Genomic DNA, 113,171 nt, shown 5'->3' on the forward strand with positions numbered 1-113,171 from the left:
AAGAACTACTTCGAAAACGCCGGGTACGCTTCCGTCAAAACATGAAACGCTCTAGCTGGAATTTTCGGCTGATCGAGATTGAAGTCCGCGGGCCGCGACCGCCATCCGGTGTTCTTCACGGTCATTCCTGGGGCCAGCAGCGGGAGCGGAACGGGGCTGGAAGTCGACTTTTGAGCGGGGTTACGAGCCGTTACCTTACGTCAGGGCTCACGACACCATGCTGCAACACTGGTCCGGCATCTTCTTTGCGTCAGCTACATTTGAGTGGGCAACGGAGCCGAAACCATGCATCGAAACGACGCAGAACTGTGTGCGCGGGCGAGCGCACGGGGTATCAGGATCTACCAACGTTCAAAAACGGTGTGGATTGCGGAGGGGAGTTATAAAGGCCGCAACTTTGAGGTGAAAGGACGCACTCCGAGACCTACGCTCGTATTGTGGAAGGAAGCCACCCGATACAGAGGTTCAGCAATATAGGTCTGGCACGCGGCCTGGCCTCTTCCTTCAGTGAATCCATTTTCGCAAAGATGGCCCCAAGTCGACCGTTCGTTCGATCGAGATGAGGCAATTTCTGCCCAGACCTGACGGGCGGCACCCCAGTACAAGGAGAGATTTACCGACTATGCGGCAGTCGCGTTCGCGGAAACGGCACGATCGTCAACAATGGCGCCTTCTGGAATTCTGCGGCTGCTATTTCTTCAATCATCACGTCAAGCCTCGCACAGACGCTCCGGCTCGTTTCGTCTTGGCCGCATAGGCGGTTTTGTGCGCACTCCAAAAGCTCTCGCGCTATAGCGAAATCGCTTTGCATGGCAACACCACGGGTTAGCACGGCACGCGTATCGTCACCCCACTTAGTTGCGCCATTGCTAATATAAATATCGGCAATTTATGGATTGTTTGAAAGACTCGGCGAGCATCATGAAAGATGGTAGACGCAGATTCCGATCTGGCGCATCGCGCCAACGAGCCCCTGCCGCCCCGTGTGCGCCATTCATGCGCCACCGAATCCCCGCCAACGCCAAGGGATTCTCAGGAAACGTCGGCAGTTGCGGTAAATCATCATGGTGCGTGAAATAACGCCGAATTTACTACTAACTCATTGATTTTATTGGTGAGCGCGATGGGATTCGAACCCATGACCTACTGATTAAAAGTCCGTTTTGGCCGCAATTTCTAAGCATCTGCTTTCATTACCAAATTGTGAGTTTCCTGCCGCAAGCCATTGTTTCTCAAATGCCATCCTTTGACACGGTCTGCCAAAGAATGTCATTTTCTGCACTCCGTTCGCCGCCTTGCTGACGGACACAGTGCGGACACGGGAGAAATGAGCCATGGCAGAAAAGCTTTCCGAAACGATTGTAAAGGCCCTGGCAGCGCCAGCCAAAGGCAGCAAGATTTTCTACGATAGCGAGGTAAAAGGTTTCGGCGCGCGCCTCACTGCCGCAGGCCACAAATCCTTCATTCTCAACTATCGAACCCGCAAAGGTCGCGAGCGCCGCATTACGATCGGTTCTTGGCCGGATTGGAAAACAGACGCCGCCCGGCAAGAGGCGAAGGAGCTAAAAAGGCGTGTCGACAGCGGCGCCGATCCAATGGCAGAGGTCGACGCCGATCGGGCGTCGAAGACGGTTGCTGATATGTGCGACCGCTTCCGCGACGAGTATCTGCCCGACACCGTCGAAGGTGCGAAACTTGGCAAGGCGGAAACAAAGCTTCGGCCGGCGACACAACGCGACTATGCGGCGTTGATCCGTCGCGAGATCAGGCCTGCCTTTAAGCATCACGCCGTCGCGGATCTCACGTTTTCCGATATTGATGCGCTTCACCGGAAGATTTCAAAGCGCGGAGCGACATACCTCGCAAATCGAACCGTCGCGTTGATGTCGCGGATGCTCAACCTGAGTATCAAGTGGGGATGGCGGGCCGACAATCCCGCAAAGGGAATTGATCGAAATCAGGAACAAAAGCGGCATCGATATCTGTCCCCGGCAGAGCTGGTGAAGCTGACCAAGGCCCTTTTAGAAATCGACGACCAGCAAGCGGCGAATATCGTCCGGCTGCTGCTCCTGACCGGCGCGCGGCGCGGTGAAGTCATGGCGATGCGATGGGAGCAGCTAGACTTAAGCGAGGGCGTCTGGACAAAGCCGGGAAGCACTACGAAGCAAAAGACCTTGCATCGCGTCCCCTTGTCGGCCCCTGCCCGCCAGCTTCTGTCGGATTTACGGGAAAAGGCGAGCGACGACGCAGAGTATGTGTTCCCCGGCCGCGGAAGCCCCCACAGGATCGAGATCAAAGGCCCGTGGCACGATCTGTGCCGCGCGGCGGGTCTCGTGATGCCGGTCACCCTGACCGACGTCAAAGGCCGCGAGCGGGTCGTTCTAGAGCCTTCGGCGAGGGTCCATGATCTCAGGCACACTTATGCCAGCGTCTTGGTGTCGGCAGGCTTGTCCCTGCCGATCATCGGTGCGCTGCTAGGCCACTCCCAGCCGGCCACCACGCACCGCTACGCGCACCTCATGGACGATCCGTTGCGGCAGGCCACCGAAAGGGCTGGTGCGATCGTGACCGCCAAAGGTGGCGGCGCTCAAATCGTTCAGTTGGATGGCGAGGCCCGCCATGGTTGACCTCGCCACGATTGATTGGAAAGAGCCGGAGGAGGCCAAGCAAGAGCGCCAGCGACGCCTTGAAGCCATTCTGTCCGGCCGCCATCCTGAAACCGGCAATTTGCTCGAGCGGGATGATTTGCCGAGCTTCAAGCGGACGGCCGAGAGCATGGCCGCAGAGCATGGTTTCGCGCGAATTGAGCAAATTCCCGACCTGCTCGAAGCCATGGCGGTTGAGTTTCAGAGAGATCGGCCGCTGGTGCCTTGGGAAGCCATTCAGTTGGCCCGGGATTTTGATCTGCCTCTGCCGGCCTGGCTGATGCAATACTTGTTCGCTGTATCAGATCGATTGGTCGGCATTGCCGATAACCCTGGCAAGCGAAAGAAAGGCTTTCGACAGGTCGAAGCTGCCGGAGAGGCGCTTGGATTCGGTGGCGCGGGACGTGCTTTCGATATCCGCAAGAACGCCGCTTTTGACGAAGAAATCTGCGGGCGTGTCCAGCGATACGTGGATGCTGGCGACAAGGAGTCGAACGCTTGGAAGTATGTAGCTGCAGACCTCAAAAGTGAAGGCCGCAAGCCCAACAGCGCCTCGACCGTCGCTGCGTCATGGCGGGCGGTGAACCCAGATCGGTCCGATTCTTGACCAGCGAAATGCGCATTTTCCGAAACCGGGACTTTTGGACTCCACGCCGATAGCGTGAATATTCATCTGCTGTCACCAAACCACCAAGGAACGACAGCACATGTCACAGCTACTGGACGACTATCGAACCCGCCCTGCCCTCGCTGCAGAACTCGGAGTTAGCGAACGGACGTTGATCCGTTGGCAGCATGAGCCAAACGGACTGCCATATGTCGAGCTTGGCGGTCGCATTCTCTATCGACTGGCCTCCGTGCGCGCCTGGATTGAGAGCAAGGAACGCAGGCCAAATCCCCGCCGAAAGGTCGCGTGAGGGCAGCCTGAGACCCAGCACCATGAAAACATACAGTGGCCCGCCGCCTGGCGCGGCTGGGCGCAAGGCGCGCAAAACCGGCGTTCATACCGTTGGCAACGTCGTGGTTGCCGAAAGCTCGCGGAGTCAAAAACAGCCGTACAATCGCGCGCTGCATCGGATGCGTGAGATCGAGGCCCTGGTTGAGTTGAGGTTTGGAAAGACGCTTCCCGAGCGAGTGGACCACACACCGTACCTTTCAGCGATCGGCTATTGCGCCAATGTGATGGATGAAGGCAACGCGTTGGGAGAGGTTCTGCACGGCTGGTGCGCGCGATTTGCTCCCCATCTGCTTGTCGCATTCGACGATGTTTTGGAGCCGATCCGGCGCCAGATCGAGGGCCGGCGGTTTGGCCTAAGCGTCGAGGATGCAGGACGAATCGTCGGTCTCACATGGATTGAGCGGAGCTCGCTGTCGATAAAGACGATGGATGCATCCGATATCTCGAAAGCAGAGCAGAAGGCACTCGTTGCCGCCCACCGTAGGGAGGAAAACAAGCGCCGAAAATCTGAGGAACGTCGCCTCGCCAAGTCGAAAGATCGTGCCACATGGCTGGCCGAGCATAGAACCGAAAAGGATGAGCCATGGGTGGCTTTGGGGATCTCGCGATCTACATATTTCGAGCGCAAAAGGAGAAACTGGACAGGTCCGGCGCACGTCGCGCATGACGGCCCTCGGACAGGTCCGGCGCAAGACACTCGGACAGGTCCGGCTCTTACTAGGACTCCTGTCGGGAATGTAGCCGCACCTGTCCAGACCGAGCAATCAGCCGACGCCTTGGAGGGTGTAGAAGGGTGTTTGATACCGGGCACGGGCGCGAGCCCGATGACCGGGGTCCCGCAAACGTCCAATGAAACCGTGTGCCCCGCATCCTTTCGCAAAATCGCGCCTGGTGACCCGGCGCGAACTCACGATGCTGACAGCGCGGCAGACGACCGGCTTAGGCGCCGGTCTCGAGGCAGCTCGAGCTAACGACCGAGGATCAAGATCATGCCGAACGACCAGACTTCGATGTTTTCATATTTCGACGCAGCGTCGATTGAGTGGTTCCCGATCGCTCGTCGGCAACATGTCATCCGCGGCGTCGCGGCCCGTCTACTGGGGATCGATGAACCCGACGCGCGCTTGGCACCATGGCGTCGCGAGCGCGAGAAGCTTGCGGCGGAAATGCAAGCGCTGGGGCTCGCCCCGGCGAGGATTGAATCCGAACTGAAAGCGTTCTTCGACGCCGTCGACTACGAAATGCGACGACCTTCGGCAGGCCAGGCGTCCGGCAGCTCCGGCGAGGGCGCGGCATGATGACAATGTTGGGCGGGGGATTCCGGCGCCGCCGTCCACAGGCTGAAATTCCATGTTCTGATTGATAATCAGTTTGGAGGGCCTACCAAACCCTTGCAGACGTGGCGTATTAGCATGCCTGGGGGACTTTTTGTCCGCACTGTATCCGTAGCTCGGCCACTCCGGAACGCGCTTCGGCTACAAATCCATGCGGATGACGATCCCGTCCGGAAGGTAGTATCCGTTGAAGCGATTTCCGGAGAATTGGGCAACCCCTATTCCGGGCATCTTCAACGCTCGCCCCATTCCCTTAATGGCAGGATGATCAGCTTTGATGAATTCGGTAGCCCCGACATCCAGTCCGTGCATTTCTGGATAATTCTTTGTGATGGTCTCGGCAACGATGCGATAAAATTCTCTTTTGTCGCTGATCGCCTTGTCCGGCACGATCCACAATCGCCAAGTGTCAGTGTCGGGTTGGTGCACCCACATCACCGCGCGGGGCCGCGCCTTCGTGGCGTCCAGACGCCGCGTAAGCGCTTGGGCTTGATTCACCAATACTGTCTGATCCATGGAAGGACTCCGTCCGCCGCGTGTGAAATGGCCTCTACCAGCTGCTGCGCCGACATCGCATCGGTATTCTGATATCGAGAATCTGGTGACCACTCTAACGCGATAGCCCAGTTTGCGGCGAACGCCGGGTTCGCGTCCTGTTGAGTTCGCAGGTCTTCTCTGAGACCTGCAAGGCCGATCAATCTCATAGTCTCATGCGTGAGGACGTCTTTAAGAATAGACTTGTCGGGGATGGTGTCTGCCGAAATCTGACGTGCGACGCATGCCTTCAGTCCTAGTTCCACGCTATAGCCAGCGAGATAATAGGCGTTTGACCACCTGTGGTTAGCCAGCAGCAACGCCGCGTCATCTAGCTTCGCGTTGGCAAAAGCCTGGAGATCAACTCGCCGCACCCGCAGATCCTCCCCTTTTCGACCACCACACCACCAATTCGCGCGCCAGGCAACGTGCTCGCGGTGGCTGGTCCCTGCTGCGATTCCCGCAATTTCACCGAAAAACCAATTATTCGCGCATTTTCTTGAACCGAAAGGACGACCTCCAAACGAGCATTCGAACGCTTTTCGCCTCGCATTTCGACGGAACTGCCCCACACTTTCGCAGCATTCGAATCTGAGTGACCGAGTCAGGTGCAAAGTATGGCCCGTAATCAGCCCAAAAAGGCCAAGGGTAGACTAGAAATCCAAGCCGAAAGCCCGGCCTTCAACAGGCCGGCCTTGCGCGGCGTCGATCGACGCACTGCCGGCGGCCGGCGATACGCCGAGATTCTCGACAGCATTCTCGCAGCTATCGGCGGCACGGTCCGCGACGAACAAATGATCTTGGCACGGCGAGCCGCCAGCATAGCGCTGGTATGCGAAAGCGAGGATGCCCGACTGGCGAACGGCGAGGTTATCGATGGCACCGCGTACGTGACGCTCGCAAATGCCCTTTCTCGCCTTTTCGAAAGCCTTGGGATCGATAGCGCCAGGCCGCCGTCGGACCGGCCGGAAAGGGTTCCTCCCTTGCGGATATTTGGATGAATCTATCGCCGCCAGCCCGTTGCTGGCGGGCCGGCGGTGCGCGCCCTGGCCACAATGAGGCCTCCTGATGGCCAGGGCGCAACGTTCTCGTAGGAGGCTGTGTTCGGAGTGAAGCCATGGCCGCATTGTCGCCGAGTCTCGATCCCGCGAACGTCGAGCGCTATCGAAAAAAGGATCCTCGAGCTGGCACTGTCGAGCCGGATCCAGAGCTCGATGGCCTGGCCGCCGCACTCGGCGCGGCCCAGTCAGCAGCGACCGAGATCGAGCAACTGGCCAGGACGATCACGGCCGACAAAACCCGAACCGCACAAGATAACGCTGTCAGGGTGCGCACTGTCGCGACGACGATCGGGCAACGCGGCGTCGCTCGGCTCGATTCGGCGCTGGAGAGGACTCGAGCGGAGGTCGCTCGGCTGACGGCGTCGACATGGGCGCCGGCTCAGCCAAGAAACGCGATCGAGGAAGCTCGCGCCAGTGAACTGCGAGCCGTTTTGCGCCAGATGGATGACAAGTCCCGCGCGACGGCGATAGGCGGGCGCCTGGCGGCCGGCGATGAGGCATTTTTGTCCGCCGTGCTCAATGCGGACTCTTTGCTAACAGGGTTGAGTGCGACCGAACTTGAGTCCGTGCGCCATCGTTGGCGTCGCCAGAAGTATCCGGTCGAGATCGATCGGATCACACGTTTGCAAAAGGCCGCCGAAGCAAGCCAGCGCGCAGGCTTGGCATTCGTCGGGATTGTGACCACCCACACCGAGTCACCAACTGCGAGGCTCGCCGACGCGGCTGCGCAGCGCGCCACGGAAGCGGTCGCGATCGCCATCGCCGCCGGCAACCAAAGCTGAACGAGGAGTGGCCCAATGCCCGACGATGATTTTGACTTTGCCGCCACGCTGGCGACGCTGGACGGCGTGCCGGCCGATCTCCACGACTGCTACCGGCCAGATGCCGGCGGCTTCGTCCTGACCCGAGCGGCGGCACGCGCCTATGGCGCACACAAGGCCGAGGTCGCCGCGCTCGAGGCGGCCCATGCCGCGGCCATGGTGGAGGCCACTAGGGCCGCCGCTCGGCAGAATGAGCAGCTGCACGATCTGCTGGCCAGAAGCGCCCTCGGCAACGCCCTCGACGCCGCCGGCATGTCAGCGCGCATGCAACCGGGCGCCGTCGCCGTGCTGATCAAGGATCTGGCGTTCGAGGTCGAGCCGGCTGACGACCGAAATGGCGAGCATGTCGTTCTCGTCCGCGACGGCTTCGGGCTCCGAAGCGTCAGCGCCGCGGTCCAGCAATGGTTGGCGACTGACGAAGGTACGGCCTACATGCCGGCGACGAAGGCGGCAGGCGAGTTCGCCCGAATGATCGCCGATCTGAAAAAGCAGCCGTAGCCAATGCCGGCCGTCACCGCCAACGTTTTGCGACTCGACGCGGTCCGCCCGAGCGACTGGCGCCGGGCGGCTCGGATCGCCTTCCAAGGCGATCCCGATGCGATCAAGGTGTGCCAATTCCTGGCCAGCCACTACAACGCCAAGATCCGCCTGTCAGTGCCATCGTCAGCGACGGCAATCGGCATCGCGACGGGGTTGTCCCACCGGCTCGTGTGCAAGATCCTGGCAAGGCTGGAGCGCGCCGGGGCTATAACCCAGCTTGAGTTCGCCGATCCTCCCGTCGCCATCCGGCGGCTATGCCCGCCAGGGCAAGGCGCGGTTCAGGTTGCTCGCCTGATCACAAACTGGGCGGCCGGCGTGCTGAATCAGCCGCGGGAAGTCCGGACATAGCGCGGACACGCTTGCTCCAATGACAGCCGGCGATTCAGTTAAACTGTTGGCAGAATTGGTCTTTGTTGCGCGTCCAACGCGTGACACCAACTGACTATTGATCAGAGGCAGGCTCGCTCATCGAAGAGAAGTCGCCGCCACCTTGCCGAGACCCCTACGCTGAGGAATATTGTCCCAATATTGTACTCTGCGTACCCAAAGCGGGCTGTGGTAGATGATACCGCCGGTTCCGATGGGGTTTGCGAACCGATATGGCGCCCGCTCGCAAAGGTCTCTGCAAATGCACGTCCTCGTGGACGAAACTGAAATTGCCGGGAAGGACATCTTCGCTTTTGCGGCGGTCGCTACGACCGAAAACGACTGGTACCTATTCTGCGAACGATGGACGAAAGAGCTAAGAGCAATCGGACTGGATTATCTCCACTGCAAGGAGCACTTCACCGGGGAGAAAAGAAACTTCGACAAGATCGCTAAATTTTCGAAGGTAATCAGCGAGTGCACCCAAGGCGTAACCGTTATCTCCGTCGACAAAAGAGCCTACTTGGACATCGGTCAAAACCACCCGCGACGCATTAACTTCAAGGAGTTCGCCTTTGGCCGGCTTATCGCCCGCGTTATGGACGCGATGGAAAAGTCGAAGATACCCTTCGTCAGCTTTTTGTGCGATGACGACCAGAACGGCGCGCAAGCGCTCTATCGAGTCTGGTCAGATATACGGAAAAAGCATCCTGGCATCCGAGAGCGGGCTGTATCTATCGCCTTTGCGGACGACAAATTTGCCATACCGCTTCAAGCCGCTGATTTAATCGCGTGGCTCTTCAACTACGAAATGCAACGAGAAAAACCTTGGACCGAAGGAAGCCCAATTAGACACGCTTGGCCGAAAGGTGCCGACGGTCAGCCGAACTTCAATTCAGAGCATTGGGATAGGACTTCAATAGAGCGCTTCAGCGCAACTATTTTTTCGCGTGAGACTTTGGGCGACTACCCAACATAGTCCAAATAGCCCGATCAAAGCCGGCCCCACTCTCACCTGCCTCAAGTTTCCGAGCGGCTTGCTTGAACCGCTTGGATTGCTCTTTCTGACTAAGCTTTCCAGCCGCTACCTCAGGGTGGCGGGCCTGTTCTATTTCACCGGCGCCCACATCCCTCCAGTGAAGCTATCGGAGTCGGCGATCTGCAGGATTTGCGGAGGGTCCTTGTTGTATCTTACGCCGAACCAGCCTTCATATTCGACGCGGATGGGGAACTCCGCCATCGGCTTCCAAAAGCTTTGCCGCGGATCCCTATGCGTCATGCCAAATGAGCACGATGTCCGATCACCATTCTGGAGCAGGGGGATTGAAGTTGACGGATCGAAACAGGCGAGCCAGGCCTTTCTGCCAGCCTCGTCGGCTCCTTCTCCTAAAGCACCTTTGAGAGCTGCCGGGTCGTACGGTATGAGCCTGACGTTCTTAGCCGGAATTGAACCCGAGTTCAGCACAATGAGATTGTAGGCGATCCCATTGTTCCCGCCGCTGTGAGTTTTGACCGCCGCCGTTACGATCGGGCGAAACTGCCGTCGCCAAAAGAAGATAGAAAAGCCTAGAGCGACTGCTGAGACAACGAGTGCGACAATTGCGACTATGAGTTCAGGCGTCATGCTCGGTTCCCTCTATGTGATTACGAACAGTCGCAGGAAACCTGTGGAAAGCAACGGTTGCGACTGGCGATGACTCGGCGCCCTGCCCCAATTTGCGGACACTGAGCGGACACAAATTTACCGACACAGAGATTGTCTCTCTGACCTTCAACATCTTATTGATTTTATTGGGATTTTGGTGAGCGCGATGGGATTCGAACCCATGACCTACTGATTAAAAGTCAGTTGCTCTACCGGCTGAGCTACGCGCTCCCGCGGGCGCGAAAGGCTGCCCTCGAAATTGCGCGGAACATAGGGAGAGTGCCTCGGCCGGTCAACCGGAAAAAGAGCGCTGGCAAGCCAGGCTTTCCCAGCACTGTCACCGTGCCTGACCGGCCGCTTCAATCAGGAGAGAAACGGCCTTGGCAAAGCCATTGTACGCCCCTCGCCTACGCTGCGCACGGGCTGGAGAAACATTACAAATCAGTAACTTGGCATTTGGCGAGGAACCTTCCCCCGCATCGCCCGTTGTCTCGTCACAAGGGACGTCAATCACCCCTTCGAAGGAGAAGACAATGAACAAGATCGTATCGGGTATACTGGCGACCTCCCTGTCAGTTTCGTTCGCCGCGGCCGCCATGCCGGCCAATGCAGCGCAGATGTTCGTGCCGCAACCTGCATCGGCTTCGAGCGATGTGCAGACCGTTGACTACAAGCCATGGATGAAGAATCACCGCAATCGCAATTTCAGCGGCAATCGGACCTTTTCGCGAAACAGCGGCAACAGCGTCTACTGGAACGGTCATCGCGGCTATCGCGAATACCATCGGGGCTATCGTCGCCATGGCGACAACTGGTTCCCGCTGGCTGCTTTCGCCACCGGTGCCCTGATCACCGGCGCCATCATCAACAGCGAGAACAATCGCGTCTATGAAGGCAACGCGCATGTCCAGTGGTGCTACGACCACTATCGCAGCTACCGCTCTTCGGACAACACCTTCCAGCCGAACTACGGCCCTCGCCGGGAGTGCCGCTCCCCCTACTGATCCAGGGATAGGCATCGATGCTGACGAGTGTTGAATAGAAGCCCGCGCCGGTAACGGCGCGGGCTTTTTGATCGACTGGTCAGAAGACGAACAGTTTGCCCCTCAGCTTGCCCAGTTGATGCTCTTGAACATTAGATAAAGGCCCCCGCCTTCGCTGCTGGGGCAACGATAAACCCCCAACCCGTTGCAGATTCGAGACATCACTGCACTGAGTTCCCAACCAAGCACTTCCAGCTGATTGTCCGCATCGGTCACATAGGGCTGGGCCAGTTCGTCAACGCCATTCATCTCTCCGAAGGATCGAACCTGCTTCGCGTCGCTAAGGAGCTCGCTGGGCAGGTTTGAATTTGCCCAAGCCCAGAGCCAGTTACTCGCCTTGGCACTCGTGGAACCGGCAATCTGAATCTCGGTGACGACCTTGACGACCCCGTCCTGCGAGAACAAAAGCGTTCCGGCCGTCAGATCGTAGTCATAGCGCGACCAAGTGCCGATCCGAAACTCCTTTTCTAGGCGTGCATTCTTGACATTCAGCTGTTCGATAGCCTCGTCGCGCCAAGCAGGATACCAGTCCAACTTCATTCCCTCCGCCCCAGAACTACCATCCGATGGGTGCTTACTGTGTGCTCAGCGTCCTGCGCACGGCATCGCGCCAACCCGCCACTTTGGCGGAACGCGTCGAAGCATCCATGTCCGGCTGGAACCGTCGCTCCAGCGCCCAGCTTTTCGTGAACTCCCTGGCCTTTGGCCAAACGCCGGCTCTCGAACCGGCCAGCCATGCGGCACCGAGCGCTGTCGTCTCCAGAATGGTCGGGCGGTCGACCGGCGCATCGAGGATGTCGGCCAGTCGCTGCATGGTCCAGTCCGATGCCACCATGCCGCCATCGACCCGAAGCACGGTCTTGGCCGAGGCCCCCTTCCAGTCCTTGCGCATGGCGTCGAGCAGGTCGCGCGTCTGATAGGCCACGGCTTCCAGGGCGGCGCGAGCAAACTCCGCCGGTCCGGAATTGCGGGTCAGCCCAAAAATGGCGCCGCGGGCTTCGGCGTCCCAGTGCGGTGCGCCGAGCCCGACAAAGGCCGGCACCAGATAGACGTTTTGCGTCGGATCGGCCTCGGCCGCCAACTTGCCGCTCTGCTCGGCCTTGCCGATCACCTTGATGCCGTCTCGCAACCACTGCACCGCAGCACCGGCGATGAAGATCGAGCCTTCCAGCGCATAGGTCGTCTTGCCGTTCAGCCGGTAGGCGATGGTCGTCAGCAGCCGGTTCTTCGAGCGCACCAGGTCGGCACCGGTGTTGAGCAGCGCAAAACAGCCGGTGCCATAGGTGGACTTCATCATGCCCGGCTCAAAGCAGGCCTGGCCGATGGTCGCGGCATGCTGGTCACCGGCGACGCCGAGAATTCTTATTTCGGCACCAAAGAGGTTTTTCTCCGTGATTCCATAATCATCGGCGCAGTCTTTGACCTCCGGCAGCATTTTGGCCGGAATGTTGAGGATGGCCAGGAGCTCGTCGTCCCAGGCATTCTCTGCGATGTTGTAGACCAGCGTGCGCGAGGCGTTGGTGGCGTCCGTGGCGTGAACCTTGCCACCGGTCAGCCGCCAGATCAAAAAGCTGTCGATGGTGCCAGCCAGCAGTTCGCCTCTCTCGGCGCGTTTCCTCGCCCCCTTCACCTTGTCCAGCATCCACGCGATCTTGGTGCCGGAGAAATAGGGATCGAGCAGCAGGCCGGTTTTTTTCGTAAATGTCTTTTCCAGCCCCTGTTTCTTGAGCTTGTGGCACAGCGGCGCGGTGCGCCGATCCTGCCAGACGATGGCATTGTGGATCGGCTTGCCGGTCGCCCTGTCCCAGATGACGACGGTCTCGCGCTGATTGGTGATGCCTAGCGCCGCCATCTCGGAAGCATGCCGGCCGGCCTTCTTCAGTGCCGCCTTCACCGTCGCCACGACGCTCGCCCATATCTCTTCGGGATCGTGCTCGACCCAACCGGAAGCCGGATAGTGCTGGGTGAATTCCTTTTGTCCGCTGCCAACGACTTTCATCTGGCCGTCGAACAGGAGCGCCCGGGTCGATGTTGTTCCCTGGTCGATTGCCAGCACAAAACCGCTCATTCCCACGTCCTCCGCCCTCACACAACCAGGGGAGACGGCAACATGCCGCCTCCCCCAATTTCACACGGGCGCGAACGCCCGCATAGACAGTCCTATTTCTGCCAGCTCTTCACCAGCTCATCATAATTGATGGTGATCGGCTTTTCCTTCTCGTTCTCGATCTTCAGCTGAGGCGCGAGATTGCCTTTCTTGACCGCGTCTGAGTTCCAGTAGGCGAGATCATGCTCTTCGGCCATCTTCGGGCCGATATCGCCCTGGACGCCCGATTTCTCGATGCGGCTCATGACCTTTTCCTGCTCGCCGCAGAGCGAGTCCATCGCTTCCTGCGCCGTCTTGGCACCCGACGACGCATCGCCGATCGCCTGCCACCAGAGCTGTGCCAGCTTCGGATAGTCAGGCACGTTGGTGCCGGTCGGCGACCACTGCACCCGCGCCGGCGAGCGGTAGAACTCGATCAGACCGCCGAGCTTGGGCGCACGTTCAGTGAAGCTCTTGTCGTGGATCGTGCTCTCGCGGATGAAGGTGAGGCCGACATGGCTCTTCTTCACGTCGACAGTCTTCGAGGTTACGAACTGCGCGTAGAGCCAGGCGGCCTTGGCGCGATCCGTCGGCGTCGACTTCATCAGCGTCCAGGAACCGACGTCCTGATAGCCGAGCTTCATGCCGTCCTTCCAGTAGACACCGTGCGGCGACGGAGCCATGCGCCATTTCGGCGTGCCGTCGTCGTTCAGCACCGCCTTGGCGCCCGCGTCGACCATCGAGGCGGTGAAGGCGGTGTACCAGAAGATCTGCTGGGCAACCGCGCCCTGCGCCGGGACCGGTCCCGATTCGGAGAAGGTCATGCCCTGGGCTTCCGCCGGAGCGTAGGCCTTCAGCCAGTCGAGGTACTTCTGAATCGAATAGACCGCGGCCGGACCATTGGTGTCGCCGCCGCGTGCCGTGCAGGAGCCGACCGGTCGCGAATTCTCGTCGACCTTGATGCCCCATTCATCGACAGGCAGGCCGTTCGGGATGCCCTTGTCGCCATTGCCGGCCATGGACAGCCAAGCATCGGTGAACCGCCAGCCGAGCGACGGGTCCTTCTTGCCGTAGTCCATGTGGCCATAGACCTTCTTGCCGTCGATCTCGCGGCCGGTGAAGAATTCGGCGATATCCTCATAGGCCGACCAGTTGACCGGAACGCCGAGGTCGTAGCCGTACTTGGCCTTGAAGTCCGCCTTGTTCTTCTCGTCGTTGAACCAGTCGTAACGGAACCAGTAGAGGTTCGCGAACTGCTGGTCGGGAAGCTGGTAGAGCTTCTTGTCCGGAGCCGTCGTGAACGAGGTGCCGATAAAATCCTTCAGGTCGAGGTTCGGATTGGTGACATCCTTGCCGTCGCCCGCCATCCAGTCGGTCAGGTTGCGCACCTGCTGGTAGCGCCAGTGAGTGCCGATCAGGTCAGAATCGTTGACCCAGCCGTCATAGAGATTCTGGCCGGTCTGCATCTGAGTCTGGATCTTCTCGACGACGTCGCCTTCCTGGATGACGTCATGCGTGATCTTGATGCCGGTGATGGCGGTAAAGGCCGGCGCCAGCACCTGCGATTCATACTGATGCGTGGCGATGGTTTCGGAGACGACCTTGATGTCCATGCCGGCGAACGGCTTGGCTGCGTCAATAAACCACTGCATTTCGGCTTCCTGGTCTGCGCGCGAAAGCGTCGAAAGCGGGCCTATCTCCTTGTCCAGAAAGGCTTTTGCTTCGTCCATCCCCGCGTAGGCATTGCCCGCGCCCAGCAATAGGACAAGGGCAGTCGTTGATGTTAAAAATTGCCGTCGCATGTGTTTCCTCCACTGTTTCAGGTTTCAAGTGCGATCTGGAGCGGCGGCCGGCACGCTGTCGCTCCAACAGTTTCCCCCTCTATACGTAGCGGAACACGCCTATGGCGTAGACTACGGAGAGAGCGAGAGCCCACCACAGGTTGGATCCGACAAGACCCAGCCAAGCGAGATGGATAAAGGCGCTGCCAAGCAGCGAGAGGAAAAGGCGGTCGCCGCGCGTCGTCTCGAAGCGCAGGATGCCGACGCGCGGATTGCCGCCCGGCGAGGCGTATTCCCACACCGCCATGCCGCACAGCAGCAGCAGAATGGTTGCGAAGAAGGCCGCCGTCGGCCACGTCCACGCCATCCAGGTGAGGTCGAAATTCATCAGTGCTTCTCCATCGCCGTTCGCTTCGTCAGGTGACCGCTTTCAGCGGCGCAAGCGACAAAATTCATAAGACCGGAGAGATGCATAAATGCGTGCCATGCGACGGTGTCGTCGTTTGAGCCTTTGACCTCTGCCCGCACGTCGTTGAGATCGTCGTACACGTCGCCCATCACCAAGGCAGGAGGGCTGAGGTCGAACGCGTCGGCGAAATAAACCTTCCAGTACTGACTTTGCTTCACGTCGATACAGTCGAAGCCTTGACCTTCGAGAAAATCAAACAAACCGATCGCGAGCTCGCGCAGTTCAGAGATTTTGATCGCTCCTTCCGCCATCACACCCTCCCCAGGGCGAAGCCCTTGGCGATGTAGTTGCGCACGAACCAGATGACCAGCGCGCCGGGGATCAAGGTCAGGACACCGGCGGCGGCGAGAAGGCCCCAATCCATGCCGGCGGCCGAAACCGTACGCGTCATTGTGGCGGCGATCGGCTTGGCATCGGTGGTCGTCAGCGTGCGCGCGATCAGCAATTCGACCCACGAGAACATGAAGCAGAAGAAGCAGGCGACGCCGATGCCGCTGGCGATCAGCGGCATGAAGATCCTGACGAAGAAGCGCGGGAATGAATAGCCGTCGATATAGGCGGTCTCGTCGATCTCCTTCGGCACGCCCGACATGAAGCCCTCGAGAATCCACACTGCCAGCGGCACGTTGAACAGGCAGTGCGCCAGTGCCACCGCGATATGCGTGTCGATCAGGCCGAAGGCGGAATAGAGCTGGAAGAACGGCAGCGCGAACACCGCCGGCGGCGCCATGCGGTTGGTCAGCAGCCAGAAGAACAGATGTTTGTCGCCAAGGAAGCGGTAGCGCGAGAAGGCGTAGGCCGCCGGCAATGCCGCCGCCACCGAAATCACCATGTTCATCACCACATAGGTGATCGAGTTGATGTAGCCCGAATACCAGGACGCATCGGTGAAGATGGTGACGTAATTGGCGATCGTCGGCGCGTGCGGGTAGAGCGTCAGCGACGAGACGATCTCCGCATTGGTCTTGAAGCTCATGTTAATGAGCCAGTAGATCGGCAGCAAAAGCACGATGATGTAGAGCGTCGGCACGATCCACCACCAGCGCGACTCCTCGCCGCGCCGCCGCATGCGCCTGTCGAGATCGCTATGCGACAGCGAACTGGCGAGACCTTCCGCGGCGGCCGATCCGTTCATCGCATTCCGCTCGGTCCGTTCATTGGCGCCGCCCATCTCAGCGCTCCGCGTCGTAGTTGGTCATCACGGTGTAGAACACCCATGACAACAGGAGGATGATGAGGAAGTAGACGAGCGACATGGCCGCGGCAGGACCGAGGTCGAACTGGCCAAGCGCCGTCTTGACGAGGTCGATCGACAGGAAGGTCGTCGAATTGCCCGGACCGCCGCCGGTGACGACGAAGGGTTCGGTGTAGATCATGAAACTGTCCATGAAGCGCAGCAGCACGGCGATCAGGAGAACGCGCTGCATCTTGGGCAACTGGATGTAGCGGAACACCGCCCAGCGCGAGGCACCGTCGATCTTGGCCGCCTGATAGAAGGCGTCGGGGATGGAGACCAGGCCGGCATAGCAGAGCAGCACGACGAGGCTGGTCCAGTGCCAGACATCCATGATGATGATGGTGACCCAGGCGTCGAACGGGTCCTGCACATAGTTGAAGTCGATGCCCAGCGCGTTGACGTAGTAGCCGAGGAGGCCAATGTCGTTGCGCCCGAACACCTGCCAGATGGTACCGACGACGTTCCACGGGATGAGCAGCGGCAGGGCCATCAGCACCAGGCAGACCGGTACGCCCCAGCCCTTCTTCGGCATGTTCAGCGCGATGAAGATGCCGAGCGGCACTTCGATGGCCAGGATGATGAAGGAGAAGATCAGGTTGCGGACCATCGCTTCCCAGAAGCGGCTCGAGGACAGCAGTTCCTCGAACCATTCGGTGCCGGCCCAGAAGAAGACGTTGTTGCCGAACGTGTCCTGCACCGAATAATTGACGACGGTCATCAGCGGGATGACGGCCGAGAACGCCACCAGCACCAGCACCGGCAGCACCAGGAACCAGGCCTTGTTGTTCCAGGTCTTGTCCATCTATGCCCCCATCTCGACACGCCAGGAATCGGCATAGATGTTGATGCCGGCCGGGTCGAACCGCACCTTCGGATCGGCGGGGACCGTCTCGTCCTCGCCGATGACGGCGGCGATGTCGCGGCCCTCCAGCTTGGCGCGCACCACCTTGTGGCGGCCGACATCTTCCACCTTGCTGATGGATACGGACATGCCATCGCGGCCAAGTCTTACATACTCGGGACGGATACCAAGCTCGATGGCTCCGCCGCCTGCCTTGGGTTCGCCCGGCAGTTCGATCCGTTGCGAGCCGAGGGTCGCCGTCTTGCCATCAATCGCCACCGGCATGACGTTCATGCCGGGAGAGCCGATGAAATAGCCGACAAAGGTGTGGCGCGGCCGCTCGAACAGTTCCGCCGGCGTGCCGATCTGGACGATGCCGCCATCAAACATCACCACGACCTGGTCGGCGAAGGTCAACGCCTCGGTCTGGTCGTGCGTGACATAGACCATGGTGTAGCCGAAGCGGCGGTGCAGCTGCTTCAGCTGCGAACGCAGCACCCACTTCATGTGCGGATCGATGACGGTCAGCGGCTCATCGAACAGGATGGCGTTGACGTCGGAGCGCACCAGTCCACGGCCGAGCGATATCTTCTGCTTCTGGTCTGCGGTCAGGCCCCTCGCCTTCTTCTTTGCCCAGGACGCCAGGTCGATCATCTCCAGCGTCTCGCGCACCTTGCGGTCGACGTCGGCTTCCGGCACGCCGCGGTTGCGCAGCGGGAAGGCCAGATTGTCGTAGAGGGTCATGGTGTCGTAGATGACGGGGAACTGGAACACCTGCGCGATGTTGCGCTCCTGCGTCGACAGATTGGTCACATCCCTGCCGTTGAACAGCAACTGGCCGTGCGAGGGATGAAGCAGGCCCGAAATGATGTTGAGCAGCGTGGTCTTGCCGCAGCCGGAAGGCCCGAGCAGCGCATAAGCGCCACCGTCCTCGAACGTATGATGCACTTCCCGCAAGGCGAAATCGGCATCCTTCCGCGGATTCGGCAGATAGGAATGGCGGATGTGATTGACGTCGATGCGCGCCATATCGCCCTCCTATGCCGCCAGCTTGGGTGCGGTCACGGCGCGACCGTGCTCGTCGAAAACCATGATGTGGCGCGGGTCGATGAACACCTCGACCACCTCATCGGTTTCGAAATCGCGAATGCCGTGGGTCAGCATGACCCAGCGGACGTCGGCGAAGTCGAGATGGATGAAACTCTCCGACCCGGTGATCTCGGTGATCGTCACCTTCGCCCGCACCGGCACGGCGGCGGCATTGGGCCGCTCAAGCGAAAGATGATGCGGCTGGAAGCCGACCGTGTAGTTGCCATCGGCGATGCCGACGAGCTCCGCTGGCACCGGCAGCTTGACGCCACCTTCCAGCAGGAAGTCGGCGCCCTTCTTGGCCAGCACGATGGTGTTGAGCGGCGGATCGGCAAAGGTCCTGGCCGTCACCAGATCGATCGGCCTGCGGAACACGTCGATGGTCGGTCCGAACTGGGTGATGCGGCCTTCCGACAACGTTGCCGTGTTGCCGCCGAGCAGCAGCGCCTCATGCGGCTCGGTCGTGGCGTAGACGAAGATGGTGCCGGCGGCGGCGAAAATCCTCGGCAGCTCCGCGCGCAGTTCCTCGCGCAATTTGTAGTCGAGATTGGCCAGCGGCTCGTCGAGCAGCACCAGGCTGGCATTCTTGACGATGGCACGGGCGAGCGCGGTGCGCTGCTGCTGGCCACCCGACAGATTGAGCGGCGTGCGGTCGAGATAGGGCGTCAGCTTGAGCAGCGCTGCAGCTTCGCGCACCTGGCTGTCGATCCTGGCCTGCTCGACGCCAGCCACCCGCAGCGGCGAGGCGATGTTCTCGTAGACGGTCATCGCCGGATAGTTGATGAACTGCTGGTAGACCATGGCGATCTTGCGCTTCTGCACCGGCACGCCGGTGACATTCTGGCCGTCGAACCAGACCGAACCGGAGGTCGGCACATCGAGACCCGCCATCAGCCGCATCAGGCTGGTCTTGCCGGATAGCGTCGGCCCGAGCAGAACGTTGAGCGAGCCGTGCTGAAGCGTCAGCGACACATCGCGGATATGCTCTGCCGCCCCGACCGTCTTGGTGACGTTTCTCAGTTCCAGCATGACGCCTCCTCCCAGGCCTTCCGCATCAGTTCCAAGCCCGCTTCATTCGGCGGCCACGACATGCCGCCGGCTTATTCCGCGCATGAATTCATCAAGCGCCGCCGCCTGCTCGCGGCCGAGATGCAGGCCGCGCTTGGTCCTGCGCCACAGCACATCCTCGGCCGTGACGGCCCATTCGTTTTCAACGAGATAACGCACCTCGGCTTCGTAGAGATCGGCGCCGAAGCTGCGGCCGAGATCGGCATTCGACCTGGCAAGGCCGAGCAGTGTCCGGGCGCGTGTCCCGTAAAGCCGGGTCAACCGCCGGGCCATGCGCGCATCCAGGAACGGATAGGCTGATTTCAGTTTTGCCACTTCGGCGTCGAAACCGGTCGCCGGAAAATCGCCACCCGGCAGCGGTGCATTTGCCGTCCATGGCTTGCCACGCTTGCCGAGGAAGCCCTCGATCTTCTCCAGCATTGATTCCGACAGCCGGCGATAGGTGGTGATCTTGCCGCCGAAGGCATTGACGATCGGAGCTGTGCCCTCGCCGCCATCGGACTTCAGCACGTAGTCGCGCGTTGCCTCCTGAGCCTTGGAGGCGCCGTCATCGTAGAGCGGACGGACGGCGGAATAGGTCCAGACGATGTCCGAGCGCTTGACCGGCTGCGCGAAATATTCGCTCGCCGCGGCACACAGATAATCGATCTCGGTCTCGCTGATCTTCACGTCGTGCGGATCGCCGGGGTAGTCCTGGTCGGTGGTGCCGATCAGCGTGAATTCGTCCTCGTAAGGAATGGCGAAGATGATGCGGCCATCCTTGTTCTGGAAGAAATAGGCGCGCGGATCGTCGAACTTCTTGCTGATGACGATGTGGCTGCCCTGCACGAGGCGGACATTGTGCACATCGTTCAGGCCGACGACGCCGGAAAGCACATGATCGACCCATGGCCCGGCGGCATTTACCAGCAGCCGTGCCTTGATCTCTTCGATCTCCCCGGTCTGCAGGTTCTCGATCTTGATTGTCCACACGCCGCCTTCGCGGCGCGCTCCAACCACCTTCGTGCGGGTTCGGATCGTTGCGCCACGATCGGCGGCATCCCGGGCATTGAGCGCCACCAGGCGCGCATCGTTGACCCAGCCATCCGAATACTCGAAGGCCTTCTTGAAAAGCGGTTTCAGCGGCTTGCCGGCCGGGTCCCTGGCCATATCCAGCGTCCTGGTCGCCGGCAGCAGTTTGCGCCCGCCAATGTGGTCGTAGAGAAAGAGACCGAGCCTGATCAGCCAGGCGGGCCGCAGGCCCTGTGCATAGGGCAGCACGAAACGCATCGGCCAGATGATATGTGGAGCGTTCTTCCACAAAACCTCGCGTTCCATCAGCGCCTCACGCACCAAACGAAACTCGTAGAACTCGAGATAGCGCAGGCCGCCATGGATCAGCTTGGTCGAGCCCGAGGACGTCCCGCTGGCCAGGTCGTTCATCTCGGCAAGAAAGACGGAAAAGCCACGTCCGACGGCATCGCGGGCAATGCCGCACCCATTGATGCCGCCACCTATGACGAAAATGTCACGGATCGGAGATGCGTCCACAAGTTCCTCCAACGATTTCGCATTGCACCATTTTTGGCTTTTTACGAAACCGTGGCGGAATTATTTCGAAATGAGAACGAATGTCAAACGAAATATCACAAGCACGTGAGAGGCTCGCAATGACGCCCTGAAAGCCACTAACCGGCGGACGTCTCGATGAGCTGAACCTCCGCTTCCTGGCAGATCTTGCGCACCGACGGGATGTCGCAACGGTCGGTGATGAAAGTGTTAACCTGCGACAGATGGCCAATGCGCACCGGCGCCGTACGCTCGAACTTGGTCTGGTCGGAGACCAGGATGACGTGCCTTGCATTGGCGATGATCGCCTGCGCCACCTTGACCTCGCGAAAGTCGAAATCGAGCAAGGCGCCGTCATGGTCGATCGCCGACGCGCCGATCACGGCATAGTCGACCTTGAACTGCCGGATGAAATCGACCGCCGCTTCGCCGACAACGCCCCCATCGGAGCCGCGCACAACCCCGCCGGCGATTACCACCTCGATCGAAGGATATATGCGCATCCTATTGGCAACATTGATATTATTGGTGATGACCATCAGGCCGTTGTGATCCAGCAATGCCTTGCTGACCGCCTCCGTCGTCGTGCCGATGTTGATGAACAGCGAGGCGTTGTCGGGAATCAGCCTTGCCGCCGCGCGGCCGATCGCCTCTTTCTCATCGGCGGCGATCTTGCGCCTGGCCTCATACTCCATGTTCTCTATGCCGGATGGAAACAACGCGCCGCCATGGATGCGGGAAAGCAGCCGCTGGTCGCAGAGGTCGTTGAGATCCTTGCGTATGGTCTGCGGAGTGACGTTGAAATGGCTGGCCAGATCATCGACCAGTACGCGACCATGGTCCTTGGCCATCTGGATGATTTCGGCATGGCGTGGCGACAGATACATAAGGCAAGCTCCCGTTTTCGTTTTTCTTGTCTATAGTCGAAAACGAAACAGATGAAAAGGCATAAGCCGGCTAATGAAAATCACATGATTGCAAAGGCAAACACCAACGCAATCCCGGCCAGGCCCGATCAAGCCATGCCGCGCGCGATTTCGGTGATGACGATGAAAGCCGCATCGACGTCGGTGGCGGTCGTTTCGAACTGGCCGACCTGGAACCGGATTGCTGCCCTTCCGTCGACCTTCGTTTGCGTCAGGTAGATGCGACCGTCATCGTTGATCGCATTGACCAGCCGCAGATTGTGCTCGTCCGCATCGGCGCTGGTTGCAGCTTTGTGCCGGAACGAAAACAGCGACAGCATGGGTTCGCTGACGATCTCGAAATCCACCTCCCCTGCCAGCCGCGCGGCAAGACCCTCGCTCCACGCCACATGATTGCGGATCATCGTCCGCAGGTTTTCCAGTCCGTGCGCACGCAGGAGGAACCACAATTTGAGCGCGCGGAAGCGCCGGCCCAGCGGTACCGACCATTCGGAATAGTTGATGATTCCATCATGGCCGTGGGTCTTCAGATAGTCCGGCTTGATGGCCAGCGTCCTGACATGGCTTTCGGGATCGCGCAGGAACTGGATCGAACAGTCGAACTGCGCGCCCAGCCATTTGTGTGGATTGAAGACGATCGAATCGGCGCCTTCGACGCCAGCCCAGAAATGCCGGTACTCCGGACAGATCATCGCCGACCCCGCCCAGGCCGCATCAACGTGAAGATAGAGCCCGTGCCGTTTGGCCACCTCGGCAACCGCCGCAATGTCGTCGGTGCCGCCTGTGCTGGTGCCGCCAACGCAGGCGATGATGCCCGCGGGCAGCATTCCGGCCTGCCGGTCGGCGACGATTGCCGCTTCGAGGGCGGCGGTATCCATGGCGCGAAAACGGCCTGCGACCGGGATGCGGACGAGATTGTCCTCGCCGATGCCCGACACCCAGATTGCCCGGTCGATCGAAGTGTGCACCTGGTCCGACGAATAGATGCGCAACCGCGCCTGCCCGGCCAGTCCCCTTTTGTTGCCTTGCCAGTCGAGCGCCCGCTCGCGCATGGTCAATACCGCGGCCAGTGTCGCCGACGAAGCCGAATCCTGGATCACACCCGAGAAGCCCTCCGGCAGGCCAAGCGCCTGGCGCATCCAGTCGACGGTCCGCGTTTCGAGTTCGGTCGCCGCCGGCGAGGTCTGCCACAACATGCATTGGGCGGCCATCGCCGACACCAGATACTCCGCCACAACCGAGACCGGCGCGGCATTCGCCGGGAAATAGGCGAAAAAGCGCGGATGCTGCCAATGCGTCATCCCCGGCAGAACCCTCTCCTCGAAGTCGGCGAAGATCCTGTCCATCGGCTCCGCGTCTTCAGGCGGCGAAGCTTCGATGCTCCTGAAAATGTCACCTGGCTTGACCAGCGGCCGCACCGGCCGGTCGCGCAGTGTATTGCGGTAGTCGGCGCCCCAGTCAGCGGCGCGCCGCGACCAATGCCGGAATTCATCGTTGTTCATCTTGTCCTCCCGACATGATCCCTCGCCGCCATCCGTCGCGGTTGGCTTCTTCAAAATCAATACATGTGAAATACAAGCAACCGCCAGCCAGGCGCCCCTAGCCAGGGAAATCCGGCAGGCTGGCAAAGGCCGTCTTCAGTGCATTCGACCAGCCGTCCGAGATGGTGCGGTAGTACTGGTCGTCCTGGCCGATCCGCCTCTTCAACCCGACCTTGAAAGCATCCTTCTCCAGGAAGAGCATGTCGAGCGGCAGGCCTACGGACAAATTCGACTTCAGTGTCGAATCGAACGACACCAGAAGCAGCTTTACCGTCTCGGCCAGGCTCATCGTCTTTTCATAGGCGCGGATGATGATCGGCTTGCCGTATTTGGTCTCGCCGATCTGGAAGAAAGGCGTGTCGTCGGTCGATTCGATGAAATTGCCCTCGGGATAGATCATGAAAAGCCGCGGCTCGCTGCCCTTGATCTGACCGCCGAGAATGAAGGAAGCATTGAAGTAGGAATCCGCCTTTTCTCCGGCCGGTGACGAACTGGCGATCACCTCCTTGACGGTATCGCCGACCATCCGCACCGTCTGGTACATGGACGGCGTCTCCAGCAGGGTGGAGTGTCGCTCGGAGATAGCCTTGGTGCGCTCGTCGAGCAGGCTGACCACTGCCTGCGTCGTCGCCAGGTTGCCGGCCGACATCAAGACGATGACACGCTCGCCCGGCTCTTCCCAGACATGCATCTTCTTGAAGGTGGAGATCGAATCCATGCCGGCATTGGTGCGCGTGTCCGACATGAACACGAGCCCACGATCGATCTTCAGGCCGACGCAATAGGTCATGGATTCTCTTCTAGCTGCAATCCTGGGGGATTACTGCTCCACAGTGACGGTGACCGCAAGCTGTTCTTCCGCCTGTCCCAGTCGAATCCCCGACACCGGTGTGGCGTCGCGGTAGTCGCGACCGGTTGCCACCTTTACATAGCGTTCGTCTGGAGAAATGCCGTTGGCGGCATCGAAAGCAACCCAGCCAAGACCCGCGACATGCGCCTCGGCCCAGGCATGGCTTGCCGCCTGCTCTACCGTCGCGTCCAGCATCAGATAACCGCTGACGTAACGGGCCGGAAAGCCCATGGCGCGCGCCGCGGCGGCAAAGATGTGGGTGTGATCCTGGCAGACACCGCTCTTGAGCGCCAAGGCTTCCTCTGCCGGCGTCGTCGCGGTGGTGCTGCCCGGTGTGTAGGCGACGCGTTCTCCGATGATCGCCATCAGCCTGTGCAGCCTTTCGATATCAGTCCCCTTGTCGATGGATGCGGCGAGCCCGCGAATGCCGCTGCCGATCGCCGTCAATGGCGTTTCATGGCCGTAAAGCCAGAGCGGCGTAAAGCCCTGGTGTGGTCCGGAGACGCCGGCGGTGTCGCGCGTCACCACTTCGCCGGCTGCTTCCACCGTGATGAAGTCGCGCTCGCCCTCGACGCTCAACAGCCGTGTATCGTTGCCGAAATGGTCGACAAAACGAACCTCTTCACGCGCGCCTTCGATGACCAGAGCCCAGGACAGGACGGTCTGCGTCGATCCGCTGACCGGAAGCAGCCGCAGCCGCTGCAACAAATATTGCACCGGCGCGTCATAGCGGTACTCCGTCCTGTGGGTGATCTTCAGCCGCATGCTTTTTTTCCGTTTATAAGCACGATCTCGTCCGAAAACCGGTTCCCACTTTTCGCTGACGCAGTCCTGCGGTTCGGGATCATGCTCAATTGAACCGGTAATCTTGCGCGATCTCGTTGCCGAGCTTGGTGTTGTCGCGAATGAAGTTGGCCAGGAACTCATGCAGGCCGGCGTCGAATATGTCCTTGATCGACCCCGCTCTCAGCATCGTCTGCGTCTTCTCGGCCGTCGCGTGGCAGGCATGACGTTCGCCGTAATCGTCGCCAAGGAACTTCAGGTGTTCGGACAGGAAGCGATAGCAGAAGGTCAGCGAACGCGGCATGCGGACATTGAGGATCAGGTAATCGGCAATGTTGGTCGGCTTGTAGTCGGCGTCATAGACCCAGCGGTAGGAGCGGTGCGCCGATACTGAGCGCAGGATCGATTCCCACTGGTAGTTGTCGAGCGTCGAGCCGACCCAGGAAATCGACGGCAACAGCACATAGTATTTCACGTCGAGAATGCGTGCCGTGTTGTCTGCGCGCTCCACATAAGTGCCGAGTTGCGAGAAGTCGAAGATCTCGTTGCGCAGCATGGTGCCGTAGAACGAACCGCGGATCAGCGCCGTCTCGCGTTTGATAGCGTCGAGCACGCTTGGCAGGTCGCGCTCGTCGATAGGCTTTGCCAGCATCCGTTTCAGCGCCATCCAGGCTTCGTTGATGCTTTCCCAGGTTTCGCGCGTCAGCGCGGTGCGCACCATGCGGGCATTGTTGCGGGCTGTCTCGATCGCCGCCATCGTGCTCGATGGGTTCGACGTGTCGCGCAGCAGGAAGTCGGCGACGTTGGCGGCGGTATAGTCAGAATATTTCTGGCTGAAGGTGACGTCCGAACCGGCACTGAGCAGCACCGAACTCCACTCTTCCGAGGCGCTCTGCGTGCGGGTCAGCGCCATACGCAAGCCGGCGTCAACCAGGCGCGCCATGTTCTCGGCCCGCTCGATATAGCGGTTCATCCAGTAAAGCCCGTTGGCGGTCCGGCCTAAAAGCATTCAAAAACCTTCAAATGAAAATCAGTCATCCAGCACCCATGTGTCCTTGGTGCCGCCGCCCTGCGAGGAATTGACGACCAGCGAGCCTTCCTTGAGCGCAACGCGCGTCAGCCCGCCGGGCACGATCTGGATGCGGTCTGAGACCAGCACGTAAGGCCTGAGATCGACATGGCGCGGCGCAAGCCCCTTGTCAGTCAGGATCGGGCAGGTCGACAGCGCCAGTGTCGGCTGGGCGATGTAGTTCGAGGGTTTTGCCTGGAGTTTCTTGGCAAAAGCCTCGCACTCCTTCTTGGTCGCCGCCGGGCCGACCAGCATGCCGTAGCCGCCGGAGCCGTGCACTTCCTTGATCACCAGTTCGTGGATGTGCTCGAGCACGTATTTCAGACTGTCGGGCTCGGAACAGCGCCAGGTCGGGATGTTGCCGAGGATCGCCTTGCGGCCAGTGTAGAACTCGACGATCTCGGGCATGTAGGAATAGATCGCCTTGTCGTCAGCGATGCCGGTGCCCGGTGCGTTGGCGATGGTGATGTTGCCCGCCCGGTAGACATCCATGATGCCGGGAACGCCAAGCGCCGAATCTGGCCTGAAGGTCAGCGGATCAAGGAAAGCATCATCGACCCTACGATAGAGCACGTCGATCTGCTTGTAGCCTTCGGTGGTGCGCATCGCGACATGGCCGTCGACGACGCGCAAATCCTGGCCTTCGACCAGTTGAACGCCCATCTGGTCGGCAAGGAAGGCGTGTTCGAAATAGGCGGAATTGTAGCTGCCGGGCGTCAGCACGGCGATGGTCGGCGCGCCCTTGGTGCCTTGCGGGCGCACCGCCGCCAGCGATTGGCGCAGAAGCTGCGGATAGTTTTCCACCGGCCGCACCTTGATCTTCTGGAACAGCTCGGGGAACAGCTGCATCATCGTCTCACGGTTTTCCAGCATGTAGGAGACGCCCGACGGTGTGCGTGCGTTGTCCTCCAGCACGTAGAATTCGTCCTCGCTGATGCGCACGATATCGACGCCGATAATGTGGGTGTAGACGCCGGCCGGCGGTCGCACCCCGATCATTTCCGGCAGAAATGCCTCGTTCCTTGCGATCAACTCCGTGGGAACGCGCCCGGCGCGCAGGATTTCCTGGCGATGGTAGATATCGTCGAGGAAAGCATTCAGCGCCTGCACGCGCTGCTCGATGCCTTGCGTGAGGCGTCGCCATTCATTGCCTGAAATGATGCGTGGAACGATATCGAACGGGATCAGCCGCTCGGATGCTTCCTGCTCGCCATAGACGGCGAAGGTGATGCCGGTCTTGCGGAAGACGCGTTCGGCGTCCTGCATCTTCTCGGTAAGTCTGGCTGGATCCTGCTCCTTCAGCCAGCGGTCATAAGCCGAATACGGTCTTCTCAATCCGGAGACTTCCGGAAGCATTTCGTCGAACGCTGCCAATCGCATACTCCCCTGTGACGCCATTTCACTGGCGTCGCCGGAGAAAATCAAGCGCAATCGGTGATTTGGGAGATCCCGACGATCAGTAAGTCGCGCCTGCCTAAAATTGAGGCAGCTGAAATACGACCTTGGTCAGGCTTTGCCTCGTGCCCGGGCAAGTGCGCTCAGCGGCTGGAGCATGATCCCGAACCGAAGGACCGCGTCAGCGAAAAGTGGCGTCCGCTTTTCTCGGACAAACGGTTCCCGTTTGTCCAGAGATCGTGCTCAAACAAGCAGATAGAGCCCATCCCGATTCTATCGGCCCCGATTCTACCGGCATGGAACAGGCTCTAGAAAGCGCGGAACGTCACGACCGTGAATGTGTCCTTGATGCCGGGGAGAACCTGCACCTTCTCGTTGACGAAATGCCCGACGTCTTCCTCATCGTCGACATAGAATTTGGCGAGCAGATCGTAATTGCCGGCGGTGGAGTAGATTTCCGAGGCGATCTCGGCATCGGCAAGCGCGCTGGCGACCTCATAGGATTTGCCCAGCTCGCATTTGATCTGCACGAAAAACGCCTTCATGGCTTCGTCCCGCTAAACTTCCAAGTCCAAGCGGCCCTTCTGGCAGACTGGAGGCGGGCTTTCAAGCGCTGGAATCCGTACTCAGCCAGCGGCGACCGTCGGAGTATTCCTCGCCCAAGCCGGCAAAGGGGCCAAGACGGCAAGGCTGGCAACACCCTTCAGCAAAAGGCGCCGATCGACAGGCTGTGCGAACATCCTTCGTCCCGTGGCTTGCACGCTCTCGCCCCAGACCACGCGAGCGACCCATCTCAATGGAAGCTCAAGCATAGGAAATGCGCCGAGCCGAGACGAATATTCCGCCATCGCTGAAACCGTGAAGCGCCGCCAAGCGTATGTTAGGATGCCTCCTGGAACAGATTTTCTGGAGGCGGTTTTTCGAGGGCAACGGAGACAGGCCATGCGCCGCATGTTTTTCGCATTCGCGTTCGTTCCGCTCATCCTGGCCTCGTCGGCGTTTGCCGGCGATGCCGAGGTCAAGGCGGCGCAAGCAGCCATCGACGGCCAGTTGAAAGCGTTCATCGCCAATGACGGCGCCACTGCCTACAGTTTCGCGGCGCCCAACGTGAGACAGATCTTCCCGACCGTCGACACCTTCATGAACATGGTGACCAACGGCTACCCGCCGGTGCGTAAGCCACAGACCTATTCCTTCGGCAAGGTCGAGGAGACGAGCCCGGGTTCGATCGTCCAGCAGGTGCTGATCGTCGGGCCGGACGGCAAGGACTACGAGGCAGTCTACACGCTCCAGCAACAGCCCGACGGCACGTTCCAGATCACTGGCTGCAGCCTGCGCGCGTCGAACTCGCTCAGCACCTGAGTAGAGAACGCTCAATAGCGCGCTCTGCCGCCCGACATGTCGAACACCGCTCCAGTGTTGAACGCGCTGGCATCGGAGCATAGCCAAAGCACCAATGCCGCGACTTCATCCGCAGAGCCGAGGCGCTTGAGCGGACTGGCGTTGATCATGTCGTTGACGACATCGTTGCCAAGGCGCCTGATGAGTTCGGTATCGATCGGCCCCGGCGCGACGCAATTGACGCGGATTTCGGTGTCGCTCACCTCGCGCGACAATGCTTTCGTGAAGGCAATGACACCCGCACTTGCCGCGGAATAGGCTGCGAGGTTCGGCAGTCCTTCCTTGCCCGCCAGCGAACCCATATTGACGATACGACCACGCCCGGCCTTGCGCATGATTGGCAGAACCTGGTGCGTGACTTCGAAAACGCCCATCAGGTTGACGCCGATGATCCGTTGCCATTCGATCGGATCGAAGGCTTCGAACCCGCGATAGCTGCCAAGGTAGCCTGCATTGTTGATGACGATATCGATCCGCCTGCCATCGGCTATGACCACAGCCAGGGCGTCTTTTATCTGGTGTGCCTTGGTCACGTCGACAGTCTGGCAATGGGCGCCATCGACAGGCAAGGGATCTGCGTCCCATATCCAGACATCGGCACCGGACTGCATCAGCTGTACGGCAATGGCTTTGCCGATACCCCTCGATCCGCCGGTCACGATCGCGGTCTTGCCGCCAAAGTCGTACGTCACGGTCATGGCTTGACCCCCGACCGGACTCTGCGTCCGGAGAGTCGACCCGTCAATCCTTGTCAAGCAGACGCATGCTCATTCAAAGAGCGGGAATATCGCCCCTCGCCCAGCCTTCGGAAATCTCCGCCGCGCGGGTCTCGAACGTGCCGGCCTCTATCGCGGCGCGGATGTCCTGCATCAGCTTTTGATAGTAGGAAAGATTGTTCCAAGTAAGCAGCATGGCGCCGAGTGCCTCTTGCGAGCGCACCAGATGGTGCAGATAGGCGCGTGAGTAATCCCGGGCGGCCGGGCAGTCGCTTTCCTCGTCGAGCGGGCGCGGATCGTCGGCATGGCGGGCGTTGCGCAGATTGACTTTGCCGCGCCTGGTGTAGGCAAGGCCATGCCGGCCGGCCCGTGTCGGCATGACGCAATCGAACATGTCGATGCCGCGCGCCACCGATTTCAGGATATCGTCCGGCGTGCCGACACCCATCAGATAGCGAGGCTTGTCCGCCGGCAATTCCGGACACGTGATATCGAGCATCTCCAGCATCACGGCCTGCGGCTCGCCGACGGCCAGGCCACCAACGGCATAGCCCTTGAGCTCCATCGCGCTCAGCGCCTGCGCCGACCGCACCCTGAGTGCCGCATTGTCGCCGCCTTGCACGATACCGAACATTGCCTTGCCCGGCTGGTCGCCAAACGCCGTCTTGCAGCGCTCGGCCCAGCGCAGCGAAAGCTCCATCGCGCGCTCGATCTCCTTCATCTCGGCCGGCAGCGCCGTGCATTCGTCGAGCTGCATCTGGATGTCGGAATCGAGCAGTCCCTGGATCTCGATCGAGCGCTCCGGCGACATCTCGTAGGCCGCGCCGTCGATATGCGAGCGGAAGGTGACGCCCTTCTCGGTCAGCTTTCGCAGCTTCGACAGCGACATCACCTGGAAGCCGCCGCTGTCGGTCAGGATGGGATGCGGCCAGCGGGCGAATTCATGCAGGCCGCCGAGCCGCGCCACACGCTCGGCACCAGGGCGCAGCATCAGATGGTAGGTGTTGCCAAGGATGATGTCGGCGCCAAGGTCGCGCACCTGATCCATGTACATCGTCTTGACGGTGCCACCGGTGCCGACCGGCATGAAGGCCGGCGTGCGGATCTCGCCGCGCGGCATGTCGATCACACCGCGTCGCGCCTTGCCGTCAGTCGCCAGAACCTTGAAGGTGAACGGCTTAGCCATTGAATTCCTTGTCATCTAGCGGCGCGCCCGCAGCCTGTTCGTCGAGCGACTGGCGGTAGCGGATGCAGCCCCGCATGAATTTTGGCCACGGCGGCACGGCGATCGCCGGCTCGGTCTTTTCTGGCAAAAGGTTCCACAGATCGGGATGATGCCAGCACAGATCATGCCCGGTGGCATCACGATGCTGGCGAATGCCGGCACGCAATTTCCTGATTTCCACGATCAGTGCGTCGCGGTCCAGGCCGTCGAGATCATCGTCCATCGCTCGTCTCCGCTCGATAAAGCAGGCTTGCGTCGCCATAGGAGTAGAATCTGTATCGGTTCTCGATGGCATGCGCATAGGCGGCACGCATCGTGTCGAGGCCGCCGAAGGCGGAAACCAGCATGAACAGGGTCGAGCGCGGCAGATGGAAATTGGTCATCAGCATGTCGGCGGTGCGAAAGCGGTAGCCGGGCGTGATGAAGATGTCGGTCGGGCCGGACCAGGCGGCCAGAGTGCCGTCCTCACGCGCGGCACTCTCCAGCAGGCGCAGCGAGGTCGTGCCGACGGCAATGATGCGCCCGCCCCTCGCCTTGGCCGCGTTCAGCGCAGCAGCGGTTGCCTCGCTGACCCAACCGGTCTCGGCATGCATCTTGTGGTCGGAGGTATCGTCTGCCTTCACCGGCAGGAACGTACCGGCGCCGACATGCAAGGTGACGAAGCGGCGCTCGATACCCTTGGCGTCGAGCGCGGCAAACAGCTCGGGGGTGAAATGCAGGCCCGCAGTGGGTGCCGCGACGGCGCCTTCTTCCCTGGCATAGATGGTCTGGTAGTCAGCTCGGTCACGCTCGTCGTCGTCGCGCTTCGAGGCGATATAGGGCGGCAGCGGAATGTGGCCGACCGTATGCAGCGCTTCGTCCAGGAAGGGTCCCGACAGATCGAAGCCAAGCAGCGCCTCGCCGCCCTCGCCTTTCTCGATCACCGTGGCGTCGAGCTGGCCGAGGAAACAGGAATTGCCGTCATGGCCGAAATGAATGCGGTCGCCGGCGGCAATGCGCTTGCCCGGCCGCATGAAGGCCAGCCAGCGGTCCGGAGCCATGCGCATGTGCAGCGTGGCTTCGACTTGCGCCACCGCTTCGCCGCGCCGTCTGAAGCCTTTGAGCTGAGCCGGAATGACCTTGGTGTCGTTGAAAACCAGCACGTCGCCGGTGCGCAGCAAGGAAGGCAAATCGCCAACCGTCCGGTCATCGAGCCCCTCGCCGGGCTTGACCACCAGCATCCTGGCGCGATCGCGCGGTTCTGCCGGGCGTAGCGCGATGCGCTCCTCCGGCAGATCAAAGTCAAAGAGATCGACGCGCATCAGAAGAGCCGGACGAGCAGCGCTCCGGCCAAGAGCAGCACCGCACCGGCGACGCGGCCGAGCGAGATCTCACGCACTGCGACGCCCAGGAAGCCGACACGGTCGATGAGCATGCCGGCCAGCAACTGGCCGGCCACGAGAAACGCCATCAGGGCGGCGGCACCGATGCGCGGCGTCAGGATCGTCGACAGCGTGACATAGAAGCCGCCGAGCATGCCGCCGGCCACGAACAGCCATGGCGCCGGCGCCTTCCAGTCGAGTGAGATGCCTTGCAGCTTCACCACCGCGACGGAGATGATGCCGAGCACGACCGCGCCCGACAGGAACGAAAACGCCGCCGCCGCGACCGGGAGCCCCAGGCCGCGCGCCAGTTGCGAATTGATCGGCGCCTGTATGGCGATGAAGGCGCCGGACAGGATGCCGAGAAGCGACCAGACGACGCCCATCATTGTCGTTTCGCCTTACTTGACGTCGGCCGCGACCTTCAGCGACACGATCTTGTCGGGATCCTGCACCGGCTCGCCGCGCTTGATCTTGTCGACATTGTCCATGCCTTCGATGACCTGGCCCCAGACCGTGTACTGGCGGTTGAGGAAGGCGGCATCGTCGAAGCAGATGAAGAACTGCGAGTTGGCCGAGTTCGGATTCTGCGAACGGGCCATCGAGCAGGTGCCGCGGCCATGGTTGGCGTTGGAGAATTCGGCCTTCAGGTCCGGCTTTTCGGAGCCGCCCATGCCGGCGCGCGACGGCGCGAAGGAGGGCTTGCTGGAATTGCCGAACTTGACGTCGCCGGTCTGCGCCATGAAGCCTTCGATGACGCGGTGGAAGACCACGCCGTCATAGGCGCCTTCGCGGGCCAGTTCCTTGATGCGGGCGACGTGGCCGGGCGCCAGGTCTGGGAAAAGTTCGATGACGACCTTGCCCTTGGTCGTTTCCATGATGAGCGCGTTCTCGCGGTCCTTGATTTCGGCCATGTCAGATATCCTTTTGAGAAAACAGATTTATTTGTCGGCGGCGATGCGCACCTTGATCATCCGGTCGGGGTCGGTGACCGTACCGTTGTCCGCTTCGTCGCCCTTCTTGATATGATCCACCAGTTCCATGCCGCTGACGACATTGCCGACGATGGTGTATTGGCCATCGAGCGGCGGCGCCGGCGCGAACATGATGAAGAACTGCGAATTGGCGGAGTTGGGGTCCTGCGAGCGGGCCATGCCGACCACGCCGCGCTTGTAGTGCTCGGTCTGCGAGAATTCGGCCGGCAGGTCGGGCAGATCGGAGCCGCCGGTGCCGACGGCCTCGGCGCTGAAGCCCTTCTTCATGTTGCCGAACTTGACGTCGCCGGTCTGCGCCATGAAGCCGTCGATGACGCGGTGGAAGGCGACATTGTCATAGGCGCCCTGGCGCACGAGCTTCTTGATCTGGGCGACATGCTTGGGCGCAAGGTCGGGCCTGAGCGCAATGGTGACGTCGCCGTCCTTCAGGGTGATGATCATGGTGTTTTCCGGATCGGCGGCGAAAGCCGAAACCGATGCGGTCGCCAGACCGGCAAGCACAACGAGGAACGAGGCGAGCTTTTTCAGCTGCATGGTCTTCTCCGAGAAACTTATTTTGCGAATTTGGCGGTGAGCGCACCGGCAACCGCCGCCGGCACGAAGGGGCGGATATCGCCTCCCATCGAGGCAATCTGGCGGACAAGTGTGGCGGTAATGGTGCGCACGGAGGGACTGGCGGGCAGAAAAACCGTCTGCAGCTCGGGCGCCATGGTCTCGTTCATGCCGGCCATCTGCATCTCATAGTCGAGGTCGGTGCCGTCGCGCAGGCCGCGGATCATGATCGAGGCGCCCTGTTTCCTGGCGGCATCGATGACCAGCCCGTCGAAGGCGACAACCTTGATGCGGGCGCCATCGGGGCCGAATTCCGCATTGGCAGCCGTCTCGATCAGCCTCACCCGTTCCTCGAAGGAAAACAGCGGTGTCTTGCCGGGATGGATGCCGATCGCCGCATAAACGATGTCGGCCACGGCCAGCGACGCCTTCAGCACGTCGAGATGGCCGTTGGTCAACGGGTCGAAGGAGCCGGCATAGAGGGCGATGCGTTCGATCATGGCTGGTGCTTCTAGCGAGCCTCTCTCGCAAAGGCAAATCCGATTGGCGCGCCGGCCGTGAACCTTTTCCGGCACATGAACGACAGATGAACACGCTGATCACGAACCCTTCACGCAGCGTTCACTAGGTTGCACCTTAATAAGATGAAACCAAAATCCCATCTATCCGTTATAAGGCGCAGGAGAACACGCACATGCTGATCTACATGCTCGCCACCGCAATGACCGTCGCCATGCTGATCGCCACCGTATTCGGGCTGCATCAGGAGGCTCAACGCGTCCGCGTCAAGGCCAACACCAAGCGCTTCGAAGGCTTCGGCCCCCGCAAGCCGTACCGTCACTACTAATATCGTCTCAACTTGCTGCCGCGCCGGCCAATGGGCCGGCGTTGCTACGTCAAAAACCGCCGCCGGACTTTACTCCGCGTCATCCGGGCCAGTGTCCGCCACCGGATCTGTCACGACGCCACCTTCGACACCCTCTTCGGTTTCCTCGTCCGCTTGCGGTTCCGATATCCGTTCGACCGAAACCACCTTTTCACCTTCAGCCGTGTTGAAGATGGTCACGCCCTTGGTGGCGCGGCTGGCGAAACGGATGCCGTTGACCGGCACCCGGATGACGGTGCCGCCGTCCGACACCAGCATGATCTGATCGTCATTGCCGACCGGGAAGGTCGCAACCAGCCTGCCGATCTCGGCCGTCTTCGAGACGTCGGTAGCACGAATGCCCTTGCCGCCGCGCCCCGTCAGTCGGAAATCATAGGACGACGAGCGCTTGCCGTAGCCATATTCGGTCACCGTCAGCACATATTGCTCGTGCGCCTTCAGGAACTCGTAGCGTTCATCGGAAAGCTCCGTCTCCTCGCCGACCTCTTCGTTGGTCAGCGCGATCTCTTCCTCTTCGCCGGCGGCGATGCCGGCCGCAAGCCGCCGTTCGGCCGCCGCTCGCCTGAGATAGGCGGCGCGTTCCGCCGGCGGCGCATCGACATTCTCGATCACCGCCATGGAAATCACCCTGTCGGTCTCGGCCATGGCGATGCCACGGACACCGACCGAGTTGCGGCTCTGGAAGACACGCACGTCGCCGACCGAAAAGCGGATGCACTGGCCGGAACTGGCGGTCAGAAGCACGTCATCATTGTCGGTGCAGGTCTCGACGCCGAGAATCTCGTCGCCTTCCTCCTCCAGCTTCATGGCGATCTTGCCGTTGCGGTTGACCTGGACGAAGTCGGAGAGCTTGTTGCGGCGCACTGTGCCGCGCGTGGTGGCGAACATCACGTCGAGCTCGCCCCAGCTCGTCTCGTCCTCGGGCAACGGCATGATGGTGGTGATGCGCTCGCCTTGCTCCAGCGGCAGCATGTTGATCAACGCCTTGCCGCGTGACTGCGGGTTGCCGATCGGCAGCCGCCAGACCTTCTCCTTGTAGACGATGCCGCGCGAGGAGAAGAACAGCACCGGCGTGTGCGTGTTGGCGACGAACAGCCTTGTGACGAAATCCTCTTCCTTGGTCGACATGCCGGAGCGGCCCTTGCCGCCGCGGCGCTGCGCCCGGTAGAGCGACAACGGAACGCGCTTGATGTAGCCGGAATGGCTCACCGTCACGACCATGTCCTCGCGCTGGATCAGGTCCTCGTCTTCCATGTCGGCGCCGCCGTCGGTGAGTTCGGTGCGGCGTGGCGTGCCGAACTCGTCGCGCACGGCGGCAAGCTCGTCCTTGACGATCTGCTGGACGCGGGCTCGAGACGACAAGATGTCGAGATAATCGATGATTTCGGCGCCGATCGTGTTCAACTCGTCGGCGATTTCATCGCGGCCGAGTGCGGTCAGGCGCTGCAGGCGCAGCTCGAGGATGGCGCGTGCCTGCTCCTCGGACAGATTGTAGGTGCCGTCCTCATTGATCCGATGGCGCGGATCGTCGATCAAAAGGATCAGCGATTCGACATCGCCGGACGGCCAGCGCCGCTCCATCAACTGCTCGCGCGCCGTCTGCGGATCGGGCGCGGTGCGGATCAGTTTGATGACCTCGTCGATGTTGGCGACGGCGATGGCCAAACCGACCAGCACATGGGCACGGTCACGCGCCTTGCGCAGCAGGAATTTGGTGCGCCGGGTGATCACCTCCTCGCGGAAGGCCACAAAGGCCTTCAGCATGTCGGTCAGCGTCATCAGCTCCGGCTTGCCGCCGTTCAGCGCCACCATGTTGGCGCCGAAGGACGTCTGCAGCGGCGTGAAGCGGTAAAGCTGGTTGAGAATAACGTCGGCGACGGCGTCGCGCTTCAACTCGATGACGACGCGATAGCCCTGACGGTCGCTCTCGTCGCGAATGTCGGAAATGCCCTCGATGCGCTTGTCGCGCACCAGCTCGGCCATCTTCTCGATCATCGACGACTTGTTCACCTGGTAGGGAACCTCGGTGATGATGATCGACTCGCGGTCGTTGCCGCGCTGTTCGATGTTGACCTTGCCACGCATGACGATCGAGCCACGGCCGGTCGCATAGGCGCTGTAGATGCCGGAACGGCCCAGCACGATACCGCCGGTCGGGAAATCCGGTCCCGGGATGATCTCCATCAGCGCTGGCAGGTCGATCGCCGGATTGTCGATGATGGCGATCGCGCCGTTGCAGACTTCGCCGAGATTGTGCGGCGGGATGTTCGTCGCCATGCCGACGGCGATGCCGCCGGAGCCATTGACCAGCAGATTGGGGAACCGTGCCGGCAGCACTTTCGGTTCGCTGCCTGAGGCATCATAGGTGTCCTGGAAATCGACAGTTTCCTTGTCGATGTCCTCGAGCAACTCATGCGCGACCTTGGTCAGCCGCGATTCGGTGTAGCGCATCGCCGCCGGAGGATCGCCGTCGATCGAGCCGAAATTGCCCTGCCCGTCGATCAGCGGCACGCGCAGCGACCAGTCCTGCGCCATGCGCACCAAGGCGTCATAGATGGAGGCGTCGCCATGCGGATGGTATTTACCCATCACGTCGGCGACCGGGCGGGCCGACTTCACATATTTGCGGTTCCAGTGGTAACCGCTCTCATGCGAGGCATAGAGAATACGGCGATGCACCGGCTTCAGGCCGTCGCGCACGTCGGGCAGCGCACGGCTGACGATCACGCTCATGGCGTAATCGAGATAGGAGCGCTGCATCTCCTCGACGATGGATATCGGCTCAATGCCGGTGGGGCCGCCGTCGGCGCCGCGCGGTGTCTTCTGGTCGGTCAAATCGGATCACAATCTAATCAGGAATCACTTGACGCTTATATAGGAAGCAAGCCCGAAACTCCAATGTTCGCAGCACTTTTCCAGTGTCATTTTTGGTGGTAATTTCAAAAGGATACCACTAATTGCGACGATATGGCCGAGGTGCTTTTTGCGACCGCCGAAGCAAAGGCCAAGGTGGAGCGTGTTTCTTGAGCGAGGACCACAAGCGTGACGAACTGGACCTCGTGGCTGCCGTTCCGCTCGCTGAGTGGGTGGACGCCGAAATATCTCAATGGCGATCTCGTCGCGGGTTTCACATTGGCCGCGATTGCCATTCCCGAGCAGATGGCCACAGCTCGTCTGGGCGGCTTCGCACCCGAGATCGGCTTTTTCGTCTTCGTCGCCGGATCGCTGGCCTTTGCCGTCTTCGGCGCCAGTCGCTACCTTTCGGCCGGCGCGGATTCGACGATCACGCCGCTGTTCGCGGGTGGTCTTGCCTTGCTTGCGGCCAGCGGCTCACCCCAGTATCTGGCGCTTGCCGCGACACTGGCGGTGATGGTCGGGTTGCTGGTCATTCTTTGCGGGGCCTTGCGCCTCGGCTGGATCGCCGACCTCTTGTCGGTGCCGGTCACGACCGGCTTTCTGGCCGGCATCGCCATCCACATCATCGTCTCGCAACTGCCAGGGCTGCTTGGCTTGCCCGCCGAAAGCGGCGAAACCTTGCAGCGCGTCGGTGAGATCGCCACCAACCTTCATCTCACCAACCCGTACAGTCTGGCGTTGGGCCTTGGCGTGTTCGCCATCGTTTTCCTCGCCGAGCGCTTCAGCGCCCGTATCCCCGGCGCGCTGATCGGCCTCGTGCTGGCGACACTGGCCGTCGTCGTCTTCGGTCTCGCGGATCGCGGCGTCGCCGTGCTCGGCGCCTTGCCGAACGGCCTGCCGCGTGCCGGCTTGCCGCTGGTCCGCCTCAGCGACATCCAGGCGCTGGTTCCGCTGGCGCTGCTGATTGCCATCGTCGTCATGGTGCAGACGGCAGCCACCGCCCGCTCTTTCGCCTCGCAACAGGGCGAGGCCCCTGACGTCAACCGCGATTTTGTCGGCGTTGGCGCCGGCAGCATCGCGTCGGGGTTGTTTGCCGGCTTTCCGGTCAATGCCAGCCCGCCGCGCACCGCCATCGCCGCCCAGACCGGCGGCCATTCGCAACTGGCAGGCCTCTTCGCCGCCGCAATCGTGCTGGCGCTCGGCGCATTCGGCGGCGGCTTGCTGGCCGACGTCCCCCAGGCGGCCCTGGCAGGCGTGCTGTTGTTCGTGGCTCGGCGTATCCTGCGCTGGCAGGTGTTCGCCAAAGTCTACCGGCAGGCGCCACTCGAATTCCTCCTGATCCTCATCACCATGGCGGCCATCGTCGTGCTGCCCATACAGATCGGTGTGGCGATCGGCATCGGCCTTTCGCTGCTGCATGGGGTGTGGAGCGCGACGCGCACGCAGCCCATCGAGCTGGAGCAGGTTCCCGGCACGTCGGTCTGGTGGCCGCCGACCGTCGGAAATGCCGGTGAACGGTTGCCCGGCGTGCTGGTCCTCGCGTTTCAGGCACCTCTGTCCTTCGTCAATTCCGATCGCTTCAAACGCGGCTTCCGTGATCTGGTCGACGCCGGCAATGGACGCGTGAAACTCGTCGTGCTGGAGGCCAGCAGCATCGTCGAAATCGACTATACCGCCGCCCAGGCACTGATCGAAACCATAACGCATTGCCGCAAGGCGGGCGCGATCTTCGCCATTGCCAGGATGGAGTCGCTGCGCGCCCAGGCGGCCCTGGCGCGGTTTGGCATCATCGACCTCGTCGGCCCGCAACGGATATTCCACAGCGTCGACGCCGCCGTGAAGGCGCTGCATTCCGGTCAGCAGTCGCCGGAACAGGAGAGCCGGACATGACCACCCAAAGAGAGCCTCTGCTGAACCCTGTCGCCGTCAAGGATTTGCGGCCGACGCAGATCACCGTCGGCATGCGGGAAGTGGCCTTGAAACGCCAGATGATCCGCGCGCAGAGTGCCAGGAAGACCGGCACCTTCCTCGGCAGGCACATGGTCCCCGTCGTGCTGGGGCCAAAGAAGCGCAACTACGTCACCGATCACCACCATCTCGCCCGCGCGCTGCTCGAGGAAGGCATCAAGGATGTTTTCGTCACGGTGACCAGCGACCTGTCGGCGCTCGACAAGGACGCCTTTTTCGTCGTGCTCGACAATCGCGGCTGGATGCACCCGTTCGACGAAACGGGTCGGCGGCGCGACTACGGCGCCATTCCGAGAACCATGGCTGGACTGGTCGACGATCCCTACCGAAGCATGGCGGGTGAGCTGCGCCGGCAAGGCGGCTACGCCAAGGACACGACGCCGTTCAGCGAGTTCCTGTGGGCGGATTTCCTGCGCCGCCGCATTGACCCGGAGGTCGTGGCGAAGAACTTCGACAAGGTGATGAAGGAGGCACTGACGCTGGCCAAGGGCAAGGACGCGGACTATCTGCCGGGCTGGTGCGGCCCGACGTCGGACTGACCTCGCAAGGCCGTGACGGCGGATATGGCCGGCAAGGCGCCGCTCGACCGGCGGGTGCGATAGTCGCCGGGCGTCTCACCCATGACGCGCCGAAAACGACGGTTGAAAGTCGACAGATCGTTGAAGCCGGCCTCGAAGGCAATCGCCGAGACCGTCTCGTTCGCCATGCGCAGCCGCACCGCCGCGCGATGCAGCCGTGTCCGCAGCAGGAATTGGTAAGGCGTCATCCCGGCGACCTGGCGGAAAATCCGCAGGAAATGATAGGGGCTCGTCGCCGTCTCCCCGGCAAGCGCCGAAAGCGAGACCGGCCCGTCGGCATCCAGTTCGATCCGCCGCACCGCTTCGGCAACCCGTTTCTGATCACGGCGGCTCGGCGCGCGCCTGACAGGCGTGGCGCCGGAGGCGGCCGTCACTGACGCACCTGCGATGCGCAGGGAAAGTTCCTCGAAGGCGTCGTTGTCGGCCATGTCTCGCGCGGCTTCGGCCGCGGCCAGCAGTGGCGCCAAGGCCGGCAAAGGCGGCAGGCGTGCCGCCCCGAAGGCCAGTTTCCTGGCGCCCGGCACGTCAGCGGCGATCCGTTCCATGTAGGCCGGTTGGAAATGGAACGAGAGACAGCGGTCACCGCTGCCATGCTCGTGCCCGCACTCATAGCATGTGCCGGGATTGCCAAGCAGAAGGGAACCGGGCGCCAGCATCGCCGTGCCTTGTTGCGCGCGATAACGGAACGTGCCGCTGGTGACCACGGCGACGCAGAAATCCCGGTGTGATTCCTCGAACGGGCGGTCGCCGGCGCCGGCTGTGCACACCACGTCCGAAACCTGCCAGCCGGGTCCGGATGTGATCGTGCGCGTGGTCGCTGTCATGGCTGAACTATAGCAATTTTTCCCAAGCCCAGAACCCCGTCACCGCCTACCCTTCCCGGTCTCCTGACAAGAAGAGACTGTAACCATGTTCGACCAATCCTCCTTTGCCCAATCTTCCTTTGCACAAACTTTGCACAGCCCCGGACCAGCAGAAGGGTTTGCCGAACAACTGGCCCTTTACGGCCGCTTCGTCGGCGCCTGGACGTTCGAGGCCTCGCGCCATCTCGAGGACGGCACCGTGCTGACCGGGCATGGCGAGGTGCATTTTGGCTGGGTGCTGGAAGGCCGGGCGATCCAGGATGTGTGGATCCTGCCGGCACGCGACGCCGGCCCCTCGCCTTCCCTTGGCAAATGGACTTTTTATGGCACGACGCTGCGGGTCTACGATCCCGGCGCCGATGCCTGGCACATCTTCTGGAGCGATCCGCGCAACCAGTATTTTAGCCGCCAGCTCGGCCGCGCCGAGGGCGACACGATCGTGCAGGTGGGCGCCGACGGCACCGGCTCTTCGGTGCGCTGGAGTTTTTCCCGCATCACCGACAACAGCTTCCGCTGGCTTGGCGAACGCTCACAAGACAGCGGCGCGACATGGCGGCTGGAGGTCGAGTTCCTAGCGCGGCGAGTGACGACAACCTGACGCTACAAAACATTGTAACAATGGAGAAAAATATGTTCGACCATATCTCGATCGGTGTCCGCGACGCGGCAACATCCAAGCGTTTTTACGACGCCGCGCTGAAGCCGCTCGGCTACAGCTGTCTCAGCCAATCCCCGGGCTCGCTCGGCTATGGCGCACAGAGCGTCGCGCTATGGGTCAACGAGGCGCCGCGGCCTGTGCCGGCAGACGAAAAGTCTGGCCTGCATTTCTGCTTCGCCGCGCCAACGCGAGGCAGCGTCGATGCCTTTTATAACGGTGCCTTACGCGAAGGTGGCAGTGACAACGGGGCGCCGGGCCTGCGCGCCGACTATGGCGAAAACTACTACGCCGCCTTTGTCATCGATCCGGATGGCTACCGCCTCGAGGCCTATTGCGGCGCTGCCAGCTGAAGCAGCCAAGTCTCTAGTATCATCGCTCCGACAGTTCCCTCCGACCGGGCTTTGCTCTACCAATGTCACGGTGCGGGCTCTGCCCGGTTGGAGGGGTCAGAGATGCCGAATTTCGACAGCCTGTTCAACGCCTTCGTCACCATTCTCGTGACCATCGATCCGCCCGGGCTGGCGCCGCTGTTCCTCGCCGTGACACGCGGCATGAACCGCGAGGAGCGCCAGCAGGTATCCGTCCGCGCCTCGGTCATCGGCTTCCTGGTGATGGCGCTGTTCGCGATCGCCGGCGCCTCGATCCTGTCGGTGTTCGGCATCACGCTGCCGGCCTTCCGCGTCGCCGGCGGCTTCCTGCTGTTCTTCATCGCCTTCGAAATGGTGTTCGAGCGCAGGCAGGACCGCAAGGAGAAGATCGGCGACGTCGCCATCACCAAGGACATGATCCACAACATCGCCGCTTTCCCGCTGGCGATCCCGCTGATCGCCGGTCCCGGTGCCATTTCGGCGACGGTGCTTTTGTCCGGTTCATTCCAGGGATTTGGCGCCCAGGCGGCGCTGGTCGGCATCATCTTCGTCTGCCTCGCCATCACCTATCTGGTATTCGTGCTGTCGGAGCGCATCGACCGCATCCTCGGCCATACCGGCCGCTCGATCCTGACCCGCCTGCTCGGCGTGATCCTGGCCGCGCTTGCCGTGCAATTCGTGGCGGACGGCGTCAAGGCGCTAATGGCAGGGTAGTGCGACCAACCCTGAGGCCGAACCCTACTTCGCCGTCGTATCGATCACTTCGAAATCGTGGGTGATCGTGGCGGTCTTGGCCAGCATCGCGGAGGCGGAGCAGTATTTTTCGATCGACAGGTTGATCGCCCGTTTGACCTTGTCGCTGGACAGCGACCGGCCCTTGACCACGAAATGCATGTGGATGCGTGTGAAAACCCTGGGCTCGGTTTCGGCCCGGTCGGCGTCGAGTTCGACGACGCAGTCCTCGACCGCCTCGCGCCCTTTTTCGAGGATATGCACGACATCATAGGCCGAACAGCCGCCGGTGCCGATCAGCACCAGCTCCATCGGGCTCGGACCCGGCGTCTTGCCTTCCGGTCCCAATGCGGTTCCCAGCACCAGCTTGTGGCCGCTACCGGACTCGCCGACGAAGGTACGCTCCTCGACCCACTTTACGCGTGCCTTCACCGTCCTATCCTTTCAGTCCCAGATCGCGCCTGCTGTCAGGCCCATCAACAACGCAAAACCCCGAAAGTCCACCGGGACCCTCGGGGCGTATCGATCACGTAACGTCAGCCATCTGGCGACGTCAGCCGTTCGGTATTGCTTTCGATCAGAACGGGATCTCGTCATCCAGCTCGCGCGACGAACCGCCGCCGCCCTTGGGAGCGCCGCCGCCACGATTGAAGCTTTCGCCCGGGCTGGACTGGCCGAAATCGGAACCACGGCTGCTGCCGCCACCGGAATAGCCGCCGACCTGGCCACCTTCGCCCTGCCCGCGCGCGTCGAGCATCTGGAGCTCGCCACGGAATTTCTGCAGCACGACTTCCGTCGTGTACTTGTCATTGCCGGTCTGGTCCTGCCATTTGCGCGTCTGCAACTGGCCCTCGACATAGACCTTCATACCCTTCTTCAGATACTGCTCGGCCACCTTGGCGAGCTGGTCATTGAAGATGACGACGTTGTGCCACTCGGTCTTTTCCTTGCGTTCGCCGGAATTCTTGTCACGCCAGCTTTCCGAAGTCGCAATGCGGATGTTGACGACCGGCTCGCCGGAGTTCAGCCGGCGGACTTCAGGGTCCGCGCCGAGATTGCCGACCAGAATGACTTTGTTGACGCTACCCGCCATCTTACTTCTCCGCGCTCATCCGAAACAATTTTTTGTTGGCGCACCTTACAGGCTCCGGACGATCCTCGCCTGCTGTGGCTGCCTTTTCCCACAAGGATTTTGTTCCCTTTTCGTTCCTATATGCATCACCGCTGATTGTCAAGGAATGGCAGCAATGCCCGAGCCCTGCATATGGGTTTCAAAACAGCGCTTGCCAAATCGATAAGTGTCGGCTTATGCTTTTGCCATGATCGAAGCCGAGATTTTCCGGGCCCTGGCCGACCCGACGCGCCGCGCCGTCTACGAGCGCCTCGCCACCAGCGAGATGAGCGTGTCGGAACTGCGCAGCGGCATGACGGTGTCGCAGCCGGCGGTGTCGCAGCATCTGGCGGTGCTGCGCGGCGCTGGCCTGGTGGTCGAGCGGCGGGCCGGCCGCAACGCCTACTACCGCGCCGATCCGCAAGGGCTCGCTCCCCTGCTCTCCTGGATCGAACGCTACCGGGCCTTCTGGCCGGAGCGCATCGAGAGGCTGAAGGCGGTTTTGAAGGACATGGATCAATGAAGGACACGGGATCAATGACCGGCGAAAGCCAAGGCGAAATCGCCCCTGATGCACTCGAGTTCGAATATGAGCTTGCCGAGCCGCCGGAAAAGGTGTGGCGGGCGCTGACCACGCCGGAACTGCTCGCCGCCTGGATGATGCCGAACGACATCAGGCCGGAGATCGGCAATCGTTTTGCCTTCGCCGGCCCGGGTGCGCCGATCGAATGCGAGATTCTCGACGCCGAGCCCGAACGACTTTTGCGTTATTCCTGGCGCGAGCGGCCGCAGCCGGGCGATGCCGCGCGGCAGGACCCGCTCGACAGCACCGTCACCTTCACACTCGCCCGCACCATTTCGGGCGGCACACACCTGCGCATTGTCCATGACGGTTTTGCCCGAACGGCAATGCCCGATGTTGCCATGGCAGGCGCCGGCTGCCGGCTTTCCCTGGGGTTGCGCGGGGCCGGACAGCCCATCGCCGCGAACACGCCTCTGCCGATGCAGCGGGCGGCCTGAACAAGGACAATGGAGAAGACTATGAGCGGTGTTGCCAATCTGGTGCCGATGGTGATCGAGCAATCGAGCCGCGGCGAACGCGCCTTCGACATTTTCTCGCGACTGCTGCGCGAGCGCATCGTCTTCATCAACGGCGAGATCAACGACGACGTCTCGGCGCTGGTCTGCGCGCAGCTGCTGTCGCTGGAATCGGACAATCCCGACAAGGAGATTTCGCTCTACATCAACTCGCCGGGGGGCGTGGTCACCAGCGGTTTCGCCATCTACGACACGATGCAATACATCAACTGCCCGGTGTCGACCGTATGCATGGGCTTTGCCGCCTCGATGGCCTCGTTCCTGTTGATGGCAGGCACCGCCGGACGCCGGATTTCCCTGCCGAACGCCACCATCCTGTTGCATCAGCCGCTGGGCGGATTCCAGGGCCAGGCCTCCGACATCCAGCGCCATGCCGAGCGCATCGGCCAGACAAAACGGCACATGGCCGAACTCTATGCGCAGCATTGCGGCCGCACCTACGAGGAAGTCGAGCGCACGCTCGACCGCGACCACTTCATGACGGCCCGCGAGGCCCAGGCCTGGGGCATCGTCGACCATGTTTTCGATACGCGCAAAAAGGCGGCGTGAAGGCGCGCAGCCGGCGAGCTCAGCCGAGGTCGGTCGGCCGCCGGCGATTTTTGCCGCCGCCGCTCTGGTTTCGCCCCGGTCGCGGCATTATAGTTGGCCAATGCTCCTCAAGCTCTCACGCACTGGTTTGAACCGGCTGATCGTTGGCGTCGCCGCCGCTGCCATGACCTGCGGCACTGCCTTTGCCGAAGACAGTTCGGCAAGCCCACGGCAAGGCGCCCTGCCCGGCGTGACAAGCGATTATCACATCGCCAAGCCGGCCCCCGAGCCCGAACCCGATAACGCGCTCCCCAGCAATGGGAACGGCCAGTTCAAGATCGGCGATACGGATGTCAGGATTTCCGGCAGCATCACCATCGATATGGGCGCTGGTGCAATCGGACTGCCGCGTCACTGACGTTGCGCGTGCCAAACTGCCGTCGCGCATAAAAACAGCCCCGCCGTGCTTTGAGCAACGGACGGGGCTTTTCTGGATCTAAAATCCATATTTTACCGGGAGTGTACTGCCGGCGTTTGATTTCGGATGCTTCGCGGCATTCAGCCGACGATCCGACTAACAGTCTCTGATTTTTGTGGGATATGGCAGGTCACGGTTTGACGGGCGGCGCAAACGCCTGGCCCTGGCACTTATGCCTGCCGCGGCTCCAGCGACACGTGGAGCCTCAAGGGACTGTCCGGTGGCGTCATGCTCCGCTCCTTTGTCCGTTGCGACGTTGTCGTCCCGAAGCGCAAATCGCAAATGCCTGCGGCGTCTCGCAGGCCGCCTCTGGGCGGCGAGGCCATCGAAAGACGGCCGGCTTCGTTGACCCTTTGAACTTTGCTCCCCTGAGTCGGTGACGTCAACCGTTCAATAGCCGATTGCGAAAAATGTGATCGCCAGGCCCGCCGAGCAACGTTGGATGCACAGCTTTTGTCAGGAGCATGTTCGGCCTTTGTTCTTTCTGCTTGCCCCTTCGCGCGAAAGACGGTTAAACGCTTCTGATCGAGAGTTTGTGGCGTCTCTCGACGTGGCGGCAAAAAGACCTACATAGGGGATGGCCGGGAGATACCCGCCAATCCCACGAATTCCAGATTTGAGGCGGCGACCGGCAATGGCCGACCATAAGTACCTTTCCATTCGCGGGGCGCGCGAACACAATTTGAAGAATGTCGACCTCGACCTGCCGCGTGACAGCCTGATTGTCATGACCGGCCTGTCAGGTTCCGGCAAATCGTCGCTTGCCTTCGACACCATCTACGCCGAAGGCCAGCGCCGCTATGTCGAAAGCCTTTCGGCCTACGCGCGGCAATTCCTCGAAATGATGCAGAAGCCGGACGTCGATCAGATCGATGGCCTGTCGCCCGCCATCTCCATCGAGCAGAAGACCACCTCGAAGAACCCACGTTCGACGGTCGGCACCGTCACCGAGATCTACGACTATATGCGCCTGCTCTTCGCGCGCGTCGGTGTCCCTTATTCGCCGGCTACGGGCCTGCCGATCGAAAGCCAGACGGTCAGCCAGATGGTCGACCGCGTGCTCGCCGTCGAGGAAGGCACGCGCCTGTTCATCCTGGCGCCGATGGTTCGCGGCCGTAAGGGCGAGTACCGCAAGGAATTGCTGGAGCTGCAGAAGAAGGGCTTTCAGCGCGTCAAGGTCGACGGCGTATTCTATGAGATCGCCGACGTGCCGGCGCTGGACAAGAAATACAAGCACGACCTCGACGTCGTCGTCGACCGCATTGTCGTACGCGGCGATCTGGCGACCCGTCTCGCCGATTCCATCGAGACGGCGCTGAAGCTGGCCGACGGGCTGGCGGTGGCCGAATTCGCCGACAAGCCGCTCGACGCCAGCCAGACCGGCGAGGACTCGGTCAACAAGTCGAAGAACGAGACGCATGAGCGCATCCTGTTCTCGGAAAAATTCGCCTGTCCGGTGTCCGGCTTCACCATTCCGGAAATCGAGCCGCGCCTGTTCTCCTTCAACAACCCATTCGGCGCCTGCCCGACCTGCGATGGCCTCGGCAGCCAGCGCGCCATAGATCCCAACCTCGTCGTGCCCGACGAGAACGTTTCGCTGCGCGATGGCGCCGTCAGCCCCTGGGCGAAATCGACCTCGCCCTACTACGCACAGACGCTGGAAGCGCTCGGCAAGGCCTATGGCTTCAAGCTCGGCGACAAATTCAAGGACCTGACGGTTGAAGCTCAGGAAGCCATCCTGCGCGGCACCGGCGAGCGCGAGATCACCTTCCAGTACGATGACGGCCTGCGCTCCTACAAGACGACCAAGACATTCGAGGGCGTCATCCCCAATCTCGAGCGGCGCTGGAAGGAGACCGAATCCGCCTGGATGCGCGAGGAAATCGAGCGCTTCATGTCGGCCACCCCTTGCCCGGTGTGCAAGGGCTATCGGTTGAAGCCCGAGTCGCTGGCCGTGAAAATCGCTGGCAGGCATATCGGCGAAGTCACCGAGCTTTCCATCCGCAAGGCCGACCAGTGGTTCACCGACCTGCCGGCGTCGCTCAACGACAAGCAGAACGAGATCGCGGTGCGCGTGCTCAAGGAGATCCGCGAGCGGCTTCGCTTCCTCAACGATGTCGGGCTCGACTATCTGACGCTGTCGCGCAATTCCGGCACGCTGTCGGGCGGCGAAAGCCAGCGCATCCGCCTGGCCTCGCAGATCGGCTCCGGCCTCACCGGCGTGCTCTATGTTCTGGACGAGCCGTCGATCGGCCTGCATCAGCGCGACAATGCACGCCTGCTGGACACGCTGAAGCACCTGCGCGACATCGGCAACACGGTGATCGTCGTCGAGCACGACGAGGATGCCATCCTGCATGCCGACTATGTCGTCGACATGGGTCCGGCCGCCGGCATCCATGGCGGCGAGATCATCGCCCAGGGAACGCCGCAGCAGGTCATGGCCAATCCCAATTCGATCACCGGCAAATACCTGTCGGGCGCATTGGAAGTGGCAACGCCTGGCGTGCGACGCGAGGCCAAGAAGAACCGGCGCCTGAAGATCGTCGGTGCGCGCGGCAACAATCTGAAGAACGTGACCGCCGAAATCCCGCTCGGCACCTTCACCGCCGTGACCGGCGTGTCGGGCGGCGGGAAGTCGACCTTCCTGATCGAGACGCTGTTCAAGGCCGCGTCGCGCCGCATCATGGGCTCGCGCGAACATCCCGCCGAGCACGACCGCATCGAGGGTCTCGAATTCCTCGACAAGGTCATCGACATCGACCAGTCGCCGATCGGACGGACGCCGCGCTCGAACCCGGCCACCTATACCGGCGCCTTCACGCCTATCCGTGACTGGTTCGCCGGCCTTCCCGAAGCCAAGGCGCGCGGCTATCAGCCCGGCCGCTTCTCGTTCAACGTCAAGGGCGGCCGCTGCGAGGCCTGCCAGGGCGACGGCGTCATCAAGATCGAGATGCACTTCCTGCCCGACGTCTATGTCACCTGCGACGTCTGCCACGGCAAGCGCTACAACCGCGAGACGCTCGACGTCCTGTTCAAGGGCAAGTCGATCGCAGACGTGCTCGACATGACGGTCGAGGAAGGCGTCGATTTCTTCGCCGCCGTTCCCGGCGTGCGCGACAAGCTCGATACGCTGAAGCAGGTCGGCCTTGGCTACATCCATATCGGCCAGCAGGCGACGACGCTGTCCGGCGGCGAGGCGCAGCGCATCAAGCTCGCCAAGGAACTGTCGCGCAAGGCGACCGGCAAGACACTCTACATCCTCGACGAGCCGACCACCGGCCTGCATTTCCACGACGTCGCCAAGCTCTTGGAAGTGCTGCATGAACTGGTCGACCAGGGCAACACGGTGGTGGTCATCGAGCACAATCTCGAGGTGATCAAGACCGCCGACTGGGTGCTGGACCTCGGTCCCGAAGGTGGCGATGGCGGCGGTGAACTGGTGGCGTCCGGCACACCGGAAGCCATCGTGCGCGAGAAGCGCAGCTACACCGGCCAGTTCCTCAAGGAGTTGCTGGAGCGGCGCCCCGGAGGCAAGCGCGAAGCGGCGGAGTGATGGTCGGACCGGCTGGCGCCTGGAGAGCTTTTGAATGATCCTCAGAAAAGCGCTTGCCGGTGATCTCCAAACTGTCGTCTCGCTGACCACGGCGGCCTATGCTCCCTATTCCGCGCTGTTTGGCGCGCCGCCGATCCCGGTCACCGAGGATTATGCGCCGCGCATCGCACGCGGCGAGGTCTGGCTCTTGGAGAGTGGCGGCGAGTTGGCTGGACTGCTGACGCTCGAGCGGCATGATGATCACGCGATGATCTTCTCCGTGGCTGTCGCGCCAGAATTTCAGGGCAAGGGCTTCGGCATCGCGCTGCTCAGGCACGCGGATGAACAGACCCGCCTGTGGCGCTTGCCGGAGGTACGCCTCTACACCAACGCCAGGATGGAGCGAAACATCGCGCTCTATCTTGCCTACGGTTTCCAAGAAACGGGTCGCCGGCCCAATCCCTACCGGCCAGGATGGACGCTCGTCGACATGACGAAGGCGATGTGAATGCCGGACGAAGGCCCTATGGAAAACAAGTTGATATTAGGTGGCGTTGTCCGCTCGTCGCACGCTTACGGCGCCGACTATTTGTCCGAATTCCAACGCATCCTGCTTCACCAGGTAAGGCCGCAGACGCGAGCCTATTTGGAATGGGGCACGGGCCACACAACACTGGCGATGCTCGAGTTGAGGAACCAGCTCGCCATCGACAATCTATTTTCGATCGAAGACAATCAGTCCTTCCTCGATCAACTCCTGCCGCAGCTGCCGAAGTGGAGCGGGTTCCATCCGATCTGCCTCGACCTCCAGGGGCCCAAGCTCGGCGACCGCGATCCGGAACTCAACTATTCGACCTGGCCGCTCAGCCTGAAGCGCAAATTCGACTTCATCTTCATTGACGGCCGGCGCCGGATGGAGTGCGCGTTCATGGCGACACTGCTATGTCACGCCGATACGATCGTCATGTTGCATGACTATCGCCGCGCACGCTATCAGCCGATCAAGGCTCTCTACGACATCGTCGAGGACGGAAGTCAGTTCCGCGTTATGCGGCTGCGGAAAAGCCTCTACCCCTCAGGAACCCCGACAATCTTTCCAGCGGATTGGCAACCGCCCGCCTGATCGAAATAGCCATTTGCGGATCGCATTTGACCGACGCAATACGCTGGCGAAAACATATTGGAGGAGAAATCCATGAGCAAATCGGGAACAATCCGCGCCGGCATGGGCGGCTGGACCTTCGAGCCCTGGGACACGTCCTTCTATCCCGACAAACTATCCAAGGCGAAGCAACTGAACTATGCCAGCCGGCAAGTGCCGAGCATCGAGGTCAACGGCACCTATTATTCGAGCTTCAAGGAGCCGACCTTCGTCAAATGGGCAAGCGAGGCGCCGGACGGGTTCGTCTATGCTCTGAAGGGCAACCGCTTCGTCACCAATCGCCGCGTGCTCGGCGAGGCCGGCGAATCGATGATGCGTTTCCTTGGCTCCGGCGTTGCCGCACTCGGCGAAAAGCTCGGGCCGATCCTGTGGCAGTTCGCGCCCACCAAGAAATTCGATCCCGATGATTTCGAAGCCTTTCTGAAACTGCCTCCGGCAAAGCAGGACGGTGTTGCATTGCGCCATGCGGTCGAGGTCCGCAACGACAGCTTCATCGTGCCGGAATTCGCCGCGCTTGCCCGCAAATACAAGGTCGCGATCGTCTATGCCGACCATGCCAAATATCCTGCAATCGCCGATGTCACCGGCGATTTCATCTATGCCCGGCTGCAGACCGGCAGCGACGACAACCCTGACTGCTACACGCCGAAAGGTCTCGATGAGTGGGCAGCGCGAGCAAGGACATGGGCGGAGGGCAAGGTGCCAGCCGACCTGCCGCGCGCCGATCCCGCCACCGAGGCGCCCGTGCAGCCACGCGACGTGTTCGTCTACTTCATCACCGAGGGCAAGGTGCGCGCGCCATTCGGAGCGATGGCGCTGATGAAACGCGTGAGCTAGAGGGCGGGACGGCTGCCCTTCAGGATGCTTTGACGCAGCGGAATCGTGCATCTTCGCCCTCATCGTAACCTTATCGATACCTCCTTGCTGCATGAATCCAGCGCGGCCAAGTCGCATATCCGGGACCACCGCGGGCAAGGAACGAGGGGCATGTCGCTCGACTACAACTCACTTCTGCTGGCAGTTGGTTTTTCGGCTGCCTGCCTGAGCCTGACGTTGTTCGGCACATGGCTGACCGCTCGCACGGACAAGTTCCTGCTGACATGGGCGATCAGCGCATTGCTGGTGGTCGGCGACGTCTTCACCTACGAAGCCTATATCGCCACGCCCGGACGTATCCTCGGGTTGGCCGCCTTCACCTTGCTGCTTGTCGGCTTCTCGATGATGCTTGGCGCCGCCCATCAGTTCAGAAGCGGCGGCTCTTCCCTGCCACATATCCTGATGGGCAGCGGCATTGCGCTTGCGGTGGCGCTGCCGCCCATGGCTCTAGGCTATGACGGTCTCGGCTTCATGTTCGAGAACATGTTCGCCGCGCTGCTCTTGTTCGCGACGGCCGCCGAATACTGGAAGGGGCGCGCCGAGGCCCCTGCTCTTGCGATCGGTGCAGCGGCGCTCTATTCGGCCACGGCCATATCCTTCGTGCTGTGCGCGGCGGTTCTGGCATGGGATGGCAGACTGATCCTTGGACATGCACCAAGCAACTGGGCCGAGGATCTGAGCCTCATCGTCGTCATCGCCAGCATGACAGGTATTGGCGCATTGTCGCTGGCGCTCAATCAGGGACGCCTGGCCAGACATCACCGCCGCAATGCGCTGACCGATCCCCTGACCGGGCTGCTAAACCGCCGCGCCTTGTTCGATCTGCATGGCAATGTACCGGTCGGCGCATTCACCGCCGTGGTCGTGTTCGATCTCGACAGCTTCAAGGCCGTCAACGATGAATTCGGCCACGCCGCGGGCGATGAGGTCCTGAAGGTATTTGCCGGCGAACTCGCCGGCAACCTTCGCCCGACCGACGTCGCCGCGCGCATGGGCGGCGAGGAATTCGCGCTGGTGTTGAAACGGACCTTGCCCGAAACGGTGGAGGCCACCGCCGAGGCGATACGGGCAGCCTTCGCCGCGTACCGCATCGAAACCGAGGCGGGGCATCTGACATGCACGGTCAGCGCTGGATTTGCTTTCGGCACCAAGGAAGGTCTCAGCTTCGACAAGGTGCTCAGCGCCGCCGACAAGGCGCTATACGCCGCCAAGCGCGGCGGCCGCAACCGGGTCACCGCCTCGGCATTGCGCCGCGCGGGCTAGAGTGGTCAGCCTTCTATCTTACTGCCAATTATCCGTGACCTCCCGCATGGTCACGGCCTCGACCTGCTCACTGAACCGCGAACGATAGAGTTCCATCAGCGCGTTGTGCGTATCATCTGCGGAACTGCAGATGGCGTCGGTGACGAGAACAACGCGAAAGCCACGATCAATGGCGCCAAGTACGGTGGCGAGCACACAGACGTCGGTTTCACCTCCCGTAATCACCAAGGTATTTACGGCTGAGCCATGCAGTAGGGCGTCGAGACGCCCTTCAGTCCATGGCGAATAGACGCGCTTGTCGACAAGTTTGGCCGGCGGCACGAAGCGTCGAAGTTGAGGCATGAGCTCGATCAGACCTGGATCGATACGTGAAAGCGTCACTTCCGCCCATCGACGATAGTAGCTCGCCCACATTCCTGGGCCCTCGCCCGGACGCTTGGCGGGGATAAAACGGGTGAAAAGTGTTCGCTCCGGCTGTCTGGCGACCAGTTCCTCTATGACCGGCACCACTTTCTCGGCCCATGGCACGGCCCAGGGCCCATCCACTCCGAACAGGCGCTGCATGTCGACGCAGACATGCAGGCAGTTTTTGCCAAGAGGTCCGTGAACTAGCCCTTGCGCGGCCACGGCTGGTCTCCGTCAGCCATGCGCTGCTGGCTTTCCTGCATGGCCGCTTTCGCCTCGGCCACGTCAACCACACAGAGGAGCTCGCCGTTTTCGCGGAATACGCGAACCAGCCAACCGGACAGATCGTCCGTGCCGGTCTGCAAGTCGACCAGTAGATCGACTGCACAGCGGATTGCCTCCGACCGGGCGGCATCAAGGCTCGGCATCCTCGACGGAGGTATCCGTCGGATGGTCTCTCCGTCGCGGTATTCGAAGATATACGCATCACCGATCCCGTCGCTTGCCGCCGTGACTGCAAGCTCATCAAAATTGCCATTGCTATTGGCATCATAGTCGTTAGCGGCAAGGGCGAACGTAGCCGTCTGAACCAGGATCGCCTTGGCACGAGCTAGCGCGTCCTCCTCGCTCTTTCCGTCGGCACCAGCCATGTCCACGGTGACACATTCACTGCCCTCACCGTGGAACATGACGCGACGGACCGACCGACCATCCAGTGCCGCGGCATTCGTGACTTCGGTTCGAATGATTTGCATGGCGAGCTCCTGTCATCCTCAAAAAATCAGGGCCGACCGAAGCCAGGCCCTGTTTGATCTTCAATCCTGATGCTCGGGAATGTCCTTGAGCTGAGCCTTCGTCCAGGTGGTGACCGCGTGAACATCGCCGGTCTCGTCGCGCATGAAGTCCAACTGGTCGGCAGGCACAGCAACGGGTTTTGCCCCAATGCCGAGGAAGCCGCCCACATCGATGACGACCTGGCTGCCATGCAGATGAGAGACTGTGCCGACCTTCTCGTCGTCCGCGCCGTAGATGGTCGCGCCGTCGAGTATGTCGGAGGTCAACTCATTGCCGGAAAGGCGTATGTGGTGGGTGTGATCCATGGCTGCATCTCCTGTTGTGTAGAACTGCTGCAACCTGCGACCAGAAGAACAGTTCCGCATGGATTGATGCCGCGTGGCAAAATTTGGACGTTCAGAGATTTCCGCCAGCGCCGATGGTCGGCAGGTTGAATCGCAAGCTCCCGTCAACGGCGCGCTGAAAAAGCGTCCATGCCCTTCTTGATGGCCTTGCGAGCTTCCGCAGCATTTTGCCAACCCTTGAACTTGATGGTCTTGCCGGTCCCAAGCACTGACGAGGCAAAGAACTGCTCGATTTCCCGTCGCAGATCCTCTCGAACGTAATCCGCTGCAACGAGTTCGTCGGGAGCATCCTCCCTATGCGGACAGAAGACATAACGGTCGTTGCGCAGGACCTCGCCGGCTCCGTCCTTCTGCTTGACGCGCAAGGCGCCTAGCAGGTTGCATTTGATCACCACGCCGGGGGCCGTGGCTGCCTGATGGATGACAAGCCCGTCGAGAGGATCACCGTCTTCACCCAACGTTGAAGGGATGAATCCCCAATCGTAAGGATACATCATGCCAACCGGCAAGGGACGGACATAACCGAACATCTGCGTTTCCGGCTCGAAAGCCAGTTTAGCCGTCGCGCCACGTGGAGTTTCGATCACCACTCTAATGAGGCCCTTCGTGGTTGCCGGCAGCTTCAGAAAATTGGGCATCCGGGTGCCTCTTCTCGGTTACGCCCGCACGTTCGCGGAGATTCCGTCGCTATTCGCATCGCACGGCGGCAGGCGATGGAACTTCACAACGCAAAGAATGTTCCGAAGAACAAAGCCCTTCGGGAGAGCCCAGGCATGACAAAAACTTCTCTGCATCTTCTGAAGGGGGTGGGCTATTTGATCTCGACCGCGAGCGTGATCCTGCTCGCCATCGTGAGTTGGTCAAGCGCTTCGGAAAGCGCCTTGCTCACCGCCTGCTTGATTGGCGGCGCGGCGTTCTCCATCGTTGGAATGTTCTGCCGCTGGCTGACATACCAAATTGAAAAGCACTGGAGCGACAATTAGAAGACCGAAAGGCATCCCACATGCTGATGGCCAGGATCAAGCCGCCGTGCGGGATGGCCGGTTGTTCCATCGCCGCCTGTCCAACAAGCATTGCAGGCCTTGGTTTTCGGGCAGAGAACCTCGGCAGGCCGATCCTTGACCAGAGCGCACCTGGTTCAAACAATTGGCTTGCCGCAGGGCGGACGGGCGCCGGTTATCCGCCGCATGCAACGATGGAGATCGAAGCGCTTTCTAAGCCGCCATCACGATTTCATTGAAGGCATCGAGGTCGACATAGAAGACCTTGGTGATTTCCTCGATCAGCTCGTCGTAGTCGTACCCCTGGGACCTCAATATGTTGATGGCGGTGATGATGTCGACGCGCTCGGTAAGCCGCCGTTTCTGGTAGTCTTCGACATAGCGTTCCATGGCTGTCCCTTGGCCTGTGTGCCCAAACACGTTGAACGACAAACAGATCGCAGGAGGGAAGCTAGGAAGCCTTGCTTGCGTGGAACTTGCGGGCTGGAGCCTGCACCTTCCCCTATCTGCAACCAACCAGACTGATACGGAAAGCGGCCGACTCACCAAGGCCAAACAAAGACTAACACGCCATGGTCGACGTGCCAGAGTTGCGCGGGGTCTTTGAAGAAAGATTAGCGCACCACGGCGCGGGTGACGACCAGACGGACTACACCGTCAGGAACTTGCGAACGTCCGCCCTATCGAGATCTTCCGCCGGACCAGTGTGGACGATCAGCCCCCGGTCCATGATGTTCACCTCGTCGGCGAGTTCGCGGCAGAAATCGAGATATTGTTCGACCAGCAGCACGGCAATGCCGGCCTGGTCGCGCAAATAGCGGATGGCACGGCCGATATCCTTGATGATCGACGGCTGGATGCCCTCCGTCGGCTCGTCGAGCACCAGCAGTTTCGGCCGCATCACCAATGCCCTGCCAATAGCGAGCTGCTGCTGTTGTCCGCCGGAAAGATCCCCGCCTCGGCGACCCAGCATATGCTTCAGGACCGGAAACAGCTCGAAGACATGGGCGGGCACATTTCGGTCGGCCCGTTTCAGCGGCGCGAAGCCTGATTCGAGATTTTCCCGCACCGTCAGCAACGGAAAGATCTCCCTGCCCTGCGGTACGAATGCGATGCCCGACCGGGCGCGGTCATACGCCGCGCTCCGGTCGAGCGCCTTCCCCTCGAAGGCAACACTTCCGCTCGTCAGCCGATGGTGGCCAACAATCGATCTCATCAAACTGGTCTTGCCGACGCCGTTGCGGCCGAGCACGCAGGTGATCTTGCCGGCGCCCGCCTTCAGCGATACGCCACGCAACGCCTGGGCGGCGCCGTAGTGAAGCGTGGCATCAGAAACTTCGAGCATGTCAGCGCCTTCTCCAGAACCTGAGGAAGGACAAATCGAAGCGATGGAATTGAACCCGCCACACCATGCTCATCTCCCCAGGTAGACTTCGACGACGCGCTCGTCGGCCGAAACGAAATCGAGCGTGCCCTCGGACAGTACCGAGCCCTCATGCAGGCAGGTGACCTTGACGCCGAGCTCGCGCACGAAATGCATGTCGTGCTCGACGACGATGACGGAATGGTCGCGGGCAATGTCCTTGAGCAGCCGTGCGGTTTCCTCGGTCTCGGCATCGGTCATGCCGGCAACCGGCTCGTCGACCAGAAGCAGCTTCGGGTCCTGCGCCAAGAGCATGCCGATCTCCAGCCACTGCTTTTGGCCGTGGCTGAGATTGGCCGCCAGTTCGTCGCGTTTGTCGCCAAGCCGGATGATGCCGAGGATATCGTCGATCTGCCGCGCCTCCGCGGCCGAGCGCCGGTGGAACAGCGCCGGAAAGATCGAGCGCGGCCCCTTCAGCGCCAGCATCAGGTTCTCCTCGATCGTGTGGCTTTCGAAGACGGTCGGCTTCTGGAATTTGCGGCCGATGCCCATCATGGCGATCTCGGCTTCGTCGTGCTTGGTCAGGTCGACCTGGCCGTCGAAGAACACCTCGCCTTCGTCGGGCCGCGTCTTGCCGGTGACGATGTCCATCATCGTCGTCTTGCCGGCGCCGTTGGGGCCGATGATGGCGCGCATCTCACCCTTGTCGAGCACCAGCGACAGATTGTTGATGGCGCGAAAACCGTCGAACGAAACCGAGACGCCGTCGAGGTAAAGAATGGTGTTGCTCTTCGACATGGCCCCTACTCCGCCGGCTGTGGTTCGGGGTTGGACGAGGACCATTCGCCCGGTGTTCTTGCTGCCGCCCGGACGATCTTCAGTGGCGCCGGGTCGACATACGTGCCGGCTTCCTCGGCGGCAGATGCCGCCCGCAACGCCCTGGCGTTGCCGCGCCAGGAATCCCACATGCCGATGATGCCCTTGGGCAAGAGCAGCGTGACGGCGACGAACAGGCCGCCCAGCGCGAACAGCCAGAATTCCGGCAGCACACCGGTGAACCAGGATTTGCCGGCATTGACGAGCAGAGCACCGATGATCGGTCCGACAATGGTGCCGCGACCGCCGACGGCCGCCCATATCACCACCTCAATCGAATTGGACGGTTCGAATTCGCCGGGGTTGATGATGCCGACCTGTGGCACGTAGAGTGCGCCGGCTATGCCGGCCATGACGGCCGAGACAGTGAAGGCGAACAGTTTGACGTTCTCGGCCCGCCAGCCGAGGAAGCGCGTGCGGCTCTCGGCGTCACGCACGGCCATCAGCAGCTTGCCGTATTTGGAGCCGACGATTGCCCAGGTGACGAAGACGGCAAGTGCGAGCGTCACCGCGCTGGCGGCGAACAGCGCCGAGCGCGTCGCGTCGGCCTGCACGTTGAACCCCAGAATATCCTTGAAATCGGTCAGGCCGTTATTGCCGCCGAAACCCATGTCGTTGCGGAAAAAGGCGAGCAGCAGCGCATAGGTCATCGCCTGGGTGATGATCGAGAGATAGACGCCGGTGACACGGCTGCGGAAGGCGAACCAGCCGAAGACGAAGGCGAGCAGGCCGGGCACGGCCAGCACCATGAGGCCAGCGAACCAGAAATGGTCGAAGCCGTACCAGAACCAAGGCAATTCCTTGTAGTTCAGGAACACCATGAAGTCCGGCAGGATGGGGTTGCCATAGACGCCGCGCGAACCGATCTGGCGCATCAGATACATGCCCATCGCATAGCCGCCAAGCGCGAAGAAGGCGCCGTGGCCAAGCGAGAGAATGCCGCAATAGCCCCAGACGAGGTCGAGCGCCAAGGCAAGCAGCGCATAGCAGAGATATTTGCCGGTCAGTGCGACGATGTAGGACGGGACATAGAAGGCGCTCGTCGGCGATACGACGAGATTGAGCAGCGGCACGATGATGGCCACCGCCAGCAGCATGAAGATGGTGATGGCGATGCGGCGGTCCGCCCCCGCGGCAAAGAAGCGTCCGGTGATCATGCTTCCACCGCCCTGCCCTTGAGCGCGAACAGGCCGCGCGGGCGCTTCTGGATGAACAGGATGATCAGGACCAGCACGACGATCTTGCCGAGCACCGCGCCGGCATAGGGCTCGAGGAACTTGTTGACGATGCCGAGCGAGAAGGCGCCGACCAGCGTGCCCCACAGATTGCCGACACCGCCGAAGACGACGACCATGAAGCTGTCGATGATGTAGCCGCGGCCGAGATTGGGCGAGACGTTGTCGATCTGGCTGAGCGCGACACCGGCGATACCGGCAATGCCGGATCCGAGCGCGAAGGTCAGCGCGTCGACCCATGGCGTCCTGATCCCCATCGAAGCGGCCATGCGCCGGTTGGCCGTGACGGCGCGCATCTGCAGCCCCCAGGGCGTGCGTTTCATCACATAGAGCAGCACCGCGAAGACGCTGAGCGCGAAAACCAGGATCCACAGGCGGTTCCACGTGATCGCAAGCTGGCCGACATTGAACGAGCCCGACATCCACGACGGATTGCCGACCTCCTGGTTGGTCGGACCGAATATGCTGCGCACCGCCTGCTGCAGGATCAGCGAGACGCCCCATGTCGCCAGCAGCGTCTCCAGCGGCCGGCCGTAGAGGAAGCGGATGACGCCGCGCTCGATGGCAAGGCCGACGAGCGCGGCGACGAGGAAGGCGAGCGGCAGCGCGATCACCAGCGACCAGTCGAACAGGCCGGGAAAGGATGTGCGGATCACCTGCTGGACGACGAAGGTGGTGTAGGCGCCGAGCATGACCATCTCGCCATGCGCCATGTTGATGACGCCCATGACGCCGAAGGTGATGGCAAGCCCGATCGCGGCGAGCAGCAAGACCGAGCCCAGCGAAATGCCATACCAGATGTTCTGGCCGGCATCCCAGAACGCCAGCGTCGAATTGATGCTGCGAATAGCCGCTGTCGCGGCTTCCTTGACCGTGTCGGGGGCGTTCGCCTCGACCGAGGTCAGCAGCGAAACCGCGTCGCGGTCGCCCCGTGCGCCGATCAGGGCGATTGCGGCGAGCTTGTCGGCGTCAGGCCGGTCGGAGACCAGCACCGAGGCGGCGCGCGCCTGTTCGAGCAGGGCCTTGACGCTTGCCACGGTCTCCTTGGCGATCGCGGCGTCGAGCGGCTCGATGTTTGCGGCATCGGGCGTCTTGAACATGGTGTCGGCGGCGGCGATGCGCACGGCCGGGTCCTTGGCGCCAAGCGTCAACGTGCCGAGCGCATCGCGGATGACGCGGCGCAGCGTATTGTTGACCTTGATCTTGGTGATGTCGTCCTTGCCGGCGTCGGCCGACTTCTCGCCGCTTAGCGGGTCGAGCAGTTGAACGCTGTCGCCAGTCTCCTTGCCGACGAAGACCAGGGAATCGGCCTTGCGGATATAGAGATTGCCGTCGGCAAGTGCCGCAAGCGGCCGCTCTACCGCCGGGTCGCCCGTAGCCGCCAGTTCGTGAACGACAGCCCCTGTCTCCGAAAAGCCCTTGGCCGTCGCGAATTTGGCGATGATGCCACGCAGATCGGCTTCGCTTGCACCCGATGACGACAGCGTCGCCAGCAGGACCAGCAGTGTCAGGCCAATCGCACGGAACAGGTTCATTGGCTTCAGGCAGCTCCTGGAAGGTTGATTTCGCGCCCGGGCGGACTGGAGGACGAAGCCCGCCCGGAGCGCTTGCGGTCTCGGGCCGTGGCGTTGCGAACCACGACCCGGTCAGACCGGGAGGATCAGTTTGTGCCCTTGCCGCCGCACTTGCCGGTGGCGACATTGAAGTTGCCGCAGGACAGAGGCGCGCGCCAATCGGAGATCAGGTCCTTGGAGTCGGGCAGGTAGTCGGACCACTCGTCGCCCATCACCAGACCCGGCGTGCGCGAAACCGTCTCGAACTGGCCATCGGCCTGGATTTCACCGATCAGCACCGGCTTGGTGATGTGGTGGTTCGGCATCATCGTCGAGTAGCCGCCGGTCAGGTTCGGCACCGAGACGCCGATCATGGCGTCGATGACCTTGTCCGGATCGGTGGTGCCGGCCTTCTCGACCGCCTTCACCCACATGTTGAAGCCGATATAGTGGGCTTCCATCGGGTCGTTGGTGGTGCGCTTGTCGTTCTTGATGAACTTGTGCCAGTCGGCGATGAACTTCTTGTTCTCAGGCGTGTCGACGCTCTCGAAGTAGTTCCAGGCGGCGAGATGGCCAACCAGCGGCGCGGTGTCGAGACCGGCAAGCTCTTCCTCGCCAACCGAGAAGGCCATGACCGGAATGTCCTCGGCCTTGATGCCCTGGTTGCCGAGTTCCTTGTAGAACGGCACGTTGGCGTCGCCGTTGACGGTCGAGACGACGGCGGTCTTCTTGCCGGCCGAGCCGAATTTCTTGATGGCCGAAACTTCGGTCTGCCAGTCGGAGAAGCCGAACGGCGTGTAGTTGACCATGATGTCTTCCGCAGCGACGCCCTTGGCCTTCAGATAGGCCTCGAGGATCTTGTTGGTGGTGCGCGGATAGACGTAGTCGGTGCCTTCGAGCACCCAGCGCTTCACCGAACCACCGTCCTCGCTCATCAGATAGTCGACCGCCGGGATTGCCTGCTGGTTCGGCGCGGCACCCGTGTAGAACACGTTGCGCTCGCTTTCCTCGCCCTCATACTGGACGGGATAGAACAGGATGTTGTCGAGCTCGGAGAACACCGGCAGCACCGATTTGCGCGACACCGAGGTCCAGCAGCCGAACACCGCCGCGACCTTGTCCTTGGAGATCAGCTCGCGCGCCTTCTCGGCGAACAGCGGCCAGTTGGAAGCAGGGTCGACGACGACGGCTTCGAGCTTCTTGCCGAGCAGTCCGCCCTTGGCGTTCTGCTCGTCGATGAGCATCAGCATGGCGTCCTTCAGCGTCGTCTCCGAAATCGCCATGGTCCCCGACAGCGAATGGAGAATGCCGACCTTGATCGTGTCGTCGGCCGCCTTGGCGGGCACGGACATCAACAGGCCTGCCGCGACCACGCTCGCCGAAAACATTTTTGTAATTGTCGAGAAATTACCCCTCATGCCTAACACTCCCAAGCTGGTTGATTGCACCGCAACACTACGATGCAACCCCCATGCCAATCGCCAAGGCTGTGTCGACGAAGGGATGATAGTTAAACATTATCAATCGCTTGCTATATTAGACCAATGGAAACAAAGAAAGCCGGTTAAAAATTGATTGAGAGAAATTTGCGCAACGCACAAGGCTTTTGCCTAATTTTCGCCCAATTTGACCAGGTGCCTAGATTTTGATCGTCACACGAAGGGTCGCCGACAACAAATGTTGCGGCACAGCGCAAAAATAGGGCAAGCTCGCCACTCAAGCGAGCACGTCATGGCATCCAGAATTTCACGCATTTTCATCGGCATATTGCTTCTGGCGGCAGCGACCGGCACTGCACGAGCCGACTTCAGCGATGGCAAGATGCCGGATGGCACCTATCATTGCGAGGTCTACCTGCTCGGCCTGTTCCTCAATCTCGGCGACATCACCATCAAGGGAAACGTCTACAGCGGCCCGGTCACCTTTGGGACCGCCCAGCAGGCTTACAATTATCAGATGGATGCAAACGGCGTGATCTCCTGGCTGGGACCGTTGGGCGGCTACACCACCGGCGGCAACTCGATCTCGCTGACCCAGGCGACGCTTGACGGCGAGACCACGCCCTCCTTCGACATCATCATGAAGCAACCCGACGGCGCCTTCACCGCCTCGACCTGCACCAAGAACTGAGATGCCCGTCGAAAAAGGCGCGGAACCTTGTTGGGTTCCGCGCCAGCAGGCAGTCGGGAGGATGCGCTCAGATGGTCTTGGCCGACATCTGCGCGGCGATGTAGTCGGCCTGTCGGATCGCCAGCGACACGATCGTCAAGGTCGGGTTTTCGGCGGCACCCGTGGTGAACTGGCTGCCGTCCGACACGAACAGGTTCTTGATGTCGTGCGCCTGGCCATGCTTGTTGACGACGCCGTCGGCCGCTTTCTCGCTCATCCGGTTGGTGCCGAGATTGTGGGTCGACGGATAGGGCGGCGTCGGGAAGGTGCGCGTGGCGCCGACCGCGGCGTAAAGCGCCGAGGCCTGCTTGTAGGCGTGGTTGCGCATCGCGGTGTCGTTCGGATGATCGTCGAAATGCACGTCGGCGATCGGCATGCCATGCTCGTCCTTCATGTCGGCATGCAGCGTGATGCGGTTCTCCGCGCGCGGCATGTCCTCACCGACGATCCACAGGCCTGCCATGTGGTCGTAATGGTCGAGCGCCGTGGTGAACGACCGGCCCCAGCCGCCCGGATCGAGGAAGGCCGCCATGAACGGCAAGCCGAGCGAAAGCGTCTCGAACTCGTAGCCGCCGACGAACCCGCGCGACGGATCATGGCGCGCCTCGTCGCGGATGATGCCGGCCATGGTGGTGCCGCGATACATGTGTACCGGCTTGTCGAAGATGGCATAGACCGAGCCGGTGGTGTGGCGCATGTAGTTCTTGCCCACCTGCCCCGACGAATTGGCGAGGCCGTGCGGGAACTTGGCTGATTCGGAGTTCAGCAACAGGCGCGGGCTCTCGATGGAGTTGCCGGCAACGGCGACGATGCGGGCCTTCTGTTCCTGCAACTTGCCGTCCTTGTCGGCATAGACGACCCCGGTCACCTTGCCGCTGGCGTCGTGGTTGATCTTGATCACCATGGCGTTCGGCCTGACCTCGAGATGCCCTGTCGCCTCGCCCTTGGGGATCTCGGTGTAGAGCGTCGACCATTTGGCGCCCCATTTGCAGCCCTGGAAGCAGAACCCTGTCTGCTGGCAGGAATTGCGGTCGTCGCGCTGGACCGAGTTTATCGCCATGTTGCCGGTGTGGCATTCCTTGTAGCCGAGCTTGTCGGCGCCAGCCTTCAGCACCTTGAAGTTGTTGTTGCCCGGCAGTCTGGGCCAGTCGTTGGTGCCGGTCACGCCCATCTTGGCTTCGGCCTTGGCGTAGTAGGGCTCCATCTCGGCCAGCGTAATCGGCCAGTCGAGCAGGTTGGCGCCCTTCAGTTTGCCGTAGGTCGACAGCGTCTTGAACTCTTGCTCCTGGAAGCGCAGCGAAGCTCCGGCCCAGTGCGTGGTCGAGCCGCCCACCGACTTGACGATCCAGGCCGGCAGGTTTGGGAAATCCTTGGCCACACGCCAGTCGCCGGACGTGGTGCGTTTGTCCTTCCAGGCGAGTTGGCTGAATGAATCCCACTCGTCATTGATGAAGTCCTCGTATTCGTGGCGTGCGCCAGCCTCCAGGATGACGACATCGACACCCTTCTGGGCAAGTTCGTTGCCGAGCGTGCCGCCGCCGGCGCCCGAGCCGATGATGACGACCACACCGTCGTTTTTGAGATCAAATGATGCTGCCATGGTTTCCTCCCATGATTTTCTGGTTGCGGGGTCTCGGGACGAAGGGGCTCAGAGCCACTCGATGTCGTTGAAACCGCGCGCGATGTAGCCGCCCTTGGAATAGGACTCGCCCTCGTAGCCAAAGATCGGCCATACCTCTTTCTGGTTGTAGAGGCTGACGACGAGGCCGCCACGGATGGCCTGGAAGAAGGGCGTCGCCTCGATCTGCTTCAGCACAGCGACACGCTGATCCTCCCAGCCGAGGCCCCGGTAGCCTCCCTCGCCCGCCTTCTTGTCGAGGTCGGTGATGCCGTCTTCGATCATCGTCTTGTAGGCGGCGTCCTTGCCGGCCTGTTCGTCATGGCCCTTCACGGCAATGGCGTAATATTTGTCGGGGACCTGATCGTGCGGATAGATGTCGCGCGCCATCTGGATCAGCGTCGCCATCGTTTCGGGCTTGAGCGCCGATGTCTCCAGGCCCCAGGCATGTTCGGGGCTGATGACGGCGCTGCCGGAGATGACCAGCAAAGCGCCGATGCCTCCGCGTTTGAGAAGCTCACGACGTGAAAGTCCAGGCTTCCCGTCATAGATTGTGACCATGTATTCCTCCCTGCTTGCTATTTGCACCCCTTGGGGGTGCCGTTGCTGGCGCCGCGCCTCCCGGTGCGGCTGCGATGTCTTCTATTTGAAGCGGCCTCCGCGTTGCAGAACCTCGATCTTGTAGCCGTCCGGATCCTCGATGAAGAAGAAACGGGCGATCAGCGAACCGTCGTGGTTGAACTCGACGATCTTTTTGGGATTGAGGCCAAGCGCGCCGAGACGATCATGTTCGCTGTCGAGATCGGCGACCGAAACCGCGAGGTGGCCGTAGCCGTCGCCGAGCCCATAAGGCTCGGTCCGCCCCTTGTTCACGGTCAGCTCGAGTTCGAACCCTGTCTCGGCATTGCTGAGATAAATGAGCGTGAAAGTCTCGAAGTCCAGCCTGTCGGCGACATCGAGCCCGAAGGCATGTCTGTAGAAGTCGACGGATCGGGTCTCCTCGAGAACCCGGATCATGCTGTGGATCGCCTTTGCCAAATCAGTCTCCGCCGTGGTGAACGGAGGCAATTATGGGCGGCGCGGGCAAAAGATGGTGGCAGCCGGTTACCACGCCCGGACTCGTGAAATGTCCCGCCCGCCCCATCACGGACGAAAGTCCGATTGCCGTATCGGCATTTTTGCCTGAAAGTAGCATTGGGGACGAGCCGTGCGGCAGTGCGGCGCGTCCACCCAAAACCAACAATGATGGGAGGTTTGTCGGATGTGCAGGGTATTTGCGGGCCAGGACCCCGAAGGCTATCGCCAGATCAACCGGTCGATCCGCATTGACGGACATTCGACCAGCATTCAGCTCGAGGCGACATTCTGGGCGCTACTTGACGAGATTGCCGAAAGCCAGGGTCTGACGACGCCGAAATTCATTTCGAAGCTCTATGACGAAGCCATCGAGATCAACGGCGCCATTCCAAACTTCGCGTCGATGCTGCGCACCACCTGTGCCCTTTATCTGCGCGGCCATCGGCCGGGCATGGAGGAACAGATGACGCCGAAACGGCAAGCCGCCTAGCGCTGGACGCGTCATCCGTTCGCACCGCGCCGGCGCAACGGCCCCTGCTTCACATGCCTGATGGCACGACGCTGTTTCTATCGGTCCAGCATGCGGCCGGTGACGACGGGATACTGACAGGGTCCGACGCTGCAGCCAATTTCAGCGACGACCGGCCGCCGAGGCGCCCATCCGCGGCAAAGATTCGACTGGGTTGGCACAACAGCCGACCGAAACCCTGCTCCGCGAAGGTGTTGGCCGGGAGCCTCCGGTATGGAAGGTGACTGCGGCAGCCTCGCTGACCGCGACTTAGCCGGATAAGTGATCCTACCCGCGAGCCTCGGAGCGAGGCCTGTCAGCCATAGATTAGCGCGATCTACAGCAAAGCGAACCCGCACTAACGATTTTGTGATGTGGTTGACGGGACCATTTTCATCTCGCAGTTTATCGACATTCGATGAGTGCGGCTTAAACCTAACTGTATTTGTCATAATTACTTGGGCGTCACTTCCCGAGCGCTTCTGCTTACTTTCAAGGTTCCTAAAATGAGCCATCGCAACCCCATCCGAATGAATCGGCGTCTTTTCCTCTCTTCAGTCGCAATGTTTACGGCGACCGCGACATCGACGGGCTTTGCGCGATCCATCTCGGGATCTCTACCCTGGGCGCCATTCGGGGCCGATCCGCCAACGCAGGTTTTGCCTGAAGGCTGGCAGTTTTTCACGCCACAGGAAGCCGCGCTCGTCGAGGCCATTGTCGACCGCATCATTCCCGCTGATGACCTCAGCATGGGTGGCAAGGAAGCCGGTTGCGCCATCTATATCGACAGGCAATTGATGGGCGCGTTCGGAACATCGAGCCGGCTTTATACTCAAGGACCATTCCTGCCGGGGTTGCCCATGCAAGGTTATCAGGGCGAGGCAAATCCCGCCCAGCGTTACCGCACAGGCCTCGCCGCCATCGACGCTTTCCTGAAACAACGGGATGGCAAGACATTCGTTCAGCTTCAGCCTGCGGACCAGGATGCATTCCTGACAGCGATGGAAGCCGGAAAGGTCGACCTGCCGAATGGTGTCAAAGCCCCCGGCTTCTTCGCGCTTCTGCTGCAGAACACGATGGAAGGGTTCTTTGCCGACCCGGTCTATGGCGGCAACAAGGACATGGTTTCGTGGCGCATGCTCGGTTTTCCGGGTGCGCGCTATGACTACCGGGATCATGTCGGCAAACACAACCAGCCATACCCGCAGCCGCCTGTCTCGATCTTCAGGCGTCCTGAATGGCTCAGGAAAGGCGCCTGACCATGACAACCATACTGCCTCGCAAAGACGTAGTGATCGTCGGCCTCGGCTGGACAGGAGCTATCCTTGCCCACGAATTGACGGATCATGGCCTGGACGTGCTGGCCATCGAGCGCGGTCCATGGCGCGACACGGCAACCGATTTCAACATCGGGTATGTCCAGGATGAATTGCGCTACGGCGTCCGGCGCGACCTCTTTCTGCAGCCGACCGTTGAGACAATGACGGTCCGCAACGACCCGTCGCAGAGGGCGCTGCCGATGCGCGATTTCGGTTCCTTTTTACCCGGCAACGGCGTCGGGGGTGCAGGTGTGCACTGGAACGGCCACACCTGGCGGTTCTGGGATTCGGACTTTCAGATAAGGACCAATCTCACCAGGAAATACGGCGCGTCGAGAATAGCCGATCTCCAGGTCGAGGACTGGGGCGTGACAGGTGCCGAAATGGAACCCTACTACGACCGGTTCGAATACCTGGCCGGGATTTCGGGCAAGGCCGGCAACATCAAGGGGAAGCTGCAGGAAGGCGGCAATCCGTTCGAGGATCCGCGGTCACGGGATTATCCGAACCCGCCGATGGAGATGACCTACGCGCCGACCCTGTTCGCCGAGGTCGGCCGATCGATGGGATTGCACCCGTTCCCCACACCATCCGCCAACATGTCGCGAAACTACGTGAACCCGCTGGGCATCGCCATGGGTCAATGCACCTATTGCGGGTTCTGCGAACGTTTTGGCTGCGCCAATTATTCCAAGTCAAGTGCCCAGACCACCATCCTTCCCGTCCTGATGAAGAAGGCCAATTTCGAGGTCCGGACCGACAGCGAAGTGCTGCATGTCGATCTCGCCGCCGGAGGCAAGTCGGCGCGCGGCGTGACTTATGTCGACACCTCGGGGCAGGAGTACTTCCAGCCCGCCGATCTCGTGCTGCTGTGTGCCTACGGCCTGCACAATGCCAGGCTGATGATGCTGTCGGGTATCGGAAAGATCTACGACCCGACCAGCGGCGAAGGAACGATCGGACGCAACTACTGCTACCAGACCAATGCCGGCGTGCAGGTGTTCTTCGACGACAAGAATTTCAATCCGTTCATCGCGGCTGGGGCGCTCGGCCAGACAATCGACGATTACAATGGTGACGCTTTCGATCATGGGGCACTGGATTTCGTCGGCGGCGCGGGCATCAACTGCATACCCACCAATGGGCGCCCGATCGGGACCAGACCGACCCTGCCCGGCACCCCGAAATGGGGCAGCGCCTGGAAGACGGCGACCGTCGAGGGTTACAAGAGCACGCTTGCCTACTCGTCCCAGGGAAGCAGCTACGCGACGCGCAACAACTATCTCGACCTCGATCCGACCTACAAGGATCGTTTCGGCCGGCCGCTGATGCGCATGACATTCGATTTTCCCGACAACGATATCCGGATGTCGAACTATGTGAGCGACCGGATGGAGGAAATCGCCAAGACGCTGGGAGGCAAGCAATACAGCGTCAGCCGCCGCAAGAAGGGCTGGGATAGTGTCCCCTATCAGAGCACCCACAATACGGGCGGCGCCATCATGGGAACGGACCCGAAGAAAAGCGCGGTCAACACGTTCCTGCAAAGCTGGGATGTTCCCAACGTCTTTGTCGTTGGCGCCTCGGCCTTCCCGCAGAACGCCGGCAAGAACCCGACAGGCACGGTCGGCGCCTTGGCTTTCCGTGCCGCCGATGCCATCCGCAACCAATATCTGCGCAATCCGGGGGCACCGTTGGTGCAAGCATGAACAAGCTCATTCTCACACTCGCCGTTGGCGTTGCGGTGCTCGCTATCGGCCCGGCAGCGGGTGCCGACCAGGCCGACCAGATCACACGCGGACAGTATCAGGCCGTGCTCGGCGACTGCGCGGGTTGTCACACCCAGCCCGGCGGTAAGCCTCTGGCCGGCGGACTGGCGCTCGAGACCCCCTTCGGCACGCTTGTGGCGCCCAACATAACCCCCGACAGTCAGACGGGCATCGGCAATTGGTCGCAGACCGACTTCCGTAACGCCATGAAAATCGGCATCGGCCACGATGGTGTGCGGCTCTATCCCGCCATGCCCTACCCGGCCTATACCAAGATGAACGAGCAGGATATCGCCGACCTGTGGGCCTATCTGACAACCGTTGAGCCGGTTTCGAACAAGGTCGAAGCCAATCAACTGCCATTCCCGTTGAACATTCGGCTGGCGATGGTGGGTTGGAATGCCCTCAACTTCACCGAAGCAACCTTCAGGCCCGATCCATCCAAGCCGGCCGACTGGAATCGCGGAGCCTATATTGTCCAGGGGGCCGGTCACTGCGGCACCTGCCATACGCCCAAATCCTTCCTTGGAGCCGACGAGGATAGTAGTTTCCTGCAGGGTGCATCCTTGCAGGGCTGGTTCGCCCCGGACATCACCAACAGTGCACAATCGGGTCTTGGGAAATGGTCCGAAGAGGATCTGGTCAAATACCTGAAGACCGGCGTCAACGCGCATTCGATCGCATCGGGTCCCATGGCTGAGGCCATCGAGAACTCGACCTCGAAAATGACCGACACAGATCTGAAAGCCGTCGCCGTCTACCTCAAGAGCCTGAACTCGGACGCCGGCAACACCCAGCCCGCAAAGCCTGCCGAAACACGGATGGTCGCGGGCGAAGCAATCTACCGTGACAATTGTTCGGCTTGCCATGGTGGCGATGGTGCCGGATCGGGAGTGCTCTTCCCCGCCCTCGCCGGCAACTCAATCGTCGCACAGGACAATCCTGAAACCCTGGCCCGGCTCGTCCTCGCCGGAAGTCAGGCCGTGCACACGGCGGATGCCCCGACAACGCCTGCCATGCCCTCTTTGGCCTGGCGCCTGAAAGACCAGCAGATCGCCGACGTATTGACCTACGTGCGGGCTAGCTGGGGCAATTCAGCTCCGGAGATCTCATCCGACGACGTGGCAGCCATACGCAAGGAATTGCTGCCGTAAGTCCGCACTCTAGCTCTCTGTGGCGACAGCGAACGCCAGCCGGCTCATATCTGTGAAGAGCGTCTGGCGTTCGGAATAGTCGGTTTGTTCGCCGGTGACGATATTGTCGACCACGGTCAGGATCGACAGCGCCCGGGCGCCGAAATAAGCCGCGATGCGATAAAGCGCGGCGGTTTCCATATCCACGGCCAGAGCTCCGGCTGCCTGCGCTTCGACAAAGCGGACGCGGCCTTCCGGATGATAGAAGATATCGCTGCAAACCGTCAGGCCTGCGTGGGGATCGATGCCAAATTCGGCCGCCTTGGCCAAGGCGCGGGCAAGCAGCGCCGGATCCGGGCCGGCAACGGCTTCGTAAAGGCCGAAAACCTGGCCGCTTTGGGCGCTCTCGGCTCGTGCTGATTGCGAGATGACAAGGCTGCGCAGTTTTGTCTTGGCGGTCAGGCCGCCGCAGGTACCCGTGCGGATCAATGTCCGGGCACCATAGAAATCGAGCAGCTCATGCGCATAGATCAGAAACGATGAGACGCCGATACCCGTCGCCTGAATGCTGACCGGTTTGCCGCGAAACAATCCGGTAAAGCCAAGGGCACCCCGCCGGCGGTTGATGCAGCGCGGCGCTTCCAGGAATGTTTCCGCCATCCACTCGGCACGTTGCGGGTCGCCCGGCAGCAACACCGTACCGGCATAGTCGCCCTTGTCTGCCTCGATATGTGGCGTCAACCGCTGCTCCCCCAGCCCGCTTGCCGTTTCACCCACAATCATGGCGTTGTCACGGCATTACGCAAGGGCAGAGCATCGGAAGCAGCTAGGATTCCAGCACGTCCTTGACGATCGTCGCCAGTTGCTTGAGCGAAAACGGCTTCGGCAGGAAGCCGAAATGCGCGTCTGCCGGCAGGTTTCTGGCGAAGGCGTCCTCGGCATAGCCGGACACGAAGACGAACTTGATATCCGGCTGGCGCTTGCGCAGTTCACCGAGCAGCGTCGGCCCGTCCATCTCCGGCATCACCACGTCGGACACGACGATGTCGACCTTGCCGCCCAGCGCCTCGAACACTTCCAGCGCCTCGACGCCGGAGGATGCCTCGTGCACGGTATAGCCGCGCGACACCAACGCCCGCATGCCGCCCATGCGCACGGCGTCCTCGTCCTCGACGAGCAGCACCGTGGCGGAGCCTGACAGATCCTTGGCCGTATCGACAACCTTCGCCGGCACCGCCGGCACATCGCCGGTCTCGCCCGCCTTCTTCACTTCCGCGATGTGGCGCGGCAGGAAGATGCGGAAAGTCGACCCTTTGCCGACCTCGGAATCGCAGAAGATGAAGCCGCCGGTCTGCTTGATGATGCCGTAGACCATCGACAGGCCAAGGCCGGTGCCCTTGCCGACTTCCTTGGTGGTGAAGAAGGGCTCGAAGATCTTCTTCAGCACGTCGGGCGCGATGCCGCTGCCGGTATCCTCGACTTCGACCACGACATAGTCGGCAGCAGTGAGTTCGCGGTAGGAAAAGGCCTTGCATTCCTCGGCGGTCACATTGCGGGTGCGCACGGTGAGATCGCCGCCGGCCGGCATCGCGTCGCGGGCGTTGACCGCAAGGTTGACCACCACCTGTTCAAACTGCCCGATATCGACCTTGACCGGCCACAGGTCGCGGCCATGGTCGACCTTCAGCTTGATGTCATTGCCGACAAGACGGGCCAGCAACATCCTGAGGTCGGCGAGCACGTCGGTCAGGTTGAGCACCTCGGGCCGCAGCGTCTGCTTGCGCGAGAACGCCAGCAGTTGCCGCACCAGCGAGGCTGCGCGGTTGGCGTTCTGCTTGATGTTCATGATATCGGGGAAGGAAGGGTCCGACGGGCGGTGGTTGGTCAACAGCAGGTCCGAGGCCATGATGATGGCGGTCAGCACATTGTTGAAGTCGTGCGCGATGCCGCCGGCAAGCTGGCCGACCGCCTGCATCTTCTGGCTCTGCGCCATCTGGCCTTCGAGTGCCTTCTGCTCCGTGGTCTCGACGGCGTAGACGATGGCCGACTCCTCGGCGCCCTCGCCGCCGGTCCCGTCGGCGACCGCGTTGACGTAGAAACGGATGTGCCGTTCATCATTGCCGGGCAACAAGGTGTCGATCGGCTCGATGTCGGCCTGTCGCTGCCGCGCCTTTTCGAAAGCGGAGGCAAAAGCCGGCCGGTCGCGTTCGTGGATCACCGTGTCCAGCCGCACGCGGCGATCGACCGCGTCCCCATCGACGACGGAGGAAAACAGTGACAGGAACGGCGCGTTGGTGCGCAGGATGCGACCGCTCTTGTCGACGGCGGCAATGGCCATCGGCGTCGAATTGAAGAAACGGGTGAAGCGGACCTCGGAGGCGCGAAGATCGGCGGAAGCATCCTCGCCCTGCGTGCGGTTGAGCACGATCGTACGCGTCGGGCCGTTGACGCCTTCGCGGCTGGCTGAAACGCGGTGCATGAAGCGTACCGGCAGCGCCTCGCCTTTCGTTGTCGTCAGATCGAGATCGAGGACTGCGTTGCGCGTGGTGCCCGGGTCAGCCTTGACCGAACGGACCAGTGCCATGCCATCGCCGGCTACGATCTCCGGCAAGGTGACGGAGCCGGGCGTGAAACTGGTGAGGTCGATACCCAGCCATTCGGCAAGCGTGGCATTGATGTAGGTGACACGGCCATCCTGGTCGGCCGAAAAGAAGCCGGCCGGCGCGTGGTCGAGGTGATCGATCGCCTTCTGCAAGTCGAGGAAGAAGCGCTCCTGCTCGGCCCGCTCCTGCGAAATGTCGGCAAGTTGCCAGGCTAGCATCGGCAGCCGCTGACCCGGCACGCTGAAGGTGCGGGCGCGGGCCCGGTACCAGCGGGCGCCTGGCTCGGCGCCTGGCCGAATGGACTGCGCGAGCCGAAATTCGCCATCACCCGGCTGGCCGTCGCGCAGGCCGGACGCCAATCGATAAATCGTCACCGAGGCTTCGGGAACATCCGAGAGCAAACCCTCGACCGTCTTCAGGTCGGCCGCCGACGACGCTCCGGTCATGTCGGCATAAGATCGATTGGCGTAGACGACACGGCCCTTGGTATCCGTCACCAGAAGGCCCTGCGACATCGAATCAACGAATGCCTTCGACAGTTCGTCGCCGGTCGAGCGTGGCGTGACCTGCACGAAGCCGATCGCCGTGGCGAACAGGAAGCCGACACCGATCATTGCCAGGACGCCGAGCATGCCGAGCAGGAAAGGATCACCGAGGCGCTCGCGGAAGAGGCCGAAGATGATCGCAGCGCCTGTCAGAACGACGATGAAAATGATAAGCCGGGTGACCGCGCCCGGTCGCGTGTTCTGGTCGACGATCGGTACCGGATAGAAATCGCCGCGCGCTTCCTTGGCCATGTGCCCCCTGCTCGTGAATTCCGGTGTCCGACACCCGCCCCTAGCGGGTTGAATCACATTCTCCTAGTCCGGAAAAGGCCTGGGCGGCAAATGTCAGATAAAAATGATGTTCTTCGGCCTTTGGAGTTTTCAAGCTGTTCACGAGCATGAATGGCAACTTGCGGTAGCCAGTCGCTACGGTCTAGAGTCGCGCCACTTCCAAAGTCCAAAGGCGATCAGGGGAAACCAATGCAATGGCTGGATAGCGTGGCGGGCCCCGGTTATGCCGCGGCACTGCTGTGGACTTTTGCAGCTCTTATTCTGCTGGTCATCGTTCTCGTCATCATCAGGCTCGTGCGCAACCTGACCTTCGGAACCTTTGTCGCCGGCGGCAGGAACCGCAAGACGCGGCTGGCCGTGATGGACGCGACCGCCGTCGACAGTCATCGCCGCCTGGTGCTGGTGCGCCGGGATGACATCGAACATCTGATTCTGATTGGCGGCCCGACCGATGTCGTCGTCGAACGCGATATCCGGCTTTCGGCGCCGCGCCGTCCAGCGCTGACCGGAGATGGCGGCTTGCAGCCGGTCCAGGCCACCGCCGCCCCGGCCGCGCGGCCGCGTGCGCCTCAACCCGCTCCACCGCCGCCAAGGCAGGCTCCCGCTCCGCAGCCGGTGACCACGGCGGCGCCTGCCCGTCCACGGCCGGCCGCGCCGGCTCCAGCGCCAGCCTCGAAACCGGTGACCCAAGGCTACCAGCCGACCAACGTCACGCCGTTGCCGGCCTATGGGTCAGCGAACGCCAATGTCATTCGGCACGCGCCGCCGCCGCCAATACAGGACAGCATCGACGATACGTTGATGAAGGAGCTCGAAGTGTCGCTCGACCAGCCCCGTTCGGGCGGCCCGGTGGGCAAACCGGCGGCAAAGGCACCGCCGTCGCTCGACGATGAAATGACCAAGCTTCTGGGCGAACTCGCCAGCCACAAGAGATAATCAGGTCCTGAGCCGCCGCCCGCCGGCGGGAATTGGACTGGTCGGGGCCATGGGCTTGTTGCACTGGATGCGTGGCGCGCCGGTGAGAATGGCCGGAAAGCCAGCCATTCCAACATCAACATCGCCGCAAACTGGTCGCTGCCCTTTCGGGCGACGCGTCAGTCGTCGCGATAGACTTTTTCGCGGCGCTCGTGGCGCTCCTGCGCTTCGATCGACAACGTCGCGATAGGACGCGCATCGAGCCGCTTCAACGCGATCGGTTCGCCGGTCTCCTCGCAATAGCCATAGGTGCCTTCGTCGATGCGCTGCAAGGCGGAATCGATCTTTGCAATGAGCTTGCGTTGACGGTCGCGGGCCCTGAGCTCGATGGCGCGATCGGTTTCCGAAGAGGCGCGGTCGGCGAGATCGGGGTGGTTGGCGTTTTCCTGCTGCAGGATTTCGAGAGTTTCGCGCGCTTCGCGCAATATGTCATTCTTCCAAGTGACGAGCTTCAGGCGGAAGTAGGATTTCTGCCGTTCGTTCATGAACGGCTCGTCTTCGGAGGGTACGTAATCGGCGGTAACGATGTCGTTCATTCGACTCACCCAAACTGCCCCAAATTTGGGGCCTATATATTCGCCGCCAGACGCCTGCACAAGCGCAATCGGCCGCCGTCTCACGCAATTGTTAATGTCAGGTAGCGGGGCATCAGCGGCGTCCTTTCGGAGATCGACGCGAGCAAATTCACACGTGATTCGTTATGCTTGATGGGAAAGGGCCATTGTGCGCCCGGCCTTTCTCATGGCTAATCCGGCAACGTCTTGTGCTTCGCTACGCGACACCAACGGGGGTTCGGTGAGCAGACTTTATCTGTTGAGACATGCCAAGGCCGGCTGGGCACTCCCCGGCGTGCGCGATTTCGATCGTCCGCTCGATGCATCCGGCCGCGCCGATGCCGAGGCAATGGGCGCAGCCATGCGGGCCAGAGGCTATATTCCGGACCTCACCCTTTGCTCCAATGCGAAACGAGCGCGCGAGACGCTGGAGGGGCTGGCCAACCAGACCGACACCGGCAAGGTCTTGTTCCTCGATATGCTCTACAGTGAAGACGCCGCCGGATACCTGTCGATCATACGAGGCAATGGCGGCTCAGGCTCGTTGCTGGTCATCGGCCACAACCCGATGACGGAAGATCTCGCCTTGGCGGTCTCGGGCGATGGCGACGAGATGGCCCGGGCGATGCTGAGCCACGGTTTCCCGACTTCGGGACTGGCGGTCGTCCGCTTCGATGACGATCTGGCGAAAGCCGCCCAGGGCGCCGGCTATCTCGAGGCCTTCCTGACACCGGCCGATCTCTGATGTCGATCTCCGGCGCCATTTCTCCGGCGCCATTTCAAAGCCGGGTTCCAGAGCCTATATCGGACGGACCGAAGCCCGAAAGATCATATTTTGGCATCATCGCTGACCACCTTCACCGACGAGGCGAGAATTGCACTCGACACGCTGTCGGGCCGCGCCACCGGGCTTTTTTCTCCATCGCTGCGCCTTGGCGTGACGGGATTGTCACGCGCCGGCAAGACGGTCTTCATATCCGCCTTTGTTCACAACCTGATCCATGGTGGGCGCCTGCCGCTGTTCGAGGCGCAGAAGTCCGGGCGCATCGCCCGCGCCTTCCTTGAGCAGCAGCCGGACGATGCCGTGCCGCGCTTCCAGTACGAAGACCATATCGCCGCCTTGGTCAACGACCGTGCCTGGCCTGACTCGACACGCGCCATTTCGGAGCTGCGGCTGACCATCGAATATGAATCGGCCTCCGGCTGGAGCCGCATGTTCTCCTCCGGCAAACTGTCGGTCGATATCGTCGACTATCCAGGTGAATGGCTGCTCGACCTGCCGCTGCTGGGCAAATCCTTCGCCGACTTTTCGCGCGAGGCGCTCGAACTGGCCGCTCTGCCGGTGCGCGAGGACCTGTCCCGGGCCTGGCGGGCGATCTCAGCCGAAGTCGACCCGAACGCCGACGCCGACGAGATGACCGCGCGCCGCCTGGCCGAAAGCTTCGCCGCCTACCTGAAAGCGTGCAAGCTCGACGAGCGGGCGCTTTCGACCTTGCCGCCTGGTCGCTTCCTGATGCCTGGCGATCTCGAAGGCTCTCCGGCGCTGACCTTCGCGCCCCTGGCCGATGTCGGCGACAGGCGCCCGCGCCCCGGGTCGCTGCACGCCATGATGGAAAGGCGCTACGAGGCCTACAAGACCCATGTCGTCAAACCCTTCTTCCGCGAACACATCGCACGTCTCGATCGCCAGATCGTGCTGATCGACGCCATGCAGGCACTGAACGCCGGCCCTGGCGCCATGGCCGACCTGGAGCGCGCGGTGACCGAGATCCTCAGCTGTTTCCGTCCTGGGCGAGGCAGCTTCCTCACCGACCTGTTTTCGCGGCGCATCGACCGCATTCTGGTTGCCGCGACAAAGGCCGATCACCTGCACCACGAAAGCCATGACCGTCTGCAGGCGATCGTACGGCGGCTGGCCGATCGCGCCGTGGCGCGTGCGAATTTCACCGGCGCCGATGTCGACGTGGTCGCCATGGCGGCCGTGCGCGCGACGCGCGAGGGCACCGTCAAGCAAGGCCGAGAGACGCTTCCCGTCATCATCGGCACCCCGATCGCCGGCGAGAAGATCAACGGCGAAACGTTTGATGGAAAGACGGAAACGGCGATATTTCCCGGTGACTTACCGGAGAACATTGATGCCGTGTTCGATGTTTCGGGACCCGACCACAGGCAGGACTCCGCCGATCCGACAATCCGCTTCGTCCGCTTCCGCCCGCCAAAGCTCGAACGCACGGCCGAAGGCGTTACGCTGTCGCTACCGCATATCCGGCTCGACCGCGCCTTGCAGTTCCTGATTGGAGATCATCTGGCATGACCGCGCCTCGCAAGCCGGCTGCATTCCGCATCGAGCCGGAAGCCGTATCAAGACCGGAACCCGTATCAGGACAGGAGGCGCCGGAGGCGCGCCGAGCCCGGGCCGAGACCCAACGGAAACCCCGCGCGATGAAGGCCGACACCGCGCTGGTCATACCGGCACAGGTCGACGTCTTCGACGAGCCCGACATTGTCGCCGCCGAACCGCCACCGGCGATCGCCCCCAGAAAACGCTCGCTGCTCGGCAGCATCTTCTTCGGCGCGTTTGGGGTGCTGGTTTCGCTGGCCGTCGGCCTGTGGACCGATCAGTTGATACGCGACTTGTTCGCGCGCGCCGAATGGCTGGGCTGGCTGGCCGCCGGCATGGCGGCAATCGCCGTGCTGGCACTCCTGGTCATCCTGATTCGCGAGTTCCTGGCCATCGCCCGCCTCGCCGAAGTCGAAAAGCTGCAAAAGCGGGCTCTCGATGCGATCGCGCGTGACGATCCCAGGGCGGCACGGTCGGTTGTCGACGAACTGTCGGCCTTTGTGGCGGCCAAACCCGAGACTGCGGCCGGCCGGCGCGCGCTCGCCGAACTGCGCGGCGAGATCATCGACGGCGGCAATCTGGTGCGCCTGGCCGAAGCGGAAATTCTTGGTCCTCTCGATGCCAGGGCAAAGGTGATGATTCTCGAGGCCGCCAAACGCGTCTCGCTGGTGACGGCGGTCAGCCCGCGTGCGCTCGTCGATGTCGCCTATGTCGTGTTCGAGGCCGGGCGCCTGATTCGCCGCCTGTCGGAACTCTATGGCGGGCGGCCAGGAACGCTGGGTTTCTTCCGCCTGGCACGCAGCGTGCTCGCCCATCTGGCGGTCACCGGCTCGATCGCGGTTGGCGACAGTTTTGTCCAGCAGATCGTCGGCCATGGCCTGGCGGCACGCCTTTCGGCAAAGCTTGGCGAGGGTGTCATCAACGGCATGATGACGGCGCGCATCGGCATCGCCGCGATGGAGACGGCAAGACCCCTGCCCTTCAGTGCCGCCAGGCGTCCGGGACTGGGCGATTTCCTGTCCGCGCTGACATCGTTTGCAGCAAAGAAAGACGCTGAAACAACCGAGCCCGGCAAATAGCGCCCGCGCCTTCCGCGCGGCTGCCGGATTGCGGTTTCGAGGCCTGGCAGTGACGAAGCATTAACCAATCTTGTTCATGGTCAGACGGGTTTCAAACAGCCTCTTTGTTGCCGGGTGTCGTCGATGAAAAGCGTAATTCTGTCCAGCGTCCTGCCCTTGGCGGCCGCGATCACCGCAGTCGTCGGTATAGCCTCAGGGGCGTCCGCGGCGGAACCGGACAAGCAGTTCTTCCAGTCGGCCGAAGGCAAGTGGGTCGGGCCGGGCGAAATCGTCGCCGGCAAGTACAAGGGCACGAAATTCAACTGCAGCTTCACCGGCTCGACGCCCGACGGCAAGATGGGCATGACGCTCGACGGTGGCTGCCGGGTCGGCATGTTCACCCAGCAGATGTCGGCCAGGATCGAGCGCAAGGGCCGCGAAGGCTACAGAGGCAGTTTCATGGGCGGCGCGGCCGGTGCCGGTCTCGATATCGTCGGCGGCAATGTGGTCGATGCCCGCAAGGTGGTTTTCACCATCAATCGCAATCAGCTGCGCGGCGTCATGCAGGCGCGCATTCCCGACGACAATTCGATGACGGTGACCGTCGCGGTCCGAGTCTCCGATCAGCTGGTGCCGGTGATCGGCATGAGCCTGAAGCGCGTCGATACGGTCGAAGTCGGCTCCATCGCGCCGAACTGAACAATCATCGCTCGCCTGAAACAGAAAAGGCGGCGACCCAACGGTCACCGCCTCGTTGAAACCGTTTGATTAGGGCACTTAGCCCTTGATCGCGGCCGTCACCTCGTCATAGGCCTTGCAGGCGTCGGCCAACGTCGTGGCGCCCTGATACTTGGTTGTCACCGCCTGGACCTTGGCCGTCAGGTCAGCCGCCTTGGACGGATCCTTGGTGATCGCCTCCTGCAGCGCTGCAGCCATGTCCTGCGCCTTCTTGGTCGCGATCTCGGCCGTGCACTCCGGGGCCTTCGAACAAGCCGAACCAGCAAGCACCGCCAAGCCGACGGCAACAAACAAAAACTTCTTCATGTCAGTCATCTCCTCAAAAAGGGCACGACTTGATCGTCGCTCGCCCTCCAATGGCCGAAGCCAATCGTCCTTAGCCTTCGATTATGGGCACAAGCAACGCGCGTCTGGCGTAAACTTGTGAAACGCGCCTCCAACATTGCCGATGAATCTGCACTGTTCGCGCCCTGCTGAAGCGCCTACCTGTGCCGCTTGGCACATGCCTCCGAAAAGCGGCATCGATTTTTCGCTGGGAGTCATGTGCAAAAACAAAATGCTGCCTTACGAAAATCGGAATCGATTTTCGCAGGGATCATGCGCAAAATTGAAATGCTGCAGCGTCTTTGGGTGTCCGCGAGGACTGTCTTGTACCGCAGCTCCGACTGCATAAGGCTGCGGTCCTCAAACAAGCGGAATGGCGGGCATGGCGGTAGAAGCATCGAGCAGCGATCTGGTCCAGGTGGTGGCACTGCTTGCTGCCGGCGTTGTCGCCGTTCCCATCTTCAAGCGCATGGGCCTTGGCTCCATTCTTGGCTATCTGGCCGCCGGCGTGGTGATCGGCCCCTTCGGTCTTCGCATCTTTTCCGAATCGGGAGCCATTCTTCATGTCGCCGAGCTCGGCGTGGTGATGTTCCTGTTCATCATCGGGCTGGAAATGCAGCCGTCACGGCTGTGGGGCCTGCGCCGCGAGATCTTTGGCCTCGGCGCACTGCAGGTCGGCGTCTGCGCCGTTTTGCTGACCGGTGTCGGCGTGGCGGGAGGCTTTCCAATCTCGCAATCCTTCGTCGCCGGCGCCGGCTTCGTGCTGACCTCGACGGCAATCGTCATGCAACTGCTCGAGGAGCGCGGCGAAATCGCCGCGCCGAAAGGCCAGCGCATTGTCTCCATCCTGCTGCTCGAGGATCTGGCGATCGTGCCGCTGCTGGCCCTGATTGCGTTCCTGGCGCCTGGCGGTGCCGACACCAGCCTGGCGGAACGCCTGACCGAGATCGGCATCGGCCTTGCAGCGATCGTCGGACTGGTGCTGGCCGGACGCTATCTGCTCAATCCGTTCTTCCGCATCCTCGCGGATGCCCGTGCCCGCGAAGTGATGACGGCGGCGGCACTTCTGGTCGTTCTCGGGTCCGCGCTGGCCATGCAGCTCAGCGGCCTGTCAATGGCGATGGGTGCATTCCTGGCCGGCGTGCTTCTGTCCGAATCGACTTTCCGCCATCAGCTCGAAGCCGACATCGAACCGTTCCGCGGCATCCTGCTCGGCCTGTTCTTCCTTGCGGTCGGCATGTCGCTCGACCTGCATGTGGTGGTCGAGAACTGGCGGCTGGTCGTCATCTATGTCGTCGCCTACATGGTGATGAAGGCACTCGGCATCTACATCGTCGCCCGAATCCTGAAAACCGGCCATCGCGAAGCGCTGGAACGTGCGATCTTCATGGCGCAAGGCGGCGAATTCGCGTTTGTCCTCTATTCCGCCGCCGCCGCGGTCGGCATCATCGACAGTCAGGCCAACGCGACGCTGACCGCGATCGTCATCATCTCCATGGTGCTGACGCCACTGGCGATCGTCGCGCTGCGGTACCTCACGCCGCGCGACGAGCTATCGCTCGACGGGGTCGATGTTGCCGACGGCCTTACCGGAAGCGTGCTGATCATCGGCTTCGGCCGCTTTGGCCAGATCGCCAGCCAGCCGTTGCTGCTGCGCGGCATCGACGTGTCGATCATCGACAACGATGTGGAGATGATCCAGGCGGCGGCCGATTTCGGCTTCAAGGTTTACTATGGCGACGGCACGCGGCTCGATATCCTGCACGCCGCGGGTGCGGGTCGGGCGCGCGCCGTGCTGATCTGCGTCGACAAGCCCGACGCCGCCGTTCGCATCGCGGAGCTCGTCAAGGCAGAGTTTCCCTTGCTTATGGTGCTGGCGCGCGCTTTCGATCGCGGCACCGCGCTGCAGCTCATTCGCGCTGGCGTCGATTATCAACTCCGCGAAACTTTCGAATCGGCACTCGTCTTTGGTGGCTCAGCCCTGGAATCGCTGGGCGTGGATCCGGCAGACGTGGCTGAAACGATCGAAGACGTCAGACGCCGCGACACCGCCCGTTTCGAAACCCAGCTCGCCGAAGGCGTTCGCGCCGGACAGCGCTTCCTGAGGGGCAATATCGGCACGCCGATTCCGACACCGCTGTCCACGCCGCGCCGCCCTGGCCAGGCCCTCAACGAAGAGACCGCCGGCGTGCTGCACAAATCCGAACCCGCGGACTGAACAAGGAACCAGCATGGAATTGGACAGCAGAGCCCTGTCGGTCACCAAATTCTGGCGTGATGCCGGCGAGGATGCATGGTTCGAGAAGAACGAGGCTTTCGATGCCGACTTCCGCAATCGCTTTCTCGACCTGCACCACGCAGCCGCGCGGCGTGAATGCGACGACTGGTCGGCACATGCCGAGGGCTCGCTGGCGCTGATGATCCTGCTCGACCAGTTTCCGCGAAACTGCTTTCGCGGCACCGGTCACATGTACGCGACCGACCCGCTCGCCAGATATTTCGCCGCAAAGGCGATCGCGGCCGGCCACGATCTGGAGCTCGACGACGAAATCCGCGTCTTCCTCTATCTGCCGTATGAGCATTCGGAGCTTCTCGCCGACCAGCACATATCGGTCGACCTGACGCAGGCGAGGGCCGCCCCCTATCTGAAGTACGCTGTCGAGCACCGCGACATCATCCAGAATTTCGGCCGCTTTCCGCACCGAAACAGGATGCTTGGCCGCGAGACCACACCGCAAGAGCAGGCGTTCCTGGATGGCGGCGGATTTTCCGGTTAAAAGGTCCCGCTGTGACCTCGCCCACGCGTCAGACCAGCCACCAATCCCGGCCGGATGGCAATCGCTCGATACCTGAGGTGTCGACGGCAGCCAGCCGGTCCGTGATGCTGCGACCGCCGACGACCAGTCCGGGCGCGATCTCGGCCAGCGGCGCCAGCACGAAGGCGCGCTCCAGCATGCGCGGATGCGGCACTTCCAGTCCGGTCTCGTGAATGACGCGTTCGCCAAACACCAGAATGTCGATATCGATCAGCCGCGGCCCCCAACGCTCCTCGCGCACCCGCTTCAGCTTGCGCTCGGCATCGAGGCAGAGGTCGAGCAAGGCACGCGGCGCAAGCCCGGTGGAAATTTCGGCAGCCGCATTGAGAAAGTCCGGCTGATCCAGCTTGCCCCAGGGCGGCGTGCGGTACAGCGAGGAGACGCCGGTGACACGCGTGTCGCCATCGGCATCCAGCATGCGCAGCGCAGCGCCCATCGACTTCGCCGGGTCGCCGAGATTACCGCCAAGGCTGAGGTAGACCGTGCTATTCGGGCCAGACAACGGTCACCTCGACGTAATCGAGCACGCCGGGCACCGGGGCGTTGGGCTTGCGCACAGTGATCTCGGCTTTTTTGATCTGCGGGAAACGTGCCGTCAGCGCACGGGCCACTTCGAGCGCCAAGGCCTCGATCAGAAAGCGCCGCTGCCCCGTAATGATCTTTTCGATCACCGTGAAGGCGATACCATAGTTGACTGTGTCCTCGATGGAATCCTCGACGAGGGCCCGGCCTGGATCAACCGTGAGAGCGGCATCGACATAGAAGCGCTGACCGAGCCTTTCCTCCTCGTCCAGCACGCCGTGCCGGGCAAAGAAGGCGCAATTCTTCATGCGGATCACATACATTGCTTCAGCAGCCTGCTCGCTCGGTTTCACGCGCCAGCATAGCATCTGCGAGCGCCAGCGCGTCCACGTTGAATGCGACATCATGGACGCGAAACAGATCGGCGCCCTTGAGCCTCAGGATAACGCTGGTGGCCGCCGTCCCAGCAGCTCTGTCGGCCGCGTCGCGGCCGGTGACGGTGCCGATGAAGCGTTTTCGCGACGTGCCGGCCATCAGCGGAAAGCCGAGCGCGTTGAGTTCGGAAAACCGCGCCATCAGGTCGAGATTTTCCTCGGCCGTCTCCTTGGCGAAGCCAAAACCGGCATCAAGCACGATATGGTCGTCGGTGACACCGTGTCGGCGGGCGATCTCCAGCGATTTTCCGAGGAACGCCAACTGGTCGGCGATCACGTCCGGCAACTTCTCGCGATCTCGCCCTGTATGCATGATGACAAGGCCGGCGCCGGTGTCGGCGGCGACACGCGCAATGTCGGGCTCACGCTGCAGTCCCCAGACATCGTTGACGATATGCGCGCCGGCAGCGACGGCAAGCCGGGCGGTGTCCGCGCGATAGGTGTCGACCGAAATAAGCACCTCACTGGCGCTCGCCAGCGCCTCGATCACGGGCAGGATGCGGGCCTGTTCCTCGCGGGCCGATATCGCGGCGGCACCGGGGCGGGTCGATTCTCCGCCGACGTCGATGACCAGCGCCCCTTCCCCCACCATGCGGCGTGCCTGGACCAGCGCCTTTTCGGGCGCATCGAACAGACCACCGTCGGAAAAGCTGTCCGGCGTGACATTGAGGATGCCGACGACCACCGCCTTGCCGCCAAGCTCGAGATGGCGTCCATGCGCCAGTTGCCATCGCCTGGCCGTCATTGCTCAGCAACCATGGGGCTCATCAACCATGTGTGATCCGCAGCGGATCAATTCCGTTGCGCTGGCAACGGCCGTAAAGCAAGGTGGTCGAAGAGGCAACATGATGAAACGATCCATGCTTTGCATGAAACGATCCCTGCTTGGCGCACTGCTGCTTGCCGTGACCCCGCTCCCGGCGGGCGCCGCCAACCTCGTCAAGACATACAGCTATTTTTCCATCAACGGCAGCACGCTCGACGATATCGAGATGCAGCTCTCCAAACGTGGTCCCGAGGTGAAAAGCACGGGGGGGCGCCACCCGGGCGCCACGCAGATGGCGTTCACAACGCGCATCAGCTATGCGCAGACATCGAAGTCCTGCCGGATCGCCGACGCGGTGGTGACCGTCAAGGTGAAGGTGATCCTTCCCGAATGGCGCCGCCCACGCAAGGCGGATGCCGATGTGAGGCTGTTCTGGGACACGTTGTCCGCCGACATCAAGCGCCATGAGGAGCGCCATGTCGAGATTGCCAGGAACCATGGCCGCGAGCTCGAAGACGCCCTGAAAGCAACCTACCCGCAAAGGAATTGCGACGCAGCCAAAGCCAAGGCCGCCCAAATCACCGCGGCGGTGCTCGCCAGGCACGACCAGGATCAATTGCGGTTCGACCGCGTCGAAAGCGTCAATTTCGAAAGTCGCATCCTGCGGCTGCTGCGCTACCGGACGGAGCGCATCGAGAACGGCCGGCTGCCACCACCGGCCTGAGTCCTGGCGATGCGTTGAACGGTGCCGGCGCGAGCCAATTCAGCCGAAGCATGGTGCCAGCTTCGAAAAATTTTCGAGCACCGGTCGAAATCCGCCTATAGGGGACGACATATGTCAGGGTTTCGCGATGCGGACCTCGAAAGATCAATGCGGCTAACGCGGTCAACGCGCTGGGATGGCTGAATGAGGCCGGCCAGCCGCCAGCATACGGATGAGTGGACATGGACCAGACTGTCGGCAAGCAGACGGCGGTGAAGACGGATGCGCCGCTCAGCGAAGGCGAAAAGAACGCCATCATCGGCGGCGTTCTCCTGTCCATGCTGCTGGCCGCCCTCGATCAGACCATCGTCGCGCCGGCGATGCCGACGATGGCGCGCCTGCTTGGCCATGCCGAATATCTGCCCTGGATCGTCACCGGTTATCTGCTGACCGCCACGGCGGTGGCGCCGCTCTATGGCAAGATCTCGGACGTTCATGGTCGCCGGCCGACGATTTATGCAGCGATCCTCATATTCCTTGCCGGATCCCTGGTCAGCGCCATGGCGCCCAACATGCTGGTGCTGATCGTCGGCCGCGCGATCCAGGGCGCCGGCGGCGGCGGCCTGTTCGCGCTGGCGCAGACCGTGATCGGCGACCTCGTACCACCACGAGAGCGTGCCCGTTACACGGCGTGGATCTCCGGCACCTGGGCGGTCGCCAGCATCGCCGGTCCGCTTCTGGGCGGCACCTTCGCCGAACATCTGCACTGGTCCTTGATCTTCTGGATCAACATTCCGCTTGGTCTCGTCGCCATGGCCATGATCAACAAGCCACTGAAGAAGTTGCCGATCGCCGCGAAACATCATCGCATCGATGGCCTCGGCGCGCTGCTGCTCGTCGCGGCCACCGCCTTGCTGCTGCTGGCTTTGAACTGGGGCGGCAGCGAATATCCGTGGCTGTCACGCGAAATCCTCGGGCTGCTCGCTTGCTCGACGGTCATCTGGAGCTTTTTTGCGCTGCGGTTGCTGCGCGCCGCCGAGCCACTGGTCTCGCTCGAAGTGCTTGGCAACCCGATCGTTCTTGCCGGCACGCTCTCGATGTTCCTGCTGCAGGCCGCCAATATCGGCCTGGCGGTCTACCTGCCGGTCTACCTGCAGTCGATCCTCGGGCTGTCGGCCAGCGCATCGGGAACAGCCATGCTCGGGCTCATGCTCGGCACCGTTGCCGGCGCGACGCTGAGCGGCCGCACGATTCAGCGTTTCGTTCACTACAAGCGGATCGCGATGATCGGGGTGACCTTCGCCATCCTGTGCCTCGGCGTGCTCAGCCTGGTGGCCGGACATGCTTCGCTGCTGATCGTCGAGATCCTAACGACCTGCGTCGGCCTGGGCAGCGGGACGACGTTTCCGGTTGCCACAGTGTCGGTCCAGAACGCCGTCGATCAGGCCCATCTGGGCGTCGCCACCGGCGTGTTGACCTTCCTTCGCTCATTGGGCAGCGCGCTTGGCGTCGCCATACTCGGCGCGGTCGCGCTCGGCTACGGCCTGCCGCTGGCCAGCGAAGGCGTGCAGGCGACCGGTGCCGCCGTCGAGACCGCGGCATTCGTCATGATCTTCCTCACGGCGGCGGCAATGCTGTTGATGGCGCTCGTCGCGCTCGGGCTGATGCCGGAAAAGCCGCTGCGCGGCCACCCCGAGGCTCCTGTGCTGGCTGACTAAGAGGTCAGGCTTCCACGACGCCAAGCTTCTTCTGCAGGCTCGTGGACGAGGTCGTGTACTGGAACACGATGCGCTCGCCGGGGCTGATGATGCGCTTGGCGGCCTGCGCCATCAGCGCCACTTCATGGAAGCCCGACAGGATAAGCTTCAGCTTGCCCGGATACCAGTTGATGTCGCCGACCGCGAAGATGCCGGGCACCGATGTCTGGAACTTCTCGGTATCGACCGGAATGAGGTTCTCGTGAAGATTGAGCCCCCACTCCGCGATCGGTCCGAGCTTCATGGTCAGGCCGAAGAACGGCAGCATGCGCGTACAGGGTATCTCGACGTCACCGTCCGGCCCCTTGATGACGGCCGCTGAGAGTTGGCCGTCGGCTCCTGCCAGCCCGGTCACCTGCCCGACCTGGAAATGCATCTGCTTCATTTCCTGCATGGCATACATCTTGTTGACGCTGTCAGGCGCCGCGCGGAATTCCGGCCTCCGGTGGACCAGCGTCACGCTTTTTGCCACAGGCTGCAGGTTCAGCGTCCAGTCGAGCGCCGAATCGCCGCCGCCAACGATGACAAGGTCGTGGCCGCGAAAGTCCTCCATCCGGCGCACGGAATAGAAGACACTTTTGCCTTCATAGGGTTCAATGCCCGGGATCGGGGGACGCTTCGGCTGGAAGGAGCCGCCGCCGGCGGCAATCACCACGACCTTGGCCTCGAACACCTCGTTCTCGTCGGTGGTGACGCGAAAACTGCCGTCCTCCAGCTTTTCGAGGCTGGAAACCATGCGGTTGTAGGTGAAGTCAGGCTTGAACGGTGCGATCTGCTCGAGCAGCTTGTCGACCAGTCCCTGCGCCGAGATCGAAGGCCAGCCGGGAATGTCGTAAATCGGCTTCTCCGGATAGAGTTCCGCGCACTGGCCGCCCGGCCGGTCGAGGATGTCGATCAAATGGCACTTCATGTCGAACAGGCCGAGCTCGAACACGGCAAACAGGCCGACCGGCCCTGCCCCGACAATGAGCACGTCTGTCTTGGTGATGTCGGTCATGCAATGGGCCTCGCTTTGTGTTGTCGAGACACTGCATGAGCAATCCGCCGCTGCCAAGCAGCAGTCGGCAAAAAACCGGTGTCTCAGCCCTGGCGGGCGGGCACGCGGACAACCAGGCCGTCAAGCGCGTCGCGCACCTTGATCTGGCACGACAGGCGCGAATTCGGCTGGACGTCGTAGGCGAAGTCCAGCATGTCCTCTTCCATCGCTTCCGGTTCGCCGACCAGCGCCGTCCACGCCTCGTCGACATAGACATGACAGGTCGCGCAGGCGCAGGCGCCGCCGCATTCCGCCTCGATCCCTGGCACCGCGTTGCGGATCGCGTTCTCCATGACCGTCGAGCCGTTTTCGGCGTCCATGTCGAAATGTGTGCCGTCATGGGCTATGAAAGTCAGCTTGGTCATTTGTCACCTGAAGGAAGTCCCAGCCGAGATAATCACTCCGGCAGACAAGTCAACTGCCGCGCGAAAGCGCCGCTCCTTGACGTTTTTCCGCAAACCGGGCTCAGCGATTGATGGCGGCTATGAAATCGCGCACTTCGTCGATCAGCTTGCCAAGCCGCCTGAGCGTCTGATCGTCTTCCGGCCGGTGCTCGATCTCGGTGGCGCAATCGGCAATGGCGAAGGCACCCACGCCCCGTGCCGACCCCTTCAGCCCGTGGGCGAGCAGGAGGCGGTCCTTGATATCGGCGTCGACTATTCTGTCGCGCACCGACAGCGCCTGTTGTACAAAGAGCGCCAGCACCTCCTGTTCGAGGCTGCGGTCGCCCATCGTCTGGCGGGCAAGATGTGCCAAATCGACCGGCCGTGACCGCCTTGGACCGGATACGTCGCCCCCGGGCATTGAGAAGGCAATGCCGCTTTCGCCACGCATGAATTTGGAACTCCGTTTGTTCGACCGCCCGAAAACCTAGGCGAATCCAGTGGACAACGGGTTAATGAGTGGCCCGGAAAAATGTTGCGAAAGCGGCGCCGGAATCACGGTTCTGTTAACCTTATATTTAAAGTTTTACACATCTCGCGGAATGCATGTTTTCTTTACCCCCCTGTGTCATTACGATACGAGGGTCCATTTTCAGCCTCCTGCGCGGGGGTACGACAAACAGAATTATAAGCCCGCGGCAGCTAGTACAGGGTAGCGAAGGCATGGCGAAGAAACCAACGACGACGAGAACTCTCGACAACGACGTGGCCAGGGAACTGGAAAAGGCGCTCGATATCGACCTCAGCGGCGATATTGGCAGCGGCGACCTCGACATCGCGGCTTCGATGGAAGATCTGGAAGCGCAGATATCCCAGGCCGCCGACGAATTGGCGCGCGAGGGACGCAATCAGAAGCCGGAGCCCTCCGTCAATCAGAGCCAGGCCGCGAAACCCGCGCCCCAGGCCAAGCCTGCCGAGTTGCGTCCCGTTGAAACACGCAATGGCGCCCAGCCCGCCGGTTTCGCGCCAGCCAATGACGATCGCCAGAAGGACTACAAGACCCTCCTTCACGGCCTCAACAGGCGTGCCTCGAACACCATTTACTGGGTCGTTGCCTTTGTCTCGCTCGCCTGGATCGCCGGCGCCGGCGGATTGGCCAACCTCCTTTTCGGGCCGAGTATCTGGAGGATCCGTACGCTCGACCAGTTTTTTGCCCGTCCCGAACTGATCGGCCTCGCGGTCGCGGCGGTCGTGCCCGTCATCCTGTTCTGGGCCTTCGCGGCGATGATTCGCCGCGCCCAGGAAATGCGCATTGCCGCCCAGTCGATGACTGAAGTGGCGTTCCGCCTGACCGAGCCGGAAAACCTTGCCCAGGACCGCGTCATGATGATCGGCCAGGCCGTCCGTCGCGAAGTCGCGGCCATGGGCGAAGGCATCGAACGCACCCTTGCCCGCGCCGTCGAGCTGGAAACGCTGGTCCACAGCGAAGTCAACCAGATCGAACGCTCCTATTCGGAAAACGAATCCCGCATCCGTTCGCTCGTCGACGGGCTCGGCAGCGAGCGCGAAGCCGTTGTCACCCACGCCGAGCGGGTCCGCGCCTCGATCACCGGGGCGCACGAGACGCTGAAGGACGAGATCGGCGCCGCCAGCGACATCATCCGCGACAGCATCCTCAATGCTTCGACCAAGCTGTCGATGACGATCACCAATTCCGGCGACACCCTCATCGACCGTATCAATGAAAGCTCGATGTCGATCTTCGATTCGGTGGAAGGCCGGCTCGATTCGATCACCGACCGGCTGTCGACCTCGGGCGAGGCCTTCGCCAGCCTTCTCGACACGCGCATTGCCAAGTTGACGGACACCACGGACGGCCTGACACGGTCGTTGACCGACCTGCTCGACGATCGCACCACCGGCATGGTGTCGCTGCTTGGCGGCGCCGCGCGCACGCTGAGTTCCGAATTCGAAGCCAGTCTCAGCGGCATCGAGCGGACGCTGGCCGAACGTGGTCAGGCGCTGATCAGCGAATTCCAGACCCGCGCCGAGGCGCTGGACACCGGCACGCAGAAGCTCAATGCGGCGCTCGAGGCCCGCGCCCGCCAGATCAACGAGACGCTGGTCGAACGCGCCCGCGAAATCGCTCATACCTTTGCCGAGAGCAAGGACACGCTGTCGGCGATGATCGATCAGGGCAAGACCCAGATCGGTGCCGACATGGCCGACATCGTCACGTCGACCTCCTCCATGCTCGAAGCCCGCGCCAGCGATTTCGCCGGCCGCATGGAAGCGGCGCGTCATGTCGTGTCGCGTTCGTTCGACAGCGACATCCAGCGGCTTGCCGATGCCCGCGTCGGCATCGAAGAAGCCGTGGAAAACCACAGCCGCAAACTTTCCGAAAGCCGCGACCGCATGGCCGCGGCCATGGAGGCCGACCTGGCGAAGTTCGCCGAGGGCCGCGCCGGCATCGATGCGGCGGTGACCAACCAGGTGCAGAAGCTGGCCGAAGGCCGCAACCTGATCTCACGCGCACTAGAAGAGGATCTGCGCAAGGTCAATGAATCGAGGGCAGCCATCGACGCGTCGCTGGGCAGCCATCTCGAAAGGCTGGAAGAAGGCCGCAACAGGCTTTCCAGCGCCTTGAATGAAGACTCCGGGAAATTGGTGCAAGCCCGCACGATTATTGATGAAATGGTTGCCGGACACGTCGGTAAACTGGCTGAAGGCCGCAACATCCTGTCGCGCGCCCTGGAGGCTGATCTCGGCAAATTGTCCGACAGCCGCGCCAGCATCGACGGCCTCGTCGCCGGCCAGGTCGAGAAGATCGCCGAGGGCCGCGCCGTGCTCGCCAAGGCGCTGGAAAACGACATCATCGGCATCAAGAGCCTCATCGAAACCCATTCCGCCAAGCTGGCGGAGGACCGGACGCAGCTTTCCCGCTCGCTCGACGATGATCTGTCCGGCATACGTGGCCTGATCGAGGGCCATTCAGGGCGGCTGGCCGAGGACCGCAGCCTGCTGTCGCAGACACTCGAGGCCGACCTTGCCAAGCTCGCCGAGAGCCGCTCGAGCATAGACGGCCTCGTCGCCGGCCAGGTCGAGAAGCTGGCCGAGGGCCGTGATATCCTCAAGCGTGCGCTGGAATCCGACCTGAACACGATCAAGGGCGTCATCGCCAGCCAGTCGGAAAAGCTGGCCGACGATCGCGGGCAGCTTTCGCAGGCCCTGGAAACCGACCTGCAGAATGTGAACAGCGTCATCGCCGATCACATGAACCGGCTGGTTCAGGACCGCTCGACCTTGTCCAAGGCACTCGAGGAGGACCTCGCCAAGCTGGCTGAAAGCCGCTCCAGCATCGACGGGCTGGTCGCTGGCCAGGTCGAGAAGCTGGCCGAGGGCCGCGACATCCTGCGGCGGGCGCTGGAAGCCGACCTCAATGCGGTCAAGAGCACCGTTGCCGACCAGTCGCAGAAACTGATCGACGACCGCGCACAGTTCGCGCGGGCGCTCGAAGCCGACCTCGAAAGCGTCAACGGCCTCGTCAACAGCCATTCCGAACGGCTCGCCCAGGACCGCTCGACGCTGTCGAAGGCGCTCCAGGCTGATCTCGAAAACGTCGGCGGTCTCGTCAACAATCACGCGGAAAGGCTCGTTCAGGAGCGTTCGACCCTGTCGAAGGCACTTGAGGACGACCTCGCCAAGCTGGCCGAAAGCCGCTCCAGCATCGATGGTCTGGTCGCCGGCCAGGTCGAGAAGCTGGCCGAAGGCCGCGATATCCTGAAGCGCGCGCTGGAAGCCGATCTGGCCAAGCTGGCCGAAAGCCGCTCCAGCATCGACGGCTTGGTCGCTGGTCAGGTGGAGAAGCTGGCCGAGGGCCGGGACATTCTCAAGCGCGCCCTCGAAGCCGACCTGCAGAAACTGACCGAAAGCCGCGGCGATATCGACAATGTCATCGCCGGACATGTCGGCAAGCTGGCCGAAGGCCGCAATATGCTCAGCCGCGCGTTGGAAGACGATCTCGGCAAGCTCGCCGAGACCCGCAAGGACGTCGACCGCTCGCTGTCGGGTCACATCGACCAGATCGCCGCCCGAAGCACCGGCATTTCCGATGCGATCGCGGCCGACGTCGAGAAGATCGAGCAGGCGTTCAGCCGCCAGACCGGCATCATCGAGGAACGCGCCGGCACCATGGAGCGTGCACTCTCGACAGGTGTCGACAACGTCCGTAGCGTGCTCGAGAAGAGTGCGGTCTTCGTTGCCGGCGCGTTGCGCGAAAAGGTCCTCGAAGTCACCAGCACGCTGCATGAGCAGGCCGGTGCGGCGTTCAGCGACGCCGACCGCAAGATCGCCGAGCGCGCCGAGCAAACCTCTGCTGCCCTGCTGGCGAGGGCCGAAGACATCGCCCGCACCTTCGAGGAGGCCGACCGTCGCCTGCACGCCCGTGCGGAAGACACCTCGAACGCCCTTCTTGCCCGCGCGGACGATACCTCCAGTTCCCTGCTGGCTCGCGCCCATGAAACCGCCGATCAACTGGCCGCTCGTGCAAGTGAGATTGCCGGCACCTTTGACGTGGCGGACCAGAAGCTGGCCGCACGCGCCCAGGAGACCGCCGATCAGTTGACCGCCCGCGCAAGCGAGATTGCCGGTACCTTCGATGCTGCCGACCAGAAGCTGGTCGCCCGCGCTGTCGAAACGGCACAGTCGCTCGCCGCGCGCGCCGGCGACATTCTGCGCAACTTCGAAAGTGCCGACCAGCGGCTCGGCATGCGCATCGGCGAATCGGCCGAAGCGCTTGCCGCGCGTGCATCGGACCTTGGCCGCATCTTCGACGCCGCCGACCAGCAGCTGGTCTCGCGCATCGCCGAAGGTTCCGAAGCACTGTCGAGCCGCGCGTCGGAGATCGGCCGCATCTTCGACGATGCCGATCAGCGCCTCGTCTCGCGCATCACCAGCAGCACATCGACGATCGGCGAGCATGCGGAAACCATCGTCGGTGCTTTCGCCAGCACCGAGCAGAGGGTCGCCGACCGTGCGCGGCAGACCGGCCAGGAACTGGCCGTGCATGCCCGCGAGATAGAGCAGGCGCTTGCCGGTGCCGACGAGCGGCTCGCATCGAGCGCCGCGGCCGCGGCCGCCCGTGTCGAGGAGCAGATCGCCGGTGTCGAGAACCGTCTCGCCTACACGGCAGAGACGATGGGCCAGAAGCTCAACGAGCAGGTGTCGAGTGCCGAGGCGCAACTCGTGTCGCGCGCCAACGTCATCGCGGAGACCTTCACCGCGGTTGGCCAGCATATCGGCCAGAGCACCAACGACGCCGCCAAGACCATCGGCGCCAACACCCGCGAGCTCAACACCATGCTCGCGGCGCGCTCGGCCGAAATGTCGAAGATCCTCGACGAAACCGCGCGGCCTTTGGTCGAGCGGTTCGCCCAGGGCGGCTCGGAACTGCAAAAGAGCATGGAAGAGGTCACCGAACGCGCCACGGAAAAGCTGCGCAGCGAGAATGCCGCACTGGTCAACGCGCTCGCCAGCCGCACGGCCGAGACATTGTCGGCCGTCGAAGGCGCTCGCTCGTCGCTGTCCGACAGCGTCGCCGACCTCATTGGCCGCATGACCAAGTCCAGCTCGCAGCTCGGTCAGTTGATCGAGCAGGCCGCGGTCAATCTCGGCCAGGTCGACGAACGGCTGAGCGGCAGCACGCAAAGCTTCGCCGCCACCACGGAGAAGGCCGCGCAGACCTTCGCCAGCTCGGCGCGGCTGGTCGATTCGAACACGACAAGGCTGACGGAACTGTCTTCGTCCACCTTGCGCGAGGTCGCCTCGATCGCCACCAAGTTCGACGAGCACAGCCGCCTGCTGTCCAGTGCTTCGGACCTGCTGAGCTCGGCGCAGAGCAATCTCGAGCACACGCTCGAAAGACAATCATCGCTCGAGGACCTCGCCGTCGGCCTGGTCAAGAAGTCGGAAGATCTCGAAAGGGTCATGCGCTCGTTCGAAAGCCTCGTCGGCCAGACGCTGCAGAATGCCGAGGGCAAGACGATGGAGTCGGCCGACAAGATCCGCAACGCCATCACCGAGGTCGTCGATTCGGCAACCAAGCGCTTCGCCGATGCGACCGAGGAGATGCGCCGCACCGCGGGCTCGATCAAGAGCGAGCTCGACCTCACCCGCGCCGAGCTCAAGAAGGGCGTCATCGAGATGCCGGAAGAGGCAAAGGAATCGACCTCGGCCATCCGCCGTGCCGTTTCCGAGCAGATCAACGCCTTGAAAGAGCTTTCGGACATCGTTGCGAAGTCCGGCCGCGGTGGCGATACCTCCGAACCGCGCAATCTGCGCCCGGCGCCGCAAGCGCCGGCCGCACGCGCCCCTGAGCCACCGCGTCGTGCGCCGGCACCGCAGCCGGAGCTTCGCACACCTCAGGCGCCGTTGGGTGGCCCCGCGCTGCGCGGCACGCTCGACCTCGAGCGTCCGGCCGAGGCGGCACCGCGCCAGCGTGCCGATGCCAGCGCCCGTACGCCGCAAGGCGGCTGGGTCCGTGATCTGCTGAGCGGAGCATCGCGCGAAGAGGAAGCCAGGCCGGCAACGCCGGCGGAAGCACCGCGCTCGGCTCCTGCCCAGCGCTCGCCGCTGCACGTCGTGGAATCGCTGAACTCGCTGTCCGTCGATATCGCGCGGGCCATCGACCACGACGCTTCGATCGAGCTGTGGAACCGCTATCGGCGCGGCGAGCGTGACGTGTTCACCCGGCGGCTCTATACGCTGAAGGGTCAGCAGACGTTTGACGAGATCCGCCGCAAGTATCAGGCGGAGGCCGAGTTCCGCGCCGCCGTCGACCGCTATTGCGACGATTTCGAGAAGCTGCTCAAGGATGTCGCGCGCAACGACCGCGACAACATCATGGCGCAGACCTATCTGACGTCGGACACCGGCAAGGTCTACACCATGCTGGCCCACGCCAGCGGCCGCCTGCACTAGGCACGGGCTCTGCAACAAACAAAAAGGCGGGAAATTTCCCGCCTTTTTCATTTCGATCGATTTGTTGTGTTGGCGCTCTGCGGCGCCGCCTCCCTTGCGGGGCCATCAGCGTTGCCAGAACTATTGCGCGATCAATCCCTTACGGAACTCAAATCACCGAATCCGTCCAGCGAACGATCTGCTTGGCCGCATCCCCGAAAGCATTGTCGAGCGCGTTGACATAGGCGGGATTGCCGCTGCCCGAAACGGGCGCGGATGCGGTGAAGCTCTTGGAGGCACGCACCTCGCCGTTGCGGTCGTTCAGGATGCGCACGAACAGGTCGACCTCGGCATGCTCGCCGCCGTCGACGCGCACTTCGAACGAACGGACCTCGACGATCACCTGGTAGTCGATCGCCAGGCCCTCGCCCGGCTTGCCGACGCCGGCAAAGCTGCCTGAGCGCTGGAACGTCTCGGCCAGCCGCGCCTGCACGATCAACGGCAGCCGGTCGGCCCACTGCGCGCCCTTGAGATACTGGATCGAACGATCCGAAGGCTTGATGACGATGTTCTGGCTGTCCAGCGCCTTGAGCGCGGAGGGCTGGGCGATGAGAATCTGGCGGCGGCTGTGGCCGTGTGCGTCGATCGACGGCGCCGAAAGTTCGAACGTATCCAGCGGCGCGGGCTTGCCGCCCAGAGCGGCGCAACCGGCAAGCGCGAGCGCAAGCAGTGCCGCAGCCGATGTCAACCCGCTCGTTCTCACCCAAACAGACTTCACGCGCGATCCCCGTTGTCCCCGGATCGTAAGATCAACCCGCATCCGCAGCTCATGTTCTTGGGGCGAGCGGCGGCCGAAGTCAACGCCGCGCCCTGCCATCGAACTGCCGAACCTCGCCATCGCCACCCGAAAGGATGCGCTGCGGGTTTCGGCTGAGATCGGTCACCGCCTCCTCGATGCGGTTGATCGAGCGGCGGCTGTCCTGCACCAGCGCCTCGACGTTTGTCAGGCCCTGGCCCGAGAAACGCGCCAGATTGTCGGTTATGACGCCCAGGCGGGCATTCAGCGTGTCGGCAACCTGCTTGAACGACTTCATCGTAGCCCTGGCGTCGGCCATCACGCCATCGGCCTGCCCCGAACCAAGCAAGGTGTCGACCTTGACGAGGATACCGTCGACACGCACCGAGGCATCGTTGAGCCGTTGGGCAAGTTGCTTGGCATCCTTGATCGTCTGGTCGATGTCATCAGCCCGGTTAGCGAACTTGTCGGTCACCTTGGCGATGTCCGCGGCAGCCTTGTCGGCGTTCTCGCTCGCCTTCTGGATGTTGGCCAGAGCGGTGCGCACCTGCGCCGGATCGATACCATCCAGCACGCCGTCGACCTTGGCCAGCGTGCCTTGTGTCTGCTTGGCGAAATCGTTGACCGACCCGACCGCGGTATCGACGTTCTTGATGACCGTGTCGAACTGCTTCGAGGTTTCCTTGAGGTTTGACGTCACTGTATCGACATTGGCGACGATGCTCTTGATCTGGTCCTTGTCGACGGCATTGAGCAGGCCTTCCGCCGCCTTCAGAGTGCCGTCCAGCTTGCCGGAAACGCCCTTCAGCTCGTCGGACAGCGCACTGACACTGGACAGGAACTTGTCGATGCCGTCGGAATTCTTGGCCAGCGCATCGGAGAAGGTCTGCACGTTCTTGACGGTGTCGGTCAGCGGACCGCGAACATCCTTGGTGAAGCCTTCGAGTTCGGTGAGCACCTTGTCGGCGCGGGTGAAGATGTTCTGCGCGGTCTGCAAAAGGTTGGTGACCGCCGAGGGGTTGGCAACGATCTCGGCGACCTTGCCTTCCTTTTCGGCCTGGTCGAGGAGTTTTACTTCCTTGGGGTCGGCGCCCTTGAGTTCGATATTGGCCTGCCCGGTGAGACCGGCAAGGCCGATATCAGCCTGCGTCGACTTGGTGATTGGCGTCAAGCGGTCGATCTCGGTGTCGGCGATGGCGACCGTCGGATTGTCGACATCGATATAGACGCGCCTGACGTCGCCCACCTTGACGCCGTTGAACAACACGAAACTGCCGCGGCCGAGCCCGGAAGCCGAGCCCGGAATGCGCACGCGCAGCAACGTGGTCTCGCCCTTGTCGCCGATCGCCGCCGTCCAGTAGACGAAGGCGAACGCCGCCAGGATCGCGACCAGCGTGAAGATGCCGACAATGACGTAGTTGGCTCTGGTTTCCATTGCTTCACTTATGGCTATGCGCGCGCCGCAAGATCAAGTTGCCGGGCGCGTTTTCCGCGGAAATAGGATTTCACCCATGGCTCCTCGCTCTTCAGCATGTCGTCGATGGTGCCTTCGACCAGCACCCTCTTGTTGCCGAGCACGGCCACGCGGTCGCAAGCGGTGAAAAGCGTGTCGAGGTCGTGCGTGACCATATAGACGGTCAGGTCCATCGTATCGCGCAGCTTGACCACCAGTTCGTCGAATTCCGCCGCGCTGATCGGATCGAGGCCGGAGGTCGGCTCGTCGAGGAAGACGATGTCGGGGTCGAGCGCCAGCGCCCGTGCCAGCGCCGCCCGTTTGATCATGCCGCCGGAGAGTTCGGAGGGGAATTTTTGCGCCGCGTCGGGCGGCAGCCCGACCAACTCGACCTTGAGCATCGCCAGTTCGTCCATCAGCTTTCGCGGCAGGTCGAGATACTCGCGCATCGGCACCTGGACGTTTTCCAGTACCGTCAGCGCCGAAAACAGAGCGCCATGCTGGAACAGCACGCCAAGCCGCATGTCGATGCGCAGGCGTTCCGCGTCGCTCGCCTTCTCGACATCGACGCCGAACAGCTTGATCGTGCCCGACCGCTTGCGCGTCAGGCCGAGAATGGTGCGCAGCAGGACCGACTTGCCAGCGCCCGAGGCACCGACAAAACCGAGAATCTCGCCGCGCCTGATGTCGAGCGACAATTTGTCGAGGATCACCTTGTCGGCGAAGGCCACGGTGATGTCGTGCGCGGAAAGCACGATGTCGCCCTCGCCCGTGTCGTCCGCGATCGTCTTTGTCCTGCTCCGCAGCTTCATCTCAGAACTCGATTGCTGCGTAGAAGATGGCGAACAACCCGTCGAGGATGATGACGACGAAGATCGACTTCACCACCGAGGCGGTCACGTGCTGTCCGAGCGATTCGGCACTGCCGCCGACCTTCATGCCTTCGACCGAGGCGATCGTGCCGATGATCATGGCCATGAACGGCGCCTTGATCAGGCCGGAGAAAATCGTGCTGAGGTCGATGGCCACGCGCAACCTGTCTATGAAGGCGGCAGGTGCGATATCCGAATAGAGCCAGGCCGCGAGAATGCCGCCGCCGAGCGCTGCGAAATTGGCGATGATGGTCAGGCACGGCAAGGCGATGACCAGCGCCACCAGCCGCGGGAAGACCAGGACGCCGATCGGGTTGAGCCCGATCACCTTCAGCGCGTCGACCTCCTCGCGCATCTTCATCGAGCCGATCTCGGCGGTAATCGCACTGCCGGAGCGACCGGCGATCATGATCGCCGTCATCAGCACGCCGAGCTCGCGCAGGATCAGCACGCCGACGAGGTCGACGACAAAAATGTCTGCGCCGAAATAGCTGAGCTGATAGGCGCCTTGCTGGGCAACGATGGCGCCGACGATCGCCGACATCAGCACCACCACCGGAATGGCGCCGACGCCCATGCGGTCGATCTGGTTGAAGATCGCCGCGGGATTGACGGCATGGCCGCGGCCGAGTTTCATCTGCGCGCCGCGGATGGTGGCGCCGAGGATGTTCATCGAGGCGAGGAAGTCGTCGCGCATCTCGTAGACGCGCCTGCCGACCGCCTCCAGCGTGCGAATGATAATGTTGGGCGGCCGCACTGGACCGGATTCGGATTCGCGCCGGACAGCCTCACCGACAGCGTCGAGCAGTATCGAAGCGATCTCGCTTTGGCCCTGCAGCTGGATTTTGACGCCCTTTTTCTCGAAAGCGCTGACCAGCCTGTCTATCAGCCAGGCGCCGGCGGTATCCATCTTCTCGATGTTGGAAAGATCGAGCGCCAAGGTCTTGAAACCACTCCGTTTCTCGATCTTGCGCATATCCGTGTCGATCAAGGCGACGGTGCGTGTCGTCCAGATTCCCGAGAACGCGCAGCCAAGAACGCCGTCCTCCTCGCCGATCGCCACGCGCGGTTCGTGGTCAGCCTCCCCCGCGGTCGTGCCGCTTGCGTCGCGCTTGCCGATGGTCAACATGGCGTCCTGTTTAGCCTGACGGGTCTGACCTGTCGATTTGCCGACAACGCTTGTCGCACAGCCGGAGCAGAAAAATATGGCGCGTGTCATTTCGGTTGAGGCCGAGCGTTTTCCAATCGCCGGAACCTTCACCATTTCACGTGGTTCGAAGACCGAAGCCGAAGTGATAACCTGCATGATCAGCGAGGACGGCCACGCCGGCCGTGGCGAATGCGTCCCCTACAAGCGCTATGGCGAGACGATGGATGGTGTCCGCGACGCGATCGAGGCGATGCGCGACCGGATCGCCGGCGGCATCAGCCGGACGGCCTTGCTGGACGCCATGCCGGCAGGGGCTGCCCGCAACGCCATCGACTGCGCTCTGTGGGATCTGGAGGCAAAGATCAGCGGAACACCCGTCGCCGCCGCAATTGGCGCCGTTCCGCTATCGGGACTCGAGACGGCCTACACGCTGTCGCTGGGCGAACCGGAGGCGATGGCGGCGCAGGCCCGCGCCAATGCGGCGCGGCCGTTGCTCAAGGTCAAGATCGGTGGCGACAACGACATCGCCCGCATCCACGCCGTTCGGCAAGCGGCGCCCGACAGCCGCATCATCCTCGACGCCAATGAGGGCTGGACCGATGACAACATCGTTGCAAACCTTGCCTTTGCCGCCGAGCAAGGCATCGCGCTGGTCGAACAGCCTCTGCCGGCCGGCCATGACGGGATCCTGCGCCATATCGCGCATCCCGTGCCGATCTGCGCCGATGAAAGCGTGCACGAGGCGAAGAACCTTGCCGCGCTCGTCGGCCTCTACGATGCCGTCAACATCAAGCTCGACAAATCGGGTGGCCTGACGGCGGCGCTCGTTCTGCGCGATCGCGCCCGCGAACTCGGTTTCAGCATCATGGTCGGCTGCATGGTCGGCACGTCGCTGGCGATGGCGCCGGCCGTCTTGCTGGCCCAAGGGGCCGATTTCGTCGACCTCGACGGCCCGCTGCTGCTTGCCCGTGATCGCGTGCCAAGCCTTGTCTACCGGGGATCGCTGGTATCACCCCCTGATACGGCGTTGTGGGGCTGAGCGCGCCGCAAGCCCGATCAAGACCAATCCGATCAAGGCGATCGGGATCATGGCAAAGAAGCCGTCGACGCCGAAACGGTCGTAAAGCGGGCCGGACGCCAGCGTCACGACCGCCATGAAGAACCCGTTGGAGAAATAGGCGATGCCTTGCGCGGCACCTGTCTGCTCCTCGGAAATCGTTTCGCCGATCATCTTCTGCAGGCCGATCAGCACCAGCGCCACCGAGACCGAATGCAGCGTCTGGACGCCGAAAAACCCGGCAACGCCGAGGCCGAGCGGCCAGACCAGGGGAAAGGCGATCCACCGCACGACGGCCCCAATCCCTGCCATCATCATGATCGTCACGACCGAGAAGGCGCCGAAGAAGCGGGTGAACATCATGAACATGCAGACTTCGGACACCACGCCCCATGCCCACAGCAAGCCGACGACCGAATCGCCGATGCCGATCGATTTCCAGTAGATCGAGACGAAGCCGTAGAGGAAGGCGTGGCTGGCGGTGATGACGCCAACGCCGATGGAAAAATACAGGAAATACGGGTTGAGAAGTTTTGGCGCCGACTGCTGGATGTCGGTGGCCGAAAGCGGCGAGGCACGGCGCGGACGGCCAAGGCGCGGCGCCAGCAACCCGGCGGCAAGGGCGGCTGCCAGCGATATGAAGATGATCACCGGAACGGCCCCAGGGCCGGTTGCCGACAGGATGAAGCCACCGGCGACATTGGCGAACAGGTAGGAGATCGAGCCCCATTTGCGCATGCTGGTGTAGTTCGAGCCGAAGCGGCGCACGCCCGACAGCGCCAGCGAATCGGCGATCGGCGAATGCGGTGTCCAGACAATGGTCAGCGCCAGCGACACCGCCAGCACCATGGCATAGGTCGGCGTCAGGAAATAACCGGCAGACAAGAGCAGCGCGGCCGCCACCAGCGCGACATAGACATCGGCGCGATCCCTGGCCCTGTCGGCCAGCGCGGTCAGCAACGGCGTCGTCACCACGCGCAGGAACATCGGCGCCGCCAGGATCACGGCGATCTGCTCGGCATGGAAACCCTTGGCCTGCAGCCACAGCGGGAAGTAAGGCAGATGCGTTCCGAGCGGCACGAACAGCGTCGCGAAGATCAGGCTGATGCGCAGTTCGAAATGGCGCGGCTTGACGAGCTGTTCGGGCGAAAGCGGCGGCAGGGACATGAATCGATCCAATAACGCTGCACTCGACCGGACGGCAACGCGTGTCGATCCCTTAACATAGGCGAAAACCGGGCGAAACCGGTTGGCCTAATCGATTGATCCCAGAGCCGAAATGAACTCAGGCGCTATGCAGCCTGCCCCACCCGGTCCTCGATGAGCATCGGGATGAAGGGCTCGTCCGGCGCCTCGGGCAGCACCTGCGCCCAGGTCAGAATTTCCAACCGGCCGTCAAAGTGCTCGACAACGGCGGTGCAGCTTTCCACCCAGTCCCCGGTGTTGACGTACTGGACATCGCCAAAATTCTCGATGGCGGCATGATGGATATGGCCGCAGATGATGCCGTCGACATGCGAGCGGCGCGCTTCCTCCGCAAGCATGGTCTGGAACGAGCCGATGAAGTTCACCGCCTTCTTAACGTTGGCCTTGGCCCAGGACGAGAACGACCAATACGGCAGGCCGAGCAATTGGCGAAGCCGCGTGACGACCCGGTTGACCAGCATCGCCGCGTCATAGGCGTGGTCGCCAAGGTATGCGAGCCAGCGCGCGTTGTGGACGACGGTATCGAACTGGTCACCGTGGATGACGAGCAGGCGTTTGCCGTCGGCGGTTTCGTGGATGGCGCGGTCGGCGACGACGATGCCGCCGAAATGCACGCCCTGGAACTGGCGCGCGAATTCATCATGGTTGCCGGCGATGTAGGTGATGCTGGCGCCCTTGCGCGCCTTGCGCAGCAATTTCTGCACGACGTCGTTGTGGCTTTGCGGCCAGTGCCAGCTTCGCCGCAACCGCCAGCCATCGACGATGTCACCGACAAGATAGATGATGTCGGCGTCGTGATATCTAAGGAAGTCGATCAGGAATTCGGCCTTCGCCGCCTTCGATCCAAGGTGGACGTCGGAAATGAACATGCTGCGGAAAGTGCGGGGCTCTTGGCCGGACATCGCGATTTCACCGTTGCTTTCGCCCAGCCTATGACCCGATTCATGCAACAACCGTATGACGGTTGCGATTGGTCCAGCCGAGGGACTAGCTTGCCGCCGGCTCAAGAGGAGAAAATCATCATGGATCTCGGTATTCGCGGAAAGAAGGCTATCGTCTGCGCTTCGAGCAAGGGGCTTGGGCGCGGCTGCGCCATGGCGCTGGCCGAGGCGGGCTGCGACATCGTCGTCAACGGCCGCAACGCCGAACTGGTGGCGAAAACCGCCGCTGAGCTGCGCGAGCGCTATGGCGTGGCGGTCAAGGAGGTGGTCGGCGACGTCTCGAAACCCGAAGTGCAGAAGGCGCTGCTCGCGGCCTGTCCGGACCCGGACATTCTCGTCAACAACAATGGCGGCCCGCCGCTGCGCGATTTCCGTGAACTCGATCGCGCGAAGATCCTCGAAGGCGTCACCCAGAACATGGTGACGCCGATCGAGCTGGTGCAAGCGGTTCTTGACGGCATGGCGGCGCGTGGCTTTGGCCGCATCGTCAACATCACCTCGCTGTCGGTCTACGTTCCCATCCCCGGCCTCGATCTGTCGTCGGGCGCGCGCGCCGGCCTGACATCGTTCCTCGCCGGCGTGGCACGGACGGTGGTGGATCGTAACGTGACCATCAACAGCCTGCTGCCCGGCAAGCTCGATACCGACCGGCTGCGCGGGCCGCATGAGGCCGGCACGGTCGAAGACCCAGCCGCCGCCGCCGCGCGCAAGACCCGCATCAGCGCCGATGTTCCGGCCAAGCGGCTCGGCACGCCGGAGGAGTTCGGCCAGATCTGCGCCTTCCTGTGCTCGGTTCATGCCGGATATCTGACCGGGCAGAACATACCGGTCGACGGCGGTCTGTACGTCAGCGCCTTTTGATCGACAGGCCTGTCATGCAGCACGACTCATCTGGCATGAAATCCGCATAAGCATTTGATTGATTGTTGTTTTGGACGCGCCGCCGGGTAGAGCTGCCGGCGCGTCAATTAGCGTCGCGAAAAAGCTTGGCCGCATGCTAAAAGGACTCTCCAGGCAGATATCGAGGGAGCGGCCGCATGGAAGGCGAGAACAAAAAGACGGCACGTTCGGATCTCGATGAAGCCGCGCTCTACTTCCACAAATATCCAAGTCCGGGAAAGCTCGAGATCCAGGCGACGAAGCCGCTCGGCAACCAGCGCGATCTCGCGCTCGCTTATTCGCCAGGCGTCGCCGCCCCTTGCCTCGAAATCCGTGACGATCCGGCGACCGCCGCCGACTATACGGCGCGCGCCAATCTGGTCGGCGTCGTCTCCAACGGATCGGCGGTGCTCGGCCTCGGCAATATCGGACCGCTTGCCTCCAAGCCGGTCATGGAAGGCAAGGCTGTCCTGTTCAAGAAGTTCGCCGGCATCGACGTGTTCGACATCGAGATCGACGCGCCGGGGATCGAGCGCATGGTCGAGACGATCTCGGCGCTGGAGCCGACCTTCGGCGGCATCAACCTGGAGGACATCAAGGCGCCCGAGTGCTTTGAGGTGGAAGAGCAGTTGAAAGCCCGCATGGGCATCCCGGTGTTCCACGACGACCAGCATGGCACCGCCATCATTGTCGCAGCTGCCGTGCTCAACGGACTGGAATTCGCCGGCAAGGCCATTTCGGACATCAAGATCGTCACCTCCGGCGCCGGCGCGGCGGCCCTTGCCTGCCTCAATCTGCTGGTTTCGCTCGGCGCGCGGGTGGAGAACATCTGGGTCACCGACCGTTTCGGCGTCGCCTACAAGGGCCGCATCGACGAGATGGACCGCTGGAAAGACCCCTATGTGAAGGACACCGAGGCGCGCACGCTGGCCGATGTCATCCCCGGTGCCGACGTCTTCCTCGGCCTCTCGGCGGCAGGCGTGCTGAAGCCGGAACTGCTGCAGCACATGGCGCCAAAACCATTGATCCTAGCGCTGGCCAACCCCAATCCGGAGATCATGCCGGAGGTGGCAAGGGCCGCCCGGCCCGACGCGATGATCTGCACGGGGAGATCGGATTTTCCCAATCAGGTCAATAACGTATTGTGCTTTCCTTACATCTTCCGCGGTGCGCTGGACTGCGGCGCGAGCGCCATCAATGAAGAGATGAAGATGGCCGCGGTGCGCGCGATCGCGGCGCTTGCCCGCGAGGAGCCTTCGGACGTTGCCGCGCGCGCCTATTCCGGCGAGACGCCGGTCTTCGGACCCGAATTCCTGATCCCCTCGCCCTTCGATCCGCGCCTGATCCTGCGCATCGCCCCCGCCGTCGCCAAGGCGGCCTGCGACACCGGTGTCGCCACGCGGCCGATCACCGACTTCGCCGCCTATATCGACAAGCTCAATCGCTTCGTCTTCCGTTCCGGGCTGGTGATGAAGCCGGTGTTCTCGTCGGCCAAGGCCTCGACCGCCAAGCGTGTGATCTATGCCGAGGGTGAGGACGAACGCGTGCTGCGCGCTGCCCAGGTGGTGCTCGAGGAAGGCATCGCCGAGCCGATCCTGATCGGCCGGCCGCATGTGGTCGAGGTCAGGCTGAAGCGCTACGGATTGCGCATCAGGCCCGGTGTCGATTTCGGCCTCATCAACCCGGAAGACGACCCGCGCTACCGCCACTATGTCGATCTGCTGATCGAACTCGCGGGCCGGCGCGGCGTGACGACGGAGGCCGCGCGCACCATGGTGCGCACCGACAACACGGTCATCGCGGCGCTCGCCCTGAAGCGCGGCGACGCCGACGCCATGATCTGCGGCCTCGAGGGCCGCTTTGCCCGCCATCTGCGCAATGTCACCCTGATCATTGGCCCGCGTGCCGGCATCAGGGATCATGACCTGTCGACGCTGTCCATGCTGATCTCGCAGCGCGGCATCATCTTCCTCACCGACACCTATGTCTCGGTTGATCCGACGGCGGAAGAGATCGCGGAGATGACCATTCTGGCGGCGGAGGAGATCAGGCGCTTCGGCATCGAGCCCAAGGCTGCCCTTCTGTCGTTCTCGGATTTCGGCTCGCGCGATGCGCCGAGTGCGCTGAAGATGCGACATGCGGCGGCGATCCTGGCGCGGATTGCGCCCGAGTTGCAGTGCGACGGGGAGATGCATGCCGACTCGGCCCTGTCGGAGCAGTTGCGCCAGCGTGTCTATCCGCATTCACGGCTGAAGGGCGAAGCCAACCTGCTGGTATTCCCGAATCTCGACGCGGCCAACATCACGCTGACCGCGCTGCGCACAATGATGGATGCGCTGCATGTCGGTCCGATCCTGCTTGGCACCGACAAGCCGGCACACATACTGACACCGTCGGTAACCTCGCGCGGCGTGGTCAACATGACAGCGCTGGCGATCGCCGAAGCCGCACAGCAGGCACAGGCGATCGCCAATCTGGGCTAATTCAGCTCCTGCGGGTTCGGCTTGGCCAAGCCTCGAAGGGCCGCATGGTGCTCTGACACAACCTTGTCCGAACAAGTGTTGCAGGCCGGCAACTTTTGATTGCGAAAATTTGGCGCTTGCCGAAGGTGGATTTCTCAGGGAAGGCCGATTTGATACAGTTAAGTCGTCTGGTTTGGCGGCGAGGATACCATGAGAGGCCTGTTGCTTGCATCTGCAATGCTGTCCCTGGTTGGCGGACAGGCGTTCGCCGCCGACGCTATTGGTGCTGAACCCACAACCGTCCACGACTGGTCCGGCGTCTATGTCGGCGGGCATCTTGGCTATGGTTTCGGTAGATCCGACGCGGTTTTCAGTACGCCCAACACACCAACGTTTCAGGCGAGCCAGGACTACGATATCGACGGTTTCCTGGGCGGTGTTCAGGTCGGCTACAACTACCAGATCAATTCGGTGGTTCTCGGCGTCGAGGCCGACATCGCGGGCGCCGACATCAAGGGGCACTCGAACGAAATCAACGTTGGCGTTCGCGGCGATACTTACGACACCAAGGTGGACTGGTTTGGAACGCTTCGCGCCAGGGCAGGCTATGCGTTCGATCGCACCCTGGTCTACGGGACCGGTGGCTTGGCGTTCGGGAGCGTCGAAAACCGGTATCTCGACGGCCCCTTCAACAGCTTTTCCGAGAAGAGCACCAAGACTGGATGGACGATCGGCGCAGGCCTGGAGCAGGCGCTCACCGACCATTGGTCCGCGAAAGTCGAATATCTGTATGTCGATCTGCGAGACCAGACCATCGACTACGGCGGCAGCAACACCGTGTTCGACAATACGTTCAATGCGGTCAAAATCGGCATGAACTACAAGTTCTGACCGCGACCTGGAAACGGCTGACCTATATATGTCCTTTGCGTCGCTTGGCTGATTGAGATCAGCACGTTGTCACGACGTCAAACCATCGAAGACGCATTGATCACCGGCCTTTAACGCCGGTGTTCGGGCCATGTCCGAAATAGACGGTTAACCGCGAACGGAGTAGCCTCGGCGACGATAGGCAAGCGGGGTTCAGGAGAATGGCAAGCGGAGGGTGGAAGCAGGCGCATGCTGCCATGCTGCTTGGCCTCCTGCTTTCCGGCGCCGCGGTCACCGAGCCACAGGCCGCCCCACGGGTCTGCCGCCAGTTGGAAGCCGATCTTGCCGCAGCCTCGCGCGGTGGCGGTGGTGGCCCCGCGTTGATCCGGAAATACGACGCCGCCATCGCCAGGCAACGCGAGCAGATCTCGAAGGCCCGCGGCCAGTCCAGCAGCGCTGGCTGCGGCTTTTCGCTGTTCGGCCGCAACGTCAACCAATGCGCCGGGCTCAATGCCACCATCGAGCGCATGAATGCCAATCTCGATGCCTTGCAAAGCAAACGCGAGCGGCTGGCCGACGGCGGCAGCTCGCGCCGCGATCGCGGACGCATCCTGGCGGCGCTCGACGCCAATGGCTGCCGTGACGACGACAACACGATTGCTCCACGGGGCGCGCCACTGCAGGAAGCCGACCGCGTGCACGGCAACGCAAACCTGTTCGACCAGCTTTTCGGCGGCAATAGCCGGCAGATCGATTCACTCGACACACTCGACCAGCCTGACGATCCCGGCGAGGAGCGCAACGTCCGCCGAGTGCTCAACCAGCCCGGCATAACGGACTTTCCGAGCGTCGGCGGCCAGTTCCACACCACTTGCGTGCGCACCTGCGACGGCTATTTCTTTCCGATGTCGAACGCCGCCTCGCCCAGCGATTTCGAACGCGACCAGAAGAATTGCGAATCGAGCTGCCCCGGCACCGAGATGCAGGTTTTCTATTCGCGCGGCATGGACGACGATTCGGCATCGATGACGTCATCGGTCACCGGCAGGCCTTACAGCGAATTGCCGACCGCCTATCTCTACAAGCAGCCCAACATGTCGCGGCCGCCGGCCTGCGGCTGCAACGCGGCGCAGAATTTCCAGATCATCGGCGGCAATCCACCGTATCAGCAGCAGTCGCAGCCCGAAACCGACGCGGCACCGCTCGTTCCGGTTCCAGTTTCCAAGCCCGATCCGGGCGCCGACCCGGAGACGCTCGCAAACATTGAAGGCGGACTTGACCGCGAAGCGATCAAGCGGCTTTCCGTCAAGCCGGTGACGTCGTCAGTGTCCGCTGTGCCGCCGGAGCAGCGCAAGGTCAGGGTCGTCGGGCCAGCGTTCCTTCCCGACCCATCAGCGGCAATAGATCTGCAAGCTCCGGCCCCGAAGGCAGTCCGGTAAGGGCGAGCCTGAGCGGCATGAACAACGCCTTGCCCTTGCGGCCGGTCGCTTCCCTGATCTTGCCCGTCCAGTCCTTCCAGACCGTCCCGCCCCAGGGCTCCTCCGGTAACAGGTTGAACGCCTGACCTATAAAATCGCGGTCGTCATCGGAAAACTCCGGCTTCTCCTGCGGCCCCTCGCGCAGGATACGCCACCAGTTCACGGCATCGGCCAGCCTGTCGAGATTGCCACGCACTGTCAGCCAGAAAGGTTCGGCTTGCTCACCTGAGACGCCAAGCACGATCAGCCGGTCTCGCGCCTCGGAAAACGGCATATGATGCAGCAGCGCCCGGTTGAGCACGAACAGCTCGTCCGGATCGAACTTGGCCGCGGATTTCGATGTCGCCGCCGGATCGAAGCGTTCGGCAAGCTCGGGCATCGTCGGCACCGCAGAAACGTTCTCCGAGGTGCCCACCAGCACGGCAAGCGAAGCAACAGCCATCGGCTCGATCCCGTCCTCGCGCAGGCTCTCGATGGAAAGCGCACCGGTGCGCTTTGACAGTCCCTCGCCCGATGCGGTGGTCAAGAGGTTGTGGTGACCGAACACCGGCGGCTCGGCACCCAGCGCCTTGAACAGGGCGATCTGCACGCCGGTGTTGGTGACGTGGTCGTCGCCGCGGATGACATGGCTGACGCCCATCTCGATGTCGTCGACAACGGAGGGCAGCGTATAAAGATAGGTGCCGTCCTCGCGCACCAGGACCGGGTCGGACAGCGAGGCCAGATCGACGGTCTCCTCGCCGCGTACCAGATCGTTCCAGTGGACCTCGGTGCGCTCGGGTTGCTGCGGATCGCTCGAGAAATTGGGCAGCAGGAAGCGCCAGTGCGGGCGGCGGCCGTCGGCCTGGTATTCGGCGACCTGCTCTCGCGTCAGCGCCAGCGCCTCACGGCCGTAGACCGGCGGCAGGCCGCGCGTGCGGCGCACCTTGCGCCTGAGATCGAGCTCCTCCGGCGTTTCGTAGCAGGCATAGAGAACGCCGGCCGCCTTCAACCTCTCGGCCGCCGCGTCATAGACCTCGAAGCGCCGCGATTGATATTCGGTGGCGTCCGGGAAAATACCCAGCCAATGCAGGTCATAGAGGATGGCGTCGGAAAACTCCTGCTTCGACCGGGCGATGTCGGTGTCGTCGAAGCGTTGGATGAAGCGGCCCTTGTTGTTCAAGGCGAACAGCCAGTTGAACAAGGCGGTGCGCGCATTGCCGATATGGATGCGGCCGGTCGGCGACGGGGCGAAACGAACGGTGACTGTCATGAGCGGGGCGTACCGGATGCTTTTGTGATTGACAAGACGCGCCCCCGCGCTGCGCGGCAGACATAGAACATGGCGCGCGCAATGAAAAGACCAGGGGCGGCGTGCGCCTTGGGCGGCGCATAGGCGGCGGCCAGCCGGTGGAGCCCAGGCCGGTCGAGATAATGATGCCGTTCGACGACCGCCGCTCGGTCCGGTCGCAATGGGTCAACGCGTAGAGGGCTGACGCCGACGAACAGGTCGTTGAGGGCGATCAGCGGCCGAAGTCGTCGGAACTGAGGCGGGTCCATCGGTCGCCCATCAGCCCACCGATAAAGATGTCGCCGGAGCGGACCGCTTGCGTGACCTCGGCAATTCGCGAGTGGACCATCGTCCCCCCGGCATAGCGGAAGAAGAGATTCCTGTAGCCGAAAAGCTGAGGCATGAATTTGCTCTGCGTCTGCCCGGTGATGCCTACGCAGCCCATGTCCCAGGCGGCCGCGATAAGGCCATCCAGCGTTGCGCCCCAGTGAGATCCGGACGCCTGGATTTGCAACAGGCTCGCGATATCGCCGGCTTGACCGTAGAAGGCATAACAACCGAGCATTTTGCCCGTTTCGTCGTAAGTCCCGCCGAAATGAAGTGGGCCGTCCGCCCGCTTCTCGGCCGCCAGCGCGAGCAGCCGTGGCAGCTCGCCATCCTTCCAACTCGGTCGAAGAGAGTAATCGGACAGGAGGGTCGGCAGCCGCTCGGCAAATTGCGTGACGTCGATCGGCTCACGGTGGACCCGCTGCGACGATGAAAGCTGGACCGGAGGCTCGAACCTCCCTTTCGCAAGAGCATCGAATGCCCGCGCGCAGGGATCGAGTGCCAAGCGAGGCAGGCCGGGCCATTTACGGCGCAATGCGGCGGCGGCCATCGCGGCCGGCCGGAAAATACAGGTCCATCCCAGACAATGCACCGGCAGGAGCTGATACTTCATCGGACGCGCGAACGCCAAGGATATCCGGTTGGCCGAATCGGTCAGTTGCAGATCGAATTCGCCTTGATGCACGGCACGCAGCAATTGCGGTCCGGCCGAGCCGTGATCGGTGTCGGGGTCTGCCATGAGCGGACCGATGATGGCCGCATTCAATGCCGCTCCGTTGAGCTCGTAGCGGGCTTTCAGGACGCCGAGGAACCCACCCAGACGACCCTGCCGGTTGATCTGGACAAGAGCGTTGCTCGAACCGGACTGGCCGGCAGGGTCAAGATAAATCTCTCTCATATACGCGGCCGTCTCCGCGATCGCGCGATCGAGGAGGCGACGCCGCCGGCGAAACTTGGTCAGGAAGAGTGCGGCGACACGCTCGAGATCTTCGGCAGCGAGCGGCCGAACCGAGCCGTGCTGAGATTCCAGCACCGACGGCGCAGCCACCTTTTCCGGAGCGGTGTTTGCGGAAACAAGATGCATCGTGAAGCCTATGGAAGACGTCTGCCGAAGGGCGAAATCCCACGCTGATCAATCGGATCCCAGGCCACGCATAGACCACCTTTGGGTTGCTTTTCGTAAAATATACATTCAACCAAAGGTAGAGACAACATATCTCGATCGGTATTATAAACAAGACGCACCCGCCCGGCTGATCGCGTCTGATAGGGGTGACCTCCGGCCGAAGCTGGAGGCCACCCCCGGGTCAGCCGACAAGTCCCTTGGTCAACTCGAGCGCCTGGCGCTCGAACAGGCGGCGGTAGATGCCGCCCTTCAGCCGGATCAACTCGTCATGCGAACCTTCCTCGACGATATTGCCGCGATCGAAGACCAGCAGCCTGTCTAGCGCGCGCACCGTCGACAGCCGGTGCGCGATGACCAGCGTGGTGCGGCCGACCATCAATCGTTCCATCGCCTGCTGGATCAGCACCTCCGATTCCGAATCCAGGCTCGATGTCGCCTCGTCGAGGATCAGAATGCGCGCATCGGCAAGGAAAGCGCGCGCGATCGCCACGCGCTGACGCTCGCCGCCCGACAGTTTCACGCCGCGTTCGCCGACCAGCGTGCCGTAGCCCTTCGGCAGGCTGGTGATGAAATCGTGCGCGCTCGCCAGCCTCGCGGCATGCTCGATCTCGTCCTGCGTCGCCGTCGGTCGGGCATAGGCAATGTTTTCGGCCAGCGACCGATGGAACAGGATCGGTTCCTGCTGAACGATGGCGATCTGCCCGCGCAGCGATGCTTGAGCCACCTGCGAGATGTCCTGGCCATCGATCAGGATTTTTCCCGCGTTCACATCATAGAGCCGCTGGATGAGCTTGACGAAAGTCGTCTTGCCCGAACCCGAATGCCCTACGAGCCCGACACGTTCACCCGGCGCGATATCGACCGAGAAGTCGCGATACAGCGGCGATCGGTGGTTGCCATAGTGAAAGGTGACGTTGTCAAAGCTGATGCGTCCCTGCGTGATCCGGATCGATTTGGCGCCGGGCCGGTCCTCGATGCCGAGCGGTTCGGACTGGAAATCGACCAGTTCCTCCATGTCGTTGATCGAACGCTGCAGATTGCGGATATGCGTGCCGATATCCCTGAGATAGCCCTGCAGCACGAAGAACGAGGTCAGCACGAAAGCGACGTCGCCGGCGCTCGCCTGCCCCCACGACCACAGCATCAGCGCCAGGCCGATCACAGCGGCGCGCATGACCAGCAGCAACGCCCCTTGCGTGGTGCCGTTGATGGTGCCACGCACCCAGGTGCGCCGCGTGCGCGCACGCCATTTGGCGATGACCCTGGCGAGGCGGCGCTCCTCGCGCTCCTCGGCGCCAAAGCCCTTGACCACGGCGTTGCAGCTCACCGCGTCGGCCAGCGAACCGCCGAGGCGCGTGTCCCAGGTGTTGGCAAGCCGCGCCGCCGGCGCGACATAGCCAAGCGACAGCATCGCCGTCACCGTGATGAACAGCACTGAGCCGGCAGCAACGACCACGCCCATCAGCGGCCAGAACCAGCCGAGCAGCAGGGTAGAGCCGGCGAGCATGACGACCGACGGCAAGAGCGCAATGAGGATGGTGTCGTTGAGCAGATCGAGCGCCCACATGCCGCGCGTCACCTTGCGCACGGTCGAGCCGGCAAAGCTGTTGGCGTGCCAGTCGGTGGAAAAGCGCTGCACACGGTGGAAGGCATCGGCGGCGATGTCGGCCATCATCTTCAGCGTCAGTTCGACGATCCCCATGAAGGCCAGGTTGCGCAGTACGACGCCTGTAAGAGCCAAGGCGATCAACATTGAAAACGCCGTCATCGCGGCATTCCAGGCAATCGCGTCCGCCCCGGCGCTGCTGGCAACGGCGTCGACCAGCCGGCCGGAATAGAGGGGCGTCAAGACGTCGGCCAACGTCGACAGCAGGAACCCGCCCATGATGAGCGAAAGCCGCCACGGCTGGCGCCGCCAATGGGTGAGCGTGAAGCCAAGAACGCTGCGAAAGGCGCTCGCGCGCAAATCGATTCTAAAACGAGCCATGATGTCATTCGGGCGCAAACGAGCCCGATCCCGGTAAGGTCGAAAATTGAAGAAGCCGCAAGGGGTCAACAATTGCCCAGAATGCGGAGTGGCATATTTGGCGTCGCGCCCGCAGTCGGGCGGCGAACGGCATCGGCAAAAGCCTGTTCTCGATCCGGCGTCGGCACGAAGGGTAACCCCTCGCGGTGCGCCCGATGAGACCTAGGCTTCGCGGCCTCGCATTACCATTTGAAATACTGCCATTCAGACCTCCCGCAAATCAATCGCGGAGAGGCCCTTATAGAGACACGCTGGTGCATCGCCAAGACGAGCTCACACCAAAAGCGTATCTGGTCCAACCACTGCGATTATTTTGCAACAACGGCTGATCTAGCCCGTCGCCGCGCGCTCTTCATTGCGGAACGCGATCGAGGCGCATGTATCGACCATCGGTCGATGCCTTGAAGCCCAGCTTCTCATAAATGCCGTGAGCGTCACTGGTCGACAGGC

The 113,171-nt window shown here is 62.1% G+C and carries 112 protein-coding genes and 1 tRNA gene (1 of these 113 running past the window's edge); 48 read left to right on the plus strand and 65 right to left on the minus strand.

Annotated features, from left to right (window positions below; all coding sequences use genetic code 11):
• The first annotated feature begins 1,334 nt into the window (after window positions 1-1,334).
• The 5 genes from NR193_RS07810 to NR193_RS07825 all read left to right on the plus strand — a co-directional run bounded on the left by NR193_RS07810 (window position 1,335) and on the right by NR193_RS07825 (window position 4,901).
• Entirely contained in the window at window positions 1,335-2,627 is a 1,293-nt protein-coding gene (locus tag NR193_RS07810) for a site-specific integrase (RefSeq protein ID WP_256750305.1), read from the plus strand.
• Window positions 2,620-3,252 (plus strand): hypothetical protein, encoded by a 633-nt coding sequence (locus NR193_RS07815; RefSeq protein WP_256750306.1) that lies wholly within the window; start codon window positions 2,620-2,622, stop codon window positions 3,250-3,252. The genes NR193_RS07810 and NR193_RS07815 overlap by 8 nt, the downstream gene beginning before the upstream one ends.
• A 64-nt stretch (window positions 3,253-3,316) precedes the next feature.
• Window positions 3,317-3,562 (plus strand): helix-turn-helix transcriptional regulator, encoded by a 246-nt coding sequence (locus NR193_RS33615; RefSeq protein WP_375162694.1) that lies wholly within the window; start codon window positions 3,317-3,319, stop codon window positions 3,560-3,562.
• A gap of 22 nt (window positions 3,563-3,584) precedes the next feature.
• Window positions 3,585-4,574, plus strand: a complete 990-nt coding sequence (locus NR193_RS07820; protein ID WP_256750307.1) for a hypothetical protein — start codon at window positions 3,585-3,587, stop codon at window positions 4,572-4,574.
• 18 nt (window positions 4,575-4,592) lie between these two features.
• Entirely contained in the window at window positions 4,593-4,901 is a 309-nt protein-coding gene (locus tag NR193_RS07825) for a DUF6074 family protein (RefSeq protein WP_256750308.1), read from the plus strand.
• A gap of 177 nt (window positions 4,902-5,078) precedes the next feature.
• Here the strand turns inward: NR193_RS07825 and NR193_RS07830 are convergent, their stop codons facing one another.
• Complete coding sequence (locus NR193_RS07830; RefSeq protein ID WP_256750309.1) at window positions 5,079-5,453, minus strand: hypothetical protein; 375 nt, start codon at window positions 5,451-5,453, stop codon at window positions 5,079-5,081.
• Window positions 5,454-6,088: 635 nt separating this feature from the next.
• On the opposite strand from NR193_RS07830, the gene NR193_RS07835 reads away from it, so the two are divergent.
• The 5 genes from NR193_RS07835 (at window position 6,089) to NR193_RS07855 (ending at window position 9,238) form a co-directional block, all read left to right on the plus strand.
• Window positions 6,089-6,472, plus strand: a complete 384-nt coding sequence (locus NR193_RS07835; protein ID WP_256750310.1) for a hypothetical protein — start codon at window positions 6,089-6,091, stop codon at window positions 6,470-6,472.
• Window positions 6,473-6,588: 116 nt separating this feature from the next.
• The gene (locus NR193_RS07840) at window positions 6,589-7,314 is read left to right on the plus strand and encodes a hypothetical protein (protein ID WP_256750311.1); all 726 of its coding nucleotides are present in this window, start codon (window positions 6,589-6,591) and stop codon (window positions 7,312-7,314) included.
• A 15-nt stretch (window positions 7,315-7,329) separates the two neighbouring features.
• Window positions 7,330-7,851, plus strand: coding sequence for a hypothetical protein (locus NR193_RS07845; RefSeq protein ID WP_256750312.1), 522 nt, complete (start codon window positions 7,330-7,332; stop codon window positions 7,849-7,851).
• A gap of 3 nt (window positions 7,852-7,854) precedes the next feature.
• Complete coding sequence (locus tag NR193_RS07850; protein ID WP_256750313.1) at window positions 7,855-8,241, plus strand: hypothetical protein; 387 nt, start codon at window positions 7,855-7,857, stop codon at window positions 8,239-8,241.
• Window positions 8,242-8,521: 280 nt separating this feature from the next.
• Window positions 8,522-9,238, plus strand: a complete 717-nt coding sequence (locus NR193_RS07855; protein WP_256750314.1) for a DUF3800 domain-containing protein — start codon at window positions 8,522-8,524, stop codon at window positions 9,236-9,238.
• A 129-nt stretch (window positions 9,239-9,367) separates the two neighbouring features.
• Here NR193_RS07855 and NR193_RS07860 read toward each other — a convergent pair whose 3' ends face one another.
• On the minus strand, window positions 9,368-9,883 hold the full coding sequence (locus NR193_RS07860; protein WP_256750315.1) for a hypothetical protein: 516 nt from the start codon (window positions 9,881-9,883) through the stop codon (window positions 9,368-9,370).
• 176 nt (window positions 9,884-10,059) lie between these two features.
• Window positions 10,060-10,135 (minus strand) — tRNA-Lys (locus NR193_RS07865).
• A 302-nt stretch (window positions 10,136-10,437) separates the two neighbouring features.
• On the opposite strand from NR193_RS07865, the gene NR193_RS07870 reads away from it, so the two are divergent.
• Window positions 10,438-10,908, plus strand: coding sequence for a BA14K family protein (locus NR193_RS07870; RefSeq protein ID WP_256750316.1), 471 nt, complete (start codon window positions 10,438-10,440; stop codon window positions 10,906-10,908).
• 102 nt (window positions 10,909-11,010) lie between these two features.
• On the opposite strand, the gene NR193_RS07875 is transcribed toward NR193_RS07870, so the two are convergent.
• The 17 genes from NR193_RS07875 to NR193_RS07955 all read right to left on the minus strand — a co-directional run bounded on the left by NR193_RS07875 (window position 11,011) and on the right by NR193_RS07955 (window position 28,175).
• The gene (locus NR193_RS07875) at window positions 11,011-11,487 is read right to left on the minus strand and encodes a DUF6882 domain-containing protein (RefSeq protein ID WP_256750317.1); all 477 of its coding nucleotides are present in this window, start codon (window positions 11,485-11,487) and stop codon (window positions 11,011-11,013) included.
• 34 nt (window positions 11,488-11,521) lie between these two features.
• Window positions 11,522-13,015: a glycerol kinase GlpK gene (glpK, locus tag NR193_RS07880; protein WP_256750318.1), complete on the minus strand. Its 1,494-nt coding sequence runs from the start codon at window positions 13,013-13,015 to the stop codon at window positions 11,522-11,524.
• A gap of 92 nt (window positions 13,016-13,107) precedes the next feature.
• Window positions 13,108-14,835, minus strand: a complete 1,728-nt coding sequence (locus NR193_RS07885; RefSeq protein WP_256750319.1) for an ABC transporter substrate-binding protein — start codon at window positions 14,833-14,835, stop codon at window positions 13,108-13,110.
• Window positions 14,836-14,914: 79 nt separating this feature from the next.
• A complete protein-coding gene (locus NR193_RS07890; RefSeq protein WP_256750320.1) occupies window positions 14,915-15,202 on the minus strand; it encodes a DUF2160 domain-containing protein in 288 nt (95 codons plus the stop codon).
• Window positions 15,202-15,534, minus strand: a complete 333-nt coding sequence (locus NR193_RS07895; protein WP_256750321.1) for a hypothetical protein — start codon at window positions 15,532-15,534, stop codon at window positions 15,202-15,204. Before NR193_RS07895 ends, NR193_RS07890 begins: the two co-directional genes overlap by 1 nt.
• Entirely contained in the window at window positions 15,534-16,418 is an 885-nt protein-coding gene (locus NR193_RS07900) for a carbohydrate ABC transporter permease (protein ID WP_256750685.1), read from the minus strand. The genes NR193_RS07895 and NR193_RS07900 overlap by 1 nt, the downstream gene beginning before the upstream one ends.
• 37 nt (window positions 16,419-16,455) lie before the next feature.
• Window positions 16,456-17,322 (minus strand): carbohydrate ABC transporter permease, encoded by an 867-nt coding sequence (locus NR193_RS07905; protein ID WP_256750322.1) that lies wholly within the window; start codon window positions 17,320-17,322, stop codon window positions 16,456-16,458.
• Complete coding sequence (locus tag NR193_RS07910; RefSeq protein ID WP_256750323.1) at window positions 17,323-18,390, minus strand: ABC transporter ATP-binding protein; 1,068 nt, start codon at window positions 18,388-18,390, stop codon at window positions 17,323-17,325.
• A 9-nt stretch (window positions 18,391-18,399) separates the two neighbouring features.
• Window positions 18,400-19,479, minus strand: coding sequence for an ABC transporter ATP-binding protein (locus NR193_RS07915; RefSeq protein WP_256750324.1), 1,080 nt, complete (start codon window positions 19,477-19,479; stop codon window positions 18,400-18,402).
• A 42-nt stretch (window positions 19,480-19,521) separates the two neighbouring features.
• Window positions 19,522-21,048, minus strand: a complete 1,527-nt coding sequence (gene glpD, locus NR193_RS07920; RefSeq protein WP_256750325.1) for a glycerol-3-phosphate dehydrogenase — start codon at window positions 21,046-21,048, stop codon at window positions 19,522-19,524.
• A gap of 137 nt (window positions 21,049-21,185) precedes the next feature.
• A complete protein-coding gene (locus NR193_RS07925) occupies window positions 21,186-21,953 on the minus strand; it encodes a DeoR/GlpR family DNA-binding transcription regulator (RefSeq protein WP_256750326.1) in 768 nt (255 codons plus the stop codon).
• A 128-nt stretch (window positions 21,954-22,081) separates the two neighbouring features.
• The gene (locus NR193_RS07930) at window positions 22,082-23,494 is read right to left on the minus strand and encodes an aspartate aminotransferase family protein (protein WP_256750327.1); all 1,413 of its coding nucleotides are present in this window, start codon (window positions 23,492-23,494) and stop codon (window positions 22,082-22,084) included.
• A gap of 97 nt (window positions 23,495-23,591) precedes the next feature.
• Window positions 23,592-24,323 (minus strand): peptidase, encoded by a 732-nt coding sequence (locus NR193_RS07935; protein WP_256750328.1) that lies wholly within the window; start codon window positions 24,321-24,323, stop codon window positions 23,592-23,594.
• A gap of 30 nt (window positions 24,324-24,353) precedes the next feature.
• Entirely contained in the window at window positions 24,354-25,148 is a 795-nt protein-coding gene (locus NR193_RS07940) for a transglutaminase family protein (RefSeq protein ID WP_256750329.1), read from the minus strand.
• Window positions 25,149-25,233: 85 nt separating this feature from the next.
• Complete coding sequence (locus NR193_RS07945) at window positions 25,234-26,175, minus strand: alpha-E domain-containing protein (protein WP_091574950.1); 942 nt, start codon at window positions 26,173-26,175, stop codon at window positions 25,234-25,236.
• A 21-nt stretch (window positions 26,176-26,196) separates the two neighbouring features.
• The gene (locus tag NR193_RS07950; RefSeq protein WP_256750330.1) at window positions 26,197-27,609 is read right to left on the minus strand and encodes a circularly permuted type 2 ATP-grasp protein; all 1,413 of its coding nucleotides are present in this window, start codon (window positions 27,607-27,609) and stop codon (window positions 26,197-26,199) included.
• A 329-nt stretch (window positions 27,610-27,938) separates the two neighbouring features.
• Window positions 27,939-28,175, minus strand: a complete 237-nt coding sequence (locus NR193_RS07955) for an Lrp/AsnC family transcriptional regulator (RefSeq protein WP_091574954.1) — start codon at window positions 28,173-28,175, stop codon at window positions 27,939-27,941.
• Between the two features lie 397 nt (window positions 28,176-28,572).
• Here NR193_RS07955 and NR193_RS07960 point away from each other — a divergent pair, with 397 nt between their 5' ends.
• The gene (locus NR193_RS07960) at window positions 28,573-28,992 is read left to right on the plus strand and encodes a DUF4864 domain-containing protein (RefSeq protein WP_256750331.1); all 420 of its coding nucleotides are present in this window, start codon (window positions 28,573-28,575) and stop codon (window positions 28,990-28,992) included.
• 11 nt (window positions 28,993-29,003) lie between these two features.
• Here the strand turns inward: NR193_RS07960 and NR193_RS07965 are convergent, their stop codons facing one another.
• The 8 genes from NR193_RS07965 to coaD form a co-directional block, all read right to left on the minus strand.
• Window positions 29,004-29,729 carry an SDR family NAD(P)-dependent oxidoreductase gene (locus NR193_RS07965; RefSeq protein ID WP_256750332.1) on the minus strand — a complete coding sequence of 242 codons (726 nt, stop codon included), beginning with the start codon at window positions 29,727-29,729 and terminating at the stop codon, window positions 29,004-29,006.
• A gap of 73 nt (window positions 29,730-29,802) precedes the next feature.
• Window positions 29,803-30,933, minus strand: a complete 1,131-nt coding sequence (gene tgt, locus NR193_RS07970) for a tRNA guanosine(34) transglycosylase Tgt (protein ID WP_256750333.1) — start codon at window positions 30,931-30,933, stop codon at window positions 29,803-29,805.
• Window positions 30,926-31,195, minus strand: a complete 270-nt coding sequence (locus NR193_RS07975; protein ID WP_256750334.1) for a hypothetical protein — start codon at window positions 31,193-31,195, stop codon at window positions 30,926-30,928. The genes tgt and NR193_RS07975 overlap by 8 nt, the downstream gene beginning before the upstream one ends.
• A complete protein-coding gene (queA, locus tag NR193_RS07980) occupies window positions 31,185-32,273 on the minus strand; it encodes a tRNA preQ1(34) S-adenosylmethionine ribosyltransferase-isomerase QueA (RefSeq protein ID WP_256750335.1) in 1,089 nt (362 codons plus the stop codon). Before queA ends, NR193_RS07975 begins: the two co-directional genes overlap by 11 nt.
• Window positions 32,273-32,722, minus strand: coding sequence for a DMT family transporter (locus NR193_RS07985; RefSeq protein WP_256750336.1), 450 nt, complete (start codon window positions 32,720-32,722; stop codon window positions 32,273-32,275). Before NR193_RS07985 ends, queA begins: the two co-directional genes overlap by 1 nt.
• Before the next feature lie 12 nt (window positions 32,723-32,734).
• On the minus strand, window positions 32,735-33,247 hold the full coding sequence (locus tag NR193_RS07990; protein WP_015317720.1) for a peptidylprolyl isomerase: 513 nt from the start codon (window positions 33,245-33,247) through the stop codon (window positions 32,735-32,737).
• Window positions 33,248-33,274: 27 nt separating this feature from the next.
• Window positions 33,275-33,769 (minus strand): peptidylprolyl isomerase, encoded by a 495-nt coding sequence (locus NR193_RS07995; RefSeq protein ID WP_256750686.1) that lies wholly within the window; start codon window positions 33,767-33,769, stop codon window positions 33,275-33,277.
• 110 nt (window positions 33,770-33,879) lie between these two features.
• On the minus strand, window positions 33,880-34,380 hold the full coding sequence (gene coaD, locus NR193_RS08000; protein ID WP_256750337.1) for a pantetheine-phosphate adenylyltransferase: 501 nt from the start codon (window positions 34,378-34,380) through the stop codon (window positions 33,880-33,882).
• A 194-nt stretch (window positions 34,381-34,574) separates the two neighbouring features.
• Here coaD and NR193_RS08005 point away from each other — a divergent pair, with 194 nt between their 5' ends.
• Complete coding sequence (locus tag NR193_RS08005) at window positions 34,575-34,727, plus strand: hypothetical protein (protein ID WP_082525247.1); 153 nt, start codon at window positions 34,575-34,577, stop codon at window positions 34,725-34,727.
• A gap of 69 nt (window positions 34,728-34,796) precedes the next feature.
• Here the strand turns inward: NR193_RS08005 and gyrA are convergent, their stop codons facing one another.
• Window positions 34,797-37,601: a DNA gyrase subunit A gene (gene gyrA, locus NR193_RS08010; RefSeq protein ID WP_256750338.1), complete on the minus strand. Its 2,805-nt coding sequence runs from the start codon at window positions 37,599-37,601 to the stop codon at window positions 34,797-34,799.
• Between the two features lie 207 nt (window positions 37,602-37,808).
• Here gyrA and NR193_RS08015 point away from each other — a divergent pair, with 207 nt between their 5' ends.
• Window positions 37,809-39,512: a SulP family inorganic anion transporter gene (locus NR193_RS08015; protein ID WP_256750339.1), complete on the plus strand. Its 1,704-nt coding sequence runs from the start codon at window positions 37,809-37,811 to the stop codon at window positions 39,510-39,512.
• Window positions 39,509-40,129, plus strand: a complete 621-nt coding sequence (locus NR193_RS08020) for a ParB-like protein (protein WP_256750340.1) — start codon at window positions 39,509-39,511, stop codon at window positions 40,127-40,129. Before NR193_RS08015 ends, NR193_RS08020 begins: the two co-directional genes overlap by 4 nt.
• Here NR193_RS08020 and NR193_RS08025 read toward each other — a convergent pair.
• Window positions 40,093-40,992, minus strand: a complete 900-nt coding sequence (locus NR193_RS08025) for an AraC family transcriptional regulator (protein WP_256750341.1) — start codon at window positions 40,990-40,992, stop codon at window positions 40,093-40,095. The two genes, NR193_RS08020 and NR193_RS08025, sit on opposite strands and share 37 nt — an antisense overlap.
• An 85-nt stretch (window positions 40,993-41,077) precedes the next feature.
• Between NR193_RS08025 and NR193_RS08030 the strand changes: the two genes are divergently transcribed.
• From NR193_RS08030 to NR193_RS08040, 3 genes are all read left to right on the plus strand, one after another.
• Entirely contained in the window at window positions 41,078-41,629 is a 552-nt protein-coding gene (locus NR193_RS08030) for a hypothetical protein (protein WP_256750342.1), read from the plus strand.
• 32 nt (window positions 41,630-41,661) lie between these two features.
• Entirely contained in the window at window positions 41,662-42,039 is a 378-nt protein-coding gene (locus NR193_RS08035) for a VOC family protein (protein ID WP_256750343.1), read from the plus strand.
• A gap of 102 nt (window positions 42,040-42,141) precedes the next feature.
• Complete coding sequence (locus tag NR193_RS08040) at window positions 42,142-42,771, plus strand: MarC family protein (protein ID WP_256750344.1); 630 nt, start codon at window positions 42,142-42,144, stop codon at window positions 42,769-42,771.
• A 24-nt stretch (window positions 42,772-42,795) separates the two neighbouring features.
• On the opposite strand, the gene NR193_RS08045 is transcribed toward NR193_RS08040, so the two are convergent.
• The gene (locus tag NR193_RS08045) at window positions 42,796-43,221 is read right to left on the minus strand and encodes an OsmC family protein (protein WP_256750345.1); all 426 of its coding nucleotides are present in this window, start codon (window positions 43,219-43,221) and stop codon (window positions 42,796-42,798) included.
• A 145-nt stretch (window positions 43,222-43,366) separates the two neighbouring features.
• Window positions 43,367-43,882 (minus strand): single-stranded DNA-binding protein, encoded by a 516-nt coding sequence (locus NR193_RS08050; protein WP_256750346.1) that lies wholly within the window; start codon window positions 43,880-43,882, stop codon window positions 43,367-43,369.
• Between the two features lie 226 nt (window positions 43,883-44,108).
• Here NR193_RS08050 and NR193_RS08055 point away from each other — a divergent pair, with 226 nt between their 5' ends.
• The 9 genes from NR193_RS08055 to NR193_RS08095 all read left to right on the plus strand — a co-directional run bounded on the left by NR193_RS08055 (window position 44,109) and on the right by NR193_RS08095 (window position 52,840).
• On the plus strand, window positions 44,109-44,423 hold the full coding sequence (locus NR193_RS08055; RefSeq protein ID WP_256750347.1) for a helix-turn-helix transcriptional regulator: 315 nt from the start codon (window positions 44,109-44,111) through the stop codon (window positions 44,421-44,423).
• Window positions 44,424-44,437: 14 nt separating this feature from the next.
• Entirely contained in the window at window positions 44,438-44,920 is a 483-nt protein-coding gene (locus NR193_RS08060) for an SRPBCC domain-containing protein (RefSeq protein ID WP_256750348.1), read from the plus strand.
• A gap of 21 nt (window positions 44,921-44,941) precedes the next feature.
• Window positions 44,942-45,547: an ATP-dependent Clp protease proteolytic subunit gene (locus NR193_RS08065; protein WP_256750349.1), complete on the plus strand. Its 606-nt coding sequence runs from the start codon at window positions 44,942-44,944 to the stop codon at window positions 45,545-45,547.
• Between the two features lie 163 nt (window positions 45,548-45,710).
• Window positions 45,711-45,944 carry a hypothetical protein gene (locus NR193_RS08070; RefSeq protein ID WP_375162695.1) on the plus strand — a complete coding sequence of 78 codons (234 nt, stop codon included), beginning with the start codon at window positions 45,711-45,713 and terminating at the stop codon, window positions 45,942-45,944.
• A 694-nt stretch (window positions 45,945-46,638) separates the two neighbouring features.
• A complete protein-coding gene (uvrA, locus tag NR193_RS08075; protein WP_256750351.1) occupies window positions 46,639-49,560 on the plus strand; it encodes an excinuclease ABC subunit UvrA in 2,922 nt (973 codons plus the stop codon).
• A gap of 34 nt (window positions 49,561-49,594) precedes the next feature.
• A complete protein-coding gene (locus NR193_RS08080) occupies window positions 49,595-50,047 on the plus strand; it encodes a GNAT family N-acetyltransferase (protein WP_256750352.1) in 453 nt (150 codons plus the stop codon).
• 18 nt (window positions 50,048-50,065) lie between these two features.
• A complete protein-coding gene (locus NR193_RS08085; protein WP_256750353.1) occupies window positions 50,066-50,662 on the plus strand; it encodes a hypothetical protein in 597 nt (198 codons plus the stop codon).
• 72 nt (window positions 50,663-50,734) lie between these two features.
• The gene (locus NR193_RS08090; RefSeq protein ID WP_256750354.1) at window positions 50,735-51,538 is read left to right on the plus strand and encodes a DUF72 domain-containing protein; all 804 of its coding nucleotides are present in this window, start codon (window positions 50,735-50,737) and stop codon (window positions 51,536-51,538) included.
• Between the two features lie 150 nt (window positions 51,539-51,688).
• Window positions 51,689-52,840: a GGDEF domain-containing protein gene (locus NR193_RS08095; protein ID WP_256750355.1), complete on the plus strand. Its 1,152-nt coding sequence runs from the start codon at window positions 51,689-51,691 to the stop codon at window positions 52,838-52,840.
• An 18-nt stretch (window positions 52,841-52,858) separates the two neighbouring features.
• Here NR193_RS08095 and NR193_RS08100 read toward each other — a convergent pair whose 3' ends face one another.
• The 4 genes from NR193_RS08100 to NR193_RS08115 all read right to left on the minus strand — a co-directional run bounded on the left by NR193_RS08100 (window position 52,859) and on the right by NR193_RS08115 (window position 55,022).
• Window positions 52,859-53,467, minus strand: a complete 609-nt coding sequence (locus tag NR193_RS08100) for a cysteine hydrolase (protein ID WP_256750356.1) — start codon at window positions 53,465-53,467, stop codon at window positions 52,859-52,861.
• A complete protein-coding gene (locus NR193_RS08105; RefSeq protein ID WP_256750357.1) occupies window positions 53,449-54,000 on the minus strand; it encodes a DUF6894 family protein in 552 nt (183 codons plus the stop codon). The genes NR193_RS08100 and NR193_RS08105 overlap by 19 nt, the downstream gene beginning before the upstream one ends.
• 60 nt (window positions 54,001-54,060) lie before the next feature.
• A complete protein-coding gene (locus tag NR193_RS08110) occupies window positions 54,061-54,345 on the minus strand; it encodes a PRC-barrel domain-containing protein (RefSeq protein ID WP_256750358.1) in 285 nt (94 codons plus the stop codon).
• 143 nt (window positions 54,346-54,488) lie between these two features.
• On the minus strand, window positions 54,489-55,022 hold the full coding sequence (locus NR193_RS08115) for an inorganic diphosphatase (RefSeq protein ID WP_256750359.1): 534 nt from the start codon (window positions 55,020-55,022) through the stop codon (window positions 54,489-54,491).
• A 135-nt stretch (window positions 55,023-55,157) separates the two neighbouring features.
• Here NR193_RS08115 and NR193_RS08120 point away from each other — a divergent pair, with 135 nt between their 5' ends.
• On the plus strand, window positions 55,158-55,367 hold the full coding sequence (locus NR193_RS08120) for a hypothetical protein (RefSeq protein WP_256750360.1): 210 nt from the start codon (window positions 55,158-55,160) through the stop codon (window positions 55,365-55,367).
• 231 nt (window positions 55,368-55,598) lie between these two features.
• Here the strand turns inward: NR193_RS08120 and NR193_RS08125 are convergent, their stop codons facing one another.
• From NR193_RS08125 to urtA, 6 genes are all read right to left on the minus strand, one after another.
• Window positions 55,599-55,775: a hypothetical protein gene (locus NR193_RS08125; RefSeq protein ID WP_091575017.1), complete on the minus strand. Its 177-nt coding sequence runs from the start codon at window positions 55,773-55,775 to the stop codon at window positions 55,599-55,601.
• Window positions 55,776-56,034: 259 nt separating this feature from the next.
• The gene (gene urtE, locus NR193_RS08130) at window positions 56,035-56,730 is read right to left on the minus strand and encodes an urea ABC transporter ATP-binding subunit UrtE (RefSeq protein ID WP_256750361.1); all 696 of its coding nucleotides are present in this window, start codon (window positions 56,728-56,730) and stop codon (window positions 56,035-56,037) included.
• A gap of 69 nt (window positions 56,731-56,799) precedes the next feature.
• Window positions 56,800-57,546: an urea ABC transporter ATP-binding protein UrtD gene (gene urtD / locus NR193_RS08135; protein WP_256750362.1), complete on the minus strand. Its 747-nt coding sequence runs from the start codon at window positions 57,544-57,546 to the stop codon at window positions 56,800-56,802.
• Between the two features lie 5 nt (window positions 57,547-57,551).
• Window positions 57,552-58,781, minus strand: coding sequence for an urea ABC transporter permease subunit UrtC (urtC, locus tag NR193_RS08140; RefSeq protein WP_256750363.1), 1,230 nt, complete (start codon window positions 58,779-58,781; stop codon window positions 57,552-57,554).
• On the minus strand, window positions 58,778-60,394 hold the full coding sequence (gene urtB, locus NR193_RS08145) for an urea ABC transporter permease subunit UrtB (RefSeq protein ID WP_256750364.1): 1,617 nt from the start codon (window positions 60,392-60,394) through the stop codon (window positions 58,778-58,780). Before urtB ends, urtC begins: the two co-directional genes overlap by 4 nt.
• Before the next feature lie 125 nt (window positions 60,395-60,519).
• Window positions 60,520-61,830, minus strand: a complete 1,311-nt coding sequence (urtA, locus tag NR193_RS08150; RefSeq protein ID WP_091575025.1) for an urea ABC transporter substrate-binding protein — start codon at window positions 61,828-61,830, stop codon at window positions 60,520-60,522.
• Window positions 61,831-62,143: 313 nt separating this feature from the next.
• Here urtA and NR193_RS08155 point away from each other — a divergent pair, with 313 nt between their 5' ends.
• Window positions 62,144-62,542 carry a hypothetical protein gene (locus NR193_RS08155; RefSeq protein ID WP_256750365.1) on the plus strand — a complete coding sequence of 133 codons (399 nt, stop codon included), beginning with the start codon at window positions 62,144-62,146 and terminating at the stop codon, window positions 62,540-62,542.
• A 67-nt stretch (window positions 62,543-62,609) separates the two neighbouring features.
• Here the strand turns inward: NR193_RS08155 and NR193_RS08160 are convergent, their stop codons facing one another.
• From NR193_RS08160 to NR193_RS08170, 3 genes are all read right to left on the minus strand, one after another.
• The gene (locus NR193_RS08160) at window positions 62,610-64,181 is read right to left on the minus strand and encodes a GMC family oxidoreductase (protein WP_256750366.1); all 1,572 of its coding nucleotides are present in this window, start codon (window positions 64,179-64,181) and stop codon (window positions 62,610-62,612) included.
• A 48-nt stretch (window positions 64,182-64,229) separates the two neighbouring features.
• The gene (locus NR193_RS08165; protein ID WP_256750367.1) at window positions 64,230-64,760 is read right to left on the minus strand and encodes a gluconate 2-dehydrogenase subunit 3 family protein; all 531 of its coding nucleotides are present in this window, start codon (window positions 64,758-64,760) and stop codon (window positions 64,230-64,232) included.
• 81 nt (window positions 64,761-64,841) lie between these two features.
• Window positions 64,842-65,237 (minus strand): VOC family protein, encoded by a 396-nt coding sequence (locus tag NR193_RS08170; protein ID WP_256750368.1) that lies wholly within the window; start codon window positions 65,235-65,237, stop codon window positions 64,842-64,844.
• A gap of 223 nt (window positions 65,238-65,460) precedes the next feature.
• Here NR193_RS08170 and NR193_RS08175 point away from each other — a divergent pair, with 223 nt between their 5' ends.
• The 4 genes from NR193_RS08175 (at window position 65,461) to NR193_RS08190 (ending at window position 70,026) form a co-directional block, all read left to right on the plus strand.
• The gene (locus tag NR193_RS08175; RefSeq protein ID WP_256750369.1) at window positions 65,461-65,766 is read left to right on the plus strand and encodes a ribbon-helix-helix domain-containing protein; all 306 of its coding nucleotides are present in this window, start codon (window positions 65,461-65,463) and stop codon (window positions 65,764-65,766) included.
• A gap of 524 nt (window positions 65,767-66,290) precedes the next feature.
• Window positions 66,291-67,043 carry a gluconate 2-dehydrogenase subunit 3 family protein gene (locus NR193_RS08180; protein ID WP_256750370.1) on the plus strand — a complete coding sequence of 251 codons (753 nt, stop codon included), beginning with the start codon at window positions 66,291-66,293 and terminating at the stop codon, window positions 67,041-67,043.
• Between the two features lie 2 nt (window positions 67,044-67,045).
• Window positions 67,046-68,812, plus strand: a complete 1,767-nt coding sequence (locus NR193_RS08185; RefSeq protein WP_256750371.1) for a GMC family oxidoreductase — start codon at window positions 67,046-67,048, stop codon at window positions 68,810-68,812.
• Window positions 68,809-70,026, plus strand: a complete 1,218-nt coding sequence (locus NR193_RS08190; protein WP_256750372.1) for a cytochrome c — start codon at window positions 68,809-68,811, stop codon at window positions 70,024-70,026. Before NR193_RS08185 ends, NR193_RS08190 begins: the two co-directional genes overlap by 4 nt.
• Window positions 70,027-70,035: 9 nt before the next feature.
• On the opposite strand, the gene NR193_RS08195 is transcribed toward NR193_RS08190, so the two are convergent.
• The gene (locus NR193_RS08195; RefSeq protein WP_256750687.1) at window positions 70,036-70,746 is read right to left on the minus strand and encodes a DeoD-type purine-nucleoside phosphorylase; all 711 of its coding nucleotides are present in this window, start codon (window positions 70,744-70,746) and stop codon (window positions 70,036-70,038) included.
• 85 nt (window positions 70,747-70,831) lie between these two features.
• Window positions 70,832-73,405 carry a cell cycle histidine kinase CckA gene (gene cckA / locus NR193_RS08200; protein WP_256750373.1) on the minus strand — a complete coding sequence of 858 codons (2,574 nt, stop codon included), beginning with the start codon at window positions 73,403-73,405 and terminating at the stop codon, window positions 70,832-70,834.
• Between the two features lie 228 nt (window positions 73,406-73,633).
• On the opposite strand from cckA, the gene NR193_RS08205 reads away from it, so the two are divergent.
• Entirely contained in the window at window positions 73,634-74,380 is a 747-nt protein-coding gene (locus NR193_RS08205; protein ID WP_256750374.1) for a flagellar biosynthetic protein FliO, read from the plus strand.
• Between the two features lie 158 nt (window positions 74,381-74,538).
• On the opposite strand, the gene dksA is transcribed toward NR193_RS08205, so the two are convergent.
• Entirely contained in the window at window positions 74,539-74,955 is a 417-nt protein-coding gene (dksA, locus tag NR193_RS08210) for an RNA polymerase-binding protein DksA (protein WP_010909647.1), read from the minus strand.
• A 259-nt stretch (window positions 74,956-75,214) separates the two neighbouring features.
• Between dksA and NR193_RS08215 the strand changes: the two genes are divergently transcribed.
• The 4 genes from NR193_RS08215 (at window position 75,215) to NR193_RS08230 (ending at window position 79,071) form a co-directional block, all read left to right on the plus strand.
• On the plus strand, window positions 75,215-75,718 hold the full coding sequence (locus NR193_RS08215; RefSeq protein WP_256750375.1) for a histidine phosphatase family protein: 504 nt from the start codon (window positions 75,215-75,217) through the stop codon (window positions 75,716-75,718).
• Window positions 75,719-75,808: 90 nt separating this feature from the next.
• Window positions 75,809-77,287 carry a YcjX family protein gene (locus tag NR193_RS08220; RefSeq protein WP_256750376.1) on the plus strand — a complete coding sequence of 493 codons (1,479 nt, stop codon included), beginning with the start codon at window positions 75,809-75,811 and terminating at the stop codon, window positions 77,285-77,287.
• Complete coding sequence (locus NR193_RS08225; RefSeq protein ID WP_256750377.1) at window positions 77,284-78,393, plus strand: YcjF family protein; 1,110 nt, start codon at window positions 77,284-77,286, stop codon at window positions 78,391-78,393. The genes NR193_RS08220 and NR193_RS08225 overlap by 4 nt, the downstream gene beginning before the upstream one ends.
• A 123-nt stretch (window positions 78,394-78,516) precedes the next feature.
• A complete protein-coding gene (locus NR193_RS08230; RefSeq protein WP_256750378.1) occupies window positions 78,517-79,071 on the plus strand; it encodes a hypothetical protein in 555 nt (184 codons plus the stop codon).
• Between the two features lie 78 nt (window positions 79,072-79,149).
• Here the strand turns inward: NR193_RS08230 and NR193_RS08235 are convergent, their stop codons facing one another.
• Window positions 79,150-79,416 (minus strand): hypothetical protein, encoded by a 267-nt coding sequence (locus NR193_RS08235; protein ID WP_056582264.1) that lies wholly within the window; start codon window positions 79,414-79,416, stop codon window positions 79,150-79,152.
• 400 nt (window positions 79,417-79,816) lie between these two features.
• Between NR193_RS08235 and NR193_RS08240 the strand changes: the two genes are divergently transcribed.
• Both NR193_RS08240 and NR193_RS08245 read left to right on the plus strand, forming a co-directional pair.
• Window positions 79,817-81,652, plus strand: coding sequence for a monovalent cation:proton antiporter-2 (CPA2) family protein (locus tag NR193_RS08240; RefSeq protein ID WP_256750379.1), 1,836 nt, complete (start codon window positions 79,817-79,819; stop codon window positions 81,650-81,652).
• 13 nt (window positions 81,653-81,665) lie between these two features.
• Window positions 81,666-82,211, plus strand: a complete 546-nt coding sequence (locus NR193_RS08245) for a DUF924 family protein (protein WP_256750380.1) — start codon at window positions 81,666-81,668, stop codon at window positions 82,209-82,211.
• Window positions 82,212-82,239: 28 nt separating this feature from the next.
• Here NR193_RS08245 and folK read toward each other — a convergent pair whose 3' ends face one another.
• From folK to folP, 3 genes are read right to left on the minus strand one after another with little or no spacing between them, the layout of a single operon-like run.
• The gene (gene folK / locus NR193_RS08250) at window positions 82,240-82,752 is read right to left on the minus strand and encodes a 2-amino-4-hydroxy-6-hydroxymethyldihydropteridine diphosphokinase (RefSeq protein ID WP_256750381.1); all 513 of its coding nucleotides are present in this window, start codon (window positions 82,750-82,752) and stop codon (window positions 82,240-82,242) included.
• On the minus strand, window positions 82,736-83,095 hold the full coding sequence (gene folB, locus NR193_RS08255) for a dihydroneopterin aldolase (protein WP_091575064.1): 360 nt from the start codon (window positions 83,093-83,095) through the stop codon (window positions 82,736-82,738). The genes folK and folB overlap by 17 nt, the downstream gene beginning before the upstream one ends.
• Window positions 83,096-83,099: 4 nt before the next feature.
• Entirely contained in the window at window positions 83,100-83,951 is an 852-nt protein-coding gene (gene folP, locus NR193_RS08260) for a dihydropteroate synthase (RefSeq protein WP_256750382.1), read from the minus strand.
• A 124-nt stretch (window positions 83,952-84,075) separates the two neighbouring features.
• Here folP and NR193_RS08265 point away from each other — a divergent pair, with 124 nt between their 5' ends.
• Together NR193_RS08265 and NR193_RS08270 are read left to right on the plus strand one after the other, a co-directional pair.
• On the plus strand, window positions 84,076-84,696 hold the full coding sequence (locus NR193_RS08265; RefSeq protein WP_256750383.1) for a DUF922 domain-containing Zn-dependent protease: 621 nt from the start codon (window positions 84,076-84,078) through the stop codon (window positions 84,694-84,696).
• Window positions 84,697-84,917: 221 nt separating this feature from the next.
• Window positions 84,918-86,393, plus strand: a complete 1,476-nt coding sequence (locus tag NR193_RS08270) for an MDR family MFS transporter (protein ID WP_256750384.1) — start codon at window positions 84,918-84,920, stop codon at window positions 86,391-86,393.
• A gap of 4 nt (window positions 86,394-86,397) precedes the next feature.
• Here the strand turns inward: NR193_RS08270 and NR193_RS08275 are convergent, their stop codons facing one another.
• The 3 genes from NR193_RS08275 to NR193_RS08285 form a co-directional block, all read right to left on the minus strand.
• Window positions 86,398-87,429: an NAD(P)/FAD-dependent oxidoreductase gene (locus tag NR193_RS08275; RefSeq protein ID WP_256750385.1), complete on the minus strand. Its 1,032-nt coding sequence runs from the start codon at window positions 87,427-87,429 to the stop codon at window positions 86,398-86,400.
• An 83-nt stretch (window positions 87,430-87,512) separates the two neighbouring features.
• Window positions 87,513-87,833, minus strand: a complete 321-nt coding sequence (locus NR193_RS08280; RefSeq protein ID WP_091575073.1) for a 2Fe-2S iron-sulfur cluster-binding protein — start codon at window positions 87,831-87,833, stop codon at window positions 87,513-87,515.
• Window positions 87,834-87,933: 100 nt separating this feature from the next.
• A complete protein-coding gene (locus NR193_RS08285) occupies window positions 87,934-88,302 on the minus strand; it encodes an Hpt domain-containing protein (RefSeq protein ID WP_256750386.1) in 369 nt (122 codons plus the stop codon).
• 272 nt (window positions 88,303-88,574) lie between these two features.
• On the opposite strand from NR193_RS08285, the gene NR193_RS08290 reads away from it, so the two are divergent.
• On the plus strand, window positions 88,575-94,829 hold the full coding sequence (locus NR193_RS08290; protein ID WP_256750387.1) for a kinesin: 6,255 nt from the start codon (window positions 88,575-88,577) through the stop codon (window positions 94,827-94,829).
• 148 nt (window positions 94,830-94,977) lie between these two features.
• On the opposite strand, the gene NR193_RS08295 is transcribed toward NR193_RS08290, so the two are convergent.
• From NR193_RS08295 to NR193_RS08310, 4 genes are read right to left on the minus strand one after another with little or no spacing between them, the layout of a single operon-like run.
• A complete protein-coding gene (locus NR193_RS08295; RefSeq protein WP_256750388.1) occupies window positions 94,978-95,628 on the minus strand; it encodes an ABC-type transport auxiliary lipoprotein family protein in 651 nt (216 codons plus the stop codon).
• A gap of 37 nt (window positions 95,629-95,665) precedes the next feature.
• The gene (locus tag NR193_RS08300; RefSeq protein WP_256750389.1) at window positions 95,666-97,039 is read right to left on the minus strand and encodes an MlaD family protein; all 1,374 of its coding nucleotides are present in this window, start codon (window positions 97,037-97,039) and stop codon (window positions 95,666-95,668) included.
• 14 nt (window positions 97,040-97,053) lie between these two features.
• Complete coding sequence (locus NR193_RS08305; RefSeq protein WP_256750390.1) at window positions 97,054-97,869, minus strand: ABC transporter ATP-binding protein; 816 nt, start codon at window positions 97,867-97,869, stop codon at window positions 97,054-97,056.
• 1 nt (window position 97,870) lies between these two features.
• Window positions 97,871-99,058: an ABC transporter permease gene (locus NR193_RS08310; RefSeq protein ID WP_256750391.1), complete on the minus strand. Its 1,188-nt coding sequence runs from the start codon at window positions 99,056-99,058 to the stop codon at window positions 97,871-97,873.
• 76 nt (window positions 99,059-99,134) lie between these two features.
• Here NR193_RS08310 and dgcA point away from each other — a divergent pair, with 76 nt between their 5' ends.
• On the plus strand, window positions 99,135-100,118 hold the full coding sequence (dgcA, locus tag NR193_RS08315; protein ID WP_256750392.1) for an N-acetyl-D-Glu racemase DgcA: 984 nt from the start codon (window positions 99,135-99,137) through the stop codon (window positions 100,116-100,118).
• Here the strand turns inward: dgcA and NR193_RS08320 are convergent.
• Together NR193_RS08320 and NR193_RS08325 are read right to left on the minus strand one after the other, a co-directional pair.
• The gene (locus NR193_RS08320) at window positions 100,089-101,303 is read right to left on the minus strand and encodes an MFS transporter (protein ID WP_256750393.1); all 1,215 of its coding nucleotides are present in this window, start codon (window positions 101,301-101,303) and stop codon (window positions 100,089-100,091) included. The genes dgcA and NR193_RS08320 overlap by 30 nt on opposite strands.
• Before the next feature lie 125 nt (window positions 101,304-101,428).
• Complete coding sequence (locus NR193_RS08325) at window positions 101,429-102,211, minus strand: UDP-2,3-diacylglucosamine diphosphatase (RefSeq protein WP_375162696.1); 783 nt, start codon at window positions 102,209-102,211, stop codon at window positions 101,429-101,431.
• Window positions 102,212-102,364: 153 nt separating this feature from the next.
• Here NR193_RS08325 and NR193_RS08330 point away from each other — a divergent pair, with 153 nt between their 5' ends.
• From NR193_RS08330 to NR193_RS08345, 4 genes are all read left to right on the plus strand, one after another.
• A complete protein-coding gene (locus tag NR193_RS08330; protein WP_256750395.1) occupies window positions 102,365-103,144 on the plus strand; it encodes an SDR family oxidoreductase in 780 nt (259 codons plus the stop codon).
• Between the two features lie 176 nt (window positions 103,145-103,320).
• Window positions 103,321-105,645, plus strand: a complete 2,325-nt coding sequence (locus NR193_RS08335) for an NADP-dependent malic enzyme (protein WP_256750396.1) — start codon at window positions 103,321-103,323, stop codon at window positions 105,643-105,645.
• Between the two features lie 189 nt (window positions 105,646-105,834).
• The gene (locus NR193_RS08340) at window positions 105,835-106,515 is read left to right on the plus strand and encodes an outer membrane protein (protein WP_256750397.1); all 681 of its coding nucleotides are present in this window, start codon (window positions 105,835-105,837) and stop codon (window positions 106,513-106,515) included.
• A 200-nt stretch (window positions 106,516-106,715) separates the two neighbouring features.
• On the plus strand, window positions 106,716-107,933 hold the full coding sequence (locus NR193_RS08345; protein WP_256750398.1) for a DUF2865 domain-containing protein: 1,218 nt from the start codon (window positions 106,716-106,718) through the stop codon (window positions 107,931-107,933).
• On the opposite strand, the gene gltX is transcribed toward NR193_RS08345, so the two are convergent.
• The 4 genes from gltX to NR193_RS08365 form a co-directional block, all read right to left on the minus strand.
• A complete protein-coding gene (gene gltX, locus NR193_RS08350) occupies window positions 107,851-109,224 on the minus strand; it encodes a glutamate--tRNA ligase (protein ID WP_256750399.1) in 1,374 nt (457 codons plus the stop codon). The genes NR193_RS08345 and gltX overlap by 83 nt on opposite strands.
• Window positions 109,225-109,474: 250 nt before the next feature.
• Complete coding sequence (locus tag NR193_RS08355) at window positions 109,475-110,653, minus strand: hypothetical protein (protein ID WP_256750400.1); 1,179 nt, start codon at window positions 110,651-110,653, stop codon at window positions 109,475-109,477.
• Window positions 110,654-110,876: 223 nt separating this feature from the next.
• Window positions 110,877-112,682, minus strand: a complete 1,806-nt coding sequence (locus NR193_RS08360; protein ID WP_256750401.1) for an ABC transporter ATP-binding protein — start codon at window positions 112,680-112,682, stop codon at window positions 110,877-110,879.
• A 391-nt stretch (window positions 112,683-113,073) separates the two neighbouring features.
• A protein-coding gene (locus NR193_RS08365) for a GNAT family N-acetyltransferase (RefSeq protein WP_256750402.1) crosses the window boundary here: on the minus strand, window positions 113,074-113,171 show its 3' end. 313 nt of this gene lie beyond the right edge of the window; 98 of the gene's 411 nt are visible here — the last part of the coding sequence; its start codon lies beyond the right edge, outside the window; it ends in the stop codon at window positions 113,074-113,076.

This window comes from Mesorhizobium sp. Mes31 (genome assembly GCF_024519675.1).
Classification (GTDB): domain Bacteria; phylum Pseudomonadota; class Alphaproteobacteria; order Rhizobiales; family Rhizobiaceae; genus Mesorhizobium.

Coding starts and splice junctions, on each gene's coding strand:
- NR193_RS08020 (WP_256750340.1), top strand. CDS start 39,509: ATGACCACCCAAAGAGAGCCTCTGCTGAACCCTGTCGCCGTCAAGGAT.
- NR193_RS08005 (WP_082525247.1), top strand. CDS start 34,575: ATGCTGATCTACATGCTCGCCACCGCAATGACCGTCGCCATGCTGATC.
- NR193_RS07885 (WP_256750319.1), bottom strand. CDS start 14,835: ATGCGACGGCAATTTTTAACATCAACGACTGCCCTTGTCCTATTGCTG.
- NR193_RS07960 (WP_256750331.1), top strand. CDS start 28,573: ATGCGCCGCATGTTTTTCGCATTCGCGTTCGTTCCGCTCATCCTGGCC.
- NR193_RS08335 (WP_256750396.1), top strand. CDS start 103,321: ATGGAAGGCGAGAACAAAAAGACGGCACGTTCGGATCTCGATGAAGCC.
- NR193_RS07870 (WP_256750316.1), top strand. CDS start 10,438: ATGAACAAGATCGTATCGGGTATACTGGCGACCTCCCTGTCAGTTTCG.
- NR193_RS07915 (WP_256750324.1), bottom strand. CDS start 19,479: ATGCTGGAACTGAGAAACGTCACCAAGACGGTCGGGGCGGCAGAGCAT.
- NR193_RS07820 (WP_256750307.1), top strand. CDS start 3,585: ATGAAAACATACAGTGGCCCGCCGCCTGGCGCGGCTGGGCGCAAGGCG.
- NR193_RS07935 (WP_256750328.1), bottom strand. CDS start 24,323: ATGACCTATTGCGTCGGCCTGAAGATCGATCGTGGGCTCGTGTTCATG.
- NR193_RS07825 (WP_256750308.1), top strand. CDS start 4,593: ATGCCGAACGACCAGACTTCGATGTTTTCATATTTCGACGCAGCGTCG.
- dgcA (WP_256750392.1), top strand. CDS start 99,135: ATGGCGCGTGTCATTTCGGTTGAGGCCGAGCGTTTTCCAATCGCCGGA.
- folP (WP_256750382.1), bottom strand. CDS start 83,951: ATGACGGCCAGGCGATGGCAACTGGCGCATGGACGCCATCTCGAGCTT.
- folB (WP_091575064.1), bottom strand. CDS start 83,095: ATGTATGTGATCCGCATGAAGAATTGCGCCTTCTTTGCCCGGCACGGC.
- NR193_RS07975 (WP_256750334.1), bottom strand. CDS start 31,195: ATGGACGATGATCTCGACGGCCTGGACCGCGACGCACTGATCGTGGAA.
- NR193_RS08095 (WP_256750355.1), top strand. CDS start 51,689: ATGTCGCTCGACTACAACTCACTTCTGCTGGCAGTTGGTTTTTCGGCT.
- NR193_RS08190 (WP_256750372.1), top strand. CDS start 68,809: ATGAACAAGCTCATTCTCACACTCGCCGTTGGCGTTGCGGTGCTCGCT.
- NR193_RS07875 (WP_256750317.1), bottom strand. CDS start 11,487: ATGAAGTTGGACTGGTATCCTGCTTGGCGCGACGAGGCTATCGAACAG.
- NR193_RS08245 (WP_256750380.1), top strand. CDS start 81,666: ATGGAATTGGACAGCAGAGCCCTGTCGGTCACCAAATTCTGGCGTGAT.
- NR193_RS08325 (WP_375162696.1), bottom strand. CDS start 102,211: ATGTTCATTTCCGACGTCCACCTTGGATCGAAGGCGGCGAAGGCCGAA.
- cckA (WP_256750373.1), bottom strand. CDS start 73,405: ATGGCCAAGGAAGCGCGCGGCGATTTCTATCCGGTACCGATCGTCGAC.
- NR193_RS07990 (WP_015317720.1), bottom strand. CDS start 33,247: ATGGCCGAAATCAAGGACCGCGAGAACGCGCTCATCATGGAAACGACC.
- NR193_RS07945 (WP_091574950.1), bottom strand. CDS start 26,175: ATGCTTTTAGGCCGGACCGCCAACGGGCTTTACTGGATGAACCGCTAT.
- NR193_RS08165 (WP_256750367.1), bottom strand. CDS start 64,760: ATGGTCACAATCTATGACGGGAAGCCTGGACTTTCACGTCGTGAGCTT.
- NR193_RS08285 (WP_256750386.1), bottom strand. CDS start 88,302: ATGCGTGGCGAAAGCGGCATTGCCTTCTCAATGCCCGGGGGCGACGTA.
- coaD (WP_256750337.1), bottom strand. CDS start 34,380: ATGATCGAACGCATCGCCCTCTATGCCGGCTCCTTCGACCCGTTGACC.
- gltX (WP_256750399.1), bottom strand. CDS start 109,224: ATGACAGTCACCGTTCGTTTCGCCCCGTCGCCGACCGGCCGCATCCAT.
- NR193_RS07835 (WP_256750310.1), top strand. CDS start 6,089: ATGGCCCGTAATCAGCCCAAAAAGGCCAAGGGTAGACTAGAAATCCAA.
- urtD (WP_256750362.1), bottom strand. CDS start 57,546: ATGTCGAAGAGCAACACCATTCTTTACCTCGACGGCGTCTCGGTTTCG.
- NR193_RS08265 (WP_256750383.1), top strand. CDS start 84,076: ATGAAACGATCCCTGCTTGGCGCACTGCTGCTTGCCGTGACCCCGCTC.
- uvrA (WP_256750351.1), top strand. CDS start 46,639: ATGGCCGACCATAAGTACCTTTCCATTCGCGGGGCGCGCGAACACAAT.
- NR193_RS08225 (WP_256750377.1), top strand. CDS start 77,284: ATGACCGCGCCTCGCAAGCCGGCTGCATTCCGCATCGAGCCGGAAGCC.
- NR193_RS08040 (WP_256750344.1), top strand. CDS start 42,142: ATGCCGAATTTCGACAGCCTGTTCAACGCCTTCGTCACCATTCTCGTG.
- NR193_RS08305 (WP_256750390.1), bottom strand. CDS start 97,869: ATGAAGCTGCGGAGCAGGACAAAGACGATCGCGGACGACACGGGCGAG.
- urtC (WP_256750363.1), bottom strand. CDS start 58,781: ATGATCACCGGACGCTTCTTTGCCGCGGGGGCGGACCGCCGCATCGCC.
- NR193_RS08205 (WP_256750374.1), top strand. CDS start 73,634: ATGCAATGGCTGGATAGCGTGGCGGGCCCCGGTTATGCCGCGGCACTG.
- queA (WP_256750335.1), bottom strand. CDS start 32,273: ATGCGCGTCGATCTCTTTGACTTTGATCTGCCGGAGGAGCGCATCGCG.
- NR193_RS08030 (WP_256750342.1), top strand. CDS start 41,078: ATGTTCGACCAATCCTCCTTTGCCCAATCTTCCTTTGCACAAACTTTG.
- NR193_RS08330 (WP_256750395.1), top strand. CDS start 102,365: ATGGATCTCGGTATTCGCGGAAAGAAGGCTATCGTCTGCGCTTCGAGC.
- NR193_RS07850 (WP_256750313.1), top strand. CDS start 7,855: ATGCCGGCCGTCACCGCCAACGTTTTGCGACTCGACGCGGTCCGCCCG.
- NR193_RS07860 (WP_256750315.1), bottom strand. CDS start 9,883: ATGACGCCTGAACTCATAGTCGCAATTGTCGCACTCGTTGTCTCAGCA.
- NR193_RS08295 (WP_256750388.1), bottom strand. CDS start 95,628: ATGCGGGTTGATCTTACGATCCGGGGACAACGGGGATCGCGCGTGAAG.
- urtE (WP_256750361.1), bottom strand. CDS start 56,730: ATGCTCGAAGTTTCTGATGCCACGCTTCACTACGGCGCCGCCCAGGCG.
- urtB (WP_256750364.1), bottom strand. CDS start 60,394: ATGAACCTGTTCCGTGCGATTGGCCTGACACTGCTGGTCCTGCTGGCG.
- NR193_RS08105 (WP_256750357.1), bottom strand. CDS start 54,000: ATGCAAATCATTCGAACCGAAGTCACGAATGCCGCGGCACTGGATGGT.
- NR193_RS08155 (WP_256750365.1), top strand. CDS start 62,144: ATGGCATCCAGAATTTCACGCATTTTCATCGGCATATTGCTTCTGGCG.
- NR193_RS08355 (WP_256750400.1), bottom strand. CDS start 110,653: ATGCATCTTGTTTCCGCAAACACCGCTCCGGAAAAGGTGGCTGCGCCG.
- NR193_RS08060 (WP_256750348.1), top strand. CDS start 44,438: ATGACCGGCGAAAGCCAAGGCGAAATCGCCCCTGATGCACTCGAGTTC.
- NR193_RS08230 (WP_256750378.1), top strand. CDS start 78,517: ATGAAAAGCGTAATTCTGTCCAGCGTCCTGCCCTTGGCGGCCGCGATC.
- NR193_RS07930 (WP_256750327.1), bottom strand. CDS start 23,494: ATGAACAACGATGAATTCCGGCATTGGTCGCGGCGCGCCGCTGACTGG.
- NR193_RS07900 (WP_256750685.1), bottom strand. CDS start 16,418: ATGAACGGATCGGCCGCCGCGGAAGGTCTCGCCAGTTCGCTGTCGCAT.
- NR193_RS08345 (WP_256750398.1), top strand. CDS start 106,716: ATGGCAAGCGGAGGGTGGAAGCAGGCGCATGCTGCCATGCTGCTTGGC.
- NR193_RS08115 (WP_256750359.1), bottom strand. CDS start 55,022: ATGCCCAATTTTCTGAAGCTGCCGGCAACCACGAAGGGCCTCATTAGA.
- NR193_RS07955 (WP_091574954.1), bottom strand. CDS start 28,175: ATGAAGGCGTTTTTCGTGCAGATCAAATGCGAGCTGGGCAAATCCTAT.
- NR193_RS07810 (WP_256750305.1), top strand. CDS start 1,335: ATGGCAGAAAAGCTTTCCGAAACGATTGTAAAGGCCCTGGCAGCGCCA.
- NR193_RS08280 (WP_091575073.1), bottom strand. CDS start 87,833: ATGACCAAGCTGACTTTCATAGCCCATGACGGCACACATTTCGACATG.
- NR193_RS08360 (WP_256750401.1), bottom strand. CDS start 112,682: ATGGCTCGTTTTAGAATCGATTTGCGCGCGAGCGCCTTTCGCAGCGTT.
- NR193_RS07910 (WP_256750323.1), bottom strand. CDS start 18,390: ATGGCGCGCATCGACGTCAATCACATCCGCCATTCCTATCTGCCGAAT.
- NR193_RS08025 (WP_256750341.1), bottom strand. CDS start 40,992: ATGACAGCGACCACGCGCACGATCACATCCGGACCCGGCTGGCAGGTT.
- NR193_RS08110 (WP_256750358.1), bottom strand. CDS start 54,345: ATGGATCACACCCACCACATACGCCTTTCCGGCAATGAGTTGACCTCC.
- dksA (WP_010909647.1), bottom strand. CDS start 74,955: ATGAACGACATCGTTACCGCCGATTACGTACCCTCCGAAGACGAGCCG.
- NR193_RS08235 (WP_056582264.1), bottom strand. CDS start 79,416: ATGAAGAAGTTTTTGTTTGTTGCCGTCGGCTTGGCGGTGCTTGCTGGT.
- NR193_RS08125 (WP_091575017.1), bottom strand. CDS start 55,775: ATGGAACGCTATGTCGAAGACTACCAGAAACGGCGGCTTACCGAGCGC.
- NR193_RS07925 (WP_256750326.1), bottom strand. CDS start 21,953: ATGTATCTGTCGCCACGCCATGCCGAAATCATCCAGATGGCCAAGGAC.
- NR193_RS08290 (WP_256750387.1), top strand. CDS start 88,575: ATGGCGAAGAAACCAACGACGACGAGAACTCTCGACAACGACGTGGCC.
- NR193_RS08270 (WP_256750384.1), top strand. CDS start 84,918: ATGGACCAGACTGTCGGCAAGCAGACGGCGGTGAAGACGGATGCGCCG.
- NR193_RS08320 (WP_256750393.1), bottom strand. CDS start 101,303: ATGTCCCTGCCGCCGCTTTCGCCCGAACAGCTCGTCAAGCCGCGCCAT.
- urtA (WP_091575025.1), bottom strand. CDS start 61,830: ATGAGGGGTAATTTCTCGACAATTACAAAAATGTTTTCGGCGAGCGTG.
- NR193_RS07890 (WP_256750320.1), bottom strand. CDS start 15,202: ATGAATTTCGACCTCACCTGGATGGCGTGGACGTGGCCGACGGCGGCC.
- NR193_RS07895 (WP_256750321.1), bottom strand. CDS start 15,534: ATGGCGGAAGGAGCGATCAAAATCTCTGAACTGCGCGAGCTCGCGATC.
- NR193_RS08085 (WP_256750353.1), top strand. CDS start 50,066: ATGGAAAACAAGTTGATATTAGGTGGCGTTGTCCGCTCGTCGCACGCT.
- NR193_RS07985 (WP_256750336.1), bottom strand. CDS start 32,722: ATGATGGGCGTCGTCTGGTCGCTTCTCGGCATCCTGTCCGGCGCCTTC.
- NR193_RS08090 (WP_256750354.1), top strand. CDS start 50,735: ATGAGCAAATCGGGAACAATCCGCGCCGGCATGGGCGGCTGGACCTTC.
- NR193_RS08180 (WP_256750370.1), top strand. CDS start 66,291: ATGAGCCATCGCAACCCCATCCGAATGAATCGGCGTCTTTTCCTCTCT.
- NR193_RS08240 (WP_256750379.1), top strand. CDS start 79,817: ATGGCGGTAGAAGCATCGAGCAGCGATCTGGTCCAGGTGGTGGCACTG.
- NR193_RS07995 (WP_256750686.1), bottom strand. CDS start 33,769: ATGATCATCACCCTGAAGGACGGCGACGTCACCATTGCGCTCAGGCCC.
- NR193_RS08300 (WP_256750389.1), bottom strand. CDS start 97,039: ATGGAAACCAGAGCCAACTACGTCATTGTCGGCATCTTCACGCTGGTC.
- glpK (WP_256750318.1), bottom strand. CDS start 13,015: ATGAGCGGTTTTGTGCTGGCAATCGACCAGGGAACAACATCGACCCGG.
- NR193_RS08175 (WP_256750369.1), top strand. CDS start 65,461: ATGTGCAGGGTATTTGCGGGCCAGGACCCCGAAGGCTATCGCCAGATC.
- NR193_RS07815 (WP_256750306.1), top strand. CDS start 2,620: ATGGTTGACCTCGCCACGATTGATTGGAAAGAGCCGGAGGAGGCCAAG.
- NR193_RS07840 (WP_256750311.1), top strand. CDS start 6,589: ATGGCCGCATTGTCGCCGAGTCTCGATCCCGCGAACGTCGAGCGCTAT.
- NR193_RS07905 (WP_256750322.1), bottom strand. CDS start 17,322: ATGGACAAGACCTGGAACAACAAGGCCTGGTTCCTGGTGCTGCCGGTG.
- NR193_RS08080 (WP_256750352.1), top strand. CDS start 49,595: ATGATCCTCAGAAAAGCGCTTGCCGGTGATCTCCAAACTGTCGTCTCG.
- NR193_RS07855 (WP_256750314.1), top strand. CDS start 8,522: ATGCACGTCCTCGTGGACGAAACTGAAATTGCCGGGAAGGACATCTTC.
- NR193_RS07940 (WP_256750329.1), bottom strand. CDS start 25,148: ATGCGGCTGAAGATCACCCACAGGACGGAGTACCGCTATGACGCGCCG.
- NR193_RS08160 (WP_256750366.1), bottom strand. CDS start 64,181: ATGGCAGCATCATTTGATCTCAAAAACGACGGTGTGGTCGTCATCATC.
- NR193_RS07845 (WP_256750312.1), top strand. CDS start 7,330: ATGCCCGACGATGATTTTGACTTTGCCGCCACGCTGGCGACGCTGGAC.
- NR193_RS07830 (WP_256750309.1), bottom strand. CDS start 5,453: ATGGATCAGACAGTATTGGTGAATCAAGCCCAAGCGCTTACGCGGCGT.
- NR193_RS08340 (WP_256750397.1), top strand. CDS start 105,835: ATGAGAGGCCTGTTGCTTGCATCTGCAATGCTGTCCCTGGTTGGCGGA.
- NR193_RS08120 (WP_256750360.1), top strand. CDS start 55,158: ATGACAAAAACTTCTCTGCATCTTCTGAAGGGGGTGGGCTATTTGATC.
- NR193_RS08310 (WP_256750391.1), bottom strand. CDS start 99,058: ATGTTGACCATCGGCAAGCGCGACGCAAGCGGCACGACCGCGGGGGAG.
- tgt (WP_256750333.1), bottom strand. CDS start 30,933: ATGGCTAAGCCGTTCACCTTCAAGGTTCTGGCGACTGACGGCAAGGCG.
- NR193_RS08035 (WP_256750343.1), top strand. CDS start 41,662: ATGTTCGACCATATCTCGATCGGTGTCCGCGACGCGGCAACATCCAAG.
- NR193_RS08070 (WP_375162695.1), top strand. CDS start 45,711: ATGACCTGCGGCACTGCCTTTGCCGAAGACAGTTCGGCAAGCCCACGG.
- NR193_RS08275 (WP_256750385.1), bottom strand. CDS start 87,429: ATGACCGACATCACCAAGACAGACGTGCTCATTGTCGGGGCAGGGCCG.
- NR193_RS08065 (WP_256750349.1), top strand. CDS start 44,942: ATGAGCGGTGTTGCCAATCTGGTGCCGATGGTGATCGAGCAATCGAGC.
- NR193_RS08055 (WP_256750347.1), top strand. CDS start 44,109: ATGATCGAAGCCGAGATTTTCCGGGCCCTGGCCGACCCGACGCGCCGC.
- NR193_RS07965 (WP_256750332.1), bottom strand. CDS start 29,729: ATGACCGTGACGTACGACTTTGGCGGCAAGACCGCGATCGTGACCGGC.
- NR193_RS08050 (WP_256750346.1), bottom strand. CDS start 43,882: ATGGCGGGTAGCGTCAACAAAGTCATTCTGGTCGGCAATCTCGGCGCG.
- NR193_RS08185 (WP_256750371.1), top strand. CDS start 67,046: ATGACAACCATACTGCCTCGCAAAGACGTAGTGATCGTCGGCCTCGGC.